Annotated in this window: 90 protein-coding genes, 2 tRNA genes and 3 pseudogenes (1 of these 95 only partly in view); 56 read left to right on the plus strand and 39 right to left on the minus strand. The window is 70.1% G+C overall.

Annotated features, from left to right (window positions below; all coding sequences use genetic code 11):
• From ABZX61_RS51340 to ABZX61_RS51350, 3 genes are all read left to right on the plus strand, one after another.
• Window positions 1-790 carry the 3' portion of an SDR family NAD(P)-dependent oxidoreductase gene (locus ABZX61_RS51340; protein WP_355206766.1) on the plus strand. 62 nt of this gene lie to the left of the window's left edge, so the window shows 790 of its 852 coding nt (coding positions 63-852); the start codon falls outside the window, past its left edge; its stop codon occupies window positions 788-790.
• A gap of 51 nt (window positions 791-841) precedes the next feature.
• On the plus strand, window positions 842-2080 hold the full coding sequence (locus ABZX61_RS51345) for an FAD-dependent oxidoreductase (RefSeq protein ID WP_355206769.1): 1239 nt from the start codon (window positions 842-844) through the stop codon (window positions 2078-2080).
• A gap of 98 nt (window positions 2081-2178) precedes the next feature.
• The gene (locus tag ABZX61_RS51350) at window positions 2179-2304 is read left to right on the plus strand and encodes a sigma factor (RefSeq protein WP_350733614.1); all 126 of its coding nucleotides are present in this window, start codon (window positions 2179-2181) and stop codon (window positions 2302-2304) included.
• A 59-nt stretch (window positions 2305-2363) separates the two neighbouring features.
• Here the strand turns inward: ABZX61_RS51350 and ABZX61_RS51355 are convergent.
• The 3 genes and pseudogenes from ABZX61_RS51355 to ABZX61_RS51365 form a co-directional block, all read right to left on the minus strand.
• Window positions 2364-2738, minus strand: a pseudogene (locus tag ABZX61_RS51355) (NUDIX hydrolase); the annotation flags it as partial.
• Window positions 2739-2846: 108 nt separating this feature from the next.
• The gene (locus ABZX61_RS51360; protein ID WP_355206771.1) at window positions 2847-3101 is read right to left on the minus strand and encodes a hypothetical protein; all 255 of its coding nucleotides are present in this window, start codon (window positions 3099-3101) and stop codon (window positions 2847-2849) included.
• Between the two features lie 1215 nt (window positions 3102-4316).
• Entirely contained in the window at window positions 4317-4721 is a 405-nt protein-coding gene (locus tag ABZX61_RS51365) for a hypothetical protein (RefSeq protein ID WP_355206774.1), read from the minus strand.
• Between the two features lie 3 nt (window positions 4722-4724).
• On the opposite strand from ABZX61_RS51365, the gene ABZX61_RS51370 reads away from it, so the two are divergent.
• Entirely contained in the window at window positions 4725-4919 is a 195-nt protein-coding gene (locus tag ABZX61_RS51370; protein WP_355206776.1) for a hypothetical protein, read from the plus strand.
• 676 nt (window positions 4920-5595) lie between these two features.
• Window positions 5596-5927, plus strand: a pseudogene (locus ABZX61_RS51375) (transposase family protein); the annotation flags it as partial.
• Here the strand turns inward: ABZX61_RS51375 and ABZX61_RS51380 are convergent.
• Window positions 5832-6116 carry a methyltransferase domain-containing protein gene (locus tag ABZX61_RS51380; RefSeq protein ID WP_355206778.1) on the minus strand — a complete coding sequence of 95 codons (285 nt, stop codon included), beginning with the start codon at window positions 6114-6116 and terminating at the stop codon, window positions 5832-5834. The pseudogene ABZX61_RS51375 and the gene ABZX61_RS51380 overlap by 96 nt on opposite strands.
• Before the next feature lie 57 nt (window positions 6117-6173).
• Entirely contained in the window at window positions 6174-7355 is a 1182-nt protein-coding gene (locus ABZX61_RS51385) for a cytochrome P450 (protein WP_355206781.1), read from the minus strand.
• An 88-nt stretch (window positions 7356-7443) separates the two neighbouring features.
• On the opposite strand from ABZX61_RS51385, the gene ABZX61_RS51390 reads away from it, so the two are divergent.
• Window positions 7444-8049, plus strand: coding sequence for a helix-turn-helix domain-containing protein (locus tag ABZX61_RS51390; protein WP_355206783.1), 606 nt, complete (start codon window positions 7444-7446; stop codon window positions 8047-8049).
• 229 nt (window positions 8050-8278) lie between these two features.
• A complete protein-coding gene (locus ABZX61_RS51395; protein WP_355206786.1) occupies window positions 8279-8740 on the plus strand; it encodes an Imm21 family immunity protein in 462 nt (153 codons plus the stop codon).
• A 40-nt stretch (window positions 8741-8780) separates the two neighbouring features.
• On the opposite strand, the gene ABZX61_RS51400 is transcribed toward ABZX61_RS51395, so the two are convergent.
• Window positions 8781-9209, minus strand: a complete 429-nt coding sequence (locus tag ABZX61_RS51400) for a DUF6086 family protein (RefSeq protein ID WP_355206789.1) — start codon at window positions 9207-9209, stop codon at window positions 8781-8783.
• A 245-nt stretch (window positions 9210-9454) separates the two neighbouring features.
• On the opposite strand from ABZX61_RS51400, the gene ABZX61_RS51405 reads away from it, so the two are divergent.
• The 4 genes from ABZX61_RS51405 to ABZX61_RS51420 all read left to right on the plus strand — a co-directional run bounded on the left by ABZX61_RS51405 (window position 9455) and on the right by ABZX61_RS51420 (window position 12793).
• Window positions 9455-10570, plus strand: coding sequence for a hypothetical protein (locus ABZX61_RS51405; RefSeq protein WP_355206792.1), 1116 nt, complete (start codon window positions 9455-9457; stop codon window positions 10568-10570).
• A 163-nt stretch (window positions 10571-10733) separates the two neighbouring features.
• Window positions 10734-11288, plus strand: a complete 555-nt coding sequence (locus ABZX61_RS51410; RefSeq protein WP_355206794.1) for an EF-hand domain-containing protein — start codon at window positions 10734-10736, stop codon at window positions 11286-11288.
• Window positions 11289-11472: 184 nt separating this feature from the next.
• Window positions 11473-11688 (plus strand): hypothetical protein, encoded by a 216-nt coding sequence (locus ABZX61_RS51415; protein WP_355206797.1) that lies wholly within the window; start codon window positions 11473-11475, stop codon window positions 11686-11688.
• A gap of 214 nt (window positions 11689-11902) precedes the next feature.
• Window positions 11903-12793 (plus strand): bile acid:sodium symporter family protein, encoded by an 891-nt coding sequence (locus tag ABZX61_RS51420; RefSeq protein ID WP_355206800.1) that lies wholly within the window; start codon window positions 11903-11905, stop codon window positions 12791-12793.
• 19 nt (window positions 12794-12812) lie between these two features.
• On the opposite strand, the gene ABZX61_RS51425 is transcribed toward ABZX61_RS51420, so the two are convergent.
• Both ABZX61_RS51425 and ABZX61_RS51430 read right to left on the minus strand, forming a co-directional pair.
• A complete protein-coding gene (locus tag ABZX61_RS51425; RefSeq protein ID WP_355206803.1) occupies window positions 12813-16109 on the minus strand; it encodes a BTAD domain-containing putative transcriptional regulator in 3297 nt (1098 codons plus the stop codon).
• A gap of 346 nt (window positions 16110-16455) precedes the next feature.
• Window positions 16456-16671, minus strand: coding sequence for a 2TM domain-containing protein (locus ABZX61_RS51430; protein WP_350733630.1), 216 nt, complete (start codon window positions 16669-16671; stop codon window positions 16456-16458).
• A 124-nt stretch (window positions 16672-16795) separates the two neighbouring features.
• Here ABZX61_RS51430 and ABZX61_RS51435 point away from each other — a divergent pair, with 124 nt between their 5' ends.
• Together ABZX61_RS51435 and ABZX61_RS51440 are read left to right on the plus strand one after the other, a co-directional pair.
• Window positions 16796-17593: an alpha/beta hydrolase gene (locus ABZX61_RS51435; protein WP_355206806.1), complete on the plus strand. Its 798-nt coding sequence runs from the start codon at window positions 16796-16798 to the stop codon at window positions 17591-17593.
• Window positions 17594-17882: 289 nt separating this feature from the next.
• Window positions 17883-18107 (plus strand): hypothetical protein, encoded by a 225-nt coding sequence (locus ABZX61_RS51440; RefSeq protein ID WP_355206809.1) that lies wholly within the window; start codon window positions 17883-17885, stop codon window positions 18105-18107.
• 43 nt (window positions 18108-18150) lie between these two features.
• On the opposite strand, the gene ABZX61_RS51445 is transcribed toward ABZX61_RS51440, so the two are convergent.
• Window positions 18151-18657: a DUF4188 domain-containing protein gene (locus ABZX61_RS51445; RefSeq protein WP_350733633.1), complete on the minus strand. Its 507-nt coding sequence runs from the start codon at window positions 18655-18657 to the stop codon at window positions 18151-18153.
• A 434-nt stretch (window positions 18658-19091) separates the two neighbouring features.
• Window positions 19092-20366 (minus strand): serine hydrolase domain-containing protein, encoded by a 1275-nt coding sequence (locus ABZX61_RS51450; RefSeq protein ID WP_355206812.1) that lies wholly within the window; start codon window positions 20364-20366, stop codon window positions 19092-19094.
• Window positions 20367-20747: 381 nt separating this feature from the next.
• On the opposite strand from ABZX61_RS51450, the gene ABZX61_RS51455 reads away from it, so the two are divergent.
• Genes ABZX61_RS51455 through ABZX61_RS51465 form a run of 3 tightly spaced genes read left to right on the plus strand, consistent with a single transcriptional unit; the run spans window position 20748 to window position 23399 of the window.
• Window positions 20748-21365: an urea carboxylase-associated family protein gene (locus tag ABZX61_RS51455; RefSeq protein ID WP_355206815.1), complete on the plus strand. Its 618-nt coding sequence runs from the start codon at window positions 20748-20750 to the stop codon at window positions 21363-21365.
• 7 nt (window positions 21366-21372) lie between these two features.
• Entirely contained in the window at window positions 21373-22500 is a 1128-nt protein-coding gene (locus ABZX61_RS51460; protein WP_355206818.1) for an NADH:flavin oxidoreductase, read from the plus strand.
• Window positions 22497-23399, plus strand: coding sequence for a polysaccharide deacetylase (locus ABZX61_RS51465; RefSeq protein ID WP_355206821.1), 903 nt, complete (start codon window positions 22497-22499; stop codon window positions 23397-23399). Before ABZX61_RS51460 ends, ABZX61_RS51465 begins: the two co-directional genes overlap by 4 nt.
• Here ABZX61_RS51465 and ABZX61_RS51470 read toward each other — a convergent pair.
• A complete protein-coding gene (locus tag ABZX61_RS51470; protein WP_355206824.1) occupies window positions 23387-24961 on the minus strand; it encodes a PucR family transcriptional regulator ligand-binding domain-containing protein in 1575 nt (524 codons plus the stop codon). The two genes, ABZX61_RS51465 and ABZX61_RS51470, sit on opposite strands and share 13 nt — an antisense overlap.
• A 165-nt stretch (window positions 24962-25126) precedes the next feature.
• Between ABZX61_RS51470 and ABZX61_RS51475 the strand changes: the two genes are divergently transcribed.
• Window positions 25127-25576: a hypothetical protein gene (locus ABZX61_RS51475; RefSeq protein ID WP_355206827.1), complete on the plus strand. Its 450-nt coding sequence runs from the start codon at window positions 25127-25129 to the stop codon at window positions 25574-25576.
• Between the two features lie 58 nt (window positions 25577-25634).
• On the opposite strand, the gene ABZX61_RS51480 is transcribed toward ABZX61_RS51475, so the two are convergent.
• On the minus strand, window positions 25635-26291 hold the full coding sequence (locus ABZX61_RS51480) for a class I SAM-dependent methyltransferase (RefSeq protein WP_355206830.1): 657 nt from the start codon (window positions 26289-26291) through the stop codon (window positions 25635-25637).
• 169 nt (window positions 26292-26460) lie between these two features.
• Here ABZX61_RS51480 and ABZX61_RS51485 point away from each other — a divergent pair, with 169 nt between their 5' ends.
• Both ABZX61_RS51485 and ABZX61_RS51490 read left to right on the plus strand, forming a co-directional pair.
• Window positions 26461-27546, plus strand: a complete 1086-nt coding sequence (locus tag ABZX61_RS51485) for a cytochrome P450 (protein WP_355206833.1) — start codon at window positions 26461-26463, stop codon at window positions 27544-27546.
• 141 nt (window positions 27547-27687) lie between these two features.
• The gene (locus ABZX61_RS51490) at window positions 27688-29001 is read left to right on the plus strand and encodes an aminoglycoside phosphotransferase family protein (RefSeq protein WP_355206836.1); all 1314 of its coding nucleotides are present in this window, start codon (window positions 27688-27690) and stop codon (window positions 28999-29001) included.
• Between the two features lie 3 nt (window positions 29002-29004).
• Here ABZX61_RS51490 and ABZX61_RS51495 read toward each other — a convergent pair whose 3' ends face one another.
• The gene (locus tag ABZX61_RS51495; RefSeq protein ID WP_355206839.1) at window positions 29005-29994 is read right to left on the minus strand and encodes an ArsR family transcriptional regulator; all 990 of its coding nucleotides are present in this window, start codon (window positions 29992-29994) and stop codon (window positions 29005-29007) included.
• Between the two features lie 68 nt (window positions 29995-30062).
• On the opposite strand from ABZX61_RS51495, the gene ABZX61_RS51500 reads away from it, so the two are divergent.
• Entirely contained in the window at window positions 30063-31244 is a 1182-nt protein-coding gene (locus tag ABZX61_RS51500; RefSeq protein WP_355206842.1) for an MFS transporter, read from the plus strand.
• A 124-nt stretch (window positions 31245-31368) separates the two neighbouring features.
• On the opposite strand, the gene ABZX61_RS51505 is transcribed toward ABZX61_RS51500, so the two are convergent.
• The 5 genes from ABZX61_RS51505 to ABZX61_RS51525 form a co-directional block, all read right to left on the minus strand.
• Window positions 31369-31728, minus strand: a complete 360-nt coding sequence (locus ABZX61_RS51505; RefSeq protein WP_355206845.1) for a hypothetical protein — start codon at window positions 31726-31728, stop codon at window positions 31369-31371.
• Window positions 31728-32162: a hypothetical protein gene (locus tag ABZX61_RS51510; RefSeq protein ID WP_355206848.1), complete on the minus strand. Its 435-nt coding sequence runs from the start codon at window positions 32160-32162 to the stop codon at window positions 31728-31730. Before ABZX61_RS51510 ends, ABZX61_RS51505 begins: the two co-directional genes overlap by 1 nt.
• A 494-nt stretch (window positions 32163-32656) precedes the next feature.
• Complete coding sequence (locus ABZX61_RS51515) at window positions 32657-33406, minus strand: hypothetical protein (protein WP_355206850.1); 750 nt, start codon at window positions 33404-33406, stop codon at window positions 32657-32659.
• A gap of 298 nt (window positions 33407-33704) precedes the next feature.
• Complete coding sequence (locus ABZX61_RS51520) at window positions 33705-34502, minus strand: methyltransferase domain-containing protein (RefSeq protein ID WP_355206852.1); 798 nt, start codon at window positions 34500-34502, stop codon at window positions 33705-33707.
• 30 nt (window positions 34503-34532) lie between these two features.
• The gene (locus ABZX61_RS51525; RefSeq protein ID WP_355206855.1) at window positions 34533-35126 is read right to left on the minus strand and encodes a hypothetical protein; all 594 of its coding nucleotides are present in this window, start codon (window positions 35124-35126) and stop codon (window positions 34533-34535) included.
• 163 nt (window positions 35127-35289) lie between these two features.
• On the opposite strand from ABZX61_RS51525, the gene ABZX61_RS51530 reads away from it, so the two are divergent.
• The 9 genes from ABZX61_RS51530 to ABZX61_RS51570 all read left to right on the plus strand — a co-directional run bounded on the left by ABZX61_RS51530 (window position 35290) and on the right by ABZX61_RS51570 (window position 45968).
• The gene (locus ABZX61_RS51530) at window positions 35290-35427 is read left to right on the plus strand and encodes a hypothetical protein (protein WP_350733660.1); all 138 of its coding nucleotides are present in this window, start codon (window positions 35290-35292) and stop codon (window positions 35425-35427) included.
• Between the two features lie 87 nt (window positions 35428-35514).
• Window positions 35515-36519 carry an MvdC/MvdD family ATP grasp protein gene (locus ABZX61_RS51535; RefSeq protein ID WP_355206858.1) on the plus strand — a complete coding sequence of 335 codons (1005 nt, stop codon included), beginning with the start codon at window positions 35515-35517 and terminating at the stop codon, window positions 36517-36519.
• The gene (locus ABZX61_RS51540; RefSeq protein WP_355206860.1) at window positions 36509-37546 is read left to right on the plus strand and encodes a TIGR04500 family putative peptide maturation system protein; all 1038 of its coding nucleotides are present in this window, start codon (window positions 36509-36511) and stop codon (window positions 37544-37546) included. The genes ABZX61_RS51535 and ABZX61_RS51540 overlap by 11 nt, the downstream gene beginning before the upstream one ends.
• Window positions 37547-37606: 60 nt before the next feature.
• Window positions 37607-39748: a peptidase domain-containing ABC transporter gene (locus ABZX61_RS51545; RefSeq protein ID WP_355206863.1), complete on the plus strand. Its 2142-nt coding sequence runs from the start codon at window positions 37607-37609 to the stop codon at window positions 39746-39748.
• Window positions 39749-40018: 270 nt separating this feature from the next.
• A complete protein-coding gene (locus tag ABZX61_RS51550) occupies window positions 40019-41254 on the plus strand; it encodes a glycosyltransferase (protein WP_355206866.1) in 1236 nt (411 codons plus the stop codon).
• A gap of 74 nt (window positions 41255-41328) precedes the next feature.
• Window positions 41329-43482, plus strand: coding sequence for an RNA polymerase recycling motor ATPase HelR (gene helR / locus ABZX61_RS51555; RefSeq protein ID WP_355206870.1), 2154 nt, complete (start codon window positions 41329-41331; stop codon window positions 43480-43482).
• 190 nt (window positions 43483-43672) lie between these two features.
• The gene (locus ABZX61_RS51560) at window positions 43673-44092 is read left to right on the plus strand and encodes a helix-turn-helix transcriptional regulator (protein ID WP_355206873.1); all 420 of its coding nucleotides are present in this window, start codon (window positions 43673-43675) and stop codon (window positions 44090-44092) included.
• A gap of 86 nt (window positions 44093-44178) precedes the next feature.
• Window positions 44179-44940: an ABC transporter permease gene (locus tag ABZX61_RS51565; RefSeq protein ID WP_355206988.1), complete on the plus strand. Its 762-nt coding sequence runs from the start codon at window positions 44179-44181 to the stop codon at window positions 44938-44940.
• The gene (locus ABZX61_RS51570) at window positions 44937-45968 is read left to right on the plus strand and encodes an ABC transporter ATP-binding protein (RefSeq protein WP_355206876.1); all 1032 of its coding nucleotides are present in this window, start codon (window positions 44937-44939) and stop codon (window positions 45966-45968) included. Before ABZX61_RS51565 ends, ABZX61_RS51570 begins: the two co-directional genes overlap by 4 nt.
• A gap of 3 nt (window positions 45969-45971) precedes the next feature.
• On the opposite strand, the gene ABZX61_RS51575 is transcribed toward ABZX61_RS51570, so the two are convergent.
• The 5 genes from ABZX61_RS51575 to ABZX61_RS51595 all read right to left on the minus strand — a co-directional run bounded on the left by ABZX61_RS51575 (window position 45972) and on the right by ABZX61_RS51595 (window position 52963).
• Window positions 45972-46442, minus strand: coding sequence for a hypothetical protein (locus ABZX61_RS51575; RefSeq protein WP_355206879.1), 471 nt, complete (start codon window positions 46440-46442; stop codon window positions 45972-45974).
• Between the two features lie 121 nt (window positions 46443-46563).
• Window positions 46564-50694 (minus strand): bifunctional nitrate reductase/sulfite reductase flavoprotein subunit alpha, encoded by a 4131-nt coding sequence (locus tag ABZX61_RS51580; protein ID WP_355206882.1) that lies wholly within the window; start codon window positions 50692-50694, stop codon window positions 46564-46566.
• A 180-nt stretch (window positions 50695-50874) separates the two neighbouring features.
• On the minus strand, window positions 50875-51933 hold the full coding sequence (locus ABZX61_RS51585) for a beta-eliminating lyase-related protein (RefSeq protein WP_355206885.1): 1059 nt from the start codon (window positions 51931-51933) through the stop codon (window positions 50875-50877).
• A gap of 60 nt (window positions 51934-51993) precedes the next feature.
• Window positions 51994-52281, minus strand: coding sequence for a DUF1905 domain-containing protein (locus ABZX61_RS51590; RefSeq protein ID WP_350733675.1), 288 nt, complete (start codon window positions 52279-52281; stop codon window positions 51994-51996).
• Between the two features lie 19 nt (window positions 52282-52300).
• Complete coding sequence (locus ABZX61_RS51595; RefSeq protein ID WP_355206888.1) at window positions 52301-52963, minus strand: rhomboid family intramembrane serine protease; 663 nt, start codon at window positions 52961-52963, stop codon at window positions 52301-52303.
• A gap of 123 nt (window positions 52964-53086) precedes the next feature.
• Here ABZX61_RS51595 and ABZX61_RS51600 point away from each other — a divergent pair, with 123 nt between their 5' ends.
• Window positions 53087-53617, plus strand: coding sequence for a DUF4240 domain-containing protein (locus ABZX61_RS51600; RefSeq protein WP_355206891.1), 531 nt, complete (start codon window positions 53087-53089; stop codon window positions 53615-53617).
• 4 nt (window positions 53618-53621) lie between these two features.
• On the opposite strand, the gene ABZX61_RS51605 is transcribed toward ABZX61_RS51600, so the two are convergent.
• The gene (locus ABZX61_RS51605; RefSeq protein WP_355206893.1) at window positions 53622-54269 is read right to left on the minus strand and encodes a response regulator transcription factor; all 648 of its coding nucleotides are present in this window, start codon (window positions 54267-54269) and stop codon (window positions 53622-53624) included.
• Window positions 54254-55495, minus strand: coding sequence for a histidine kinase (locus tag ABZX61_RS51610; RefSeq protein WP_355206896.1), 1242 nt, complete (start codon window positions 55493-55495; stop codon window positions 54254-54256). Before ABZX61_RS51610 ends, ABZX61_RS51605 begins: the two co-directional genes overlap by 16 nt.
• A gap of 189 nt (window positions 55496-55684) precedes the next feature.
• Between ABZX61_RS51610 and ABZX61_RS51615 the strand changes: the two genes are divergently transcribed.
• From ABZX61_RS51615 to ABZX61_RS51645, 7 genes are all read left to right on the plus strand, one after another.
• Entirely contained in the window at window positions 55685-56101 is a 417-nt protein-coding gene (locus ABZX61_RS51615; protein WP_350733682.1) for a hypothetical protein, read from the plus strand.
• Between the two features lie 37 nt (window positions 56102-56138).
• Window positions 56139-56573 (plus strand): signal peptidase I, encoded by a 435-nt coding sequence (lepB, locus tag ABZX61_RS51620; protein WP_355206899.1) that lies wholly within the window; start codon window positions 56139-56141, stop codon window positions 56571-56573.
• 10 nt (window positions 56574-56583) lie between these two features.
• Window positions 56584-59484 (plus strand): BTAD domain-containing putative transcriptional regulator, encoded by a 2901-nt coding sequence (locus ABZX61_RS51625; protein ID WP_355206902.1) that lies wholly within the window; start codon window positions 56584-56586, stop codon window positions 59482-59484.
• Between the two features lie 74 nt (window positions 59485-59558).
• Window positions 59559-59753 (plus strand): hypothetical protein, encoded by a 195-nt coding sequence (locus tag ABZX61_RS51630; RefSeq protein WP_192789616.1) that lies wholly within the window; start codon window positions 59559-59561, stop codon window positions 59751-59753.
• A gap of 88 nt (window positions 59754-59841) precedes the next feature.
• Window positions 59842-60015 (plus strand): hypothetical protein, encoded by a 174-nt coding sequence (locus tag ABZX61_RS51635; protein ID WP_355206904.1) that lies wholly within the window; start codon window positions 59842-59844, stop codon window positions 60013-60015.
• A 14-nt stretch (window positions 60016-60029) separates the two neighbouring features.
• Window positions 60030-60527 carry a hypothetical protein gene (locus ABZX61_RS51640; protein WP_355206907.1) on the plus strand — a complete coding sequence of 166 codons (498 nt, stop codon included), beginning with the start codon at window positions 60030-60032 and terminating at the stop codon, window positions 60525-60527.
• Window positions 60524-62329, plus strand: coding sequence for an ABC transporter ATP-binding protein (locus tag ABZX61_RS51645; protein ID WP_355206909.1), 1806 nt, complete (start codon window positions 60524-60526; stop codon window positions 62327-62329). The genes ABZX61_RS51640 and ABZX61_RS51645 overlap by 4 nt, the downstream gene beginning before the upstream one ends.
• Here ABZX61_RS51645 and ABZX61_RS51650 read toward each other — a convergent pair.
• The 5 genes from ABZX61_RS51650 to ABZX61_RS51670 form a co-directional block, all read right to left on the minus strand.
• On the minus strand, window positions 62302-62790 hold the full coding sequence (locus tag ABZX61_RS51650) for a S26 family signal peptidase (RefSeq protein WP_355206912.1): 489 nt from the start codon (window positions 62788-62790) through the stop codon (window positions 62302-62304). The genes ABZX61_RS51645 and ABZX61_RS51650 overlap by 28 nt on opposite strands.
• On the minus strand, window positions 62787-64628 hold the full coding sequence (locus ABZX61_RS51655) for an ABC transporter ATP-binding protein (protein WP_355206915.1): 1842 nt from the start codon (window positions 64626-64628) through the stop codon (window positions 62787-62789). The genes ABZX61_RS51650 and ABZX61_RS51655 overlap by 4 nt, the downstream gene beginning before the upstream one ends.
• Window positions 64625-65173, minus strand: coding sequence for a hypothetical protein (locus ABZX61_RS51660; RefSeq protein ID WP_355206918.1), 549 nt, complete (start codon window positions 65171-65173; stop codon window positions 64625-64627). Before ABZX61_RS51660 ends, ABZX61_RS51655 begins: the two co-directional genes overlap by 4 nt.
• 63 nt (window positions 65174-65236) lie before the next feature.
• Window positions 65237-65422 carry a hypothetical protein gene (locus ABZX61_RS51665; RefSeq protein ID WP_350733697.1) on the minus strand — a complete coding sequence of 62 codons (186 nt, stop codon included), beginning with the start codon at window positions 65420-65422 and terminating at the stop codon, window positions 65237-65239.
• Window positions 65423-65601: 179 nt separating this feature from the next.
• Complete coding sequence (locus tag ABZX61_RS51670; protein ID WP_355206921.1) at window positions 65602-68322, minus strand: tetratricopeptide repeat protein; 2721 nt, start codon at window positions 68320-68322, stop codon at window positions 65602-65604.
• A gap of 87 nt (window positions 68323-68409) precedes the next feature.
• Here ABZX61_RS51670 and ABZX61_RS51675 point away from each other — a divergent pair, with 87 nt between their 5' ends.
• Genes ABZX61_RS51675 through ABZX61_RS51685 form a run of 3 tightly spaced genes read left to right on the plus strand, consistent with a single transcriptional unit; the run spans window position 68410 to window position 70519 of the window.
• Window positions 68410-68934 carry a MauE/DoxX family redox-associated membrane protein gene (locus tag ABZX61_RS51675; protein ID WP_355206924.1) on the plus strand — a complete coding sequence of 175 codons (525 nt, stop codon included), beginning with the start codon at window positions 68410-68412 and terminating at the stop codon, window positions 68932-68934.
• A gap of 16 nt (window positions 68935-68950) precedes the next feature.
• A complete protein-coding gene (locus ABZX61_RS51680) occupies window positions 68951-69838 on the plus strand; it encodes a hypothetical protein (RefSeq protein WP_355206926.1) in 888 nt (295 codons plus the stop codon).
• A 48-nt stretch (window positions 69839-69886) separates the two neighbouring features.
• Window positions 69887-70519 carry a 2'-5' RNA ligase family protein gene (locus ABZX61_RS51685; protein WP_355206928.1) on the plus strand — a complete coding sequence of 211 codons (633 nt, stop codon included), beginning with the start codon at window positions 69887-69889 and terminating at the stop codon, window positions 70517-70519.
• 16 nt (window positions 70520-70535) lie between these two features.
• On the opposite strand, the gene ABZX61_RS51690 is transcribed toward ABZX61_RS51685, so the two are convergent.
• Window positions 70536-70976: a MarR family transcriptional regulator gene (locus ABZX61_RS51690; RefSeq protein WP_355206931.1), complete on the minus strand. Its 441-nt coding sequence runs from the start codon at window positions 70974-70976 to the stop codon at window positions 70536-70538.
• A 62-nt stretch (window positions 70977-71038) separates the two neighbouring features.
• On the opposite strand from ABZX61_RS51690, the gene ABZX61_RS51695 reads away from it, so the two are divergent.
• Window positions 71039-72172 (plus strand): FAD-dependent monooxygenase, encoded by a 1134-nt coding sequence (locus ABZX61_RS51695; protein ID WP_355206933.1) that lies wholly within the window; start codon window positions 71039-71041, stop codon window positions 72170-72172.
• Here ABZX61_RS51695 and ABZX61_RS51700 read toward each other — a convergent pair.
• Window positions 72169-73059, minus strand: a complete 891-nt coding sequence (locus ABZX61_RS51700) for an NAD-dependent epimerase (RefSeq protein ID WP_355206936.1) — start codon at window positions 73057-73059, stop codon at window positions 72169-72171. The genes ABZX61_RS51695 and ABZX61_RS51700 overlap by 4 nt on opposite strands.
• Before the next feature lie 71 nt (window positions 73060-73130).
• On the opposite strand from ABZX61_RS51700, the gene ABZX61_RS51705 reads away from it, so the two are divergent.
• Window positions 73131-74066 carry a helix-turn-helix domain-containing protein gene (locus ABZX61_RS51705; RefSeq protein WP_355206938.1) on the plus strand — a complete coding sequence of 312 codons (936 nt, stop codon included), beginning with the start codon at window positions 73131-73133 and terminating at the stop codon, window positions 74064-74066.
• Window positions 74067-74084: 18 nt separating this feature from the next.
• On the opposite strand, the gene ABZX61_RS51710 is transcribed toward ABZX61_RS51705, so the two are convergent.
• Window positions 74085-74357, minus strand: a complete 273-nt coding sequence (locus ABZX61_RS51710) for a ribbon-helix-helix protein, CopG family (protein ID WP_355206940.1) — start codon at window positions 74355-74357, stop codon at window positions 74085-74087.
• 468 nt (window positions 74358-74825) lie between these two features.
• Here ABZX61_RS51710 and ABZX61_RS51715 point away from each other — a divergent pair, with 468 nt between their 5' ends.
• On the plus strand, window positions 74826-75173 hold the full coding sequence (locus tag ABZX61_RS51715; protein ID WP_355206943.1) for a hypothetical protein: 348 nt from the start codon (window positions 74826-74828) through the stop codon (window positions 75171-75173).
• Here ABZX61_RS51715 and ABZX61_RS51720 read toward each other — a convergent pair whose 3' ends face one another.
• Genes ABZX61_RS51720 through ABZX61_RS51730 form a run of 3 tightly spaced genes read right to left on the minus strand, consistent with a single transcriptional unit; the run spans window position 75174 to window position 77355 of the window.
• A complete protein-coding gene (locus ABZX61_RS51720) occupies window positions 75174-75677 on the minus strand; it encodes an NUDIX hydrolase (RefSeq protein ID WP_355206946.1) in 504 nt (167 codons plus the stop codon).
• A gap of 12 nt (window positions 75678-75689) precedes the next feature.
• Window positions 75690-76433, minus strand: coding sequence for an ABC transporter permease (locus tag ABZX61_RS51725; protein ID WP_350733715.1), 744 nt, complete (start codon window positions 76431-76433; stop codon window positions 75690-75692).
• A complete protein-coding gene (locus ABZX61_RS51730; protein ID WP_355206949.1) occupies window positions 76414-77355 on the minus strand; it encodes an ATP-binding cassette domain-containing protein in 942 nt (313 codons plus the stop codon). The genes ABZX61_RS51725 and ABZX61_RS51730 overlap by 20 nt, the downstream gene beginning before the upstream one ends.
• Before the next feature lie 247 nt (window positions 77356-77602).
• On the opposite strand from ABZX61_RS51730, the gene ABZX61_RS51735 reads away from it, so the two are divergent.
• The 5 genes from ABZX61_RS51735 (at window position 77603) to ABZX61_RS51755 (ending at window position 80181) form a co-directional block, all read left to right on the plus strand.
• Complete coding sequence (locus tag ABZX61_RS51735) at window positions 77603-78136, plus strand: ATP-binding protein (protein WP_355206951.1); 534 nt, start codon at window positions 77603-77605, stop codon at window positions 78134-78136.
• Window positions 78137-78186: 50 nt separating this feature from the next.
• The gene (locus tag ABZX61_RS51740) at window positions 78187-79149 is read left to right on the plus strand and encodes a GH25 family lysozyme (RefSeq protein WP_355206953.1); all 963 of its coding nucleotides are present in this window, start codon (window positions 78187-78189) and stop codon (window positions 79147-79149) included.
• Between the two features lie 88 nt (window positions 79150-79237).
• On the plus strand, window positions 79238-79765 hold the full coding sequence (locus ABZX61_RS51745; RefSeq protein WP_355206956.1) for an NlpC/P60 family protein: 528 nt from the start codon (window positions 79238-79240) through the stop codon (window positions 79763-79765).
• Window positions 79766-79838: 73 nt separating this feature from the next.
• On the plus strand, window positions 79839-80069 hold the full coding sequence (locus ABZX61_RS51750; RefSeq protein WP_350733721.1) for a transposase: 231 nt from the start codon (window positions 79839-79841) through the stop codon (window positions 80067-80069).
• Between the two features lie 39 nt (window positions 80070-80108).
• A tRNA-Thr gene (locus ABZX61_RS51755) sits at window positions 80109-80181 on the plus strand.
• 212 nt (window positions 80182-80393) lie between these two features.
• Here ABZX61_RS51755 and ABZX61_RS51760 read toward each other — a convergent pair.
• The gene (locus tag ABZX61_RS51760) at window positions 80394-81140 is read right to left on the minus strand and encodes a DUF2071 domain-containing protein (RefSeq protein ID WP_355206959.1); all 747 of its coding nucleotides are present in this window, start codon (window positions 81138-81140) and stop codon (window positions 80394-80396) included.
• 302 nt (window positions 81141-81442) lie between these two features.
• Between ABZX61_RS51760 and ABZX61_RS51765 the strand changes: the two genes are divergently transcribed.
• The 7 genes from ABZX61_RS51765 (at window position 81443) to ABZX61_RS51795 (ending at window position 86739) form a co-directional block, all read left to right on the plus strand.
• Window positions 81443-81516 (plus strand) — tRNA-Met (locus ABZX61_RS51765).
• A 71-nt stretch (window positions 81517-81587) separates the two neighbouring features.
• Window positions 81588-81752, plus strand: coding sequence for a 50S ribosomal protein L33 (rpmG, locus tag ABZX61_RS51770; protein WP_019632658.1), 165 nt, complete (start codon window positions 81588-81590; stop codon window positions 81750-81752).
• Window positions 81753-82649: 897 nt separating this feature from the next.
• Window positions 82650-83099, plus strand: coding sequence for a MaoC family dehydratase N-terminal domain-containing protein (locus tag ABZX61_RS51775; RefSeq protein ID WP_192789633.1), 450 nt, complete (start codon window positions 82650-82652; stop codon window positions 83097-83099).
• A 1-nt stretch (window position 83100) separates the two neighbouring features.
• Entirely contained in the window at window positions 83101-83529 is a 429-nt protein-coding gene (locus ABZX61_RS51780; RefSeq protein WP_355206963.1) for a MaoC family dehydratase, read from the plus strand.
• 378 nt (window positions 83530-83907) lie between these two features.
• Complete coding sequence (locus tag ABZX61_RS51785; protein WP_355206966.1) at window positions 83908-84768, plus strand: hypothetical protein; 861 nt, start codon at window positions 83908-83910, stop codon at window positions 84766-84768.
• 11 nt (window positions 84769-84779) lie between these two features.
• A complete protein-coding gene (locus ABZX61_RS51790) occupies window positions 84780-85817 on the plus strand; it encodes a UDP-N-acetylmuramate dehydrogenase (RefSeq protein WP_355206969.1) in 1038 nt (345 codons plus the stop codon).
• A gap of 340 nt (window positions 85818-86157) precedes the next feature.
• Window positions 86158-86739, plus strand: a complete 582-nt coding sequence (locus ABZX61_RS51795; protein ID WP_350733731.1) for a TMEM165/GDT1 family protein — start codon at window positions 86158-86160, stop codon at window positions 86737-86739.
• Here ABZX61_RS51795 and ABZX61_RS51800 read toward each other — a convergent pair.
• Both ABZX61_RS51800 and ABZX61_RS51805 read right to left on the minus strand, forming a co-directional pair.
• A complete protein-coding gene (locus tag ABZX61_RS51800) occupies window positions 86725-89577 on the minus strand; it encodes an AAA family ATPase (protein WP_355206973.1) in 2853 nt (950 codons plus the stop codon). The genes ABZX61_RS51795 and ABZX61_RS51800 overlap by 15 nt on opposite strands.
• A gap of 115 nt (window positions 89578-89692) precedes the next feature.
• On the minus strand, window positions 89693-89839 hold the full coding sequence (locus ABZX61_RS51805) for a hypothetical protein (RefSeq protein ID WP_192789639.1): 147 nt from the start codon (window positions 89837-89839) through the stop codon (window positions 89693-89695).
• A 198-nt stretch (window positions 89840-90037) separates the two neighbouring features.
• Between ABZX61_RS51805 and ABZX61_RS51810 the strand changes: the two are divergent.
• Window positions 90038-90169, plus strand: a pseudogene (locus ABZX61_RS51810) (deoxyribose-phosphate aldolase); the annotation flags it as partial.

Below are 90169 nucleotides of genomic sequence, written 5' to 3' on the forward strand. Positions count from 1 at the left end.
CGCCCTGTCGCGTGGCGACAAGGTGGCCGCGACCGCGCGGACCGCCACGAGCCTTGACGAGCTGGTCGCCGCCTACGGCGGGGCGGTGCTTCCGTTGGAGCTGGACGTGACTGACAAGGCCGCCGTCTTCGAGAGCGTGAAGCGGGCCAGGGAGCACTTCGGCCGTCTCGACGTCATCGTGAACAACGCCGGCTACGCCCATGTCGGCGCGATCGAGGAGCTGACCGAGCAGCAGTTGCGCGACCAGCTGGAGACCAACGTGTTCGGCGCGGTGTGGGTGATCCAGGCCGCGCTGCCGTACCTACGTGAGCAGGGTGCAGGGCACATCATCCAGCTGTCCTCGGCGGCCGGGCTCATGGCGTTCCCGCTCAGCGGCGCCTACAGCGCCTCCAAGTGGGCCCTGGAGGCCGTGAACGAATCCCTCGCCCACGAGGTCGCCGACTTCGGCATCAAGGTGACCGTGATCGAGCCCGGCGGCTTCGCCACCAGGTCCGGCAAGAGCCCCGATCCCCTCAACAACGGCCACCTGGCCGAGCCCAACCCGGCCTACGACGCTCTTCGCCAGCGCATCGCCGCGTTCGCGGGCAAGCAACCCGCCGGCGACCCGGCCGCCGCGGCCCAGGCACTCCTCGAGCTCGTGGACTCCGACAATCCGCCCCTGCGGGTGCTGTTCGGGCAGGGCTTCTACCCGATGCTCCAGCAGGTCTACGCCGACCGGCTCAAGACCTGGGCCGACTGGCAGGACCTTTCGGCGCAGGCGCACGGCAACCTCGATCAAGAAGATCGCTGACCCAGGGCCGAGCCGACTCACCAGAGGCAAGCGAACCGATAGGAGCACCACATGAAGCACCGCATCGTCGTCCTCGGCGCCGGCTATGCCGGGGCCTACGTGGCCGGGAACCTGGCCCGCCGGCTGTCCCCGGCGGACACCGAGATCACCGTGGTCAACGCCGTCCCGGAATTTGTCCAGCGAATGAGGCTGCACCAGCTCGCGGCGGGCCGCGACATCGAGGCTCCGAAGCTCGCCGACGTCTTCGCGGGCACGGGAATACGGCTGCGCCTGGCCCGTGTCACCGCCGTCGACCCCGAGCGCCAGGTAGTCGCCATCGCTGACGCCGACGGCGGCGGCGAGCTCGGCTACGACACGCTTGTCTACGCGCTCGGCAGCCATGGTGACGTCGAAGGTGTCCCCGGCGTGGCCGAGCACGCCTTCGACGTCGCCGCCCGGCCGTCGGCGCTGCGCCTGCGCGAGCGCCTGGACAGCCTGGACAGGCGGGGCGAGGGCGGGAGGGTGGTGGTCGTCGGCGACGGGTTGACCGGTATCGAGGCCGCCACCGAGATCGCCGAATCCCGGCCCGGCCTGTCGGTGGCGCTCATCGCCCGCGGTGAGCTGGGCACCCGGCTCTCCGCCGGAGCCCGCGGCCACCTGCGCCAGGCCTGCGGCCGGCTGGGTGTCACCGTCCTGGAGCACACCAGCGTCGAAGCCGTCGAAGCGACGCGGGTGCTGTGCGCCGATGGCACCGCCCTGGCGTCCGACGCGACCGTGTGGACGGCCGGGTTCGGGGTCAGCTCCCTCGCCGCCGCCGGCGGGCTGGAGGTCACCCGGAACGGTCAGATCGTCGTCGATCGCACTATGCGGTCGGTCTCGCACCCGAATGTGTACGCCATCGGCGACAGCGCCTATGCCATCGGCGACAACGACCGGCCGTTGCCGATGTCCTGCGCGTCAGCCGGCTACACCGGCAGGCAGGCTATCGAGGCGATCGTGGGACGCCTGACCGGCCGCAAGATCGCGAAGACCAAGCTGGTCTACACGTACAACCACATCAGCCTCGGGCGGCGAGACGGGATCCTGCAGACGGTCGACGACGAAGGGCAGGCAAAGCCGAAGTACAAGGGCGGCCGGAAGCCCGCACGGATCAAGGCGGGCATCCTCAAGATGGCGCTGTGGGCCACCTCGCACCCCACCTACGGCATGCCCAAGCGCAAGCACCGCCTGGCCGCCGCGCCGGACGCGGCCCGTCGAGAAGGCGCTCGCGTAATCACCTCACGTGGCTCGCGTGCACAGCACCGCCACTGATCGCTTGAGCGCCGGTCGGTTCGAGGCCAGCCAGAACGAACCGGCTGGCCTCGCGAGCAGCCCGGCTGCTGGGCTCCGCCGCCGACGTCGAAGACGCCGTGCAGGACGCGTTCCTGCACTGGCAGGCCGCCGACCGGCAGCGGATCAAGGTGCCGGAAGCATGGCTGACCAAGGTCATCACCAACCTGTGCCTCGACGGCACCCGCCCCGCGGGCAGAGCCTGAAGCAAGCCGATCAACGTCCCCGACGTCCAGATGTCCCCGCGGGCAATCATGCCGGGAACCTCTGCCATCGGAACCCACTCGATCCGATCAGCCTCCACCTCACCCTCAGGCGAGCCCACCAGCTCGGCCCCGCGCGCCACGAACAGCAGGTGCTCCGCATCCACCATGCCGGCCATCGGCTGATAGCTCACCAGGCGCTCAACGTTCTTCGGCCTGTACCCGGGCTCCTCCTCAACCTCCCGGACCGCGGTCGCCATCGGATCCTCACCGGCCTCGACAAGCCCGCCAGGAAGCTCCCACCCCCACCGATCGAACACAAACCGATGCCGCCACATCAGCAAGACCCGATCCTGCTCATCCAGCACAACCGCGATCGCAGCCCGATCCAGATGCACTACGTGATGCTCGAACCGCTCCCCTCCAGGGATCTCCACATCGGCCAGCCCCAGCCGAATCCACTGGTTGTCGTAGATGAGCCGTTCGCCATGTACGACCCAGCGGGTCAGCTGCCGCAACCCCCTGCATCCCGGTTCAATAGTTAGCTAGATGGACTTCACCCAGGAACGGGCCACATTCGGAGGCATCGCCAATTCCTCCTGTACGAGCCGGATTGCCTGTTCTTCGTATCCGCGAACCTTTAGTTGGCGCACACGACCGGTGAGTTCGGTGGCCCTGACGGCGTCCGTGTACTTGAGGACACGGCGCTGCCGAAGTATCCGAACGACCATCACGACCCAGAAGACGAGGAAGCAGGCGAAGAGCCCTAAGAAGCCCAGAGGGACCACGGTGTCAAGCATGAGCTGATCTTAGGTGTCGGGGGCCGAAATCTACGAGATCAGTCATCGCTTTTCGGAAGTGCCTGGCTACGAGCCAGCAGAACCGCCTCCTGGATGTCGGCCTGAATCCGTTTCCGGATCTGTGCCTTCGGATCCAGCGAAGGCCGGCACGGCGCGATCTCGCCTGCCCTATGTTTTCACCAGCCAGCGACCCCAACCTCCGTCTCTTATAGGAAACCCTCATCGCGCACTTCTGCATGCGCTTGCCAAATTGTTCCTATAGGGATCAAGGCGCCGGCACTTCGCGCCGCCGCACGGCCCGCCGCCCGCCCGCCGTACCGAGCCTGGCCCGCCGACCAGGGGCGCGCCGCCGCCCACTTCGCCGGACGTGTCTCTCGACCTGCTTTTAGGCCCTTGTAGCTATGCGCCTGAGCGAGCATGAATCTCCTCTCGAAGAGTGCCACCTGTCCGCGGCAGGCGGGTGATGCGCCGCATGGCCTCGCCTTGCTGCCCATCGATGCATTTGGCGTATACGCGTAGCAGAACGTCAACGCTGTGGCCTGCCCATTCGGCCACCTGGGGCGGGCCCGCCGGCGTTGAGCCAGGTGGAGACAGCGGCATGGCGTAGGGCGTCGGGAACCTTCATGAGGGGTGACCTGGCTTTGGATGGCGTAAATGCCTGCGTCCTGGCTTCGTGGAAGGCCTTGAGGTAAGCGCGGTCGGTCATCAGACCGCCGCGAGGACCGCGTGAAGCGACCGTTGGACGAGGCGTCGAAGTCCTTGACGGGCTCGATTTCGCCGATGCTGTAGCAGCCGTGCGGGAAGGCCATGGCGAAGGTGACGGGGATGGGACCTTGCAGAGGTGAAGGTGACGGTGGTGCCACCCATGCGATAGACAGTCCCCCAGCCAATGGCCCGACATCTAGGGAGGATCGCGTGCGAATCCTGTGGGGGTGTTTAGTAGTAGTCGTGATGGCCCCACTGGTCGGGCTGTTCCTGCTGTACAAGATGCCGATGTGGCGCGATGATGCCCGGTTCGACGACTTCCGCAACCGAGTGCTGGCCCATCCGCTACCTCCCGGGACACAGAGGCAGGGAGACAGCGTCGCCACGCCGGAGGCAGTAAAACCGTCATCGTGGAACTCAATGACATCAGCCCCAGCGATTGGGACTCGCGCTGCACATAGACGGCAGCTCGATCACGTGATCAGGTAGGCGTCTTCCCACTCATGCCGGTCAGCCGGATAGCAAAACCTTCACCACCGCCAAAGGCCGGCCAGACACATCGCGGACGGCACCGAAAAAGCCGGCAGCGCCGGTGAACCACTGCACGTCGATGCCATGACCCACCTCCTTGCCCGCGGCGTCGACCCGCAGGCTGCATCTTCGAAGCACGGAACACCTCTCCAACGAGCCGAGTCCCGACGCCACTGGCTCGCTGCAGAAAACATCCGAGCGTGGATCGCCCGACGCGAGGCGTCCGATAATCGGAACAAGGACGAGGCCTCCGGCAGAGCGCTCAGGCTTCGGGATGATCAGGCAGGGAAATAGCGTGCAGGTCAGCACGTTACAAACCAACGGTTGCGCTGATGGCCCAGCCGAAAATGGTTTGCCGAGAAGTGATCCCACCTTCAGGATCACCGCATGACCGATGACCTGGACGACCTCGTACTCCGAGGCCAAAGGATCAGAGGCATCAAGCTGATCAAGGACACCTTCGACTGCACCCTGCACGAAGCCCTCGACTTCTACGTAGACCGATATCACAAGCTGCGCCAGACACGCCCCGACGACTTCACCGAGAGCCCCGAGGAGTACTGGGAGGGCTTCTACTCCTGATGCACCCCGGCCTCTGGCACGGCACTTCAGCTATGGGTGATCGCCGCGCCGTAGTAACCGAACGCTCTAGCCGGGTCTATTGGCGCGCTTGCACAGATGCAGCCCTCACGATCGCCACCGCGTGGTCGGCCGCCGTACGTGCTTGGGGGCGATTGACGATCCAGGGTTCGTTCCTCACCCTGGCTTGCCGAGAAACGTGGCTGATCGCCGGACTTGCCCCTCTGGACTGGCGGATGGCACGGTGACCAACTATGGGCAGGAGACGTTACGTTGCCAGAGGCGTTCCCGGCGGCTACCGGATCTGGGACAACAACGCGCGCCGCTGGTGGGGTGAACTGTACGAGTTATGCCCTGACGATCTGCTCGACGAATTGAACGGCGCACGTGACTACGACAAAATCACGGCGCTCCTCAAGCGTTGCAGGGCCACGAAGCGTTAGCTGCAAGGCGCGATGAGCGGCGTGGCAGGTATTGAGTTCGGTGCTGATCACATCAACTCGTGGCTGGCTGCGTGGCAGCGCAATCTGTTCTATGTGCAGGATCCTGATGAGGGGGAGACGCGGCGAATCTGGGCCAGGGTGGCCTTCGCGGCACTCGAACGGGCCGGTTACCCCGCGCGGTACGCGAACGCGAGCCGGTTCAACCTTCGAGCGTTGCTGATTGCGGATCTCGGCCCTGGCGCTACATCCGCGAGGCCATCGCCCTGCTCGCTACTCGCGCACCCCGCTTGGCCGCGGTCTTACGTGCGGCCCACCGTGCCGGCTACCCCTACCTGGTGCTGGACGGCACGCTCATCGCCATCGACCGAGTAGCGGCCGACCGTCCCCCTACTCGGGCAAGCGCAAGAAGCACGGCATGAACATCCAGGTCCCGGCTGCTCCCGACGGCACACCGCCGTGGACCTCCGGCTCGCTACCCGGCTCGGTACACGACCTCAGAGCCGCCCGGATCTGGGGCATCCTGCGCCGCCTGAACGCCACCGACCTGATCGTCTTGGCCGACAAGGGCACCGACGTCGGGCAGCGAGCACAGCACCATGCAGAACGCCACCGCGTCCACGCTGCGATCGGCCAGGGGCAGGTGTTCGGCCAGGCCGGGCACCACCTCGACGGCGACCGGCGCGCCGACCTCGACCACCTCACCGGTCAGGCCTGACAGCAGCGATTGGCGGCGTTCGGCCATGCCGCCTTCGTCCATGGCGGCGGCCCTCTTGGGATACGACCGGCCGCCGTACGGTCGTCTTCACCGTGGTCGTCACCAGGTGACGGGCAGGGCGGTGAGGCCGCCGGTGAGCACGTTCGGGTTGAAGGTCAGCTCCTCCACCGCGCAGCCAAGCTTCAGGGCGGGGAAGCGGGCGACGAGCTGGGAGAAGACGACCTGCAGCTCGATGCGGGCCAGTGGCGCGCCGATGCAGTAGCGGGCGCCGTGGCCGAAGGTCAGGTGCGGCGTCGGCGGCCGGTCGAGGTCGAAGCGGTCGGGGTCGGCGAAGACGGCGGCGTCGTGGTTGGCCGCGCCGGTGTCCAGCAGCACCAAGTCCCCGGCTCGGACGTGGGCTCCGGCCATCTCCAGGTCGGTGCGGGCGTAGCGGGGGATGCCGCTGCCACCCAGACCAGGCGCGCGCAGAATCTCTTCCACGGCAGAGTCGATCCGGGATGGGTCGTCCACGAGGGCCTGCCACCGGCCGGGGGTGGTCAGCAGCCACAGCGCACCGTTACCGATCACGGTGACCGTGGTCTCGTGTCCGGCGAACAGCAGAGTCATGCCCATCGCGGCGGCATCGTCGTCGCTGACGCCGTCGGTGGCGGCCAGCCGGGAGATCACATCGGCGTCCACTTCCCCTGCGGCGCGCTTGCGGGCCACCAATTGCTGCCCGTAGCTGAACAGTTCGGCCAGCCCTTGCTCGGAGCGGGCCCGGTCGGTGATGTCGGCGGCAGCCTGCGTCCAGGCGCGAAACTGCGCCCGGTCCTCGAACGGGACGCCGAGGAGTTCGCAGATGACCGCGATTGGCAGCGGCAGGGCGAGCGCGGCGTGCAGGTCGGCAGGTGGACCGGCGGTGGCCATCTCGTCCAGCAGGTTCGCCGTGAGCGTCTCGACCCGGCCGCGCAGCGCGCGCATGCGCTTGGGCGAGAAATGCGGCTGCAGCAGCGAGCGCATCCGCCGGTGGTCGGCCTGCTCGGTGTCGAAGTCGCCCAGCGGGCCGCCGAACAGTGCTGACTCACCAGTGCGGGAGGCGCGCTCGGGCTCGCGGTGGGCGCGGCCGAGCCGGTCGTCATCCAGCAGAGCACGTACCTGCTCATAGTCGGTCACCAGCCAGGCCGGGTCGCCGACGGCGGTGCGGATGGCGTGGATCGGGCCTTGGGCCTGCAGTCGGCGCAGCAGCGGCGCCGGCTGCATTGGGCCGGGCTGCTGGAACGGCAGCCGGACGGGTTCGGACACGACTCCCCCCAAGAGGTAGACGCAGATTTGTATACTTCGATGTCTAAAAAGCTACATGTATACTTCTGCTTCTACAAGTGGAGGTGGGATGAGCAACCCCGAAGCAGGCGGTACCGGCTCTGAGGCCGTCCCGACTTCACCGGTGCGGCGGCTGCGGCGCGCCGAGCGGCGTGAGCAGATCCTGGACGCTGCCACCCGCGCCTTCGCCCGCGCCGGCTACGCCGCCACCGGCCTTGACGACATCGCCGCCGAGGCCGCGCTAACCCGGGCGATGCTGTATCGGCACTTCGACTCCAAGGCCGACCTGTACCGAGCCGTGCTCGACCGGGCGGGCGTGCGGCTGGCCGAGGCCACTGGCACCGACGACTTCGACGAGCGCGCCCTCCCTGCCCTCGTGCGCGCTGCCGCGGCTGATCCCGACGGTTTCAGGCTGCTGTTCCGCTACGCGGCCCGCGAGCCCGACTTCCGCGAACTGATCGACTCCATGACCTCCGCTTCTCGTGAGGTCGCCCGCCGCAACCTGGCCAGGAGAATCCCTGCGGGCCCTTGGCTGGACTGGGCCGCGAGCCTGATCCCCACCCTGACACTCGAGGCCGTCATCGCCTGGCTGGATGCCGGCCAGCCCGACCCCGACCAGGCCGCTCGGCGCATCGATCAGGCCGTACACGGTGTCATGGCCGCCGCCCAACCTTGAGCCGTCCAACAGCGGGTCACCGCGTACGGCCATCATCGGCGGTGATCGGTCCGATCAGGTCTCAGAACGCGTGACTGGCTTGGGCGGATCAGCGCTTGAAAGTCCGCAGCAGGGTCCTCTTTGCGGGCCAACGCTCCCACGCGGGGACGTCGGACAGCACTGAGCTCGGGCGTCGGTGAGCTGGACAGCATCGAAGGGAGAGATTCTCTCGGCAAGGCGGTGGGGCGAGATGAACCGACCGATGCCGGCGGGGATCGCGACCGGATCGGTGCTCGCGCCGCCGCCCCATATGCAGCCCAACGACCGCCTGGTGATGGCTGATCTCCATACGGCCGCGCCTGCGCTGTTGAGGGCTACATCGGTACCGTCACCCGTTGGGGCGCGGCAAGCCCTTGTTCTCGGCGACGAACCTGCCATGACGACCTATCTGCCGACCGAACGCCTCTTCCTGCGCTGGGCCGCCGCATACTCCGAAGCCGAGCTGGTCGCGGCAGCCAAGCGAGCCCTGGCGGCAGAGCCGGATTGGGATGATGACGAAGACCTGAACTGGGAGGTGCGGGAGGCGGTCGTGCTCTTCGACTCGGCCATTCCCGGTGCTGAGCTGGAGCCTGGCCGGTACAGGGTTCGAGCCACCTACATGAAGGATGAGGACAATTGGATGATCCTCGTCCAGCTCCAGCCGGGAACCTGAGCCCCGGGCGTACTCCGCGTCTGTGCCGGTCGTAGGAGCCTTAGCGCGGCATTGCCCGAGCGTGCTGCCCAGAAAGGGCTGTCCATCGCTCAACATCACGTACCTGGCCACCTGGTGGCCATGCGGAATGTTCGCTCACCTGCACATCCCTCCAGCCGCCATCGTTCGCATGGGGCCCGGGCAGTTTTGCTCCGCCGCGCTCAACGAGAACGAGGGCCGTCGCTATGAAGCCCTCCATGAGTGAGTGCAGGATGGGATGGTTCGAACGCTCGTAGCGCTCGATTAGCGCACTCACGAAGGCCGCGAAGGCGGCCAGGTCAATCTCACATTCGTCGCTCACCATGGGGCCGAGCCCCGTCGGCAATCCTGTCTCGGGGGCAAGCGCTTCCGCTGATCGCATGAACAGGCCGGCGACTCCGTTCGAGGGGTTCCAGAGGACTTGATCGCCAACCTGGAAGTACTGGCTCATGTTCTCCTCGCGTTCCACCGCGCCCGCCGTTCGGGCCGCGACGTTGGGCCCGAAGGTTAGCGTTTCCTACGCATCCCCGGGTCCATCGCAATAACCCGGACGAGCTATCAGGACGGACTCGGTCGTCCGAGCCCACCTTCTGCGGGAGGCAGGGCAGCACGCGGCGATCTGGCAGGCTGGCAGAAGGACAGCAGAAGCGGCAGGACGGAGACGAGCGCGTGGCCGGTTGGAGCGCGATGGCGGGGATGCACGACTTTGTCGTGCCCGACGAGGGGGCGGCGCAGGCGTTCGCCGAGCAGCTCGCGGAGTACGGGTTCCCCTGCGTTCTCGCCCGTCCGCACCCGGACGGCGGCTGGCTGGTGATGGCGCTCGACGAGGGCCCCTACCCGGTCGACACCGTGGGCCACCGGCAGATCGAGGCGGTGAGCCGGGAAGCCGCGGCGATCGCGCGGATGCATGGCGGCCGGCCCAATGGCGGCAGCCGGTTCGACGTCAGCAGGATGGCAGAGTATCGCAGCTGGACCGCCCCGATCGAGGTGAAGGGGACGAAGGCGCGTCCGCCGGTCCCGGAGGTCACCGTCGTTCCGGCGCCACCGCTGGCACCACTGGCGCTCACACCGGACTTCGCCACCCCGGGGATCCTGGAGCTGGCCGGTCTCGACGACGTGCCGTGGGGCGACCTGGAGCATGCGCACGGTTCCGCCGACGACGTCCCCGGCCTGCTGCGCGAGCTGGCGGACGGTACGGGGGAGTGGGACGAGGTCCTCGACGAGTTGTTCGGCGACGACCTGCTGCACCAGGGCGACTGCTATGAGGCCACCGCCCCCGCGCTGCCGTTCCTCACCGAGCTGATCGTCGCCGACACGGTGCCCGCGCGTCAGCGCCGGGACCTCTATCTGTGGCTGATGGTCGCCGGTGGCCGCCGCAACGACAACCTGGTCGCGTTCGCCGACCTCGCGCTGGACGAGGAGGAGCCGCTCCAGCCGGGTGCATGGACCGAGGAGGTGTTCCGGACCGTCGGTGACCAGGTTCCGGTGCTGCTGGACCGGTGGGACGCCGAGCCGCCGGGAATCCGTTTCGTGCTCGCGGTCCTTGCCGCGCAGCATCCCGGGCACGGTGTGCGGGCCGCCGACCGGATCGCTGCGTTGGTCGCCGAGCTCGGCGGGACGCGGCAGGGTGCGTACCTGCGGCTCGCCGTGGAACTCGTGCGCGGCCGCGACGCGCAGGCGCTGGCTCTCGCCTCCGAGATCATCGACTGGGCGGATCACCTGGAACCGAAGTGGCTGGAGGCCCCGGGCGTGCCCGACGGCATCAAGGCGGCGCACGTGCTGGCCGAGGGCGCGCTCCGCACGATCGAATAGCGACATCACCCGGAGGCCGTTCTTTCGCGAACTCCCACGCGCTCTCTCAAGGCACATTAGTGTTGCCGCGTCGCCACCATGACGGCATCTGTCACTGAGCGGAGCCATCCGGATACTTAGGGATCGGTCGCGATCCACGCCGTTCGATCCGGGAGGTACACCTGTGACCCGCTCTCTGCACGAGTCCAACGTCGCTGCCCTGTTCGCACTGCTCGACAGCACTGGCGACGGGCAGATCGCTGCCGATGACTTCAAGCGCATCGCGGACAGGGTATGTGCCGCGGTGGCCCCTGACCCGGGCTCGCGTCAGCATCAGGCCATTCAGCAGTTGTGCGCGGACTGGTGGGAACACATCCGCGAGGACGCCGACCTCGATGGCGATGCCGCGGTGAGCGAGGCGGAGTTCGCCCAGGCGGTGGACCACTTGGTCGCGAGCCATCCGCAGTTCCAGCAGGTGACCAGCGCCTTGTCGTGCGCCGCCTTCGACGCCGCCGACACCGACGACGACGGGTTCATCTCAGCGCCGGAACTCGATCACTTCTTCAGCGGGATGGGTATCCCCCACGAGGTGGCCGAGGGTGCTTTCGCCCAACTGGACACCGACGGCGACGGCAGGATCTCCCGCCAGGAGTACGCCGAAGGCGTTTGGGTGCTGCTCACAAGTGAAGACCCCGTTGCCCCTGGATCGGCGATCCTGGGGCAGACGGGTGCGGGCTGAGCTCTGCCGCTGCGGGTTGCGGCCTGTCAGTAAGGTTGGCTGCCACGATCCATAACCGGTCGAGGTCGTACGGTGCGTACCCGAAAAGATGGCCTAGCCGCACGCCACGGTCCCGTTCTGGCGGGACCGTCGGCTCAGCCTACGCAAGTTCGGACCTTGCAGGCCCGTCACCAGCGGAAACGCGGTGACGGGCCGCTCGCTTTGTGTCCGGCCGTCCACGGCCGCCGCCGGCACCGGATCGCCGTGCAAGGCGCGGACCGACCTCGTCTCCATCTGGTCCGCCGTGGAGAAACGCATCCAGGACGATGCCGTCGCGGCTCACCCCGCCGAGTTCCATGCGCTTCAGGAGACCAAGGGTCGGCAGCTCGCGGCCGCCCGCGCCGTCCTCGTCCGCGGCTGACCGGCACCTCGTGCCTGCCCTTGGGCCGCGCGGGTCGGCGAGGCGGCTGGGACGGTCGCCGTCACAGTCCCCGCGGCTCGGAATGCCTCACGCTGATCACGCATGGCCGACCTGAGTGATGGCCAGGCTGCTGACGAGTGGTAGCCACCGTCCCCGCCCGACAAACCTTGCGGCGACCTACCAGAACTTGTAGGTATGCCCGAGAATGTCCGCTATGGGCTCCGCGTTGATCTTGGCCAGTCTGCCGTTCGCCATCGGCATCGTCATGCTCGGCCTCGGCCTCAGCCTGACCCTGGACGACTTCCGGCGGGTGGGTCAGTATCCGAAGGCGGCCGTGGTCGCGCTGCTGTGCCAGATCGTGCTGCTGCCGGCGATCTGCTTCGGCGTGGTGCTCGTCTTCCGGCTTCCGCCGGAGCTGGCGGTCGGGTTGCTGCTGGTCGCGGCGTCGCCCGGTGGCCCCGCGGCCAACCTGTTCAGCCACCTGTTCGGTGGGAACGTCGCGCTGAATGTCACGCTCACCGCGATCAACTCGGTGCTGGCCGTGGTCGTCCTGCCGGTTGTGGTGAACCTCTCGGCCGGGTACTTCTTGCCCGATGGGGCCGCCCTCGGGCTGCAGTTCGACAAGATACTGCAGGTCTTCGTGATGGTGATCGTGCCGGTCGCGATCGGGATGCTCGTGCGCGCATGGGCGCCGGAGGCGGCGCGGCGGCTCAACCTCCCCGTCCGGGCGCTGTCGGTCGTGGTCCTGGTCGGGGTCATCTACGCCGTGCTGTACGCGGAGCGGGAGAACCTCGTCGGCTATTTCGTCTCGGTCGGGCTCGCCGCGTTGGTCTTCAACATCGTGAGCCTGCTGATCGGCTACGGCGTGCCGCGCCTGGCCGGCGTCGACCACCGTGCGGCCACCGCGGCCGGGTTCGAGATCGGTATCCACAACACCGGGCTCGCCATCACGATCGCGCTGAGCCCGACGCTGTTGAACAGTGCCGCGATCGCCATCCCGGGCGCGGTGTACGGCATTGTCATGTTCTTCACGGCGACCGGATTCGGCTGGTTGATCAGGAGCCGAGCTCGATCGAGCTTGACGGCATCCACAGATCCAACGTGACGGTGTGGCCTGAGTACGATCAAAGCTCGTTGAGGAACTTCTCGGCGCGCCGGGCGAAGAGGTGGGACCCGCGTTCGTCGGACCGGTCGCGGGCCTTTTCGGCAGCGGCTCGTACGACTTCGGCCGGTTCGCCGCGGGCGTGGAGCAGGCGCGCCCGCAGCAGCAGGACCAGTCCTTCGGCGTAGCGTTGGCCGTAGGCCTCGAGGGCCTGGTCCGCTCGGTCGAGGGCGATGCCCGCCTCGTCCGGCATCCCGGCGGCCAGCCACATCTCGGCGATCAGCGCGTGGTGGTACGCGACGCCCCACCGGGGCGGGTCGACCAGCGTCCCGGCCAGGAGCTGGTCAGCCTCCGTCGCGATACCGGCCGGGTCATCGCCTGTGAGGGCACGGGCCCAGTACCAGTTCAGCCGTACGTAGTGCTCCTGCTGGACGGCGGCGCGGCCAGTGCCCACGGCCATCCACCGCTCGATCGTGCGTATCACCCAGGCCGCGTCACCGGCCATCGAAGCAATGATCGTGGTGTAGTAGGCCCAGGTCGCGACCGCATACGAGTCGTCGGGGCCGTTCCACTTGTCGATCATGGTCTCCGCCGTCCCGGCGTCACCGTGCAGTGCCGTTATGACGGCGTGCCAGCCGGGCCACTCACCCGAGACGTCTCGCCGGATCGGGGTCTCGCTGTGCGCGGAGACAACCCCGTCGAGAAGGGCGGGGTTGTTCTCGCTGAAGCACCGGTATGCCTCGCCGATGTTGCCGATGTCCCACTGGTGCAGGCCCCAGGCTTGCCGGCCGTACACCCGGACGACCGGATCGGAGGACGCCTCCCCTTGCTCGTACAGCCGGCGGACCAGACGAACGCGGTCCCACTCCAGGAAGGTGTAGGCCCCGAACAGGCGCGCGAAGAGGAGGCCGGCGGCCTCCACCTCCCGGCCGAGTTGGCGGGCCAGGTGTTCCGCACGCTCCAGCAGATCGAACGTCGTGCCGCCGAACCCGGCTTGCCGGCGCGGGGCGATGGCGAGTAGCGAGAGGGCGGAGAGCTCGAGTTCCGGGAGCCCGGCGTTCCGCGCGATCTGGGCGGCCGATTGCAGGTGCCGGTCGGCGGCGGCGAACGCGAGCTTGGTCGTCGCGCGACGACCGGCGCGCTTCAGCGCCTCCACGGTACGAACCGGGTCGGCGAGGGGACCGGCGGCGGACAGGTGGAAGGCGAGACGTTCGGTGATGGACTCGTCGTCCGCTTGGCTCTCTTCGAGCGCGTCCGCGACTCGCAGGTGCAGCCGGATGGTCCGCAGCTGCTCCGTTGTCTCCATGATCGATTCGCGGACCAGGTCGTGCGCGAAGCGCCACGAGAACGGGTCCTCCGGCCCCGTTTCGAGCAGGCCCAGCGCGCGCAGCGGTTCGAGGAGTTCGAGGCAGTCTGCGAAGTCGACACCGGCGGCGCGGGCGAGCAGGCCGAGGTCGACCTCGCGGCCGATCAGCGCGGCGACCCGCAGCAGGTCGCGAGCGCTCTCGTCGAGGCCCGCCATCCGATCGCGGACGACGTCTCGCACGGTGGACGGCACTCCGGCCCGGGCCGATGCGTCGCCGTCGCCGAGCGCGCCGCGGTCGCTGAGGAGCCGCGACAGTTCGCGGACGAAGAAAGGATTGCCGGCGGTGCGAACGTGGATGTTGCGGGCGATGTCCGTACCGGGTTCGTGGCCGGTCTCGCGGCGGATGAGTTCGGCCACGTCGGTCAGGCTGAGCGGGCCGAGCTGGATCCTGCGGTGGTTGGGCAGCCGGCTGGCGGCGGCCAGTACCCGCGAAAGGTCGGGGCCGGGTGTGGGCGCGCGGTCGCGAAGGGCGCCGATGATCGCGGTGCCGGCGGGCAGCCGGCCCGCCAGGTGGTTGAACAGCTGGAGCGAGGTGGCATCGATCCATTGAAGATCGTCCATGACGAGCAGCATCGGTCGTTCTGCCGAGGCCTGGCCGATAAAGGTGACGACCTGCTCGAACAGGCGGAACTGGGCGCGGCCGCCGGAAACCGGCGGCGCGGCGTCATCGTCCCGAGATTCGAGGAGGCGACCGAGTTCGCTGGCCAGCCACTTCTCGCGCGCCAACGCGGGCAGGCTGTCGAGGACAACGGTGAGCGCCTGCTCCCATGGCCACATCGAGGGCGTTCCGTCGCCTTCCAAACAGGAAGCCCAGACGACGAGCGCGCCACGCCGGTCCGCGGCGGCGGTGGCCTCTTCCAGCAGGCGTGTCTTGCCCGCGCCCGGTTCGCCTTCGACGATGGCGAGCCCGGTGCGGCCGGTGAGCGCCGCCTCGATGGTCTGCCGCAGCACGCCGAGTTCCTCGCCGCGGCCGACCAGGCTCTGCGGTGCGCGGTCACTCTCACTCTCCGTGCTCGTCACCACCGGCGACGTCGGAGTTTGCGTCAGCACTCGCAGGTGCGCGGCCTGCAGCGCCGGGCCGGGGTCGATGCCGAGCTCCTCGGCGAGGCGGCCACGGACCGCGTGGAACGCTGACAGCGCCTCCGCCTGCCGTCCAGCGGCGCCGAGGGCGGTGATGAGGCCGGCATGTACGGGTTCGTGGAACGGTGCCATCGACGCGGCCAGCTGCAGTGACGGGATCACCCGCTCCGGCCGGCGTAACGACACGGCCAGTTCGGCCGCCGCCGCGCAGGCGGCGTAGAACTCGTCGTCCAGGGTGGCCAGGATCGACATCGCGGCCGATCCGTAGGACAACCCGTCACCCGCGGGGCCACGCCAGAGGCCGAGCGCTCTGACGTAGTGGTCGAGCGCCACTTCGCGAGCCTGCTGGGCGAGGGCGGCCTGGGCGGCTTCGAGGAGTTCCCGGAACGTGACGAGGTCCAGCGTGCCGGGGCCGGCGCTGAACGCGTAGGTGTTGCCGCGGCGGTGCAGATACGTACCGGCTGCCCGGGCGGGGACCGCGGGTTCGAGCACCCGCCGCAATGCCCCGATGTACTTCTGGATGAGGTTGAGCGCGCTGACGGGAGCGTCATCGGCCCAGAGCAGGTCGATCAATTCCCTCGTGCTGACCGGATGGCCCACCCGCGCCAAGAGCAGGGCCAACAGCTGCGCCTGCTGCCGGGGGCCGACGTCCAGTTCGGCGCCATCGCGCCACAGCCGCAGCGGACCGAGGACCTGCAGGCGCAGCAAACCGGCACCGGTCGGCGGATCTTCGCCGTCGGGCCGAACGGGATGGGCGGGCCCAGTCACGTCGACTCCCGGATGGACATGACAGATTGGTCCGGTTGCGACCCGCTTCGGGACGCAGCGTGCACCGAGTATATGGGCCCAGGATTGGTCGTAGAAGGGATCCACCTGCCAGGCAGGATCGTCACGGATGTCTCAGGCGCTCATCCAGTTTGGCGCGCGTGCCGGACATCACGGCCGCGGTCACCTGGATACCGCAACCTCCGTCCTGCTCAGTTGCGGCGACGCTGAGGACTTGACCGCGGGTCTGGCGTCATCCGACGCCACCTTCGTCCGCCTCACCGGCGCCGGCCAAGCGGGTGAGCAGGTGAATGGGGTGTGCCGGGTCGGATTCGAGCTTCCTGGCTCCGGTCTCCATAATTCGACCGCCGGCCTGTGCCCACTGACCGGCCGCCCCGGGTGGCGGACCGGTCGAGAATGACGTCGGCCATCCCCACTTCGCCAACTGCTCGGCTCAGTGCGCGGTATTCGATTGGGGTGGTGAGTAGACGCTCCAGGCGTGAAAGGCCAGCCCGATGCCCCAGAAGACTATCGACCACATAGGCCAGAAGTGGTTTCCCGAGTCGTAGAGAGACCAGACCACGACCTGGACCACATTGGCCAGCACATAAAAGAGCAGGTGAATCCGCAGACCCCACTTCCGGGCCGTCTCGCTCTTCTTTGTTTTCATGCCCGCAGGCTAGATCGACGTACTTACCAAAGACTGAATTACCGGGCTCAGCGATCGTCAACTACCGGGATCTACTCTGACCCGCAATTGAGGTGCAAACTGCATACGTTGAAAGGATCACACTATGACGACGACCCGCCGAGCGGTGCTGGCCGGATCCGCCGCGGTCGCGGCCGGCACCCTGCTGGGAACGTCCGAGGCGCAGGCGCAGCCCCGGCCGGAAGCCAAGCGCAAACCCACCGTGGTGCTCGTGCACGGCGCGTTCGCCGATTCCTCAGGCTGGAACGACGTCAGCGCCAGGCTCATCCGCGAGAACTATCCGGTGATCGCCCCGGCGAACCCACTGCGCAGCGTGGCCGCCGACTCCGCCTACCTGGCCTCCATCCTCGCCACCCTCAGCGGCCCGATCGTCCTCGCCGCGCACTCCTATGGCGGGATCGTCATCACGAACGCCGCGACCGGCAACCCGAATGTGAAAGCGCTGGTCTACGTGGCCGCGTTCGCCCCCGACCAGGGTGAGTCGCTGCTGGACCTGCAGACGAAGTATCCGGGAAGCAAGCTCAATGAGGCGGCGCTGGACTTCCGTCCCTACGGTGAGAACCTCGTCGACGGATACATCAAGAAGGAGTTCTTCCACGACGTCTTCGCCGGGGACGTGCCGAGGGCGACCACCGACCTGATGCAGGCTGGCCAGCGGCCCGCTGACGCGCGCACGCTCGGGGAGCCGTCCGGCGCCCCGGCGTGGAAGACCATTCCCTCCTATTACCTCGCCGCTCGGAACGATCAGGTGCTCCCCGTCGCGGCCCAGCGGTTCATGGCGCGGCGGGCCAGAGCACAGGTCCAGGAGGTCGGCGCCTCGCACGTCGCGATGATCTCGCAGCCTGCCGTGACTGCCGACCTCATCAAACGCGCCGCGCGCTGACGCCGGATCAGGGCCGTACCGATATCGCCTGACGGCCCCGCGGGCGGCGCCCGCCGCCCGCCCCTGATCCCCGGCTACGGCGGTGTCCTGACGCTCCTGGTGCTGATCGGCGTGCCCAGCGGCAACTTGCTGATACTGCTGCCCTGCCTGTTCGGCGTCGGGCGACCATGAGGTTCGTGATTCCCACGGTCCGGCTGACCCGGACCCTGGGGCATCGCGGCGGTGGGCGACGACTGGCTGACGGGTCAACATCTGGACACCCGACCCGGATCCGGCAGCCCCGGCTACGATGCCCAGCACATCGCGCGACGGCGGCATCATCGTCGTGCCGCTGAACTACCACCTCGGTGTCGAAGGCCTCGCCCACCTCGACGGCGCTCCCGCCAACCGGGGCCGGTCCATCGCCGCACTGATGGTCATGCCCCACTGCGGTGGGCTGTTCCGGCGCGCCATCGGGCAGAGCCTGCCAGGCACGTTCCGCCGCCACGATCGCTTCATTCGCGGGCATTTGTAGCACCCATGAATTTCGCCACCGTCACCGACGATGGGCCGAGCGGCTAGGACCCGTAGAGGTCCGTCTCGCTCAGGACCGGGCTGCTGTCATCGGAGCGTCCCAGCCGGGCTGCGGAACCGAACATGGGTCCACGAGCGCGCTTGATCCCAGCGAACCGTCCAAAACCGATCGGCTTGGGCACGTCGTCGTAGACGGCCTCCATGCCACCCTTGACCGAGTACGTCTCATGCCAGAAACCGGTGCCGCCCGAGTCCCGCAGGAAGTCCAACCACCACTCCCGATGCGGCTCGGACCGGGCAAAGGCGAGCAGCGACGGCAGGTCCCGCCAGTACTGACGCATCCCCATGTTCATCGGGAAGAACGAGTAGTAAACGGGCTCGTGCAGTAAGAGCCCGTCCGGCTTACCCGCGACCGACTCACTGATCTTCCGGCCGAAGCTGAAGAAGGTCCGGATCCCGTACAGATGATTCACCCGCATGCCGAGGTACAGGACGATGAGGTCTGGATAGGCGGACAGATCGACGGTCTGCCGATTCACGCGAGTTGGCATCCAACGCTCCTTTTGGCTCGGGTTACGCATGGGCTGGTCATGTGCCGGCGTGTCCGGCCAGCAGTGTTCGGCGGGTGGTCGTCATCGTTGTGGCCCCTCCACGCTTGAGTTCGATCCTCAGCAGCCTCAACGTACGAAAGCGAACTTGACTAGCACTGAACGAAACCCGAGAGGAGTGAACGGCGACTTCCCTGTCGGCTGGTGCCTGCGCGTAGACCGCGTGTCACAGGGGGAACTGGCGTGGATAGCTCAGTGCCTCCGGTCCGTGCCGGTAGCCACGATCGGCCCTCCTCCCGCGATAACCTGCGCCTGCAGATCCTCGGTCCGTTGCGGGTATGGCGGGACCGTGTCGAACTGAACACCAGTAACCGCCCCACGCTATTGAGAATGGCCGGGCGACCCCTCTCCGGAGTCACGTCGTCGGCTTCGGCGGGCTAGGCGCCGGTGATCAGGCGTCGTTCCAGGTCGATGATCGGCTCGATGCTCTGCAGGTCATAATTGCTCAGAATGACGGCCGTCCAGTCCAGGTCAAGGTAGATGGACCAGCTCGTCGATATGCCGCCCGCGCCGCCTCCGTGGGTGATGATGCGCTGGTTGTTGTAGGTGGCGGCCACAGGCCCGTACGCCTGGAAGGTCTCCCCGCGGAGGGAGTTGCCGGAGGTGTCCGGCTTCAGCGGCTTGGCGGAGATCTTTCCGTTCACGTACAACTCGGTGTAGGGCCGGGCGGTGAGCTTGCCGCCTTGCAGCGCGATCGCGAAGCGTACAAGGTCCGGGGCGGTGGCGAAGCCGTTGCCGCCGCCTGTTCCCATCCATCCCCGGGCGGAGTTGCTGCCTTGGCCGGCGTCGCCGTAGACGGAGCCCTTGTCGAGGTTGCGGACGGCGTCGACCCGCGTGCCGTCCTTTTGATACATGTACGGGTGAGCGATGCGCTTGTCGGTCAGCCACTGGCGGCGGTCGTAGTAGGCGGAGTCCTCCATGCCGGCCGGGAGGAAGATGTTCTGGCGGACGTAGTCCTGGAACGACATGCCGGAGACCTTCGCCACGAGTTCGCCGAGCAGGGTGTAGCCCATGCTGCTGTAGGCCTTCTTCGTCCCCGGGGCGAACTCCAGCTCGAAGGTCTTCAGATTCGTCCAGAAGCTTGCCATCTGCTGCTCGTAGCTGTTGTGGATCTGCTCCGGTGGCGGCTGCTCGCCCGGGCGCCGGGCGTCGCCCAGGCCACTGGTGTGGGTGAGGAGGTGGTGCACGGTGATGCGTTCGGCCATCTCCGCCGGCAGGCCGTCCAGATGCTTGCTCACCAGGTCGTAGAACTTGAGCTTGCCCTGCTGGACGAGCTGTACGACAGCCAGCCCGGTGAACGGCTTGGAGGACGAGGCCAGAGCGTAGATGGTGTCGACCTTGTTCGGGATCTTGCTTTCCTTGTCCGCCCAGCCATAGGCGCGGGCCAGGACTTGGCGGCCGCGGTAGGCGAGCATCACGGTGCCGGAAAACTGATCTTTGTCCGCCAGTTCTTTGATGTGCTGGTCGAAGGCGCCTCCAGGACGCAGGTCCTTGGGAATGCGGCCAGAGCCTGAGGACCGGTCGGCGTTCGCCTCGGCGGTTCCTTGCGAGGCCAGCAGACCACCGGCCGCCAGCGGGACCGCGCCCAGGAACCCGAGGGCGGAGCGGCGCGAAGGGCCGTGGTCGGACGAGGAGGGATGCGACAACGCCATGGAAATCCTTTCACGAGGAAAGATCTGCGAGGGGGATGCAAGCACGCAGTTTGTTTCTTCGGCGTTTCTGTGGCCTTCTTTGACTGGCAGGGCGTGCCCGGTGTCGGCCGGCCGATCGGCGCGTGGGCGACGGGCGGCGCCGGCTTTCCAGCGGGCCGGGACCGCGCACTTCTCGACTGCGCGGCACGTGTCGAGGCCGCGTGACCGGCGTCAGCGGGGCGGTTGGAGCGATGGGGCTCCCAGGAAAGCAGCGCTGTCGGCGCCAGGAGGACGGAGGGTCCCAGCGGATGACCTTGCGAACTGTAGGTTCATCCACTTCCTCGTACAAACGCAGGGGAAATCTCCATGGCCTGTCCGTGTGCCGGCTGGTTGGCTGTCGGTATGCGAGTTATCGTGCCCGCCACCGAAGGACGGGCGGTAAAGGTCAGGACCGGTCAGCGCGTACAGGTCACTGACCTAGAGGGAGGTCAGGTCGGCGACGTGTTCGCGTTCGCCGCGGACGACGTGAACGAGCACCTCAGCGCGTCACACACCCGAGCCGCCACCAGCCGCCTGTTCCCGGCGATCGGCGAGCAGTTCGTCACCGACCGGCGCAGGCCCATCCTCACCCTGGTGGAGGACACCTCGCCCGGGCGGCATGACATGCTCATCGCCGCCTGCGACCCGGCCCGCTACCGTGCTCTGGGCGTGTCGGGGTTCCACGCATCCTGCGCGGACAACCTGGCCACGAGCATGGCTGGACTCGGTCTCGCCGTCCCGGTCACTCCGCAGCCCGTCAACGTGTTCATGAGGATCCCCGTGGCGGACGACGGCCGGCTGAGCTGGCTGAGCTCGATCAGCCGCCCGAACGACGCGATCACGTTGGAGGCGGCGATGGACTGCGTGTTCGTGGTCTCGGCCTGCCCGCAGGACCTGGTCAGAATCAATGGGCACAAGCCGACGCCGTTGGCGATCGATCTCCTCAACGGTCAGGACGACACAAGCGACGTCAAGGAATGAGCGAACGATGAACGACATCCAGCATCCCGCCCTGCGACCGGACCGCATCGGCGAGCTCCACCTCACCAACCGGCTGGCCGTCTCGCCCATGACCAGGGTGTCCGCCGCCGCCGACGGAACGCCGACGGCCGAGATGGCGGACTACTACGCGGCTTTCGCCCGCGGTGGTTTCTCCCTCGTCCTGACCGAGGGAACCTATACCGATACGCGCTACAGCCAGAGCTACGCCAACCAGCCCGGCATCGTCACCGACGGTCACGAGACCGCCTGGCGGGACGTTGTCAGCCACGTGCACGACGCCGGAGCGCCGATGATCCTTCAGCTCATGCACGCGGGCGCACTGTCGCAGGGCAACCGCTACCGCGACGACACGGCGGCGCCGTCGGCCGTCCCGCCGCGCGGGCAGAAGATGCCGGAATACGGCGGGTACGGTCCTTGGCCGACGCCCCGCGCGATGAGCCAGGACGACATCGACCAGGTGGTGCACGGCTTCGTGACGTCGGCCGTCCGCGCCCGGCGAGCGGGTTTCGACGGGGTCGAGGTGCACGGCGCCAACGGCTACCTCGTGGACCAGTTCCTGACCGACTACACCAACCAGCGCGGCGATCGCTATGGTGGCACGGTCGCCAACCGGGTACGACTCGCGGCAGAGATCGTCTCCGCCATCCGCGCTGAGGTTGGTCCGCGTTTCTGCGTGGGGATCCGCTTGTCGCAGGGCAAGGTCAACGATTTCACCCACAGATGGGCGGGCGGCTCCAGGGAGGCGGAGATCATCTTCGCCGCGCTCGCCGAAGCGGGGGCGAGCTACCTGCACATCGCCAGTGAAGGACGGGACTGGGTGGAGACCGCGACCCTGGACGGGCAGGTGACGATCACGGGCCTGGCCCGGAAGGTGACCGGACTGCCCGTACTGGCCAATGGCGGCATGCACGACCTCGCCCGGGCCGCCATGGTGCTGCAGGACGGTCACGCGGACGTGCTGACCCTCGGCCGGGGAGCGCTCGCCAACCCGGACTTCCCGCGGCGCCTGGCCCAAGGGCTGCCCCTGGCGGACTTCGACCGCCAGATGCTCCAGCCCATGGCGACGCTGAGCAACGCCCGCCTGTGGCGACCGGCGGCCGGCGTGCCGGCTTGAGCGCGTCCGGGCGAGTCGAGCAGGCGGGCGAGATCCGCGGCGGCTGGCGTGGCCGGTCCGCCGCGGTCGTGGCGCTCACTTTCGACGTGGACGCGGAGACCCCTGTGCTCGCGCAGGGCCGCGGCTTCGCCGACCACGCGAGCACGATGTCCCACCAGGCATACGGTCCCGAGGTCGGCCTGCCCCGTATCCTCGATCTTCTGGACGAGCTGGGCGTCCCCGCCACGTTCTTCGTGCCCGGCTGGGTTGCCGAGCACCGCCCCGCACTCGCCCCGTCGATCGTCGAGCGGGGCCACGAGGTGGCGCACCACTCCTACAGCCACCGGCCACCCACGTCGATGACCGCCGAGGAGGAACGCGCGGACTTCGAACGCGCGCTGGCGGTCTTCGACAGCCAGGGCATCGAGATCCGGGGACACCGAGCGGCGCTGTGGGAAGCGTCCTGGCGGACGGCTGACCTGGTCGCGGAGTACGGCCTGCGCTACGACTCCTCTCTCATGGGGGACGACAAGCCGTACAAAGTGGTCACGCCCGCCGGCGAGATCGTCGAGCTGCCCGTCCACTGGTCGCTCGACGACTGGGAGCAGTACGCGTTCCTGCCCGCACCTCATGTGGGCTCCGTCATCGAGTCTCCGGTGAAGGTGCTGGAGCTGTGGCGGGCCGAGCTCGACGGGATGCGCCACTACGGCGGCCTGTTCAACCTGTGCGTTCACCCGTTCCTGTCCGGCCGGCCCGGCCGTGCGCTGGCGTTGCGGCAGTTCCTGGAGTACGCGCAGAGCTGCGCGGACGTGTCCTTCGCCCGCTGCCGTGACGTGGCCGAACGTTCGGCCACGGACGCCGGCCTGACCGTGCGCCGGCCCCGGCCTCCGGTGGTGGATCCGGACGTCTACCCGGACTGAGCCCAGTCCATCGCCTCGACGGTCAGCGCCAGGAACAGATCGACCCGGTCCTCCGTACGCCCCACGTCTCTGCCGGTGAGCTCGGCGATCTTGGCCAGCCGGTTGCGCAGGGTGTTGACGTGGATGTGCAACGCTCCGGCCGTCGCCGCCCATTGCCCGTCATGATCGAGGAACGTCCGCAGCGTCAGCTCGAGCTCGCCGCTCCGCCGCGCGTCATGGTCCTTCATCGGGCCGAGGATCTTGCCGGCGAACTCGTTCAAGGTCTCGGCGTCGAGTAGCCCGAGGAGCAGCCGGTGCGTGCCCAGCTCGGCGAAGGCCCGCACGGACGGACCCGTGCGGGTGCGCCGCAGCACGCGGCACGCCTCCCTGGACTGCAGGAGCTGAGGGCGCAGCTCGGCCGCGTGGGCCGCGAGTCCTCCCAGGCCGGCGACCGGGCGCAGCCCAGGGAAGCGCCGCTCGATGCTCCGTACCAGGCGCTGGGCGAGCGACGGCAGCTCATGCTCGGGATGACGCCATGGCAGGACGGCGACGACGTCCTGCGTGCCGCCGGCCACGACCGCCGGCACTCCCTCGACGGCGTAGAACTCCACGATCACCTCCGCGAGCCCGTGCATCGTCGCGGCCTCGCCGTCCGCGAACGCCACGGCGCACACGGCCAGCGGACCGCTCGGATCCACGCCGAACGCGCGGAGCCGGCCAGGAACCTCCGTCGCCCGCCAGCCTCCCGAGAGGACCATCTCCAGGAGCTCGCTGGCGAAGCGCATCTCGATCGCCTGGACCGCCTGCTGTTTCGCCACCTCCAGGCTGAGGAACCGAGCCGTCTGCTCCAGCGCCTGCCGCTCGGGCGTGGTGAGCTCACGCAAAGGGCGCAGGCAGATGAGAGCCGCGTCGATGTCGCCGACGGCACCCACCGGAAACAGCGCCGCTTGTCCCACATCTCCCAAATCCACCTCCAGCGCCGGAGGTTTCTTGGCCAATGCCGTGGCCACAGCATGCAGCTGGTCGCTGTCCAGGCTCGCGCCGGCCACCGCGAGGGAACGCGCCATCCTGTCGACCACCGCCAGGGGCAGGTCATGCTCACGGCGCAGGACATCGAGCACGCCGGAGGCGCCGGCACCCCGGGAGATCGCCGTGGCCAGGGCGTCTCCCCGGCGCACCATACCGACCAGCGACTGCTTGCGTTCGTCGGTCAGCATGTCGGCCATGGCCTGCGAGACCGCCGTGAACGGCACCGCGACGGAGATCTCCAGCAGCGGCAGCTCCGCTTCGCGACAGGCTTCGACCAGCGCGTCGGGAGTCTCCGGCATCTCCGCGCGCAAGCCGAACACGATGCCACTGGCCTTGGCCTTCTTGACGTTCGTCACGAACTGCGCGGGAGGCACCCGTTCGAGCCACAACCCGTTGGTCAGCACGATCTCCCCTTCGCGTACGTAGTGCGAAGGGTCGGGCAGCTCGGTGTTGTGCACCCATGCGACGGGCGCGTCCAATGCGCCCGGTCGGCCCGGCACCAGCACACGGAGTTCGAGCGAGGCGCGATCCAGCAGGGATTGGAGCGTGAACACGCTGTAACTATATACAGCGATTGATTCAATCTATAGAAGATTATCCACTCATCAATGGACGGTCTAGCCGTGGTCATGCGGCGAGTGGGACACCGGGCCGTCCGCCGCACACCTGTCCGGGCTGAGGAGCGTTTCATTCCTGGCAGCTTCCGCGACAATCACCACGTGATCGATCACTACCGCAATCTCTTCAACCGGCAGCAGTGGTTTGAGGACGGGCTTTCCTGGACCGTGGTGCAACCCCTCGACGAAGAGATCACCGTGGGGGATCTCCTGTGGCGGCTGAATGGAGGCCGTGATCCCGAGGAACGCATCATGGAGTACCCCATAGAGAAGGCCGGCGGGGGATACACGATGCTCTACGCGGCCGACGGCAAGATCAGGGCGCGGATGCGCAACTTCATCTTCACCAGGCACGCCATCCAGGAGGGAGATCCGAGCATCCTGGCCGAATTCCGCGCCATGCTCGACCGCCTTGACCCGGAGGATTACCGAGGCAAGCGCAGTGCGGCGTTCGCCTTCATCGAGGCGTCCACCGGCATGGGTATCGAAGCCGAATGGCTGGACGTAGAAGAGGCGCCCGTCATCATCCTCGACAACTGGAATGAGACCTGAACCGCAGCGGTCCGACTTCCCGGAGCCGGCATCCTCATGGGGTGGCTGAGGAGACTCCTCAGGTTTCGGCGTTCTCGGTTCTGAGCACGTCATAGCCGGCGAAGGTGAACATGCGCCGTCCCGAGATCAGGGGACGCGACTGACCCGTGAAGCGGTGGACACCGACACCGAAGCCGGCATCCGGCTCCGATAGCCATTCGCGTTCGAAGCCACGCTCCTCAAACCAGCGACAGATCAACGGCACCCGGTCAGGAGCCCCGCGGTGCCGCGTCCAGATAATCGTGCCGTCGGTCTTGCACAACTGGGTGCAAGTGTCGATCGTGCGCTCGATGTCCTCATCCGTGATGTTGCCGAACACCCCGCACACGAGCACGATCTCGGCGGGCACCGAATCCCGGTAATGGTCAGTGAGCGCGGCATCGGCCGTGACCACTTCGACCTGCCGGAGTCCCGCCGATCTGATCGCCTCCTCGGCGATGGCGGTGTTGCCCGGGTCCAGTTCGACCAGACGCGCCCGAACATCGTCGCGGCGGGGATGATCGGTCAGCACCTCCAGCACGTCGCGGCCCTGACCCGAGCAGAGACTGACGAGCTTCAGCGGACCGGGCGGGCAGCCGTCCAACGCCAGCCGTATCCGTTCCTGGACGACCTGCAAGCGCCGCGCCAACTGTGAACCGGGGACGTCGTACTCATCGTGCCAAGTCTGCCAATCCATGAGCGAACCCTACGAGGGCACACAGCCGAAACGAACTCCTTCGCCTCCGGCGGGGGACTCAGGCTCCGAGATGATCGACTGATGGCCAGGCAGGTCGTCGCCCTTTCCAGCGGGTGTACGGCAGCGATCCGGCAGCGGTTTGCCAGGCCGTTCGCCCAGGGTGGAGGGCATGTCTGTCAAGGAACGTATCTTCGCCCATCCACCCGCGCCCGGCCCGGTCCAGTTCGATGAGCGGTTCGAGGCGTGGGTGGTCTCCCGGCACGCTGATGTCCGCAGGATCCTCAGCGACCACGCCGCCTTCTCCTCCGACGAACTCGCCCACGGCGCACATCCGGCACCTCACCACGACAATCCGGTGTTGCGCAGCCTGCCGTCGCTCGATCCGCCCCGCCATCACGAGCTGCGCCGCCTGGTGGCCAGGGTTTTCACTCCCCGCGCGGTGTCGGCCCTGGAGCCCTCCATCGCCGAGACCGCCAGGGAACTGCTGGTCGAGGGGTCCGGTGAGGTGGTGGACGGGTTCGCTTCGCCTCTGACGGTCGCCACGCTCGCGGGGCTGCTCGGCATCTCACCAGAGCGCAGGGCCGACTTCGTACGCTGGACGATCACGATCTCCGAGTTCGCCGGTGCCAACGCCGAGGACCCCGTCCGGCAGGCGCGCTTCCACCAGGACCTGGCCGAACTGCGCGCCTGCATCCGCGAGGTGGTCGCCGAGCCGAGGGGCGGCATGATCCCGGCGCTGGCGGCGGCGCTCGACGAGAGCGAACTGCTCGATCTGGTCACCACGCTCATCGTCATGGGCCACGAGACGACCACCAGGTTGATCTACCACGCGGTCCTGTGCCTGGAACGCTTCCCCACGGCGCCGACGCCCGGCCTGGTGGAGGAGGTGCTGCGCTACCTGCCGCCGGTGGGCGGCACGGAACGCTTCACCACTGCCCAGGTGGACGTGGACGGCGTCACGATCCCACCCGGGGCGCGGGTGGTGGCCTCGATCCGCCGCGCCAACCGGGACCCGCTGGTGTTCGCGGCCCCCGACGCGTTCGACGCCACGCGCGACCCCAACCCGCACCTGTCCTTCGGCACGGGCATCCACGTCTGCCTGGGCCTGCGACTCGCCACCAGCCAGGCGGTCGTCGCGATCCGGGCGCTGCGGAAGGCCTTGCCCGGCCGCTGGCGCGTGCCCGAGGACGGTCTGGAGGCTACGATCTCCCCCGTCGGGGTCGACATCCAGCGGATGCGCCTGATCACTCAGTGAAGCGAGCTGTGATCATGCCGTTCATGAGTTGCGGCTTCTGCCGCATTGAGCCCTCGCAGACCGTCCACCAGGACGAATACAAGTTATGAACGACGCCGACGCGCTGTCCCGTGAACTCCGTCGATCCTTGGAGGGTTGATCATGTCGTCGGAAGCCGTGCTGGCAATCGTCGACCAGGACGGCGCCGTGCTGTGCGACATGGCCGGCGGCGATCCGGCGCTGCCGCGGATGCGGTTCGACGGCAGGTGGCCGCCGATGGACAGCGAGCTGACCGATCGCGTTCGTCGCGAACTCGGGCTGACCACGGTGGTCCTGGAGCCGTTGGACTTTACGACGGTGGTGCTGCTGGCAGAGGGCAGGGCGCGGCCGGTCTCCGCCGATGGGCTCGCGTGGCACGGTCAGGATGCGGTGACCGGGCAGAGCCTGGTACTCGACTGCCGGGCGGCGCGATCCCGGCCGCCCGCCTCCGACTGGTTCGGGCCCGGCTGGTTCGAGCGAGCCGAGTCCTACATCGACGGGGAGATCAAGGCCGCCGGTCGCGTTCGGCTCGGTCCGAGCCGCCAGATCAAGCACTGGAGCATGTCCGCCGTGCTGCGCACGCCGACTGACCGGGGTGACCTGTACCTGAAGGCGGTCCTGCCGAGGCTTGCTCGCGAACCGGACATCACTCGATACCTGGCGTCATTGCGCATCGCGCCGTTCGCCACCATCACCGCGACGTCACCCGGTGACCGCTGGTGGCTCGCGGAGGACTTCGGCGGCGTGGACGGCTGGGCGGTCTCCCCAGAGCAGCGTCGCGCATGCCTGACACAGCTGGTCACGGTGCAGAAGGAGACCATTCACCGCGGGGACGAGCTGATCGCCGCGGGATGTGTCCCGCTCACCCCGACCTCGCTGGCCGACGGCGTACGGTCGACCCTGGCCCGCGACGACATCTGGCGGGGGCCCAAGCTTGCGAAGAACCTGGACCGGGCGCTGACCGACGAGGAGGCCGACCGGCTGCAGGCACTGACGCCGTATCTGGTCGAGTGCGCCGAGCGCCTGGACGAGGCGGCCATCCCGGCGGCGATCGTCCACCGCGATTTCCACCCGGGCAATGTGGTCGTGCGCGACGACGAGATCCTGTTGCACGACTGGAGCTTCGCCACCGTCACGAACCCGTTGTTCGATCTGGCCTCATGGCTGCACGACGAGTCCGAGCCGGACGCCGCGGCCTACCTCGACGCCTTCTTCGCCGCCTGGGCCGACACCGTCGCTCCGGAACGGATGCGGAGCGCATGGCGCGTGGCCAAGCCGCTCGCCGCGGTGGTGGAGATGATGAAGCTGATCGAGCTGGCCGACATCGTCGGACCGGATCACGACTTCAACTGGCTGCCGATGACCTACGGTTGGGGTCGGCGGCTGCTGAACGCGGCCACCGACCCCGACCTGACCGTCAACGGTTGGCGAACGTAGGGCTCACTCGAGGCCCGGCACGGGACCGGTCCCCGATGCCTCCACGAGCACCTCCCCGGCCGCCGTCCGCACGTACAGCACCGACCGCCCGGCCCGCCGCCGCTCCACCAGCCCCGCGTCCAGCAGCACCCGCAGATGCCGGCCCACCGACCCCAGCCCCTGACCGGTCACGGCGACCAGCTGGGTCGTGCTCATGGGAGTCCCCAGCAGCACCAGCAATCCGGCCCGCGCGGTCCCGATCAGCGCCCCGAGCCCGGCCGGGACGGGTCGCCGGTCGTGGTCCTCGGCGAGCACCCCGAGACACGAATAGACGACGGCGTACCGCTCCCGTCCCTCCCACGACACCCACCCGGTCCTCGGCGTCACCGGCATGAACAGCAGGTCGGCCCCGGCGGCGATCTCCCGCGGCTGATACGCGTTCAGGTTGACCTGGAACCGGCTCTCCCCGAGCCACCGCGTCCCCGGCTTCAGCGAGTCCAGCACGGCCGCCCAGCCGCCCTGGCTCACCCGCGCGGTCCGCGCGACCATGTCTGCCTCCAGGACGCGCCGCCGACGCTCCCAGTACGGCCGTACGGTCTCCTCCCAGACGTACGTCAGGAGCGCGGTCGCCCGCTCGGGCAGGTCGTCCCGCTCCAGGGCGGCGGGGAGCGGGCCCCGGAGGGACACGCGGAGATTGGCCCGCGCCTCCTCGGCCCCGGTCGCCCGCACCCGGGCCACGGTCGCCTCGAAACTCTCCCCCTCGCACGAGGTGGGGCAGAAGAAGTCGGCGATCCAGGACCTGCCGAGCGCCGCCCGTACGACCAGCGCGGCCACCGGGTCGGCCGCGAGGCGCGCGCGGTAGCCGGGCAGGTGCGCGCGCAGCCAGGCCTCCTCGCCCGGATGGGCACCGGTCCCCGCGTGCAGCAGCTTCAGGCTCGCGAAGGTCTCGGCGAACGGCGAGAGCACGAACCGGCTGCGGGCGAGGACGTCGGTGTCGATCTGCCACAGGCCCATGCGTACAACCTTTCGCGCGTCGGCGAAACAGTAAACACGACCCCCGGGCCGCTCCGAGACTCCGACGTATGCGCAGCTATCGAACCCTGTTCCGCACCCCGGAGTTCACCCCGTTCCTGCTCTCTTACGCCGCTTTCGCCGCGGCTCAGACGATCGGCGCCCTGGCCCTCGGCACGCTGGTCTTCCAGGCCACCGGCTCCCCGCTGCTGTCGGCGGTGAGCATGTTCGGCCCGCAGCTGGCGAAGTTGGCGGGGGCCATGTTTTTGCTCTCGGGCGCCGACCGCCTGCCCCCGCGCGCGATCCTTTCCGGCCTCGCCCTCGCCTTCGCGGCCGGTACGGCGGTGCTGGCGCTGCCCGGTCTGCCGGTCGCGGCGGTCTTCGCGGTCGTGCTGGCGCAGGGCCTGATCGCGTCCCTGGGCGGGGGAGCGCGCTCAGGACTGTTGACCGAAATCCTGTCGAAAGACGGCTATGTCCTGGGCCGTTCGGTGTTCAACATGCTCTGGGGCCTGATGCAGGTGGCCGGGTTCGCGACGGGCGCCGCGCTGCTGACGCTGCTGACCCCGAGGACATGCCTGCTCCTGGCGGCGGCGCTGTACGTGATGTCGGCCCTCGCCACCCGCCTGGGCCTCACGGCCCGCCCGCCGCGCTCCTCCGGGCGCCCGTCCGTCTCGGCGACCTGGCGCACCAACGCCCTCCTGTGGTCCTCGCGCCCCCGCCGCCTGACGTACCTGGGCCTGTGGATCCCCAACGGACTGGTGGTCGGCTGCGAGTCGCTCTACATCTCGTACGCCCCCGGAGCCGCCGGCACGCTGTTCGCGTGCGGGGCGCTGGGCATGTTCCTGGGGGACGTGGCGGTGGGCCGCCTGGTGCCGCCCGCGTCGCGCCCCCGGCTCGCGGTCCCGCTGCGCCTGCTGCTGGCGACGCCGTACCTGTTCTTCGTCCTGCAGCCGGGAGTGGCGCTGTCGGCCGTGGCCGCCGTCGTCGCCTCCGTCGGCTTCGGCGCGAGCCTGGTCCTGCAGGAACGCCTGATGTCCCTCACCCCGGACGACCTCGCGGGCCAAGCCCTCGGCCTGCACTCCGTCGGCATGTCCACCATGCAGGGCGTCAGCGCGGCCCTCGCGGGTGTGGTGGCCCAACTGACCTCCCCGGCCGCGGCGATGACGGTGCTGGCGTTCGGGTCGGTCGCCGTGACCCTGACCCTCGCGGTGCTGGGCAGGCACGAGGAACGGCAGCCGGCCATCCCCACCTGATCGGTCGGAGCCTGCGCGACCTCTACGGGGAGGAGCGGGTCGAGCCCGCGGAGGCGCCGCGCGAGCTGCCGCAAGCCGGGCGCCAAGCGCTCCACGGCTGCTCGCGCCGGATTCGCGTCGGCGGTCAGACGGGGATGAACAGCGCCTCGAACGGCGGGTCGCCGACGCCGGTCGTGACGTGCCCCATTCCTGTGGTGTCGGCGGCGAGTACGAGGTCGCCGGGACCGAAGCGACGCCGGCCGCCGTCGCTGACCGTCACCTCGATCACCCCGCGCAGCATCACCACCCACTGCTCACGTGGCGCCGGGTGCGCGGTGCTGTCGAACGCGGCACTGCGCAGGAACTGCACGCCGTCTCTCGACGGCAGCCCACCGACGGCCATGGCCGGTACCCCGTCGGCCACCTGCCGGTGTTCCAGCGCGATCTCGCCGTCCTCGAACGCTGATCCGCCGTCCTCCGTGCGGGTGATCCTGGTGAAGCGCATCAACTCACTCCGATGAACTGGTGGTCGGTACGGATCCGCCCATCGCTGTCCAGGGCGAGGATGTCCAGGCCGCCGCCGACGGCCTGTCCCGTGTGGGCCGACACCATCGACCACCGGATGCCGAGCACGTTGGACATCAGGAGGGACGCCTCTTCGGCGCACTCAAAAAGGTGCTCGCCCGACGCGACGAACATCTCGTACGCACGGGTCACCCTGGCGTTCAAGGCGTCGTGACCCCGGACTTCCAGCGGCGGCACCGGAAACGCCAGCTCCGCGGCGGCCTCACGGATCTCCTGCGGCGGGTCGACCAGCACCTGGACCCCGTCGAGCGCCCACATTTCGCGGATGAGCGCGGCCCGCGCGGCCGGATCGGGTTCGTTCCACTGGGCGACGTAGCGGTCGGCCCATTGCTTGATGTCGAGTGCGTTGCTCATGCACAGCAGTGTGCTGATTCCCCCGCGCCACCGCGATTCCCTGCAGGGAATCGCGCCGCTGCCGGTTCGGGCAGGTGGGTGGGTTCGTGGCGGAGGGCGTCGGGCATGCGGGCGGCATGGTTCTGCCGGGCTGTGCCTCTGGCAGTCGATCGTCGCCGGCCTGGGATATCCCGAAGGCGATCGTGCGGGCATGAACGCCTGGATGACCGTGGCCGCGGTGACCTTCACTGATGGCGTGCGTCGGTTTTGTCCTGCGAGGCCGGTACATGGATGCTACTCCGAACTCCGCCGGCTCGGATGACGCCAAGCGAAAATGCCGTGGCAAATAATTTGCCACGGCATTTTGTCACCCGCGTTCTCGGGCGGCCGAGAGCGATTCCGACTCAATCGCCGATCACAGTGCCAGGGGATGCCCTCGGTCTCGACGGAGGACGTCGTCACCGAGCTCATCCCCGGGCGGGCCTGCGCACCTTGGTTTGTACGTGCGTTACGACTTACCAGTCGTGGTGGTGGTCAAACTTCTTGTCGTGCTCGTCCTCGTCGTGGTCGAACTTCTTGTCGTGCTCGAACTTTCTGTCGTGCTCGAACTTCTTGTCGTGCTCGTTCTCGTCGTGCTCGAACTTCTTGTCGTGCTCGGACTCGTCGTGCTCGAACTTCTTCTCGCGCTCGGCCTCGTCGTGCTTGAACTTCTTGTCGTGCTCGAACTTGTCGCGGTCGAACTTCTTCTCCTGCTCGAACTTCTTGTCATGGTCGAACTTGACGTGGTCGATCTTGACGTGGTCGAACTTGAAGCGATCGGACTTCTTGTCGCGGTCGAACTTCTTGTCGCGGTCCATCTTCTCGCGGTCGAACTTCTTGTCGTGCTCGAACCGGTCGCGGTCGAACTTCTTGTCGTGCTCGTTCTCGTCGTGCTCGAACTTCTTGTCGTGCTCGTTCTCGTCGTGCTCGAACTTCTTCTCATGTTCGAACTCGTTGTGCTCGAACTTGTCGTGGTCGAACTTCTTGCCGTGCTCGAACTTCTCGTCGTGGTCGGACTTGTCCTCGCGGCCCCACCAGAGGACGTCGCACACGCCCCACTCGCTCGCGCAGTTCGCGGCCGGCTGCGTCGGGACGTAGCCCACGCTCGCGCTCGCCACTGCCTGGCCGAGCGGAACGAACATGAGACCGGTGGCCGCAGCGGCCAGAGCCAGCTTGGCGATACGGGCGCTGCGCGGCGTCGGCAAATGCCGAATTTCAGTATTCACGTGCTCTCGTTTCCATTCATGGATAAATCGACGCGAAATCCGACGCCCACATCTCGGTAGGCATTCAGACAGAAGCGTACATACCCGCAAGGATTATCTCATTCACCTCAATGAACCCCAATAACCCGTCAAATTCGATACCTTTAAAGAAGGCGTCGTCGCATAAATATTTTGGCGTTTCTTTGCATGTCGTGAGACATGTCATGACGCCAGTTCCGATTAATTCACATTTGCGGATACGCGGCGATTTGCCGTCCAGAACGGCGCCACCCACGCGGGCTCACGGCGGAACCGCGGTTCACTCCGGGGCGCGTCCCCAGGCCGACACCATCGGCGCGGTCGCCAGGTCCATGCCGCCGGCCGCCACGTTGGCCAGGTGCCGCTCGACCTCTTCCTCGGTCGCGTGGCCGCCGGCGACCAGGCCCTCGCGGATGTGCGCGATGGTCGCCGTCTCCAGCAGGTCGCAGGCGGGGGAGGCGATCGGGAAGTACGCCTCGGCCGCCACGTCGACCAGCCCGGCGGCGCGGAGCAGCCCGGGAAGCCGCCGTCCGTACGCGAGGTCGGCGCCGCGCCCGGCCAGCATCGCGCGGAACCCGGCACGGATCCGGTTGGCCAGCCGCTCACGCTCCCCCTGCTCGTACGGGGAGCTCAGCGGTTGCAGCGCGGGGTCGGCGTCCTCGAGAAGGAGCCGGCCGCCGGGCTTCAGCGCCGCGACCATCGACCGCAGGGCACGTTCGCGGTCGGCGACGTGCACCAGCACCAGGCGCGCGTGCACGAGGTCGAACGCCTCATCGGGAGGGTCGGAACGGGCGACGTCATGCCGGCGTACCTCCAGCACCGGGCCGGCCGCATCACGGATCCAGGAGACGTCGATGTCGGTCGCCAGGACGCGGCCCGTGGGACCGACGCGTTCGGCCAGCCCTCGCGGGACGGACGGCCCCCCGGCGCCGACCTCCCAGCACCGCCACCCGGGCTCGATGCCGAGGCTGTCGATCCGCCGGAACGTCGGAGGATCGAAGATCGCCGACAGTGCCGCGAAACGCACCCCGGCCTCGGCCCGCGCGTTGTCGAGCAGGTAGCCGGCCTCATCCGTCATGGACCGATGATGCACCGGTCCGAGTGCGGGTCATCGTGACGGGGCGAGGCGATCCCAGACCAGGCGCTGCCGTTTCGCCGACAGACCCTGGCCGCTCATGGCCCGATGCAACAGGTCGAAGTCGCACCCCTGCGCGCTCATGTGGTCGAGGAGGGGTTCGTAACGGTCGGCCCTGTCCCGTACGAGTTCCGTCGCCAGCCGTAGTTCCAGACGAACCGCAGGAACCTGGTGCGAGCCACATGCGATCCACACGCAGTGCAGCCATGGGCCGCGACCGACGCATTCCATCGCGTCGGAGTCGGTCTGCCTCTCGACGGTGCTCATCTCCACCTTGACCCCGTGCACCCCGTACCTGGCGAAGTATTGCGCGGACGCCGGAATCCACGAGGCGGCGTGAAGGCAGGGGAACGAGGCGAGCGCGGCACCGAACTCATCCACCTCCTCCCGCCGCGCCACCAGGAGGTCGATGTCCCCGACAGGAAGCTGAACCCCCTGGAGGAGAGCCGCGCTCGTGCCCCCCAGGCGGTAAGCGATGTCGGCACCCGCGGCTCGCATGGCGGTGAGCACCGTGTCCAGCGCCGCAGTGATGTCCGCCGCTCGAAGAGACGTTCCGCCGTTGTCCATGGCGAGCAGCCTAAGAGCGCGAGGACGCGGGATGTCAGTCGTGCTGACCTGCGTTCGCAGTCAGCTTCAGCCGCCTTTGCAGTGGATCACAAGTCGTGATCGCCACGATCACTCGCAGGGTCGTAGATCACGGCCCTGCAAAACCAGAAGGGGGGTGAACAGCATGCTGAACATCGAGGACCTTCCCGCCGGTGTCTCCGAGCTCGACGGCGAGGAGCTGGAGGTGATCGCGGGCATGGAACCGGACTGGAGCACCTATCTCTGCACCGCCAGCCAGAAGGGCGACTGCTGGAAGACGTGATCCGACCGCGCTGACCGCGGCCCGGTGAGCAGCGGGGAGCCCGTCATGCGGCTCCCCGCTGTTGCGACAGCAAAGGACCGAACGACTGTGTTATTGATCATCAGCAGCCACCGCGACGACTCGATACACGTCGTGCTGCCCAAGCTGCGCGAGCGCGGCGTGCCGCTGCTGTGGTGGGACGAGGCCGACTACCCCGGAGCCTCCACCCTCACCACCAGCTGTATCGACGGCCGCTGGCGCCAGGTGCTGACCTATCGGGGCGAGACGTACGACCTGTCGAAGGTGAGCGCGGTGTGGGACCGGCGCCCCGACCGGCCGTCCGCGCTCGAGGTTCCGGAGCCGTCGCAGCGTGCCTTCGCCGAGCACACGGCCAAGATCGCTGTCACCGGCGCGTACGACCTCATGGTCGGGGCCCGGTGGATGCCCGCGCCGCCGCAGTACACCGCGGCCGTCGACAACAAGCTCCTGCATCTGTACCGGGCCGCCGAGCTCGGGTTGACCGTGGCCGACACGGTGGTGACCAACGATCCCGAGGTCCTGGTGCCGCTGTGGAACCAGGCCGGCGGGCGGATGATCACCAAGACGCTCGGATTCCACCCGTTCACGCTGGACGGGGAGGCTCGTCACCTGTTCACCGCGACGGTGCCCAGGCGGCGGCTGACCGGGCGGCACCGGCTCCGGCACGGTCCGGCGATACTGCAGCCGAACCTGCCCAAGGCGTACGAGCTGCGGGTGACCGTGGTGGGCGAGCAGGTGTTCGCCGCCCGCATCGACTCCCAGACCTCGCGGCTCACCACCGTGGACTGGCGGCACTACGACGACACCAAGGTGGGCTACGCGGCCTACGACCTGCCGCAGGACATCGCCGACCGTTGTGTCCGGCTGGTGGCCGGGCTGGGCCTGAGCTTCGGCGCGCTGGACTTCATCGTGACCCCGGACGGCCGGTACGTCTTCCTGGAGCTCAACGTCAACGGCCAATGGGCCTTCGTCGAGCTGCGTACCGGCATGCCCATCAGCGACGCCATCGCCGACTGGCTCACCACCGCCACCACCACCGGCCCCGATTCGAAGGACTCCGCCGATGCCCACTGACCAGCGCACCGCCGTCCGTACCTCCTTCGCCGACGACCTCGCCGGGGCGGTCGCGCTCCTGCAGGGGTTGCCGACCGCGCAGGACCAGGTGGGCGAGGCGCGGCGGCGCGCGCGTGACTGGGCCGCCGCGCGGCCGCACCTGCGCGCCCAACTGGTCGTCGACGAGCCGCCGGGGACGACCCGGGTCGGTTACGACCTGCTCCTCGACCACCCCGAGGGCGGCACCGTCGCGCTGTCGGCCGAGGCGGAAGACGGCGTCCCGTGGCTGGTGGACCACTCCACCCACTGGGCGGCGGCCAACGTCCTCAGCGTGGACGGCGTCGGGCTGTCCATCGCGGTGGCGCTGTCCACCATCCGCGCCCTGGGCGTGCGCGACCAGCAGCTCCACGAGCGGCTGGTGGACCACCGCATCCTGCTCAACGAGCTGGAGGGCGCCCTGCAGTCGCCGGCCGAGGCCGAGATCCAGGCGGCCGCCGACGAGTTCCGTCGCCGCCGTGGGCTCACCGGCAAGGCGCGGACGCTGGAGTGGCTGGCCGAGGCGGGCATGTCGCCGGAGATGTTCCGGACCCACGCCCGTACCCAGGCGATCATCGCCCGCATCCGCGATCGCTTCGCCGGCGAACCCGCCCGCCGCCACCTGGCCGAGCACCCGGAGGACTTCACGATGCGGCGCGCGGTGTGGGTGACCGGTCCCCACGCCGACGAGCTGCGCGCCCTGTCGGAGGGTCCGGTGCAGGACTTCGCGGCCCGTTCCCTGGCCGCCCTCGAACGCCCCGGGCACAGACTGCAGCTGCACGCCGCCACCACGCTCACCCCCCGGCTGCCCGAGCCCCTGCGGACGGCGGCCGAGCGAACGGCGATCGGGCCGGTCCCCTACGAAGGCGGCCATCTGGCCGGGGCGGTCCACGAGGTCGTCCCGCCCGACCCCGGCGCGCCGGAAGTGCTGGAAGCAGCGCGGGACGCGGCCTTCCAGGCGTGGCTGGACGAGCGGCGGCGTACCGCGGAGATCCAGTGGTTCTGGCTCTGAGCGCGATCGGGCGGATGTGACGGTGAGGGAAATGGCGTACCGGATCGGGGAGGTGCGGCGGTGAGACGCCGCGTGCCGCTGCGGATGCAACTGGCCCGCAGTGACTGCGGCGCCGCCTGCCTGGCCATGGTGCTCAGCGCGCTGGGCCGCCGCACGGGCCTGGCGGAAGTACGCGAGCACCTGGCAGAAGGCGTGGACGGGGTGAGCCTGCGCGAGATGATCCAGGCCGGGGCCCGCTTCGGGCTGCGGTTACGGGCCTGTCGCGCCCCGATCGACACCCTTCGTGCGCTGCCCGCGCCGTTCATCGCCGTGTGGGAGAACAACCACTTCGTCGTCGTCGAGCACATCGGCCCACGCGGCGCCTCCGTGATCGATCCGGCGCGGGGCCGGCGGAGACTGTCGCAGCAGCAGTTCCAGGCCGGATACTCCGGCAAGGTCCTGCTGGCCGACGCCCCCGCCGGGCTCACCCCCGCCGCCCGGCCCCGGCCCTGGCGCGTGCTGCGCCCGCTGCTGGCACCCGCGCTGGCCAACCGGGGGCTGATCGTCGCGGTGCTGCTGACCTCGCTGACGGCGCAGCTGCTCGGGCTGGCCGTGCCGCTGTTCACCAAACTCGTGGTGGACCGGCCGGTGGCGATGGACGCGACGACGCTGGCGGCCGCCGCGCTGTGCGTCGTGCTGGTGTACGGGCTGACGTCCTGGACCCGCGCCCGGATGCTGATCCGGCTGCAGACCTCGGTGGCGGCCGAGGGGATGCGCGCACTCGTCGGCCACACGCTGGCGCTGCCGTACCGCTTCTTCCAGCGCCGCTCCAGCGGCGACCTGCTGAGCCGGCTCAGCGGGGTGGCCATGCTGCGCGATCTGCTCACCGAACAGTCGCTGGCCTTCCTGTTCGACCTGGCCACCGCGGTGACGTACCTGACCCTGCTCGTCCTCGCCGCGCCCGGGCTCGGGCTGGTGACGCTCGCGGCGGCGGCGCTGCAGGCCGGTGTGGTCCTGGCCACCGCCCGCCGCGGCATGCACCTGGCCTTCGCCGCCCTGCACACCACCGCCGCCACCCAGGCCACCATGGTCGACAGCCTGGCCGGCATCGAGGCGATCAAGGCCTCCGGCGGAGAGGCGGCCGCGGCGGACCGCTGGCGCGGCCACCACGAGGAGGAGCTGACCACCGGGGCGGCCCGGGACCGGCACGTGGCCGCAGTCCAGACCGTCACCAGCACCCTGCAGATCGCGCTCCACCTGAGCCTGCTGGTGACCGTGTTCGCCTCGACCTCCGGGACGCTGGGCGACCGGCTCGCCCTGGTGTCCCTCGCCGTCGCCGCGACCACGCCGCTCGCGTCGCTCCTGGGCATCGTCTACCAGCTGCAACTGGCCGCCGCACACCTCGGCCGCATCGCCGACCTGATGGGTACGCCGCAGGAGCGCATCGGCGGCGTCCGTCCGGACGGCGGGCTGCGCGGCAGCGTCACCGTCACCAAGATCAGCGTCGGCTACGACGCCCGTACGCCGGTGCTCCGCGACCTCTCTCTGCGCATCCCGGCCGGCGCGCGGGTCGCCATCGTCGGCGCGTCGGGATCCGGCAAGACCACCCTCGGCCGTACCCTCATCGGCCTGACCGAGCCGACCGCCGGGCAGGTTCGCTTCGACGACATCCCGCTGCAAGAACTCGACCGGCAGTGGCTGCGCCGGCAGGTGGGCGTGGTCACCCAGCAGCCACACCTGTTCTCCGGCACCATCGCCGCCAACATCGCGGGCTTCACCCCCGTCAACCACCAGGCGGTCGAGCACGCCGCCCGCCTGGCCGAACTCCACGACGAGATCGTGCGCCTCCCGCAGGGCTACGACACCAACGTCGGAGAGGGCGGTACGCGCCTGTCCGGCGGCCAGCGCCAGCGCCTGGCGCTGGCCCGTGCCCTGGTCCACCGCCCCCGCATCCTGCTGCTGGACGAGCCCACCGCGGCGCTGGACGCGGTCACCGAGGAACGCATCCGCCGCAACCTGCTCAGGCTCGGCCAGACCCAGGTCATCATCGCCCACCGGCTGTCCACGATCCAGGACGCGGACCTGATCGTCGTGCTGCACCGCGGCCAGATCATCGAGGCGGGCACCCATCACCAACTCATGACCCACGACGGCCACTACGCCTACCTGGTGCGGCACCAGCACCGGTCGCCCGGCCCCACACCGGCCCTCAACCCGCGTTGACACGCATTCGGGCGGCCAATTGTCGGCTCGTCCTGCCATGATCACCGTCGTGCGGGAGGTGTCCCCCGGGAGGCCCTGCGGCGGATGGGGGGTTACCTTGTGTTCGGTGGCTGAGCTGTCCGTATGTGGCGTCGCGGCCGACGGGGGAAAGGGGAGACCCGCGCCTTTCCACTCTCAACGTATAGCGCACCGGGGGGCTTGCCACAAGACCCGGGTCATGCCGCAGAATCGTCCGCCGAGGCCAGAACCTGCGGAAATGGGGGACGCGAAGTGCGTGTGGTGTTGTCGACGTACGGGTCGCGCGGGGACGTCGAACCGATGGCGGCACTCGCGGTGCGATTGCGGGAGCTCGGCGCGGAGGTGCGGGTGTGCGCGCCGCCGGACGAGGAGTTCGCGCAGCTGTTGGCCGGGGTCGGGGTGAAGCTGGTGCCGGTCGGTCAGTCGGCGCGTGCGCTGACGACCGCGGCGCCGCCGCCATCATCCCTGCCTGAGCGCGCGGCCGAATTGATCGCCGGCCAGTTCGACGCGGTCACTGCGGCGGCCGAGGGGTGCGACGTGCTGGTGGCGACCGGCATGATGCCTGCTGCCGCCGGTGCGCGGTCGGTGGCCGAGAAGCTGGGCATCCCTTCCGTGTCCGTGACCTTCCAGCAGCTCACCCTGCCGTCGCCGCACCGCCCGCCGCTGGCCTATCAGGGCCGGCCGTTCCCGCCGGAGGTGACCGACAACCGGGTGCTGTGGGACCTGGACGCCCAGAGCATCAACGCGCTGTTCGGCGCGGCGCTCAACACCAGCCGGGCGTCGAACGGCCTGCCACCGGTGGACGACGTTCGCGACTACGTCATCGGCGACCAGCCGTGGCTGGCGACGGACCCGGCCCTGGACCCGTGGCAGGGGATGCCGGAGCTCGACGTCGTACAGACCGGCGCGTGGATCCTGCCGGATACTCGCCCGCTCCCGGCCGAGCTGGTGGCGTTCCTGGAGGCCGGCGAGCCGCCGGTGTACGTGGGCTTCGGCAGCATGCCCATGCACGCTTCCAAGGACGTCGCCCGGGTGGCCATCGAGGCGGTCCGGGCGCAGGGCCGCCGCGCGCTCGTCAGGCGCGGCTGGGCCGACCTGGCCCTGATCGACGACCGGGACGACTGCTTCGTCGTCGGCGAGGTCAACCAGCAGGCGCTGTTTTCCCGGGTGGCCGCGGTCGTGCACCACGGCGGCGCGGGCACGACGACGACGGCCGCGCGGGCCGGCGCGCCTCAGGTGGTGGTGCCCCAGGCGACGGATCAGCCGTACTGGGCGGGTCGGGTGGCCGAGCTGGGCATCGGCGCGGCACACGACGGTCCGGCTCCGACCGCCGAGTCCCTGTCGGCCGCGCTCAGGACGGCTCTGGCCCCCGAGACCCGGGTACGAGCGACTGCCGTGGCCGGCACGATCCGCACCGACGGGGCGGCGGCGGCCGCGAAGCTGCTGCTTGACGTGGTCAGCCCGGAAAGGCGGTCCGCATCCGCGTGAACCCCGGCGACCGGGTTTGTCACGCCGGTCCAGACGCCGACCTTCGCAAGCGACCTCACATCGGAGCTGATGACTTGAATCCCCTGACCACCGGCGTGTTCGACCTGCCCGAGCATCTTGCCCCCAAGGCCGACCCGGCGCTGATCGCCGGCGATGAGCGGCACTTCGCGGCCATCGCGGAGAGCCTTGAGCAGTCGATCTCCGAGCTGTCCGACCGCCTCGACGCCGAGCGCAAGGCGCCCGGCGGAAAGGGGCGGGCGGCCCTGGACCGGGACCTGGAGATCCACCGGCTCTCCGCCCGCCTGCGCGCACTGCGTCGCTTCGGTCTGGACCTGTGCCTCGGACACATGGTCAGCGCGGACGACCCCGAGCCCGTGTACATCGGACGACTCGGCCTCACGGACAGCGAGGGCCGCCGGCTGCTGCTCGACTGGCGTTCCCCAGCGGCCGAGCCGTTCTTCGGAGCCACCCACGGGAACCCGATGGGTCTGGCGAGCCGCCGCAGGTACCGCTGGACCCGCGGCCGGATCAGCGACTACTGGGACGAGGTGTTCACCTCGGACGGGTTCGAAGGGCACCACGCCGCGCTCGACGACCAGTCCGCCTTCATCGCCAGCCTGGGCAGCAGCCGGTCGCCACGGATGCGAGACGTGCTCGGCACCATCCAGGCCGACCAGGACGCCATCATCCGCGCGGGATCCAGCGGCGCTCTCGTCGTCGACGGCGGTCCGGGTACGGGCAAGACCGTCGTCGCCCTGCACCGCTCCGCGTATCTCCTCTACTCCGACCCCCGCCTCGGTCACCGCCGTGGTGGCGTGCTGTTCGTCGGCCCGCACCAGCCGTACCTGGCCTACGTCGCCGACGTCCTCCCCAGCCTCGGCGAGGAGGGCGTACAGACCTGCACCCTGCGGGACCTTGTCGCCGAGGGAGCCACGGCGGCGATCGAGACCGACCCAGACGTGGCCCGCCTGAAGTCGTCCGCGAACCTGGTCAAGGCGATCGAGCCGGCCGTCAGGTTCTACGAGAACGCGCCCACCAAGGGGATGACGGTCACGACCCACTGGTCCGACATCTGGCTGAGCCCCGAGGACTGGGCCGAGGCGTTCGAGGCCGCGGAGCCCGGCACCCCGCACAACGAGGCGCGCGACCAGGTCTGGGAGGAACTGCTCACGATCCTGGCGGACAAGCACGACAACGAGGACATCTCACCTGACCTGCTCCGCAAGTCGCTGCTGCGGAACAGGGAGCTGCTCACGACCTTCAACCGCGCGTGGCCGCTGATCGAAGCGGCCGACCTCGTCGGAGACCTGTGGTCGGTACCCGCCTACCTGCGGATGTGCGCCCCCTGGCTCAGCCCAGACGAGGTTCGGGGGCTGCAGCGCGCGGACGCCCAGGCCTGGACGGTGTCCGACCTGCCGCTCCTGGACGCGGCGCGGCAGCGGCTCGGCGACCCGGAGGCGGCGCGGCGCAAGCGGCGGCAGGAGGCCTCCGTCGCCGCCGAACGCGAGCGCATGGCCGGGGTCGTCGACAACCTGCTCGAGGCCGATGACGACGGTGAAGGCGCGGTGACGATGCTGCGCGGACAGGACCTGCGGGACGCCCTGGTCGACGAGAACGCATCACCCGGTATCGAACCGGACCAGCTCGCCGGCCCGTTCGCGCACATCGTCGTGGACGAGGCTCAGGAGCTGACCGACGCGGAGTGGCAGATGCTGCTGCTCCGGTGCCCGTCCAGGAGCTTCACCATCGTCGGGGACCGGGCCCAGGCCAGGCACGGGTTCACGGAGTCGTGGCAGGAACGGCTGGAGCGGGTCGGGCTCGACCGCGTCAACCTGGCGTCCCTGAGCATCAACTACCGTACGCCGGAAGCGATCATGGCGGCGGCCGAGCCGGTCATCCGGGCCGCGCTCCCGGACGCCAACGTGCCGACCTCCATCCGCAGCACCGACGTTCCCGTCGTACACGGGGCTGTTTCGGAGCTGAGCTCGATCCTCGACACCTGGCTCGCCGCGCATGCCGACGGGATCGCCTGCGTGATCGGCCATCCCACGTTCCAGGGGACGTCCCGCGTGCGGTCGCTGACTCCGGAGCTGTCGAAGGGGCTCGAGTTCGACCTGGTCGTTCTCGTCGACCCGGAGGCGTTCGGCGAGGGCATCGAAGGAGCGGTCGACCGCTATGTCGCGATGACCCGAGCGACCCAGCAACTGGTCATCCTCACGAGCTCCTGACCTCGGCTCCGGGGCGAGGCCAAGGTAGGACACCTCACGCGGATGAGCGCTGGATGACTCGTGGATCGGCCGAGATGACGGCGGGGCGGGTGGCCTGGCCGGCGAGGCCGCCGATGATCGTCTCGGCGCGGTGGATGCCATGGCAGAACCGTACTTGGGCTCGAATGTGCGAAAGGTATGGTGAGGGCCTATGACGACGTTTCGGATCAGCGAGGCCGCAGCGCTGCTCGGGGTCAGCGCCGACACCGTCCGCCGGTGGGTGGACGCGGGGCGGCTGGCGGCCGAGCGGGACGAGCACGGTCATCGCCAGGTGAACGGCGCCGACCTGGCCGCCTTCGCCCGGGCTCAGGTCGAGGAGATCGAGAGCGGCAGCCGTTCCTCGGCACGTAACCGCTTTCGGGGGATCGTGACCGAGGTGATCCGGGACGCGGTGATGGCGCAGGTGGAGATCGCCGCCGGGCCGTTCCGGGTGGTGTCGCTGATGAGCCGCCAGGCCGCCGACGAGCTCGGCCTGGAGGCCGGGGTGGTGGCGGTCGCCGTGATCAAGTCCACCAACGTCGTCGTCGAGATCCCCGGTCACGAGCGCGTGAGCAGCAGCCAATCCGCATGACCGATCCCGAGCGCGCCGGCCGGGCGGACCTGAAAGGCGGGTCCGCCGGTCGCCCGGGCCGTCGGGCCTCCGGGCGGCTGCCGTGGATGCTGGTCGTGCCCGCGCTGGTGGGCCTGGCCTTCCTGGTGCTGCCGCTGGCCGGGTTGCTGATCCGCGCGCCGTGGTCCACGCTGCTGGAGCGGCTGGCCGAGCCGCAGGTGCTGGAGGCGTTGCGGCTGTCGCTGGTGTGCGCGACCATCGCGACGGCTCTGTGCCTGGTGCTCGGGGTGCCGCTGGCGTGGCTGCTGGCCAGGGTGGACTTCCCGGGGCGGCGGGTGGTGCGGGCGCTGGTGACCGTTCCGCTGGTGCTGCCGCCGGTGGTGGGCGGTGTGGCGCTGCTGCTGGTGCTGGGGCGGCGCGGGCTGGTCGGGCAGTGGCTGGAGTCGTCGCTGGGGATCACGCTGCCGTTCACCACGGTGGGGGTGGTCGTCGCGGAGGCGTTCGTGGCGATGCCGTTCCTGGTGATCAGCGTGGAAGGCGCGCTGCGCGGCGCCGACCGGCGCTTCGAGGAGGCGGCGGCCACGCTCGGCGCTTCGCGCTGGACCGTGTTCCGGCGGGTGACGCTGCCGCTGATCGCGCCGGGTGTCGTGGCCGGGGCGGTGTTGTGCTGGGCCCGGGCGCTGGGGGAGTTCGGCGCGACGATCACGTTCGCGGGCAACTTCCCGGGCACCACCCGTACGATGCCGCTGGCCGTCTACCTGGCGCTGGAGACGGAGCCGGAGGCGGCGATCGTGCTCAGCCTCGTCCTGCTGGCCGTCTCCGTGATCATCCTGGCCAGCCTGCGCGACCGGTGGGTGAGCAGCCCATGACGCTGCAGGCCCATCTGGTGGTCTCCCGGCCCGCCTTCACCCTCGACCTCGCGTTCGAGGTGGCCGCGGGCGAGGTGGTGGCCCTGCTCGGCCCCAACGGGGCGGGCAAGACGACCGCGCTGCGCGCCCTGGCCGGGCTCGTCGCGCTGTCCGGCGGCGAGATCGTCCTGGACGGCCGCGATCTGCACCCGCTGGCCGCCGAGCAGCGTCCGATCGGCATGGTCTTCCAGGACTACCTGCTCTTCCCGCACCTGACGGCGCTCGACAACGTCGCCTTCGGGCCGCGCTGCCAGGGCGTCCCCAAGGCCGAGGCCCGCCGCACGGCCGCCGTCCTGCTGGAACGGGTCGGCCTGGCCGACCGGGCCGCCGCCAAGCCGCGCCAGCTGTCCGGCGGGCAGGCTCAGCGGGTCGCGCTGGCCCGGGCGCTGGCCGTACGGCCCAGCCTGCTCCTGCTGGACGAGCCGCTGGCCGCCCTCGACGCCCACACCCGGCTGGAGATCCGCTCGCATCTGCGCCGTCACCTGGCCGACTTCGACGGCGCGACCGTCCTGGTCACCCATGACCCCCTGGACGCGATGGTGCTGGCCGACCGGCTGATCGTCATCGAGAACGGCGCCGTCGTCCAGCAGGGCACCCCGGCCGTGGTGGCCCGGCACCCGCGTACCGACTACGTGGCCCGCCTGGTCGGGCTCAACCTGTACCGGGGTCTGGCCGACGGGGCGCGGGTCAAGGTCGGCGAGCTGCTGCTGCACACCTCCGAACGGCTCGACGGGCCCGCGTTCGTCGCCTTCCCGCCCGCCGCCGTCGCCCTCTACCGGACGCGTCCGGACGGGAGCCCGCGCAACCTGTGGGAGGCGCGCATCGAGGGCATCGAACGGCACGGCGACAACGTACGCGTCCACCTCGCCGGGCCGATCACCGCCTTCGCCGACATCACCCCCGCCGCCCTGGCCGACCTCGACCTGACCCCGGGCCAGCAGATCTGGGCCTCGGTCAAGGCCGGCGAGACCCACGCCTACCCGGCATGAACGCTAGACCCATAACCGGTCGGCGGCGCACACCCTGATGTCGGTGACCCGGCTGATGTGCCGTGATCCGCAGTGATCTCCCGGCATCACCAGGTGCGGCCCCTGCTCGGTCAGGTCCCGGCAGTCCATGGTGACGGCGAGCAGCGCCGCCGTGTTGCCGAACTCGGGGTCGATCTCGCCCCACGACAGCACGGCGCGGTGGCCGTCGCGTCCCAGCACCGCGATCAGATAGCGCAGCCGGTCCTTGCGCTCGGCCGGCTCGAACAGCGGCTCGGCGGCCCGGAGCACGTCGATGAGCAGCGGCCCGGTGAAGTAGTGGCGCCGCGGCCCGGAGGTGCGGCATTCGAAACTGACCGTCGTCTCCCGCTGCGGCATCGAGCCGAGCGTCGCGACGCTCAGCAGGGCGGGCAGGCGTACGTCGCCCCACAGAGCTGTCTGACCGGCCATCGGAAGATCGATCGACGTCGGCTGCACGGCCGCCTCCTCGCCTTCGGCATGCCTGTCCCCACGGTCGCGCGAGATCACACGTATCTGCAAGGGTTTTTTCGGCATATTCATGGCAGATGAGATGACGATAGGCTGATCAGCGCCGCTTTCAGTACACGTCGCGTACGTAGCGCTTTGCCGCGGCGAGCTGCTTGACGTACGCGGTGGCGTCGTCGGGGGCCAGGCCACCGTGGCGGGCCGCGATGTCGCGCAGGGTCTGGTCGACGTCCTTGGCCATCCGGGCGGCGTCGCCGCACACGTACACGTGCGCGCCCTCCTGCAGCCAGCTCCACAGTTGCACGCCGTGCTCGCGCATCCGGTCCTGCACGTAGACCTTGGCCCGCTGGTCGCGGGAGAAGGCCAGGTCCAGCCGGGTCAGCAGGCCGTCGTCGTGCAGCGCGGCCAGCTCGTCGCGGTAGTAGAAGTCGGTCGTGCGGCGCTGCTCGCCGAAGAAGAGCCAGTTGCGGCCGGGGTGGCCGAGGGCCCGGCGTTCGTCGAGGAAGCCGAGGAAGGGGGCCACGCCGGTGCCCGGGCCGATCATCACCATGGGGGCGCCGGGGTCGGCGGGCGGTCGGAAGTGCTTGGTGGGCTGGACGTGCACCGGGACGGTGGTCTGCTCGGGGCTGTCGGCCAGGTACGCCGAGCACGCGCCGCCCCGCGTCGTGCCGCGCGGGTTGCGGAAGCGCACCACCGAGACCGTCAGGCTGATCCGGTCGGGGCTGGTGAGCGGGCTGGAGGAGATGGAGTACAGGCGTGGTTGGAGCCGTTTGAGCAGGTCGGCCCACTCCTGGGCCGTGGCGCGCACGGGGAGCTCGGCGAGCACGTCCACGGCCTGGCGACCCCACACCCATTTGTCCAGCTCGCCCTTGTTACCGGGGCGCAGGAGCCGGGTGAGGTCGCGGTCGTGGGTACGTTCGGCGACGAACTTCAGCAGGCCAGGGGTGATCTTGGTGATGTCGAGGTGGCGGTAGAGGGCCTCGCGGAGCGGCAGCGTGCCCAGGCCGGGGAGCTCGACGGTGTCGGCGGGGCTGAGGCCGGTGCCGGCCAGCCATTCCATGACCAGGTCCAGGCTGTTGACGGGCAGCACGCCGAGGGCGTCGCCCGCCTGGTAGGTCAGCTCGCCGCCGGTGTCGAAGGTGAACCGGCGAACCTCTTTGGCCGAGCCCGGCAGGCTGAGCAGCCGGTTCGCCGACAGTGTCGCGGTGAAGGGGGTGGCGCGGGTGCCGGACGGCATGGCCGTCGTCGGTTCGCTCCGCGCCGGTCCGGGACCCGCGAGGGTGGACAGGAGCTGGTTGAGCCAGTCCAGGGCGCGTTCGTGCTCGTCCGGCTCGCAGTCGACGCGTGGCGCGAGGCGGAGCGCGCCGAGCTCCTCCAGGCGCCGGTCGAGGCGCCGGCCGTGGCCGCAGAAGTCGTCGTAGCTGGAGTCGCCGAAGGCGAGGACGGCATAGCGTACGCCGTCGAGCCGCGGCGCTCCGGGCTCGGCGAGCGCGTCCCAGAACGCGGTGCCGTTGTCGGGGGCCTCGCCGTCGCCGAACGTGCTGGAGATGATCAGCAGGTCCGCGTCCGGCGTCAGGGCCTGCGGGGCGCAGTCGTCCATGCTGAGAAGCCGGGTGTTGCGGCCGGCGCCCGCCAGCCGCTCGGCGCTGGCCGCCGCGAACTCCTCGGCGTTGCCCGTTTGCGAGGCCCACAGGATGACGATCTCGCGTGCCGGGGCCTCCGGCTCGGCGGGCGCGGGCTCCGGTTCGGTGGGCTTCCGCGCCGGGCGGACGATGCGGGAGAAGGCACCGGCCAGCGCCCCGTTCACCCACACGGCGTGGTCCGGCGCGAAGGGCGCATGACCCGGTAGCACCGGTACGTCCGCTCCGTCGAGCGGGGTGCTCGCCAGGCCGGACAGGAATCCGGACAGATAGCGGCGTTCCGACGGGGAGAGCTCCGGCGGGGTCACGTCGGCGAGCCCGAACAGGCCGCGCAGCGCGCCGACGGCGACCGGCGCCCGCACCTCCTCGGCCGTACGAACATCGGACGCCGGGACGGGAGCGGCCGTGGCGGGGTCCGGGGCGACCTTGGTGAGGGAGACCGCGCACACCTTCAGCTCGGGCTGGAAGGAGATGGGGTCGACGGCGTCGCTGGTGACAGCGTTGACGCTGAGGTACTCGCCGAAGAGATCGTTCCAGTGGAACGGCGCGAACAGGTTGCCCGGCATGACCCGGTCCGTCACCACCGCCGGCAACACGGCCCGCCCGCGCCGGGAGGAGACCGTCACGAGGTCGCCCTCGCCGATGCCGTGCTCGGCGGCGTCGGCCGGGTTGATCTCCACGAACGGGCCGGGGTTGAGCTTGTTCAGCTTCGCGATCTTGGCCGTCTTGGTGAGCGTGTGCCACTGGTGCTGCACCCGCCCGGTGTTGAGCACGTACGGGAAGGTGTCGTCGGGCAGCTCGGCGGCGGGCAGGTGCGGACGCGGGAAGAAGACGGCCCGGCCGTCGGGGGTGGCGAAGGCCAGCCGCGGGCCACTGCCGTCCTCGCGCGTGAGCGTCTCCTGGCTGCGGCCGTCGTTGAGGTAGCGGACCGGGTTGCGCTCGCCGGAGCCGGGCGGGGCGGGCCACTGCACGGGGGTTTCGCGTAGCCGGTCGTACGTCACGCCGCGCAGGTCGTACCCGGTCGCCGGGTTCCACGCCCGCTTGATCTCCTCGAACACCTCCTCCGCGCTCGAATAGGAGAAGCCGTCCTCGAACCCCATCTCGCAGGCGACCCGGGCGATGATCATCCAGTCGGGCAGCGCCTCGCCGACCGGATCGACGGCCTGCCGGAGCAGGGTGAGGTTGCGCTCGGAGTTGATCATCACGCCTTCGGTCTCGGCCCACAGGGCGGCGGGCAGGACCACGTCGGCGTAGGCGTTGGTCTCGGTGGCCGCGAAGACGTCCTGCGTGACGACGAACTCGGCGGCCTCCAGGCCCGCGATCACCGTCCTGCGGTTGGCGACGCTGGCCACGGGGTTGGTGCAGATGATCCAGCACGCCTTGATCTCACCCTCGGCCATCCGGGAGAACATCTCGATCGTGCCCTGCCCGACGTCGGTACGCAGCGTGCCGGGCGCGATGCCCCACAGGTCCTCGACGAACCGGCGGTCCTGCTCCACCAGCACCGAGCGCTGCCCGGGCAGGCCGGGGCCCATGTAGCCCATCTCGCGGCCGCCCATCGCGTTCGGCTGGCCGGTCAGCGAGAACGGGCCGCTGCCCGGGCGGCAGATCGCGCCCGTGGCCAGGTGCAGGTTGCACAGCGCGTTGGTGTTCCAGGTGCCGTGGGTGCTCTGGTTGAGCCCCATCGTCCAGCAGCTCATCCACTCGCCGGCCTCGCCGATCCACCGGGCCGCTTGGCGCAGGTCGGCCTCGGGGATGCCGGTGAGCTCGGAGACCTTGGCGGGCGGGTAGTCGAGCAGGAAGTCCGGCATGGCCTCCCAGCCGCGGGTGTGCTGGGCGACGAACCCCTCGTCGACGTGCCCGTTCTCCACCAGCAGGTGCAGCAGCCCGTTGAGCAGGGCCAGGTCCGTGCCGGGCCGGATCTGCAGGAACAGGTCGGCCTTGGCGGCGGTGGCGGTGCGCCGTGGGTCCACCACGATCAGCTTGGCGCCGGCCTTGACCCGGTCCATCATGCGCAGGAACAGGATGGGGTGGCAGTCGGCCATGTTCGCGCCGATGACGAAGAACACCTCGGCGCGCTCGAAGTCCTCGTACGAGCCGGGCGGGCCGTCCGAGCCCAGCGACAGCTTGTAACCGCTGCCCGCGCTGGCCATGCACAGCCGCGAGTTCGACTCGATCTGGTTGGTGCCGACGAACCCCTTGGCCAGCTTGTTGGCCAGGTACTGGGCCTCCAGCGTCATCTGCCCGGAGACGTAGAACGACAGCGCGTCGGGCCCGTGCTCGTCCAGGAGCGCGCGCAGCCGCCGGGCGGTCGCCGTGATCGCCGCGTCGACGTCGCTCTCCTCCGGCTGCACGCCCCTGGCGGGCCTGACGAGCGCGCGTTCCAGCCGGCCCGGGGCGGCGAGCATGTCGGCGCTGGTCGCCCCCTTGGTGCACAGGCGACCGGCGTTGGCCGGATGGCTCTTGTCGCCGGCGACCTTGACCACCCGCCGCCGCCCGTCCGCGCCCCGGGCCACGTCCAGGACGATCCCGCACCCTACGCCGCAGTAGGAGCAGACGGTCTTCACACGCGCGATGGCGTTGCTCGGTTCTGTCGCCGTCATCGGCCCTTCCCCTTCGACAGGGCCTGAACGACGTTCCCTCTCCGTGGGCGCGCCGCAGCCGCACCGGGCAGATCCAACGCGCAAAACGTAAGAAACAGGCGTTACGCGGATGTCACAGCAGCCGACCGCCGCCGGTTACATCCACATCACCGCCGATCCCCGCCCGCCACACGCCCAGGGTCACGAGGTGGCGCGGGCGAGCACGTCGCGGATGAGAGCGACCACCTCTCCGGGGGTGAACTCCATGGCGTTGTCGCCGACGCTGATCTCGAAGCTGCATCGGCTCGGGCCGGGCGCGGAGCGGACCCGTCCCCAGAGCTGGATGCCGCGTTCGGCGAGGATCTCCTCGCCGGCCCGCTCGACGGCGCGCCTGGGAGCCGGCAGGTGGATGTGGAACAGCGGCGTCTGCGGGGGATCGGGGTAGGCGTGGGCGGCGCCGTCGGTGTTGACGGCCGCCGCGATGGCGACGGCGTGCTCGTGGTAGGCGGGCATGCGTGCGGCCAGGGTGTCGAGGCCGACGAGGGCGGCCAGGGCGAGCGGCCAGGCGTCGCGGATGCCGCCGCCGAGCCGCTGGCGCCACACCCGGGCCGCGTCCACCGTGGCGGTGTCGGCGGCGAGCACGGCGCCCCGTACGCCCTGCAGGCTCTTGTAGAGCGAGACGTAGACCGTGTCGAAGAGGGCGGCGATCTCGTCGAACGGCCGGCGATAGTACGTCTGGGCCTCCCACAGCCGGGCGCCGTCCAGGTGCGCGGCGGCGCCGGTGGCCCGTACGAGGGCCACCTGCTCGCACAGGTCCTGCCATTCCGGAAGCAGGCCGCCGAGGTCGCGCTGCGGCAACTCCCAGACGACCGCCGCGAGCGGCTCGCCCGTAGCCCGCAGATCGTCGGTGGTCATCAGCTCGTGCGGGTCGCCGGTGCGGCGCATCCGCAGCCCGTGGACGGCGTTGTAACCCTGCTCCTCCCAGACGTCGAGATGCGATTGCGGGTGCGCGGCGAAGGTGCGGCGCCCGCGCCGGTCGGCGTGCAGGCGCAACGCGACCTGCTGGGCCATCGTCCCGCTGGGGAAGAACAGCGCGCTTTCCTTGCCGAGGAGCTCGGCCAGCCGTCGCTCCAGCACCGCCACGGGGCCGTCGGGGCCGTCCGGCGGGGTGTCGTCGTCCACGAGCGCCAGCATCTGCTCCAGCATCACCCGTGGCGTACGCCGGATCGGCGCGTGCAGGAACAACGACCGTCGGATCATCTGCATGTCCTTCGCTATTGCAACTATTTCGCAATAGTAGCCCGCCGGCGCCCGGATGCGTCAGAGGTCAACGGTCAGGCGAACGGTCACCACGTCCCCCACGTCGAGCCCTTCGGCCTTCCGCACCCCCGCCTTCACCGGCACGATGTAACGCCCGTCCTTCGGGAACAGCGACGTCTTCCACCGGGTCTCCCGTATCTGGGCCGTGACCGGGATCATGCCCCAGCCATAGCTCACCGCGCCGGCGGTCGTCTCCAGATCACGGCACTCCTCGTCCGGAACGGTGATGAAGTGCCAGGGCGCCGGCCCCCTCCAGAACCACATCTCACTGCTGAACTCCACGTTCATCGACCCAGGATAGGAGCTGCTAAAGCCCGAGATCGTCCAGCTCCTTCAGCAGCGCGCTCCGAGGGATCTGCTGCGGTGGGGCGGACGGCGTGCGCCGGGACCGGCCGCGTTCGCGGAATATCCAGCCGCCCGCCAGGCCGCCGGCAAAGCCGAACAGGTGAGCCTGCCAGCCGATCCCCTCCTGGGGCAGCAGGCCGGCGAACTGGTAGGCGAAGCACAGGGCCATGACCACGCCCACCACGATGTCGATGAGATGCCGGTCGAACGCGCCGCGCACCAGGATGTAGCCGAAGTAGCCGAAGACGACACCGCTCGCGCCCGCCCCGGTGGCGTCGGGGCTGGCGGTGAACCAGGCGCCGAGACCGCTGACCAGGATGATGAGCCCTGTCACGCTGAGGAACTTGCGCACACCCCGATAAGCGGACAGGAAGCCGAAGATGAACAACGGCCCCGAGTTCCCCTCGATGTGCGCCCAACTCCAGTGCAGGAATGGCGCCGACACGATGTCGGGCAGGCTCGCGGGGTTCCACGCCTGGATCCCGTACTCGTAACTCAGCGTGTAGCCCGATGCCCAGTTGGCGATCTGGATCGTCCAGATGACGGCCAGCGCTCCGACCATCACCCATAATGCCTTGCGCGCCTCAGCGATCATGATCTCGGCCGTCGGGCCTTTGGCTTCCACGTGATTCCTCCTGAGCGTCCGTGCCTTTTCCGGGAATCAGTATCGGGGCCATCGATCACGAATACGGCAGCAGCCGCCTTGTGCGGTGGACGGCATTGCGGCGCGGCGTTCAGAATGCCGATCATGACGCGTGACGACTTCTGGGCGATCCTCGCGCAATGCCCTCCGCCGGCGGGCCCCGACGACGACTGCGACGCACTTGTCGCAAGGCTCGGCCGATTGTCGCCGCCGGAGATCGTCGCGTTCGACCAGCACCTCACCGACCTCCGCCTCGCAGCGCATCGCCTCGACCTGTGGGGAGCCGCGTACCTCATCAACGGCGGCTGCTCCGACGACGGCTTCGAATACTTCCGCTGCTGGCTGGTCGGCCAGGGACGTCGGACCTATGAGGCCGCACTCGACGATCCGGATTCCCTGGCGGATTGCCAGCCCGCCCGCAGGAGCATCCTCGACGATTCGGACGAGTGCGAATGCGAGAGCTTCATGTACGCCCCCGGTAAGGCTTACGAGCGCGTCACCGGCCAAGAACTCCCTGAGGTCACCGGGGAGTATCCGAGGCTCGGGGAAATGTGGGACTTCGGCGATGTCGAGGAGACACGCCGCCGTTACCCACGACTGTCCGCGCTGCTCGACGAGGCTGACGCGCTCGCCTAAGGCGTCAGGGCTTGTTCAGGTAAGTGAGTACGGCGAGGACGCGGCGGTTGTTGTTGTCGTCATCGGTGATGCCGAGTTTGCCGAACATGGAGGTCGTGTACTTGCTGACAGCGCTCTCGCTGAGAAAGAGCCGCCGGCCGATGGCCTGATTGGACAATCCCTCGGCCATGAGGCCGAGCACGGAGTATTCGCGTTCGGTGAGCTGCCCGAGTCGTCGGTCCGAGGACCCGCTGGACAACAATTTGGCGATGACCGCCGGGTCCATGGCGGTCCCGCCGGCTGCGACGCGTTCGAGGGCGTCGATGAACTGATCGGCGTCGAACACGCTCTCCTTGAGGAAATAGCCGATGCCGCCGGCGCCGTCGGCCAGGAGTTCGCGGGCGTACAACTGCTCGACGTGCTGCGAAAGGATCAGGACCGGCAGCCCCGGCACCTCGCCGCGGGCGGCGAGGGCGGCCCGTAGGCCCTCGTCGGACTGGGTCGGCGGCATGCGGACGTCGACGACGGAGACATCGGCCCGCCACCTCAGCAGCGCGTCGAGCGTCTCGGGCCCGGTGGTCGCCGTCGCCACCACCTCGTGCCCGTACGCCTGGAGCAGGCGGACCATCCCGTCGCGCAGGAGGTAGAGGTCTTCGGCTACAACGATTCGCATGGCACGACCATCCTCACACGCGTCGGACCGCCCGCCGGACTGGTGATCTCCACGGTGCCGTCGAAGACCGCCAGGCGCCGGCGCAGCCCCGCGAGTCCGCCCCCGGCGCTCACACTCGCCCCGCCCCGGCCGTCGTCCTCGACGTCGACGGCGATGCCGGTCTCGTCGCGGGTGATCGAGATCCGCGCCCGGGTCGCGTGGGCGTGCTTGACGGCGTTGGTCAGCAGTTCGGCGACTCCGAAGTACACGGCGGACTCGATCGGCGGGTCCAGGCGCAGCTGAACGCCGGCGCTCACGGCCACGTCGAGCGGGCTGTCCAGGACGAGGGCGCGGACGGCGTCGACGAGCCCGCGCTCGTTCAGCACCGGCGGGCTGATGCCCCTGACCAGCTCGCGGAGTTCGTTCAGGGAGGTGGCGGCGCCCACCCGCGCGTCCCGCAGCAGCGTCCTGGCCTGGTCGGGGTCGGTCTCCATGAGTTTCTCCGCGGTCGCCAGCGCGAGCCCGAGCGCGACCAGGCGTGCCTGCGCTCCGTCGTGCAGGTCCCGCTCGATCCGGCGGATCTCGGCGGCCTGCGCGACCGTGGTGTCCGCGCGCTGGGCCGTCAGCTCATCGACCCGGTCCGCCAGCGTCATCGCGGGCGACGGGCGCAGGAAGCGGACGGCCACAGGTACGACGGGCCGCCAGGCGTACGGGGCGGCGGCGACCGCCACGACCAGGCCGAGCACCCCGACGAGGAGCGACGACCGGCTGAACCCGAGGACCGCCGCCACGGCTCCGGCCGGCGGGACGGCGGCGACCACACCCGCGGTGAGCGGCGCGATCGCCGTGAACCGCAGGTCGCGCCAGAAGCCGGGATCTCTCCACCGGGTCCGCCACTTCTGGTCCATGAGGGCGTCGCGTTTGGTGCGCTCGTAGCTGAAGCCGTTCCACCAATATCCGGTGGACAGCTGCGTCACCGGCGCGGCCTGCCGATCTCCGGCGGGGATGACGGTGCCCGTCCACTTCGCGACGACGGCGCGGACCATCCGGCTCACCGGGCGCGCCAGGGCGAGCGTGCCGATGCACGCCCACACGAACGGCACCGTCCCCGACCACGGGTCTCCGCCCCACCACCAGATCCACAGCGCCACGGCGGCGGCCCACACGGCCGGGACCGGCATGGTGACGGCCACCACCACGCAGGCACGCACGAGCCCCACGCAGGCGCTCGACACCCACTGTCGCATGATTCTTCCTTCTCACTTCACGACCACGGCTTGGTGTCTTCACTGTGCACCGCGCCGGAGCCGCTCCCCGCCGGATCGGCCCTGAAGTGGGTCTGGACCCACCCAACCGTACGTCCAGCCCCATACCGCCCCATCCATGCCCTCCCTAGCGTGATCACCACTCCAGACAACGCAAGGGATGAAACAGACATGGAATCCTTCGGCAAGGTCAAGATCCTCGTCGCCGCCTACGGCGCGCTCAGCGCCGCCGTGCTCGCCACGGTCGCCGTCCTCGCGATCGGCGGTCAGACGGTGACCTCGTTCATGTGGGGCCGGTCGGCGGGGGTGCTCGCGAGCGCCGCGGTGACCTACTGGCTGACGGTCCTCGCCGCACGGGGAGCCCGGTGGGCCTATCTGCGTGTACGCGTCATCTCGATCGTCATGCCGGTCGCGATCGTCGCCGTCGACATGATCCCAGGCATCTGCCCGATGTGGTTCGCCATGATGCAGGCGGTATGTGCCCTCCCCATCGCCGCGGTCGGGTTCGTCGTCAACGGATCCGGCCTGCGCGCCGCCTTCCCAGCGGTTGACAGGGTGCGGAGCCAACGGCGATCCTCAGCCGGATAAAGATCAATATTTCCCTGGGGCGGCGGTGGAAAAGCGGATGAAGCTGATCAGCATGGGATTGCTCGCCGGTGTGCTCGCGGCGGCGGCCGGCGCCTTGGTGGCCCGCCGGCGCTACGTGGTGGTCACCGTCGAGGGGACGAGCATGGCTCCGACCCTGCACGACGGCGACCGGGTGCTGGTCCGGCGGCGCCGGATCGGCCAGGTGGCCAGGGGCGATGTCGTGGTGCTGGAACCTCCGTCCGACCCACGAGTGGGGATGGACGGCACGCGCTGGAACATCAAGCGCGCCGTCGCCCTGCCGGGTGACCCGGTGCCGCCGGACGTGGACGGCGCCGCGGAGCGCGTGCCCGCGGGTGCGCTGGTGGTCTACGGCGACAACCCCCGCAGCGTCGACTCGCGGCAGCGCGGTTTCTTCCCGGCCGATCGCCTGCTCGGGGTAGCGCTGCGCCGGCTGGGCGGGTCTGCCCTGTAGGCGGCGGGACGTGAAGTTCCGGATGCTCGGACCGCTGCGGATCGAGGGCGACGACCCGCCGGCGGGATGGGCGATGATCACGGCTCCCAAACAGCGGACCGTCCTCGCCATGCTGCTCGCCCGGGCGGGCCACGTCGTACCGATCCGGTCACTGGTGGCGGAGGTCTGGGACGACCAGCCGCCCCGTTCCGCGGTGGCGAACCTGCGTACGTACCTCATGCAGTTGCGCAAGCTCATGCCGCCCGCGGCCGACCCGGCCGTGGAGCGGCTGGTGACCTCGGACGCCGGTTACCTGTTGCGGGTCGAGCCCGAGGAGTTCGACCTCTTCCAGTTCGAGGCGCTGACCGCGCACGCCCGCCAGGCGCTGGGCAGGCGCGATCTCAGCACCGCCCTGGACTCCTACACCCGGGCCCTCGCGCTGTGGCAGGGGATGGCGGCCGAGGACGTGCCGCTGGGGCCGACACTGCGGGAGGTGGTCGCGCGGCTCACCGACCACTACCTGAGCGTGGTGGAGGAGCACGCGGACATCCAGCTCGCCCTCGGCAGGCACGCGACGGCGGCCAAGCGGCTGCGCGAGGTGATCGGGCAGTACCCGCTGCGCGAGCGGCTGCACGGCCAGCTCATGGTGGCCCTGTACCAGAGCGGCGACGTGGTGGGCGCGCTGGACGCGTTCGGGGCCGCCCGGAAGGTCCTCGCCGACGAGCTGGGCATCGATCCGGGCCCTGACCTGCGCAGACTGCATCAGCTGATCCTGCGCAGGGACCCGGCCCTGCTGTCGGAGGAGGAGGCCCCCGCCGACGACGGGCGGCCCCGGCCGCGCCAGCTGCCGCGCGCGCCGAGCGTGTTCGTGGGCCGCTCGGCCGAGCTCGCCCGGATCCACGCCGTGCTGGGCGCCGGCGCGGGGCCGCCCGTGCTGGCGCTGCACGGCCCCGGCGGGATCGGCAAGTCGACGCTCGCCATGAAGGCGGCGTACGGCGTGGCCGACCGGTACCCCGACGGCCACCTCTACGCCGACCTCCAGGGATCGACACCGAGCCTGTCGCCGTTGCGCCCCGACGAGGTGCTCGGCCGCTTCCTCCGCGCGCTGGGGGTGCCTCCGGGCGAGGTGCCCGCGGCGCCGGCGGAGGCGGCCGCCCTCTACCAGTCGGTGCTGGCCGACCGGCGCGTCCTGGTCGTCCTCGACAACGCCGTCGGCGCCGCCCAGGTGGCTCCCTTGCTGCCGGCGGGCGGTGGCTGTGCGGCGCTGGTCACCAGCCGGTCGGCCCTGACGACGCTGGACGCCGTACCGATCGCCGTGAACATGTTCGACGAGGAGCAGTCGGTACGGATGCTGGCGCTGCTGGCCGGTCAGGCGCGCGTGGCCGCCGAGAAGGAGGCGGCGGCCGAGATCGCGAGCTGGTGCTGCCACCATCCGCTGGCGCTGCGCATCGCCGGCGCCCGCCTCGCGGGCCGGCCGGACTGGTCGCTCGCGGGCTTCAACGAGCGCCTGAGCAACCAGCGGCGGCGGCTGGACGAGCTGCAGGCGGCCGACCTGCGCGTCCGCTCCTGCTTCGAGGTCGGCTACGCGACCCTGACGAGCGCCGCGAGGACCGTCTTCCGCCTGTTCGGCGTGCTGGAGGTGCCGGAGGTGGGCGCCGAGCTCGTCGCCGCGCTGGCCGACGTCGACCTGAAGACCGCCGAGACCGTGCTCGACGAGCTGGTCGAGGCACGCCTGATCGAGCCGGTCGGCGAGAGCCGGTTCCGCACGCACGACCTGCTGCGGCTCTTCGCGGGGGAGCTGGCCGCCTCCCACGACTCGCCGGAAGACCTGGACCTGGCCGTACGGCGGGCCCTGGACTGGTACCTCGACCTCTGCCACCAGCTGCGCGACCTGCTGCAGTCGCACCTGCGAGCCGGCGGCGGGAGCCGGGAGCGCCGGCGCGATCCGGGCCTGGTGCTGCGTGACCCCGCCGCGGCCGTGCGGTGGCTCGACACGGAGCTGCACTGCCTGGTCGCGGCCGCCGTCCAGGCCGCGCGCGGGGAGCCGGAAACGGCGCGCTTCGCCATCGAGCTGATGACCCTGGTCAAGGCCACGGTGATGAAGGGCGGCTACTGGCGGGAGCTGGAGACCATCGCACGGCTCGCCATCGAGGTGGCGCGGCGCGACGGCGACCGCGGCGCGGAGGCGTCCACGCTCGCGACCCTGGGGCTGCTGGAGTGGCGGGCCGGCCAGGGGGAGTCGGCCGGCGGCCACCTGCGGCGCGCGCTCGAGCTCTGGCGCGACCTGGGCAACCGCGAGGAGGAAGGGATGGCGCTGCACAACCTCGGCTGGCTGCACATGCAGACCGGCGACCTCAACGCGGCCCTCGGCCGCATCAGCGCGAGCCTGCGGCTGCTCAAGACGCACGGGTCCAGGCGCGTCGGGCTGGTCGGCCACAGCCTGGGCGAGCTCCTGCTCCAGCTGGGCAGGGACGCCGAGGCGGTGGACCGTTTCGAACGGTGCCTGACCGTCCGCCGGGCCGATCGCGACCTGAACGGCGAGAGCATCACGCTGGCGGCGCTCGGCCGCGCCTACTGCCTGCTCGACCGGCGGGACGAGGCGCTGGCCGCGATGGACGAGGCGCTGGCCCGCTGCGAGGAGACCGGCAACCGGGAGGACGAGTGGGAGGTGCTGCTCAGCAGGTCCGAGATCCGGCTGCGGCAGGGTGCCCTCGCCGTGGCCGAGCGCGACCTGGTCAGGGCCCTGGAGCTGGCCGCCCAGATCGGCGACGCGTACGGCTACGCCGCCTGCACCCGCCAGCTCGCCAGGGCCAGGACGGCGTCGGGCGACCCGCGCGCCGCGGGGGACGCCCGGCGGGCCGAGGAACTGTTCGCGGATCCGGCGATGCGCCTCAACCCGGTGCTGGAAAGGCTGCTCACCGCCCAGGTGTAGCGCGGCTGTATCGGTCGCTGTATGTCCCCCAAATAGCGTTTCGGCCTGACCGCATCGCTATACAAGGAGCGAACATGACTTCTGTCTTGGGCAAGCTCGGCGACAGGATTCTCGACAGGCTCGTCCCGAAGGCGTCCGCCAAGGCGGCCGCGGAGTGGTACGTGCACTGCTACTGCAGGGAGCGTTCCGACTTCAGGAAGATCTGCACGACCGCCGGCGGCACGACCCGCTGCGGGTCCTGCTACGCCTTCAGGGTCTGCGGCGGCTAGGTAGAACGCGCGGACCGGCGGCGGCCTCCTCCGCCGCCGGTCCCCGGACACGTTCGGCGCGTCCGTCACGCCGCTCGGCCGGCCACACGTGATCCGCAATCTCGTCCTGGCGGCGTCCGGCGCCACCGGGCTCGCCGCATGGGCCGCGTCCGGCGCGGCGGTGGCGCAGCCGGCCGGTGTCGCGCTCGCTCTCGTCGCCGCCGCCGTGGGCGCTCTGCTCGTGGTGCGCCTCGACGACCTGTTGGAGCTGTTCACCGCCTGAAGAGGGGTTGTCCGATGCCTTTCCTGATCGTCGCCGTCGTGCTGGTCGGCCTGCTGTGCCTGCTGGACCTGGTGCTCACCTTGGGCGTGCTGCGCCGGCTGCGCGCGCACACCGCCGAGCTGGAACGCCTCGCGGGGACGTCGACGCTCATGCCGTACGATCCCCGCGTGCTGGTCGGGCGCACGCTGCCGCAGGACGTGGCGGGGCCGCGGCTCGTGGGCTTCTTCGACGTCGGCTGTGACACCTGCCACCAGCGCGCGCCGCAGTTCGCCGTGGAGGCCAAGGGGCAGAGCGCTCTGGCGGTCATCTCCGGCGCCGTCGAGGAGACCGCGGACCTGGTCGAGGTGGTGGGCGGCGTGGCGAGCGTCGTCACGGGCGAGGACGCGCTGCGCATCGTGCAGGCTCTCGACATCCACGCCTTCCCCACGTTCCTGCGGACCGACCAGGACGGCAGGGTCGTGGCCGCGGATACGGAGCTGACCGACCTCGCCGCCATGGCACCGGCGAAGTGACCCGTCGCGCCGCCACCCTGGCGCTGCTGTGCTGGCGGGCCGGGCCGGTGCTGGCGGTGTGCCAGCTGGTCGCCACCGTCCTGGCCGGACTGCTGCCCTCGGCCACCGTGTGGGCGACCAAGACGCTCGTCGACGGGCTGGCGACGGGCCGGCCGGAACGCGTGCTCACCCCGGTCGCGGGCCTCGTCGTGCTGGGGCTGGTCGCCGGGGTGCTGCCGCAGCTGACCGGCTATCTGCGGGGCGAGACGGATCGCCGGCTGGACCTGCTGCTGCAGGATCGCCTGTACACGCGGGTGAACACGTTCCACGGCCTGTCGCGGTTCGAGAATCCGGTGTTTCTCGACGAGCTGCGCATGGCCGCGCAGGCGACGGGCAACGCGATGGGGCCGATCACCTCGGGCCTGTTCGACCTCGGGCGCAACGTCATCGCCCTGACCGGGCTCCTCGTCGCCCTCGCCGTGCTGAGCCCGCTCATGGCGGGCCTGGTGGCGCTCGCGGCGCTGCCCGTCCTCGCGGCGAGGATGTCCCTGGAGAAGCGGCGGATCAAGATGATCGCCGGGCAGTCCGCCGCGGCCCGGCGGCAGATCTTCTACTCCTCCCTGATCACCGACGTCGAGGCCGCCAAGGAGGTCCGGCTCTTCGGGCTCGGCGACTTCCTCAAGCGGCGGGTGCTCGGCGAGCTGGCCGTCCTGCAGTCGGGGGAGCGGCGGCTGGACCGGCGGGAGGCGCTCACGCAGTCGGCGCTCGCGGCGCTCTCCGCCGCGGTCAGCGGCGCCGGGCTGCTCTGGGCGGTGTACTCCGCCCTGGACGGCCGGCTCACCCTCGGCGACGTGACCGCGTTCGCCGCCGCCGTGGCGGGCACGCAGGCCGCGCTGACCGCCACCGTGGACAACGCCGCGAACGCCCGCCAGGCGCTGCTCCTGTTCGCTCACCACGAACGGGTCATGTCGCTGCCCGGCGACCTGCCCACACCCGGCGAACCGGAGCCGCTGCCCGCGCTGCGCCGTGGCATCGAGCTGCACGACGTGTGGTTCCGGTACGACGAGAGCCATCCCTGGGTGCTGCGCGGGGTGGACCTGACGATCCCCCACGGCGCCTCGGTCGCGCTGGTGGGGCTCAACGGGGCCGGCAAGAGCACGCTGATCAAGCTCCTGTGCCGCTTCTACGACCCGTCCCGCGGCGCGATCCTCTGGGACGGCATCGACATCCGCGACGTGCCACCCGCCGAGCTGCGCGCCAGGATGGGCGTGCTCTTCCAGGACTACATGAGCTACGACCTGACCGCGGCGGAGAACATCGGCGTGGGCGAGGTCGAGGCGATGTCCGACCGCGCCAGGCTCCGGACCGCGGCCGAGCTGGCGGGCGCGCACGAAACCGTCCAGGCGCTGCCCCGGGGCTACGACACCATGCTGAGCCGCGTCTTCTTCGGCCCCGAGGACGACGACGACCCGCAGGCGGGCGTGGCGCTCTCCGGGGGCCAGTGGCAGCGCCTGGCCCTGGCCCGCGCGCTGGTGCGCGAGCGCCGCGACCTGCTCATTCTCGACGAGCCCAGCTCAGGCCTGGACGCGCAGGCCGAGTACGAGGTGCACCGCCGGCTGCGCGAGCACCGCGCGGACAACACCAGCCTGCTGGTCTCGCACCGGCTCGGAGCGGTCCGCGACGCCGACCTGATCGTGGTGCTCGGCGACGGCCGGATCGTCGAGCGGGGCACCCACGACGAGCTGATCGCGCTGGGCGGCCGGTACGCCCACCTGTTCGCCACCCAGGCCAGCGGCTACCGCGAGGGCGCCGACATCGGCTGATCGATCTTGCGCAGCACCACGCCGAACAGGCGATCCGCCGTCAGGTAGCCGGACTGCCGGGAGTCGAGCGAGTGGTCCGGATTGTCGCCCAGCACCACCAGGCGTCCGGCCGGCACCCGCGTGCCCGGCTCGGTCCGCAGCGCGGGGACGGTGTCGCGGGGGATCGGGTCACCCGGGACGGCCGCGACGCGCTTGATGATCCAGCCCGGGCCTGCGCCCAGCTGCTGGTGCGGTTCCCGCGGGCGCTCGCCCGGCCGGGCGTGGGCGAAGCCGCTCAGCACGACGACCTGCCCGGGGCGCAGCGATCCCGGCGGCGTCCGCCGTACGAGGACGCGCTCACCCGGCCGGTACGCCGGCAGCATGCTCTCCCCCTGGACGGTCACCACCAGGTATCGCCGGCGCAGCCAGAAAACGGCGAGAACGACGCCGACGGCCGCCAGCACGACGATCGCGCCGGTCACCGCGACAGCTCCACGTCGTCCCGGTAGCCGGTCGCCTGCCGGGCGAACAACTCGGCGTACGTGCCGCCCTCGGCCAGCAGGGCGGCATGCGTGCCCTGCTCCGTGACGACGCCGTCGGTCAGCACCACGATCCGGTCGGCCGTGCGGATCGCGCCGAGCCGATGGGTGATGACCACGCTGGTCCGCCCCGACCTCAGCGTGGCGAGCCGGCCGTGCACCTCGTACTCGGCCTCGGGGTCCAGGCCGGCGCTCGGCTCGTCGAGGATCATCAGGTCCCGGTCGCGGCGCAGGAACGCCCTGGCCAGCGCCAGCCGCTGCCACTGCCCGCCGGAGAGCAGCACTCCGGATTCGGCGTCGTCCTGCTCGTCGTCCGGGTCCTGGGGGAATCCACGGCTCAGCAGCGTGCGGTAGCCGTGCGGCAGGGCCGCGACCACGTCGTGGATCCCGGCGTCCCGCGCCGCCCGCTCGATCCGCGCCGGGTCCTGGGCGGCGGCGAGGTCGCCCACGGCGATGTTGTCGGTCGCCGTCAGCTCGTACGACACGAAGTCCTGGAAGACGGCGCCGATCCGGGCACGCAGCGTCTCCGGCGGCACGTCGCGGATGTCCACGCCGTCCCACAGGACCGCCCCGCGCGTCGGGTCGTAGAAGCGGCACAGCAGCTTCACCAACGTGCTCTTGCCGGCGCCGTTGCGCCCGACCAGCGCGACCGTGCACCCGTTCGGGATGAACAGGTTGACGCCGCGCAGGATCCACGGATGGTCCGGGCTGTAGCGGAACCAGACGTCGCGCAGCTCGATGCCCCGGCGCAGGGGCGGCAGCGACGGGCGAGCGCCCGGCGCCGGCAGATCGGACTCGGCGGTCACGATCGCGACGTGGTGATGAAGGGTCAGCAGGTGCTCGTACGCCATCACGCCGGCCGACACCATGCTGTCCAGCGCCGCCTGCACGCCGGCGACCGCCGCCACGAACATCGCCACGTCGCCGACGCTGAGCCGCCCCTGCCCCGCCGCCAGGATCGCCCAGATCAGGCCCGCTCCGGCCACGATCGCCGAGGCGCCTGACAGACTCGCGTGGATGCGGAGCTCCCGCCGATCCATCCGGCGGCGTTCGGCGTTCGCGGTGCGCAGCTCGGCCAGCATGCGAAGCCGCAAGAAGGCGCCGAGGTCGAACAGGCGGATCTCCTTGGCGGCGTCCGCGGTGGACATCAGGTGCGCGTAGAACCCTTCGCGGCGCTCGGCCGGCCCGATCCGCCACAACATCGTGTTCCGTTGCCGCGACATCCGCAGCTCGATGAGCAGCGCCGGCAGGGCCGACAGCACGACCAGGACGGTGAAGGCGGAGTTGACGAGTGCCAGGGACGCGACGAAGCCGGCGACCGTCACCGCGCTGCGAGCGGTGGTGAGCGCGGTGTCCACCAGCCTGCCGGGGTTGCTCGCGCTCTGCTGGGCCAGCCGCAGCCGGTCAAGGAATGCCGGGCTCTCGAACCTGGCCAGACCGGTGAAGCCGGAGACCGCCGCGAACAGCTCGTCCTTCGCGTGCAGCGCCGTCCTGCGATCCACCTCGGCACGCAGGTAATGTCCCGCGTGCGCCGCCACGGCGGCGGCCGTGGTGACGGCGGCGACGGCCGTCGCCAGGGCGAGCAGCGTGCCGGTCTGCCGTAGCGCCACCCCGTCCAGCACGGCCTTGGTCAGCCAGGCCACGGCGATCGGGGTGGCCGAGCCCACCAGCGTGACCGCCAGGTAGGCAAGGACATGGACGGGCGCCGACCGCCACACCATCGCGGCGGCGCGTGCCGCGCTCCTGGCCAGCCCCCGCGACGTCGGTGCCGGCTCGCTCACGCAGGCGACCCGGCCGGCAGCCGGGAGATCTCGGGCGCCACCGCGAGCAGCCTGCCCCCCGCGGTCACCTGGAGGAACGTCGGGAACGAGTGCACGCCGAACGCGTTGCTCACAGCGCTGTCCACGATCACCTGTGCCACGGGCTTCAGCGCGCTGACCATGTCCGCGGGGTCACCCGATCGGTTGTCGACCACCGCCAGCACCCGCGAGCGGTCCTGGCCTGCGGCCCACGAGGCGAAGCCGGGAAGCTTCTCATGGCAGCCGCGGCAATCGGGCGACAAGAACGCGACGACCGTCCCGTCCGGCAGGAGATCCCGGGTGAGAGGGCTCCCGTCCACCGTCGTCGCCTCAAAATCACCGGCGACGTCGCCGACGGCCGGCCCCCCGCCCGGCCCGGAAGGGCCGCCCATCAGGTCGATGGCTTCATACAGTCCGTCCAGCAGCTTGGTGTGCTCCCGAAGCCGCCGGACCACGCCGAGGGTCAGCACCAGACCCACGAGGGACAAAGCGCCGATGAGGGCCACGACGGCGATCAAATAGGACATGAGACAACCTTCCGTATAAAGGGCCCGGCCGGCCCGCCAGCCGGGCACCCGCTCAACGTGCGGTCACGAGCAGTAGATGTAGCTCTTGCAGCCGCCGCAACTGCGGCTGCCGTTCGGGTAGTAGCAGCAGTACTTCGCGGTGAACGCCGGGAAACTGCAGCACTCATAACCGCAGTCGGTAGCCCTGGCCACGGAGTGCGGCGCGATCAGCTCGAGGAGCCGGTCGGCCATTCTGGTCACGACGCGCATCGAACTTTCCTTTCGGTTGTTCCGGCGGGACGGCGCCCGCCCGTGCGGAAGCGGTACGCCGGACCACGCCGCCGTCCCGCCGCCCGTCGCAGCGTGCGCCAGACGCCTGAGCGATTTCTCAATGAATTCTTAACGGCCTGTTTCGGCAGTCCAGGCGGGCGATCGCCGGCGCGTGCGGATCAGGGACGGTGGAAGGAGACGATGCGGTCGCGGACCTTCGCCGCCTGCGCGTCGTCAACGGCGTCGAAGAACTCCGCCGCCTGCTTCCAGGTGTCGAGCGCGGCCGCGATGTCACCGGCCGCGACGTGCGTCTCGCCCAGGCGGACCAGCGTCTCGGCGGCCGCGTGCGGGTCGTCGCAGTCGCGCAGCAGCTCCGCCGCCCGCTCGAAGCAGGCCACCGCCTGCGCGTAGTCGCCCTTGAGGTGCAGGACGTGGGCGACGCTGTCCCACGCGTGCCCCTCGCCCTGGGTGTATCCGAGGCCGGCGAGGAGCCGCTGGGACCGGCGGCAGTCGGCCAGCGCCTCGTCGTACTCGCCGAGCTGGGCCCGCAGCCAGCCGGAGTTGTTCAACGCCCGCGCCTCCCCGCCGACGTCGCCGGCCTGCCGGAACAGCTCCAGCGCGTGCAGGGTGTGGCTCAGCGCCTCATCGGGTCGCGTCCGGCTCAGCGCGACGGTCAGGCCGAGGTGGACGTGCGCGCGCAGGACGGGTTCGCCGAGGTCGCAGTGCAGCTCGACCGCCCGCTCGAAGTGCTCGACCGCCTCGCCGTCGCGGCCGAGCCGGGCGTGGGCGCGGGCGATGCTGTTGTGGCAGCGGGCCTCGGCCAGCCGGTCGCCGAGCCGTTCGGCCGCGGCCAGCGCCACCGCGTGGGTGCGCAGGATCTCCTCCCAGAGGCCGCGCCGCTGCATGAACTCCGCGAACGCCCACGCCAGCCGCCACGCGTGGCCGTCGAACCCGGCCGCGGTGGCCTCCGCCAGCAGCGCGGGCAGCGCCACCGACGCGTCGGCGTACCACCACAGGGCCTCCGCCGGCCCGGCGAACCGCTCCACCACGGTGCCCCGCGCCGGCGGGTCCAGGAGCAGGTTGTCGCGGTGCGGGTAACACATCCCGTTCGCGGCGCAGGCCGAGTGCAGGTAGTAGTCCAGCAGCCGCCGCGTCGCCGACCGCCGTGCCGCCCGGGTGTCGGCGGCCCGCGCCTGCTCCGAGGCGTACACGCGCAGCAGGTCGTGCAGGCGCAGCCGGCCGGGGGCGCGGATCTCGGCCAGGTTGGCGCGGTCGAGGTGCGCGGCCAGTTCCCGCGTGCGCCCCACCGGCAGGGCGGCCAGGCTCGCCGCCGCCGACAGCGGCAGGTGCGGCCCCGGGTGCTGCCCGAGCCGCCGGAACAGCCGGGCCGCCGGCACGGGCAGGTCCCGGTACGAGCGCCCGAACACGTGGCGCAGGTCGATCGCGGGGTCGCTGTGCGCGAACGGTTCCAGGTCGGCGTCGGCCCGCTCGAGGTCCGCGGCGGCCTCGGCCAGCGGAAGATCGGTGCGCCACGCCAGCTGCGCCGCGACGATCGCCAGTGCCAGCGGCAGCCGGCCGCACCGGCGGATGATGTTCGCGGTGGCCTCCGGCTCGGCCGCCGGCCGGGCCTCGCCCAGCCACGCCACCAGGAGGTCGTGCGCGTCGTCGCCGGGCAGGACGTCCAGGCCGACCAGGTGCGCCCCCGCCGTGACCGCGAGCCCGGACAGCTCGGAGCGGCCGGTCACCAGCGTCAGGCACCCCGGCGCGGTGGCCAGCAGCGGGCGGACCTGGGTGGCGCTGCGGGCGTCGTCGAGCACGACCAGGACCCGGCGGCAGTCCAGCATGCTGCGGTAGAGCCCGATCTGCGCCTCCACACCCGACGGCACCTGGGCCTCCGTGACCCCGAGCGCGCCCAGGAACCGGGGCAGGACCACGGCTCCGTCGGCCGGGTCGATCGTGCTGAGATCGGCGTACAGCTGCCCGTCGGGAAAGCGGTCGCGGTGCAGGTGGGCCCAGCGCAGGGCGAGCGACGACTTGCCCACCCCGGGCGGCCCGGAGATCGCGCAGACCGCCGCGGTGGCCTGCTGTTCGCCGATCGCGGCCAGCCGGTCCAGCTCGGCCGACCGGCCGACGAAGTGCCGCAGGCCGACCGGCAGCTGTGCCGGGACCGGGCGCGCGGCCTCGGTCGTGTCGCCGGAGCGCAGCAGCTTCCGGTGGACGCTCCGCAGCGGCGTACCCGGTTCGACGCCCAGCTCCTCGGCGAGCGTCCGGCGTACCTGGGCGAAGTGGGCCAGCGCCTCGGCGGTCCGCCCCCACGCGTGCAGCGCCTCGATCAGCGCGGCGGCCACCAGCTCGTCCAGCGGGTACTCCTCGGCCAGCGGCGACAGCGCCGCCACTGCGGCCGCGGCGTCCCGGCCGGTGACCACCCGTGCCCAGCGCAGCAGGAGCTCCCTGCGCTCGTCGCGCAGGCGGTGGCGGGCCCGTTCGGCCCATTCGCCGGGCAGCCCGGTCAGCGGATCGCCACGCCACAGCGCCAGCGCCGCGCCGAGCGGCGGCACCGGGTCCGGCACAGCCATCGCCTGGTCGGCCAGGCCGCGGAAGCGCGGCACGTCCACCGCGGACTCGTCCACGTCGAGCAGGTAACCCCCGAGCCGGCGGACGACGGCGCCCTCATCCGCGAGCACGTCGCGCCGGATGCGGGTGATGATCGTGTACAGGGTGCGCCGCGCGCCGGGCGGGACCTGCTCGCCCCAGACCCGGGCGAGGAGCGTGTCCACCGGCACGACCCGGCCGACTTCCCAAGCGAGCGCGGCGACGGCGAGCGCGACCTGTGGAGGGCGTACGGGCCGGGTCTGCCCCGACCGCTCCACCTCCACCGGGCCGAGTAACCGGATCAGCACGACGGTCCACCCCTTGCTCGTGGATCTTCGAAGACTAACGCAGTGGTGCTCTTGCCGGATTTGCGCGGGCGTGGCAGGTTGCGGTCTATGCAGTACGTCGATGTGGCGAGCAGACTGCTGCTGCTCACGGTGTTCGTCCTCGCGCTGGCGAGCAAGGTCTCCAGCCGCCGGGCCTGGAACGAGTTCGTCCAGTCGATCAAGGCGATGGCGGTGATCGACAACGCCAGGGCGCCGGCGGCCGCGACGGCGACGGCGGTGGCCGAGGCCGGTGTCATCGTGCTGGCCGCGGTCCCCCTTCGCTGGGCCGGATCGGCGTCGTTCGTGCTCGCGGCCGGGCTGCTCGGCTGCCTCACCGTCGCCGTCATCATGGTGGTACGGAGGGGCGCCGCCGTTCCGTGCCGCTGCTTCGGCGCCTCCCGGACGCCCCTGAGCATGGCGCACGTGGCCCGCAACGGCATCCTCATCGCGGTGGCGCTGCTCGGGCTGGCCGCTTCCTTCGTGAACGGCTCCTTCGATCCGGCCATCGTCGCCATCGTCGGTGTCTTCGGCGCCGTACTGGGCCTGCTCATGGCCCGGTGGGACGATCTCGTCTCGCTGCTCCGGACGACCTGAGCCGGCGGCGGCTCACGTGGCGGGCTGGCGGGTGGCCGAGCGTGCGGTGCGCGCCAAAGGCACGGGACCCGGCGAGGACCGGGTGGTCGTCCTCGAGGACGGCGGCGGCGTCCGCTGCGCGGCGGTGATCGACGGCGTCACCGACAAGTCCGGCCGCGACTACGGCGGGGCGAGCGGCGGGGCCCTGGCCGCCGATCGCGTCGCGCAGACCCTCGTCACCCTGCCGGACGACGTCACCGTGGCGGAGGCGGTCGCGGCCGTCTCGGCGGAGCTCATGGAGCTGCGCCGCAAGTGGTCCGTCGCCGACGACGACCTTCTCGCGCCGGCCGCCGTCGCGGCGGTGGTGTGGCCGGGACGGCGGCTGGGGTGGCGCGTGGGTGACGTCCACGTCGCCCTGGGCCACCGCGACGGCGGGTGGCGTCGTCACCCCGGCGGGAAGCTGATCGACACGGTGCTGGCCGGCGCCCGGGCCGCCTACCTGCACTGCCTGCTGCTGCAGGGAGAGCGCCCGGAGGACCTGGCGGCCACCGATCCGGGGCGGGCGCTGATCCGGCCGGTGCTGGAGCGCCAGGCCGTGCTGGCCAACCGGGATGAGGCCGGTCCTTTCGGGTACGGCCTGCTGGACGGGCGGCCGGTCCCGGAGCGGTTCGTGGAGACGTTCGTGCTGGCGGAGGACGTGGACGAGGTGGTGCTGGCGTCGGACGGCTACCTCGGCCCGGCGCAGACCCTCGCGGGAGCCGAAGCGGAGCTCCGGGCCTCGTTACGGGCCGATCGGCTGCGCATCATGGAACACGCGGCCACCAAGGCGGTGGCGGCCGGCGCCGAGAGTTTCGACGACCGGGCCTACGTGCGGCTGTCCCGCAATTCCCCTCGTGACCGCGGCTCACCGAGTCGGATATCGTGACCACGCTGCGTGAGCAGATCAGCTGCCCGCGCCCACCGAGGAGGACGCGTGAGCCCGCTTCCGACGCGCATGGCGAATCGCTGGGAGAAGCGCCGATCGCTCATGCTGCCGCCGGGGCAGGGCCGGCTCTACTGGCACGTTCTGCTGGGGGAGGACCCCCAGGCGCGGGCCATCGTCGAGGAGGCGCACGACCGGCTGGCCGGCCTGGCGGGGCTCGATCTGGTGCCGCGGCGGTTCATCCACCTCACCACGTTCGTCGCCGGATACTCGCACGAGATCACCGAGCGTCAGGTGACCGTGATGGCCGCGGAGGCGGCGGGCCAGCTCGCGCGGGTCGCGCCGATCACGGTGACGCTGGGGCGGGTGCTCTACCACCCCGAGGCGGTCGTGCTGGAGGCGCGGCCGGCCGAGCGGCTGCGGCCCCTGCTGGAAGCGGCGCGGTTCGCCACGCGGGCGGCCACGGGCCGTGACGGCGTGCTCGCCCATGACACGTGGCTCCCGCACGTCACCGTGGCCTACAGCAACGCGGATGGCCCGTCGGCGCCCATCATCGACGCGCTCGGGGAACGCCTTCCGGAGCGCGAGGTGACGATCCGCAGCATCCATGTCGTCAACCAGGACGGCCCGGAGACGGCCTGGGACTGGCGACCGGTGGCGGAGGTCCGGCTCGGCGCGTCGTGAGCGAGCTCCGCGGGGTTCACCCCCGTACTTCCTTGGTGGCGCATCGGTAGGCCTCGGTGACGCGGCTGAACATGTCCAGCATCACCATCGCCTGCTCCGGCTCGTAGTGCGCGCTGATCGCCGCCAGGTGCCGCCTGGACGCCTCGCAGGCGGCGTTGTAGTCGTCCAGACCGCCCTCGACCAGCTCCACGGTGACCGTGCGCCGGTCGCGTTCGCCGCGCACCCGCCGTACGTAGCCCGCCTTCTCCAGCCTGTCGATCAGCCGGGTCGTCGAGGCGGACGGCAGCCCCAGCTCCTCGGAGATCGTCCCCACGGCGAGCGGTCCGCGCGTCTCCAGCAGGATGGCGGCCGCGACGTCGACGGGTTGCAGGCCGAGCCGGTCGGCGACCGCCTCGTTGTGCAGGAGGACCGCGACCAGGAACTCGCGGAAGACGTCGTCTGGATGTTCGTGGGCCACCTTCCTAACCTACTCCATCACGGAGTATCTTCGAATCGAAGATACTCCGCTTTGGAGGAGATATGGATGCTCTCGTCATAGGCGCCGGGGTGGGCGGCCTGGCCGTCGCGCGCGAGCTGCTGGCCGCCGGTCACCGGGTGCGGGTCTACGAGCAGGCTCCGGCCCGGCGGACGGGCGGCAAGGCGGTGCTCATCTGGAGCAACGGCACCGCCGTGCTGCACGATCTCGGCATCGGCCTCGACGGCGTCGGCGCCCGCATCGACCGGATCGACGCGCTGACCGCCGGCGGCCGGCTGCGTACCAGCATGGACATCGCCCACGCGGCCGGCCGCTTCGGCTTCGAGACCAGGGCGATCCCCCGTCGCCAGCTGCTGGAACGCCTGGCCGACGGGCTGCCCGGCGACCTCGTCCGCCACGGCCTGGCCTGCCGGGGCGTGACCCAGGACGACGGCCAGGTCACGGCGACCTTCAGCGACGGCTCGACGGACAGGGGAGACCTGCTCATCGGAGCCGACGGCCACCACTCGGTGGTACGGCGCTGCCTGTGGGGCGACGGCGCCGTACGGCCGGCGACCTTCGGCACCTGGCAGGGGCTCAGCCGGATCGACATCGATCTCGCCGGCACGCACCGGCACCTCATCATCTCGGGGCGCGAGGGCGCGTGCGGGCTCATGCCCGCCGGTGAGGGCCTGCTGCAGTGGTGGTTCGACGTGCGCTGGTCGCCCGCCGATCCGCGGCCGGCGGCGCCACTGGCCGAGCTGCGGCGGCGGTTCGGGCACTGGGCGTCGCCCGTCCCCGAGGTGCTGGCCGGCGCGACCGAGGACGACCTCGAGTTCTTCGGCCACCACTGGACCAAGGTGCGCCCGGCGTGGGGCAAGGGGCGGATCACCCTGGTCGGCGACGCGGCCCACATCATGCCGCCCACCCTGGGGCAGGGCGCCAACCAGACCCTCGAGGACGCGTGGGTGCTCGGGCGCGAGCTCGCCAAGGGTGGCGACGACCCGGCGGTACGGCTGCGCGCCTACGAGAAGCTCCGCTACCCGTACATCTCCCTAGTCTCCCGGCTGGCCAGGCGCAACCCCGCGAACTGGCGCGTCCCACCGCTGATCGCCCGGTTGTTCCCCGAGACGTCCCAGACCGCCATGCTCGCCCGCTTCAGCAACCGCCTCAACGAGCCGGCGGTCTCGCGACGCTAGATCAGTTGCCGGAGCACATCGTCGACCGGGGTGGCGCCGACGCCGAGGATCTTCTCGGTCTCGGAGAAGTCGAGGACGAGCGGGTGGCCCGGCTTGGTGAGCACTTCGTGCATCTCCCCCCACAACGGATCGGTGATCCCGAGCAGGGTCAGGTCGCGTTCCGTCATCTCCTCCAGCCGCGGCACCGGCGCTCCCGAGAGTTCCGCGAGCCGCCGGGCCAGTTCCCGCACCGACAGGGTCGCGGTGGGCGCGTGCCAGGCCCTGCCGTACGCCTGCTCCTCGCGGCTCGCGGCGACCAGCGTGCGCGCGGTGTCGTCGATCGCCGAGTAACTGTGCGGAACGTCGAGTTCCTGCGGCACCAGGACGAGCCGGCCCTCCAGCACGGGCCGCTGCACCAGGAGGCTGAACACCGAGAAGGCGCCGGCGCCGTAGAACTGGCCGGCCCGCACCTCGGTGACCTTCACCCCCGAGGCGGCGGCCTCCTCCCACGCCCGCGCCCTGGCCCGCCCCTTGGGCCCGGTCGCCGTCAGCGGGAAGTGCGGCGTGATCGGCCCGTCCACCGGCCCGTAACCGTAGATGTTGCCGAGCATGACGTACGCGGCCCCCGTCCGCCGCACCGCGGTGAGCAGCGACGCCGACAGGACCGGCAACTGCTCGGGCCAGGTGTGGTAGGGCGGCACGGCGGTGGTGAACAGCGTGTCCGCCCCTTCGGCCAGCTCGGTGAGCCGGTCGGTGTCGGTCGCGTCCGCGGCGACCCTCTCGACGAGCCGGTGGTCGGGCCCGCCGCCCGTGCGGCTGATCATCCGTACCCGCTCGCCGTCCCCGGCCAGCAGCAGAGCGGTCTTCGACGCGGTGGCCCCGCGACCTACGATCACGTGAAATTTCATGATGACAACGGTGCCGACCTGCGGCCTCGTGGCATAGTGGCCGGAATGCCAACTATCCGGAGGATCTGGCCATGCACCGCCTCGCCGCAGTGATCGTCCCTCCCGTGCTGGGCTTCGACGTCTCGATCCCGCTCATGGTGTTCAACAGCGTCCCGCACTACGACGTACGCGTCTGTACGGCGCGGCCCGGCCCCGTGCCGACCGTCGGGGGCCCTGACGTGGTGGTGGCGCACGGCCTGGAAGAGCTGGAGGAGGCCGAGACGGTGATCGCGGTCGGCAGCGGCGGCGAGCCGGCTCCCCCGGAGGTCCTCGACGCCCTGCGGAAGGCCGCGGCCGGCGGGGCGCGGATCGCCTCGTTGTGCACGGGCGCGTTCGTGCTGGCCCAGGCCGGCCTGCTCGACGGGCGCCGCGCCACCACCCACTGGGGGCTGGCCGGCGACCTCGCCGCCCGCTTCCCGTCGGTCGACGTGCGGCCCGACGTCCTGTTCGTCGAGGACGGCGGCATCTTCACCTCGGCGGGCGCCGCGGCCGCCATCGACCTGTGCCTGCACCTGATCAGGCTCGACTACGGGGCGGCGGTGGCCAACACGGCCGCCCGGCTCGCGGTCGTCTCCCCCGTACGGCCGGGCGGGCAGGCCCAGTTCATCGAGACCCCGCTGCCTCCCGAGCGCGGCACCTCGCTCGCCCCCACCCGGGCCTGGGCGCTCGAACACCTCGACCGCCCGCTCACCCTGGCCGACCTGGCCCGCCACGCCAGGATCAGCGTGCGCACCCTGACCAGGCGCTTCCACGCCGAGACCGGGCTGAGCCCGCTCCAGTGGCTGCTGCACCGGCGCGTCGACCGGGCCAGGGAGCTGCTGGAGACCACCGGACTGCCGATGGACCAGGTGGCCGGGCGGAGCGGCCTGGGCAGCGCGGACTCCCTCCGCAAACACCTGGTCAGCCGGGTCGGCCTCACTCCCACGGCCTACCGCGCGAGCTTCACCCGAGAGCCTCTTCCGTCATAGGCCCCGGTGAATGGCTGATCAGAGGAACAGTATTTTTCGCGGATTTCCGTCGGATTCCACGATGGCCAGCTCGTGGCCCTGCGCGAGCTGGTCCTCGACGAATTTCCAGATGGTGATGGCGCGGCGGATCGCCTCGGTGAACGACAGGCCCTTGCGCTCGGCCAGTGCCTTGAACGTCTGCGCTGTTTCGTGGCTCAGATTGACGGACAGCCGGACGAAATTGCTGTTGTTGTTGCTCCTCTCCTGCTCGAGCCTGGGGTCCTTGCCGGTGGACTCACGCGTCATGGTCATGTCACCTGGCCCTTGGGGTAAGGGGGCACGTGGAGTAGAGGGCGGGGATGCTCCGACGTCTCGCTGCTCTCGGTCCTCATCGATAGGCGCATGCTTTTTATACACGCTGGCTTGCCATGAGGAACGGGTCCGATCCGTACCGAGTGTTGTCCTGTCACACCTCGAAGGAAGAACGTTATACCGGTGCGGAAAGATCTGTGCCTCATATGCGGTTAATACTGGCAAATGGTACGCGTCTCGGCATCATGAAATGTGGGCTAAAGGCGCGCTCGAATCCCACAGGCCCCTAGGATGTGCGTTATCCCGCAGGGGCGCGCGATCGGGCAGCGTGGCAGAAATCCCGCATGAAGCGGCAGAAATCTGACATAAACACGTGGCTCGCTCTCCGAGGTGGGTCCCATCGCAGTCTGAGGTGGTCCAACGCACCTCCCCGTAGTCAGCCCTGACGACTGGGCTGATGGAGGAAACATGAGTGGAGCCAGTCAGCCGTCTGGCGCCGGAGATCGATCCGGGGCCGAGGGGGCCGAGGACGTCCGACCGAAGAGCGAACTGGTGGATCTCTCCCCGCCACCCCCGGACTCGCCGGTGGTGCAGCTGCTGGAGAAGACCGCGGTCCGCCATCGCAGCTGGTTCATCGGCGTCTACTTAGGCGTGCTCATCACCGTCGTCCTGGCCAGCATCCTCGGCCCCGGCTTCCTGCCGGAGCAGGCGTGGAGTCAGATGAAACCCGAGGTGGCGGACGTGCGGCTCTGGCTCTTCCAGATCGGGTTCGTGATCGTGGGCGGCTATCTCTTCGCCGAGAAGGCGCCCAAGTAGCTAGTGCGGGCTCAGGCCGTCCAGAAGTGGCAACCAGGTGCGATCAGGGCAGACGCGGGCGATCTCCGACGGCGGGAGCCAGTCCGCCCTGGTGCTCTCCGAGCCGACCGGAGGACGGGTCGGCCGGCCCGGATGCGGGAGACGGGCCCTGAACATCACCATGTACGTCAGCGGCGGGTAGCGGTAGCCGGCCGGGGCCGCGTCCAGGAGCTCGATGCGCTGCCAGGCGAAGGCGGACAGCGCGGTGGCCGGCAGGCGCAGGCCGGTCTCCTCATACAGCTCCCTGGCCGCGGCGTCGAGGGCCGTTTCGCCGGGTTCGAGGTGGCCGCCGGGGATGTCCCACCCGCGGCCCTCCTCGTCCACGCACGTCATGAGCGTTCTGCCGGTCTGGTCCGAGACGAACGCGAACGCCGACGTGGTCTGGTCCACAGGCGGGAGGGCCGGGGACAGGATCACGTCCAGGCGATGGCGTACGGGGATCCAGGGGACCGTCAGATGAGTCATCCCTCAAGGGTCTCAGACACCCCGGCGCATGGCCCGGTTGCCCAGATACAGGCCGATCGCGGCTATCGCGCAGGCGGCGGCGGTCCCGTACAGGATCGAGGGGCTTGTCAGGTTGCCGGAGAAGAGGGCTCGCTGGCCTTCGACGATGTACGTGACCGGATTCGCGTACCCGATCGTCCGCAGCCACGCCGGAGCCGTCTCCAGGGGGAGCATCATCCCCGAGAGGAGAAGCAGGGGGAACATGATCGACTGGCTGACGATGTAGAAGAGCGTGCCGCCGGGCGCCGACTTGATGGCCAGCACGAACGAGAGCGAGCCCAGGCCGACGCCGAAGACCACCAGCTGCGCCAGGCCCGCCAGGACGCCCGCCGGATACAGCTCGAAGCCCAGGGGGACGGCCAGCACGATGATCAGGACGGCCTGGGCCAGCAGCACGACCATGGTCTTCAACGTCCGGCCCACCAGCATCGCCGTGCGGTTCAGTGGGGTGACCATCAGGCGCTCCAGCGAGCCGCCGATCAGCTCGACCAGCAGGGTGTAGCCGGCGGACATGGGGCCCGTCAGGCACATCATGACCAGGATCCCCGGCACGAACCACTGCCACGACGACCCGACCGCCCCGTCCAGCAGCGACCCGAACAGGAACAGGAACAGCAGCGGCTGCCCCATCTCGAACAGCAGCCCGACCGAGTCGCGCACGACCGGCTTGAACTCCCGCGAGAAGACGGTGGCGGTGTCACGAAAGAATGTCGTCATCGGTGAGGCTTCTCCCGGTAAGAGCGAGGAACACGTCGTCGAGCGTCGGACGGATGGTCTCGGCGGTGGTGACCTTGATGCCGGAGCCGTCCAGGGTTCTGAGGTAGTCGGGGAGCGCGGCGGCCGCGTTGGGGACGCGCAGGCGCACGGTGGTGCCGTCGGCGGCGCCGCCACCGAGCTCCGCGGCCCTGCGCGCCTCCTCCTCCGTGCTGGTGGTGATCGTGATGTGGTCGCCGGCGAGGTCGTTCTTGAGCTGCTCGGCGGTGCCGTCCGCGATGATCCGGCCGTTGTCGATGATCACCACACGTTCGGCCATGTTGTCGGCTTCCTCCAGGTAGTGGGTGGTCAGGAACAGCGTCGTCCCGTACGTCTCCCGCAGCCGGAGGATGTGCTGCCAGACCTCGGCGCGGCTCTTCGGGTCGAGGCCGGTTGAGGGCTCGTCGAGGAAGAGCAGGCCGGGGCGGTGGATGAGGCCGAGCGCGATGTCCAGGCGGCGGCGTTGACCGCCCGAGAGCGTGCCGGGGCGTCGCTTGGCCAGTGCTCTGAGGTCGAGCAGGTCGAGCAGTTCCTCGGCGCGGGCGGTCGCCTGCCTGGCGTCCAGGCCGTAACAGCGGCCCTGGGTGACGAGCTCGTCGCGGACGAGGAAGTTCTCGCCCGCGCTGTTGCGCTGGCCGACGTAGCCGATGCGGGCGCGCACGCCCGCCGGGTCCTTGGCCACGTCGTGGCCCGCCACCATGGCGGTGCCCGAGGTGGGTGGCAGGAGGGTCGTGAGCATGCGCAGGGTGGTGGACTTGCCCGCGCCGTTGGGCCCCAGGAAGGCGACGAGCTGGCCGGCCTCCACCTCCAGGTCGATGCCGCGTACGGCTTCCACACGCTCCTTCTTGACTTTGAACACTCGGGTCAGTCCCCGGGTATGGATCATGGTCGGCCTCTCCGGGCATGGCGAAATAACCCCTGGTCGGGGGCGCGATTGAGGATCGAATCAAGTTTGTGCAGGTTCAATCCGGTTTGGCAAACGCGAATGTCACGTTCATAAACGCCTCCTACCTGCGGAAACGCCGTTTCTGACGCTGGCCTGCGACGGTGGATTTCGGGGCGCTGAGGTGCGGTTTCCCGGGTGTTGCGAAGATTTCCGGGCGAGGCTGGCAGCATGGCTGACCGTGTGCCGGATGGTGGTGCTGGTGAACGGGTTGCCCGGGGCCGGGAAGACCACGGTCGCGCGGGCGCTGGGGCGGGCGCTCGGCCTCCCGGTCTTCAGCAAGGACGACCTCAAGGAGACGCTGGCCGACGTGCTCGAACGGCCGCCCGGGATGGGCGAGCGGGAATGGAGCAGGCGGCTGGGCGCGGCCGCCGGGGAGAGCATGTGGACGCTGCTGGCGAACGCCGGGCGGGGCGCGGTGCTGGAGAGCCCCTGGCTGGCGCCGACGCGGCCGCTGGTGCTCGCCGGACTCGAGCGGGCCGGGGTCGAGGCCTCGGTCGAGGTGCGCGAGGTCTGGTGCGCGGTGCCGCCGGAGCTGGCCAGGCGCCGGTACGAGGGGCGGGTGCGGCATGCGATCCACGGCGAGGCCCGGCTCGGGGACGAGCGATGGGCGGAATGGGCGGCGGGGGCGCGGCCCCTGGGAGTTGGGACGGTCTATTGGATTGATACCTCAAAAACAGTTGATATTTCGGGACTTGCGGGGTTGTGTCATGGTCCGCAATGATCTCCCGCGTGAAAAGTCTGTGGGTAATTGCGGCAATTGCTGCCTTAGGTATGGGTGGAGTCGCGGAGGCGGCCGACGGTGTTCCCGGCGTCGACGTCAGTAACTGGACGGGCGAGGTCGACTGGGAAAGCGTGGCCTCCGGGGGTGCGAAGTTCGCGTTCGTCCAGGCCACCGAGGGAACGAACTACCGCAACCCCAGTTTCGACGCCCAGTACGGCGGTGCCGCCGGGGCCGGGCTGATCCGGGGCGCATATCACTTTGCGCAACCACACGAATCCGACGGGACGGCCCAGGCCGACTATTTCCTGCAGAACGGCGGCAACTGGATCAGCGACGGTCAAACGCTGCCCGGAGTGCTCGATATCGAGGACAACCCGTACAAGGACAAGAACGGCAAGAACAACTGCTACGACCTGTCCACCGAGGACATGGTCACGTGGATCAAGGACTTCACGAAGAAGTACCACGAGGCCACCGGCCGCCGCGCGATCATCTACACCACCACGAGCTGGTGGCAGACCTGCACGGGGAACTCCGACAAGTTCAAGTCGAACCCGCTCTGGCTCGCCCGCTGGGGCGGCGACCCCGGTGAGCTGCCGAAGGGCTGGAAGCGGCACACGTTCTGGCAGTCGGCGGAGAAGGGCACGCTGGCCGGTGGGCAGAACTCGTTCAACGGCTCCGAGTCCCAGCTCAAGGAGCTGGCCAACCCGCCGGCCGAGGTGACGGTCTCGGGCGCGGCCCGGAACCGGAAGACGTACACGGTCACCGTCTCGAACACCGGCCCGCACCCCGTCAAGGACGTCAAGGTGTCGGGGCGGGCGTTCGGCGGGCAGCGCGTGGTGAAGGCGCCCGGGTGCAAGTTCAGCGGCACGGCGGTGCTGTGCCAGGTGGGGGAGCTGACGCGGGGACAGAAGGCGACGTTCACGATCACCACGAAGCCGTCGAAGTCGAAGGGCACGGTCGGGCTGTACGTCACCGTGGGCTCTGTGAAACTGACCCTCAAGGCCCGCTGACGCCTGCCTGGGAGCCGCTGAGCGGCGCAGATCCCCATGAGGCAGGATGACTCCTGAGGGCCATGGAGCTTGTCGGGGGCGGGACGGTATGAGGCGGTGGCGGCTGGCAGCAGGGGCGGCGGCGCTGGTCCTGCTCGTCGCCACGGCCTCCGTGCCGCTCGGGCTGTACGTGCCGGAGAACGTCGTGCGGATCGCGTACGAGATCGAGCAGCGCAGGATCGTCTACTCGTGGGGAGGCGGTCACGCCGAGGAGCCCGGGCCGTCGAAAGGGACCTGCAAGGGATACCAGGGAAAGATCCGGCCCTGCCCGGCCGCCCGGACGCGCGGTCTCGACTGCTCGGGGTTCGCGCGATGGGTGTACGCGCTGGCCAGCGGGTCTGACGTGCTGGGTCCGGGGAACACCAACGATCACGTACGGCGGATGCGGCGGGTTCTGGCGGCCATGCCGGGGGACCTGGTTTTCTTCGGAAGCATCACGAAAAAAGCCATCAAAACCCACCATGTGGGCATCTATCTCGGCAACGGGAAGATGATGAACGCGCCCGAGACCGGTGCGGTGGTGCGCGTGGACGACATCGCCCGTCGGAAGGATTTCTTGGGTTTCTACCGGCTCTGAACTGATTCGGTATGGCCTGTAACGCGTGTGGCATGGCAAAAATTGAGAGACCCGGCGGCTACTGTGTGCCGCTATGGACAGGCGATGGGTCGGCCTCGACGGCTACGAGGTCGTAGGCGTGGTGCACGGCGGGCGGCAACTGCTGCGGGTGCGCCGGCACGGGTGGGTGGTCGCCGACTGCACCTCTGTGGCGGAGGTGGCCAGACACGTCGACCTGGCCGACCTGTGCGAGGTCATCGAACTGCCCGCGCGGCGGCGGACGGAAGAGCGCGCGGAGGCCCGAACGAGTTCGCATCATCGCTGACTGCCGTGTATGGTTACACCTGTCCGCAGCGCCGGACAGGCCCCTATAGCTCAGTCGGCAGAGCGTCTCCATGGTAAGGAGAAGGTCAACGGTTCGATTCCGTTTGGGGGCTCTTGCTCTGAACATCTACAACGCCCGACCCGCAAGATCGCGGGGCCGGGCGTTTCGCATTTCCCACCCCTCGCCCCCACCCCAGCACATCCACCCCCACCGTTAACCACCACCCCCTCCCACGCCACCCAACCTCCTCCACCCACCCCAAATCACCGGCCCGCTGCCCCGCCACGCCACCCTGCGCGTACCGGTCGCGGCCGAGCGGTGTGGTCACCCGTGCGGGTGGAAGCGGTGCGGTGGGGTGTGGATGTCGAAGGGGATCCGGGCCTGCGCCAGGACCGAGTGCGGGGGCGTGTCGGGCGTGATCAGCCCCAGACGCTCGAAGAAGGGAAACCTGGCGGAGGTGGCCTCCAGGTGCCGGGGCCGCATGACCGGGTGCCAGATGCTGTAGGCACCCACCCTGCCGTCTCTACGCCGGTACCAGCCCTGGGTCGGATGGGTGAGTTGCTCCAGCCAGTCCGAATCGTCCGTGAAGCCGTCCAGCAGCGCCGGAGCCTGCGGGAGCTCGACCGCCTCGCATCGGCCGTCGGTGGACTCCAGGCGCCAGCGGGCCGGGGTGCCCAGCCAGTCGGCCTCGATGCGGATGTGGTCGCGGCGCCACGGCATGCCCCACAGGTGCTGCGGGATCGCCACGACGGGGTGGTCCAGGCGGGTGCCGAAGAACCAGACGCCCGCCTTGCCGTACGCCGTGACGTAGGCCCGGTAGTTGATCTGCCCGCAGTTGATCGACGCCTGCGGCAGGAACCGGAAGTGGAAGTCCCGGTCGCGGAAGGCGACGGCGGAGACCAGGGCCCCGGGGCCGTCCCCGAAGCTCGCCTCCATGGGCGCGAAGCCGTCGGGCAGGTGCCGGGCGAGCGCGTCGGCGTCCACCCGGTAGCTCACGATCGCGAAGTCCTCCAGATCCGTGTGCGCGTGGTGCCAGCGCGGACGCGGCCGGGGAGTGCCCACGAAGCTCATGCCCAAAAGGTACGGCTCCTACGGCTGCGCGGGGCCGGGCGGGATCATGTGCGCCACGGCGAGATCCAAGGGCTCTCAGGGGTTGTGCGCGTCGCGCCGGTCGCTGCTACGCTTGCCTCCTCCACTGCTTGATCTTCAGGTGGAGTCGGCTGTTCGGGGGCGAGCATCGCCGATTGGTAATGGATTTCGGTTGTCGGGGGTTCCTGAGGCATACTGGGAGCACCCCACCCGATCGGGCGAGTTACGAATGTGCTCGCTGCGTCGGGTATCCTCTACGGGGCCGGGGTCGTTACCGGCCCAAAGGCGGAGTAGCTCAGTCAGGCAGAGCAAACGGCTCATAATCGTTGTGTCGCCGGTTCAAGTCCGGCCTCCGCTACTGCCCACTCCCAGGTCACCAGGCCTGGGTACGGGCGTGTCCATGTCCCGAACGTAGAAAGGCACTCCCAAGTGGCTGCCACCGACGTTAGGCCGAAGATCACGCTGGCCTGCCAGGAGTGCAAGCACCGCAACTACATCACGCGGAAGAACCGGCGCAACGACCCGGATCGGCTTGAGCTGAAGAAGTACTGCCCCAACTGCCGCTGCCACCGCGCGCACCGCGAGACCCGCTAGGTCTCCGGGCAGGGCTTCTGCCCCACATTTCGTCATATTGCACAACCGGCGTCCTACCACAGGGCGCCGGTTTGTCGCGTCTGCACAGGGTTTCAGCCACTCCACACGGACCCCAGGGCCCCCTCTGGCCGCTGATGGACGGCCGGCGGATGGCGGCATGGCCGTCGGCGCCTTAGGGCGGTGGGGTGGGCGCCTTGGGGTGTTCGGAGTGGGCGCCTGGGGTGTTCGGGGTGGGCGCCTGGGGTGTTCGGGGTGGGTGCCTGGGGTGTTCGGGGTGGGCGTTGGTCCCGGTTCGGCGCGCCGCCGCCGGGGCTCCGGTCGCCACCCAGACGGGGACAAGCGGGCACCGTGACGGGTGACCGGCCCCCTGGCGGTCTGCGGGCGTCGTGACCGTGACTGGTTGGCCTCCCGGGAGGGGGCGGTGGGTGTCGGTGACGGTGGCCGGTCCTGAGGGGTTGATGGGCGCCCTGATGGCGGTCGGCAGCATGCGAGACAGCGGGCGCTGTAACGGGTGTCGTGATGGTGGTTGGCCTCCTGGGGACGAGGCGGTGGCATCGTGACGACGGCTGGCCCTGTGGGGGGCGGTGGGCGTTGTGACGGTGGCCGGTCCCGAGAGGGTCGGCAGGCGCTGTGACTGTGGTCGGCTGCGTGTGGGGCGGTGCGCAGTGATGTGGTCGGCCGGGTTTGGGGTCGGTGGGTGCAGTGACGGGTGGGCGGCGTCATGCGCACTGACCGTCGTGCCGAGAGAAGGCGGTGGTTATGGCGGGAGTTTTGGAAGGGCCGGGCGCCGGGAAAGTTCTCGGGGCAAAATCAAGATAATCACCGGCGACAGCCGAACCTTGTTCTGTTACCGTCGGCCTCAGCAGCGCTCGGTTGGTGACATGCGAGGGAGCACTGATGGCCTTGAACCGAGACTTCGTGGGCAGGACCTATTCGCCCAGCGCGCCGTACGAGGTCAGCCGGGTGAAGATCAGAGAGTTCGCCGCCGCGATCGGTGACAACAACCCGCTCTACCGGGACAAAGAGGCTGCCCAGGCCGCCGGATATCCCGATGTGATCGCGCCGCCCACGTTCCCCATCGTGTTCAGCCTGCAGAGCGGGGGCGAGGCGCTCGTCGATCCCGACCTCGGGCTGAACCTCGCCATGGTCGTCCACGGCGAGCAGCGCTTCGAGTACGTCCGGCAGGTCTGCGCCGGCGACCAGCTCGTCACGACCGCGACGATCACCGACATCCGCACGGCCGGGCGGAACGAGCTGTTGACGGTCAGGAGCGAAGTGACGACCGTCGACGGCGAGCCGGTCTGCGTCACCTACAACACGATCGTCGAGCGCGGAGGGGCCGGTTGAGATGACCGCCACGGTGAAGTACGACGAGGTCGAGGTCGGTCAGGAGATCCCGGCCGCCGATTACCACGTGCGCCGGCTCAACCTGGTGATGTACGCCGGGGCTTCCGGGGACTTCAACCAGATCCACTGGAACGAGCGGTTCGCCAAAATGGTGGGGCTGCCCGACGTGATCGCGCATGGGATGTACACGATGGCGCAGGCCGGGCGGTTCGTCACGGACTGGGCCGGGGATCCCGGGGCGGTGGTGGACTTCGGGGTGCGGTTCTCGTCGATGGTGGTCGTTCCCGACGACGATCAGGGGGCGACGGTCTCGGTCAGCGGGGTGGTGGAGGAGAAGCTGGAGGACAAGCGGGTGGTCATCGGGCTCACCGCCAGGTCGGGCGATCAGAAGGTGCTGTCCAAGGCCCGCGCGGTGGTCCAGCTGTCCTGACGCGGCGGTCGGCCGGGTGATATTTCGGGCGGGTCTCGGGTACGCGTGACGTCTATGAACGAAGCCGCGCGACGAGTTTGGCCCACAGTTCGATCGATCCCCGTTTCCGCTGTGACCGATGCCAAGCCGCCCGCCCACCTTCGGCCGGCGCGGGTCGAGAAGGTGGTGGGCAGCTCCGGCACCGGACGCGACACCGCGGGCGGCACCGAAACCGGGACTGTCGGTGCAAGGGCCAGGGCGACCGAAACGGGAACTGCCGGTGCGAAGGCCAAGGCGAGCGGGGCAGGGGCGGGCAACGGGGCGCATGCTCGGCTTGATCCCGCTGCCGAGTTGGGCTTTTCCGGCGCTCCCGGGCAGCGGGGCGACACGGATGACACCATGCTCCACGCTCAGCGCGTCTGGGACAGCTCGCTGGCCACCAACCGCCTCGACGAGCTGGGCGTCAAGCTGGAACGCCAGCGTACGGAGACCAAAGACGTCACCGTCACCGTGAGCCTGCTGGTCGACGGCTGGCCGGAGGACGTCAGGAAGAGCGTGGGATCGATCGTCGAGCACACGAACGCGCGCGTGCTCGCCTTCGACCTCGGCGACGTCGACGGCGCCGGTGAGGTGCTGGACGAGCTGGCCGACCGGCATCCGGACCGGATCGCCGTGTGGCACGTGGCCGAGGAGCCGCACTGGCGAGGGGGTACGGCCACCTGGGGCGAATGCCGCGCCAAGCTGCTGCGGCTCGACGAGGCGGACGTGCACGTGCTCATGGACACGAATGTCGAGCTCTGCGGCGACGCGCTGACCCCGCTGGTCGCGGCCGTCGCGGGTGGCGCCGTGGCGGCCGGGTGGAGGGGCGTGGACTTCCCGGACGGGGAGCCGGAGCCGGTCCGCGTGGTGGAGCCGGGGCCAGGCACGGCCGGGCCCAGGAGGGTGCGGGCGCTGACGGGGGAGCTCATGGCGGTACGCCGGGCCCCGGCGCTCGGAGCCCTGCCCGAGGACGCCGGCTACGGCAGGAACGCCGATCTGGCGCTCTCCCTCGCACTCCAGCAAGGGTCCCACCAGCAAGGGACCAACCAGCAGGAGTCCCACCAGCGAGGGCCTCTCCGGCAAGGGCACAGAGAGCTGGTCGTGCCCGAGGAGCCGCTGCCCGCCGTGCGGCTGGGATCGCACGACGTGGACCCCGACTACGACGCACGGGAGTCCCGCCGGAACTTCGACCGCGTGCTGCGCATACTGGGCACCTCATAAGCTATTGGCCCATGGAGATGCTCGCGCCGTATACCACGCTGCGCCTAGGCGGCCCCGCCCGCGACTTCGCCGAAGCGACCACGGCGGAGCACCTCGTGTCCCTGGTGGCTGAGGCGGACATGAAGGGGCTGCCCACGCTGGTGCTCGGCGGGGGCAGCAACGTCGTGGTGGCCGACGAGGGCTTCGACGGGCTGGTCATCAAGGTCTCGACCCAGGGCGTGACCGTCTCGCGCGACGGCGAGCAGGTGCTGGTCACGGTCGAGGCGGGGGAGGACTGGGACCCGCTGGTCGCCCGCGCCGTGGCCGAGGGCTGGTCGGGCATCGAGTGCATGTCGGGCATCCCCGGGCTGGTCGGCTCGACGCCCATCCAGAACGTCGGCGCGTACGGGCAGGAGGTGGCCCAGACCGTCTGGTGCGTGCGTGCCTACGACCGCCGCACCAGGCAGGTGGTGGATCTGGAGGCGCGGCAGTGCGGGTTCTCCTACCGTGACAGCGCCTTCAAGCGCGACCTGGCGCGGCATGTGGTGCTCGCGGTGACGTACGCGCTGGATGTTTCGGAAATGTCCGGCCCGCTGGCGTACGAGGAGCTGGCCCGCAGGCTGGATGCGGAGCCCGGCGGGAAGGTGCCGCTCGCGCAGGCCCGTGAGGCCGTGCTGGCGCTGCGGCGCGGCAAGGGCATGGTGCTCGACCCGGACGATCCTGACACCCGCAGCGCCGGCTCGTTCTTCACCAACCCGATCCTCACGCCCGAGGAGGCCGCGGAGCTGGCCTCCCGCGCCCCGGGGCATCCGCGCTGGGAGCTGCCCGGCGGGGCGGTCAAGGTGCCCGCCGCGTGGCTGATCGAGCAGGCGGGCTACCCGAAGGGGTACGCGCGCGGGCCCGTACGCATCTCCACCAAGCACACGCTCGCGCTGACCAACCCCGACGGGGTCGCCACCACCGGCGACCTGCTCGCGCTGGCCAGGGAGGTCCGGGACGGGGTGCGGGAGAAGTTCGGGGTCACGCTGGTCAACGAGCCCGTGCTCGTCGGCTGCGAGCTCGGGGAATAGGGGTCCGGGGGAAGCTCGGGGTCGCGCTGGTCGACGGGCCTGTGCTCGGGCCTCGGGAATAGGTCCCGCCCGGGACGCGGGGACGGGAGAAGCCCGTGCTCGGACCTCGGGGAATAGGTCCCGTTCGCGGGCTGTTATGGTTGGTTGGAATTTCCGAAGGGGAGTAGTCCCAATCGTGTGATCGACACACTGGCGCTTCATCGCGCCCGGTCACACGGGCCTCATACGGGCGGACGAGACCTTCGGCCTGGCAGTTGTGCAATGAGACGCTGCCGGGCCGAAGTCGTGCCCGAATCTCCCCGGGTCGCCGCTTCCGGCTCGGTCGCGCGGAAGGGGACCGTTGGAAGCGTTCTGGATCAGTCTCGCCGTCATCTTCGTGGCCGAGCTCGGCGACAAGAGCCAACTCATGGCGATGACGTTCGCGACCCGTTTCAAGATCTGGCCCGTGCTCGCGGGCATCACGATCGCCACGACCCTCGTGCACCTGGTCAGCGTGGCCCTGGGCGGGTTGATCGGCGACGCGCTGCCGACGACGGCCATCGCGGTGGTGGCGGGGCTGGCCTTCCTCGGGTTCGCCGCATGGACGCTGCGCGGGGACGAGCTGACCGAGGACGAGTCGAAGAAGGCCCAGCGCACCACCAGGAACGCCCTGATCGCGGTGACCGTGGCGTTCTTCCTGAGCGAGCTGGGCGACAAGACGATGCTGGCCACCATCACGCTGGCCACGCAGCACGGCTGGCTCGGCACCTGGATCGGCTCGACCGTCGGCATGGTGGCGGCGGACGCGCTGGCGATCCTGGTGGGACGGCTGCTGGGCAAGCACCTGCCGGAGAAGGTCATCCGGTACGGCGCCGCGGCGGCGTTCGCGATCTTCGGCGTCGTCCTCCTGGCGGAAGCGCTTATCGGATCAGGGGGACAGTAGTGAGAGGCGGTGGGCCGCGGCGGCGGCCTCGCCGCGGGTGGTGACGCCGAGCTTGGCCAGGATGTTGGACACGTGCACGCTCACCGTCTTCGCCGAGATGAACAGCTCGGCCGCGATGTCCCTGTTGGTCCTGCCCTGGGTCACCAGCCGCAGCACCTCCAGCTCGCGCGGCGTCAGCAGCTCGGAGGGCTCCTGGGCGGGCTGAACCCCGCCCACCCGGCGCGACAGCGCCTCGATCTCCTCGATCAGCGGCGTCGCGCGCAAGGCCTGGGCCAGCGGGTGCGCCACCTTCAGCCGGGCCGCCGCCCCCTCGCGGTCGCCCCCGCGCGCGGCCGCGGTGGCCGCCCGCAGCAGGGCCTTGGCCTGGTTGTGCGGGCGGTTGAGCCGCTCCCAGGCCGCCGCGGCGGCGTCGAAGTCGCCGGTGTACGACAGCCGGTACGCCTCCACGACCGGCCCGATGACCGACAGCTCGGCCGCCACCTCCGCGGCCAGCTCGCGCACCGCGGCGGCCCGTTCGGGCTCGGTGGCCTCGGCGGCGTCGCAGACCGTGCGGAGCAGCGAGAGCAGCCGCCAGCTGAGCATGGCCTTGCTGGACTGCTTGTGGTGCGAGAGCACGCGCTCGGCCACGCTGAGCGCGGCCCCCGGCTCGCCCTTCGTCAGGTGCCAGCCGATGTGCAGGCGGGCGTTGTTGATGATGTCCTGGACGAACTCCTCGGGCCGGTCCTTCAGCACGCCGACCTCTGACAGGATGCCCTCGACCAGTTGCAGCTCGCCTCTGGCCAGGGCGATGTCGGCGCGGACGCGCAGGAGCGCGTACCGGTGGCGCAGGACGGGGCCGTGGCCGAGCGCGCCTTCGATGATCTCGATGGCTTCGTCCCAGCGGCCGATCGCCTCCAGCGCCTCGGCCCAGTTGTTCTTGATGAACAGCCCGCTGCCGCGCAGCCTGCCGTACTTCTTGGAGAGCTCCCAGCCGTGCTCGGCCAGGCGCAGCGCCTCCTCGTGGCGGCCCATGTCGATCAGCGCGTCGATGTTGTTGCCGACCGCCCTGGTGATCAGGCGGGCGGACCCCGCCGCCGTGCCGATCTCCAGCGCCTGCTCGTTGACGGTGATCGTGGACTCGTTCTCGCCGTTGAGGGAGTGGCCCAGCGCCAGGTTCATCAGCAGGTCGGCTTCGAGGCAACCGTCGCCGAGCTCCCTGGCCAGGCGCAGCCCCTCGGCGATCAGCGCGCTCGCCTCGGCGATCTCGCCCCGCAACATGAGGTGGCGGCTCAGCACCGAGACCACTTCGGCGCGGTCGGCGCCGTTCTCGGGCACGAGCCGCAGCGCGTGCCGGAGGTCCTCGATGACGCCGAGCTGCCCCTTGGCGTTCTTGAACCCCACCCGCCGCACGATGAGCTGCGCGACGCGGCCGGGCTCCTTGGCCTCGTCCAGCTCCGACAGCGCGGCCTTGACGAACTTGGCGCCCTTGTCGGCCTCACCGCCGGCGTTCGCGGCCTCCGAGGCGCGTTCGAGGACGGCCGTGTGGTCGGCGTCGATGAGCTCGGCCGCGTCGGGCACGCGCTCCCACAGCATGAGGACGCGTTCGAGCAGCGGGACGGCCTCGGTGTACGCGAACGCCTTGAACGACTTCTGCGCCGCCTCCCAGGCGGAGATCAGCGCCCAGGTGTCGTTGCGGGCGCCGTACCAGTGGTGTGCCAGCTCGACGGCGGCGCGCCCCGGCGGGACCAGCCCGCGGTCCTTGGAGATCTCTTCGGCGAACCTGGCGTGCAGCCGCTGGTGCTCGCCGGGCAGCAGCTCGTCGTGCACGGCCTCGCGGATGAGCGAGTGCCTGAAGACGTAGGCGCGGTTGTCGGCGATCTGCAGGACGTTGCCCGCGATGGCCGGGCGCAGCGCGGCCTCCAGCTCGACGTCGGACAGGCCGCTCACGGCGGCCAGCAGCTTGTGGCTGACCCGGATGCCGCCGGCGGCGGCGACGCGCAGCAGGCGCTGGGTCTCCTCGGGCAGCCGTTCGACGGAGTTGAGGATGAGGTCCTGCATGGACTCGGGGAACGCGCAGTCCTCGCCCTCCAGCATGGCCTCCACGAACAGCGGGATGCCCTCGCTGCGCTCGTAGACCTTCTCGACCTTGGCGTACTGGGGGACCTCGCCGAGGATGCCGGCCATCTGCTGGGCGACCTCGTCCCGCGACAGGCGGGGCAGGTCGAGCCGGTGCACGCCGCTCACCCGGCCCAGCTCGGCCAGCACCGGCCGGAGCGGATGCTGGCGGTGCAGGTCGTCGGAGCGGTAGGTCATGACGATCAGCACCTGCGGGGCGTGCAGGTTGCGGCTGAGGAAGGCGATGAGATCGCGGCTGGACCTGTCGGCCCAGTGGATGTCCTCGATGACGAGGACGGTGGGACGGGCGAGGGCCAGGCGTTCGAGGAGGGTGAGGAACTGCTCGAAGAGCCGGGCGCGGCCGGTGTCGGTCTCGCCGTCGCCGCTCGGCTCGCCGAACTCGGGCAGCAGCCGCGCGAGATCGCGCTCGGCGCCGTCCGGCAGCAGCCCGGCGACGGCCGCGGGGCCCTGCTCCCTGACGAGCTGCCGGAGCGCGGCGGTGAACGGCGCGTAGGCCAGACCCTCCGTGGACAGCTCCACGCAGCCGCCGAACAGCACGTGAGCGCCGCAGGCCTGGCACTGCTCCGCGAAGCGCTGGATGAGCCTGGTCTTGCCGACGCCGGCCTCGCCGCCGAGCAGGACGGCCGTCACCGTGCCTTTTCGTGCCTCGTCGAAGCTTTCAGACAGAGCCGCCAGCTCCTCTTCCCGCCCGACGAAGACGGGACTGACAGAACGTCCCCGCATGTCATCCAGCATGTCATGCCCGATCGATTACTTTCGACGCTTTTATGGGGGTCCCTTTACGGGGGTTTCGAGGCCCGGCCACGAGGGAGGTGGTGGCCGGGCTCTCGTGGGATGGTCATGAGAAACGGAGCTTGCCGAAGACCGAGCGGCGCTCGGACTTGTTGGCCCTCTCGGCCTCGCGTACCCGCCGGTGCTCGGCGGCGGCCTTGCGGAGCTCGCTCGCGTGGTTCTTCATGAGCTCGTACTCGATCTCGGGGTGCATGGTGTGTCTCCTGAAATTTCGTGCTTCTTCCTGACACCTTTAAGACTCGGTCTAAGGCCCTGCCTGCCACATCGGGTGGATGCCTTATCTCCGGTACGCCGACGCGTACGACATGCCTAAGGCCCCGGGGCCGACCGTCTAAGGCGGTCCGGTTTGGAGCTCACGGCCCTGGTCGGCGATGCTGTGTTGGTGTCAACTGTGACTACCTCGCTCGCGGACGTCGCCTCGTCCGACTCGGCGTTGCGAGCTTTCCTGCACGGCCTGCCCGGGGTTGACCGGGTCGGCGCGGACCAGCGGGCGGCGATGCTCGGCACCCGTTCGATCAAGACC

It is taken from the genome of Nonomuraea sp. NPDC003709 (genome assembly GCF_040610775.1).
Classification (GTDB): domain Bacteria; phylum Actinomycetota; class Actinomycetes; order Streptosporangiales; family Streptosporangiaceae; genus Nonomuraea; species Nonomuraea angiospora_A.

Excerpts from the sequence above, each read along its gene's own strand:
- ABZX61_RS51345 (WP_355206769.1), top strand. The coding sequence starts at position 842 with ATGAAGCACCGCATCGTCGTCCTCGGCGCCGGCTATGCCGGGGCCTAC.
- ABZX61_RS51360 (WP_355206771.1), bottom strand. The coding sequence starts at position 3,101 with ATGCTTGACACCGTGGTCCCTCTGGGCTTCTTAGGGCTCTTCGCCTGC.
- ABZX61_RS51370 (WP_355206776.1), top strand. The coding sequence starts at position 4,725 with ATGACCGATGACCTGGACGACCTCGTACTCCGAGGCCAAAGGATCAGA.
- ABZX61_RS51380 (WP_355206778.1), bottom strand. The coding sequence starts at position 6,116 with ATGGACGAAGGCGGCATGGCCGAACGCCGCCAATCGCTGCTGTCAGGC.
- ABZX61_RS51390 (WP_355206783.1), top strand. The coding sequence starts at position 7,444 with ATGAGCAACCCCGAAGCAGGCGGTACCGGCTCTGAGGCCGTCCCGACT.
- ABZX61_RS51395 (WP_355206786.1), top strand. The coding sequence starts at position 8,279 with ATGAACCGACCGATGCCGGCGGGGATCGCGACCGGATCGGTGCTCGCG.
- ABZX61_RS51400 (WP_355206789.1), bottom strand. The coding sequence starts at position 9,209 with ATGAGCCAGTACTTCCAGGTTGGCGATCAAGTCCTCTGGAACCCCTCG.
- ABZX61_RS51405 (WP_355206792.1), top strand. The coding sequence starts at position 9,455 with ATGCACGACTTTGTCGTGCCCGACGAGGGGGCGGCGCAGGCGTTCGCC.
- ABZX61_RS51420 (WP_355206800.1), top strand. The coding sequence starts at position 11,903 with ATGGGCTCCGCGTTGATCTTGGCCAGTCTGCCGTTCGCCATCGGCATC.
- ABZX61_RS51430 (WP_350733630.1), bottom strand. The coding sequence starts at position 16,671 with ATGAAAACAAAGAAGAGCGAGACGGCCCGGAAGTGGGGTCTGCGGATT.
- ABZX61_RS51435 (WP_355206806.1), top strand. The coding sequence starts at position 16,796 with ATGACGACGACCCGCCGAGCGGTGCTGGCCGGATCCGCCGCGGTCGCG.
- ABZX61_RS51440 (WP_355206809.1), top strand. The coding sequence starts at position 17,883 with ATGCCCAGCACATCGCGCGACGGCGGCATCATCGTCGTGCCGCTGAAC.
- ABZX61_RS51445 (WP_350733633.1), bottom strand. The coding sequence starts at position 18,657 with ATGCCAACTCGCGTGAATCGGCAGACCGTCGATCTGTCCGCCTATCCA.
- ABZX61_RS51450 (WP_355206812.1), bottom strand. The coding sequence starts at position 20,366 with ATGGCGTTGTCGCATCCCTCCTCGTCCGACCACGGCCCTTCGCGCCGC.
- ABZX61_RS51455 (WP_355206815.1), top strand. The coding sequence starts at position 20,748 with ATGCGAGTTATCGTGCCCGCCACCGAAGGACGGGCGGTAAAGGTCAGG.
- ABZX61_RS51460 (WP_355206818.1), top strand. The coding sequence starts at position 21,373 with ATGAACGACATCCAGCATCCCGCCCTGCGACCGGACCGCATCGGCGAG.
- ABZX61_RS51480 (WP_355206830.1), bottom strand. The coding sequence starts at position 26,291 with ATGGATTGGCAGACTTGGCACGATGAGTACGACGTCCCCGGTTCACAG.
- ABZX61_RS51485 (WP_355206833.1), top strand. The coding sequence starts at position 26,461 with ATGTCTGTCAAGGAACGTATCTTCGCCCATCCACCCGCGCCCGGCCCG.
- ABZX61_RS51490 (WP_355206836.1), top strand. The coding sequence starts at position 27,688 with ATGTCGTCGGAAGCCGTGCTGGCAATCGTCGACCAGGACGGCGCCGTG.
- ABZX61_RS51495 (WP_355206839.1), bottom strand. The coding sequence starts at position 29,994 with ATGGGCCTGTGGCAGATCGACACCGACGTCCTCGCCCGCAGCCGGTTC.
- ABZX61_RS51500 (WP_355206842.1), top strand. The coding sequence starts at position 30,063 with ATGCGCAGCTATCGAACCCTGTTCCGCACCCCGGAGTTCACCCCGTTC.
- ABZX61_RS51505 (WP_355206845.1), bottom strand. The coding sequence starts at position 31,728 with ATGCGCTTCACCAGGATCACCCGCACGGAGGACGGCGGATCAGCGTTC.
- ABZX61_RS51510 (WP_355206848.1), bottom strand. The coding sequence starts at position 32,162 with ATGAGCAACGCACTCGACATCAAGCAATGGGCCGACCGCTACGTCGCC.
- ABZX61_RS51520 (WP_355206852.1), bottom strand. The coding sequence starts at position 34,502 with ATGACGGATGAGGCCGGCTACCTGCTCGACAACGCGCGGGCCGAGGCC.
- ABZX61_RS51525 (WP_355206855.1), bottom strand. The coding sequence starts at position 35,126 with ATGGACAACGGCGGAACGTCTCTTCGAGCGGCGGACATCACTGCGGCG.
- ABZX61_RS51530 (WP_350733660.1), top strand. The coding sequence starts at position 35,290 with ATGCTGAACATCGAGGACCTTCCCGCCGGTGTCTCCGAGCTCGACGGC.
- ABZX61_RS51540 (WP_355206860.1), top strand. The coding sequence starts at position 36,509 with ATGCCCACTGACCAGCGCACCGCCGTCCGTACCTCCTTCGCCGACGAC.
- ABZX61_RS51560 (WP_355206873.1), top strand. The coding sequence starts at position 43,673 with ATGACGACGTTTCGGATCAGCGAGGCCGCAGCGCTGCTCGGGGTCAGC.
- ABZX61_RS51565 (WP_355206988.1), top strand. The coding sequence starts at position 44,179 with ATGCTGGTCGTGCCCGCGCTGGTGGGCCTGGCCTTCCTGGTGCTGCCG.
- ABZX61_RS51570 (WP_355206876.1), top strand. The coding sequence starts at position 44,937 with ATGACGCTGCAGGCCCATCTGGTGGTCTCCCGGCCCGCCTTCACCCTC.
- ABZX61_RS51580 (WP_355206882.1), bottom strand. The coding sequence starts at position 50,694 with ATGACGGCGACAGAACCGAGCAACGCCATCGCGCGTGTGAAGACCGTC.
- ABZX61_RS51585 (WP_355206885.1), bottom strand. The coding sequence starts at position 51,933 with ATGATCCGACGGTCGTTGTTCCTGCACGCGCCGATCCGGCGTACGCCA.
- ABZX61_RS51590 (WP_350733675.1), bottom strand. The coding sequence starts at position 52,281 with ATGAACGTGGAGTTCAGCAGTGAGATGTGGTTCTGGAGGGGGCCGGCG.
- ABZX61_RS51600 (WP_355206891.1), top strand. The coding sequence starts at position 53,087 with ATGACGCGTGACGACTTCTGGGCGATCCTCGCGCAATGCCCTCCGCCG.
- ABZX61_RS51605 (WP_355206893.1), bottom strand. The coding sequence starts at position 54,269 with ATGCGAATCGTTGTAGCCGAAGACCTCTACCTCCTGCGCGACGGGATG.
- ABZX61_RS51610 (WP_355206896.1), bottom strand. The coding sequence starts at position 55,495 with ATGCGACAGTGGGTGTCGAGCGCCTGCGTGGGGCTCGTGCGTGCCTGC.
- ABZX61_RS51615 (WP_350733682.1), top strand. The coding sequence starts at position 55,685 with ATGGAATCCTTCGGCAAGGTCAAGATCCTCGTCGCCGCCTACGGCGCG.
- lepB (WP_355206899.1), top strand. The coding sequence starts at position 56,139 with ATGAAGCTGATCAGCATGGGATTGCTCGCCGGTGTGCTCGCGGCGGCG.
- ABZX61_RS51630 (WP_192789616.1), top strand. The coding sequence starts at position 59,559 with ATGACTTCTGTCTTGGGCAAGCTCGGCGACAGGATTCTCGACAGGCTC.
- ABZX61_RS51640 (WP_355206907.1), top strand. The coding sequence starts at position 60,030 with ATGCCTTTCCTGATCGTCGCCGTCGTGCTGGTCGGCCTGCTGTGCCTG.
- ABZX61_RS51660 (WP_355206918.1), bottom strand. The coding sequence starts at position 65,173 with ATGTCCTATTTGATCGCCGTCGTGGCCCTCATCGGCGCTTTGTCCCTC.
- ABZX61_RS51665 (WP_350733697.1), bottom strand. The coding sequence starts at position 65,422 with ATGCGCGTCGTGACCAGAATGGCCGACCGGCTCCTCGAGCTGATCGCG.
- ABZX61_RS51675 (WP_355206924.1), top strand. The coding sequence starts at position 68,410 with ATGCAGTACGTCGATGTGGCGAGCAGACTGCTGCTGCTCACGGTGTTC.
- ABZX61_RS51695 (WP_355206933.1), top strand. The coding sequence starts at position 71,039 with ATGGATGCTCTCGTCATAGGCGCCGGGGTGGGCGGCCTGGCCGTCGCG.
- ABZX61_RS51700 (WP_355206936.1), bottom strand. The coding sequence starts at position 73,059 with ATGAAATTTCACGTGATCGTAGGTCGCGGGGCCACCGCGTCGAAGACC.
- ABZX61_RS51705 (WP_355206938.1), top strand. The coding sequence starts at position 73,131 with ATGCACCGCCTCGCCGCAGTGATCGTCCCTCCCGTGCTGGGCTTCGAC.
- ABZX61_RS51710 (WP_355206940.1), bottom strand. The coding sequence starts at position 74,357 with ATGACCATGACGCGTGAGTCCACCGGCAAGGACCCCAGGCTCGAGCAG.
- ABZX61_RS51715 (WP_355206943.1), top strand. The coding sequence starts at position 74,826 with ATGAGTGGAGCCAGTCAGCCGTCTGGCGCCGGAGATCGATCCGGGGCC.
- ABZX61_RS51720 (WP_355206946.1), bottom strand. The coding sequence starts at position 75,677 with ATGACTCATCTGACGGTCCCCTGGATCCCCGTACGCCATCGCCTGGAC.
- ABZX61_RS51725 (WP_350733715.1), bottom strand. The coding sequence starts at position 76,433 with ATGACGACATTCTTTCGTGACACCGCCACCGTCTTCTCGCGGGAGTTC.
- ABZX61_RS51730 (WP_355206949.1), bottom strand. The coding sequence starts at position 77,355 with ATGATCCATACCCGGGGACTGACCCGAGTGTTCAAAGTCAAGAAGGAG.
- ABZX61_RS51735 (WP_355206951.1), top strand. The coding sequence starts at position 77,603 with ATGGTGGTGCTGGTGAACGGGTTGCCCGGGGCCGGGAAGACCACGGTC.
- ABZX61_RS51740 (WP_355206953.1), top strand. The coding sequence starts at position 78,187 with ATGGGTGGAGTCGCGGAGGCGGCCGACGGTGTTCCCGGCGTCGACGTC.
- ABZX61_RS51745 (WP_355206956.1), top strand. The coding sequence starts at position 79,238 with ATGAGGCGGTGGCGGCTGGCAGCAGGGGCGGCGGCGCTGGTCCTGCTC.
- ABZX61_RS51750 (WP_350733721.1), top strand. The coding sequence starts at position 79,839 with ATGGACAGGCGATGGGTCGGCCTCGACGGCTACGAGGTCGTAGGCGTG.
- ABZX61_RS51760 (WP_355206959.1), bottom strand. The coding sequence starts at position 81,140 with ATGAGCTTCGTGGGCACTCCCCGGCCGCGTCCGCGCTGGCACCACGCG.
- ABZX61_RS51775 (WP_192789633.1), top strand. The coding sequence starts at position 82,650 with ATGGCCTTGAACCGAGACTTCGTGGGCAGGACCTATTCGCCCAGCGCG.
- ABZX61_RS51780 (WP_355206963.1), top strand. The coding sequence starts at position 83,101 with ATGACCGCCACGGTGAAGTACGACGAGGTCGAGGTCGGTCAGGAGATC.
- ABZX61_RS51785 (WP_355206966.1), top strand. The coding sequence starts at position 83,908 with ATGCTCCACGCTCAGCGCGTCTGGGACAGCTCGCTGGCCACCAACCGC.
- ABZX61_RS51790 (WP_355206969.1), top strand. The coding sequence starts at position 84,780 with ATGGAGATGCTCGCGCCGTATACCACGCTGCGCCTAGGCGGCCCCGCC.
- ABZX61_RS51800 (WP_355206973.1), bottom strand. The coding sequence starts at position 89,577 with ATGCGGGGACGTTCTGTCAGTCCCGTCTTCGTCGGGCGGGAAGAGGAG.
- ABZX61_RS51805 (WP_192789639.1), bottom strand. The coding sequence starts at position 89,839 with ATGCACCCCGAGATCGAGTACGAGCTCATGAAGAACCACGCGAGCGAG.